Raw genomic sequence first — 115,343 nt, 5'->3', positions numbered from 1 at the left:
TCAAAGAGATGACAATCGTAGCTTCATCACCAGATGGGCTTTCGGCAAAACAGATAATAAAAAACGTAAACAAGATACTTACTTTATTGAGGCACTGGCAAATGGCATTGAGGCCAATAAAGGCGGTTATGGTAATTTGGATGAAGAATTCAAAATTACTCCGGACATGTCACAAGATGACAAGCTTGACCGCCATGATAAAAAAGAAGCTTTTCTGGCTCGCGTCATCACTGGTGCCTGTATTTATGCGTTGATCAAAATTGATGCCGAATATAAGGGGAATGAGGAAAAGATAGCCAATTCAGCGCTTGCCTCAGTCATCTTTAAAACTTACGAATTTAACAAATTAAGCGAAATTCCTATTGCTGATGTCAAAAGTTATTTAAATGATTTGGATCGATATATTGATAAAATGACCAAACCCAGACTTCCTTTGGTTTGGCACGAACAATTTCAGAACACGACATTACTGCGAAATGATATTACTTCCTGGGAAACTGAATTCGTTAGAAGCCATGCTTTAACGGTATAGTGTGTTATGAAGAGGAATTTTTGCTAAATAAAAGTTCCTCTTTCCGATAGCAAACTGGCATTTCTGCATCATTCCACTCAAGCATTCCGCAATTAATAGTATTATAAACAATGGCTCCGGCCTTCTTTAAGGTAAGCAGGGTTTGCGGATGTGGGAAATGATAACGGTTATCAAAACCGGCAGAAATTATTGCGAACCGGGGCTGCACCTGCTCAATAAAATCTTCGGTGGAGGACGTCTTGCTGCCATGATGAGCGACTACCAATAAATCTGCCGCCAATTGTTTTCCATAGGTTTCTGTTAAATAATTTTCCGCTCTCTTTTCAATATCCCCGGTCAGTAATATAGTTCTGTTGCGATTGCTTATTTGCAATACGCAGGATGAATTATTCTTATCTCTGAAAGTTCGTTGTATGGGAAAGAAATGAAAGTGAATGCCATCCCATTCCCAGTCAGGATAGAGATGGCAGTTCTTGCCGCGTTTGTAAAATTTTACATTATCGACAATTAACTCGCCGACAGGAAAGCGTTTTTCCAGGCTGGGAAGGCCGCCGCGGTGATCCAGGTCAGGATGAGAAATGACAACTTTATCAATTTTCTTAATGCCAATGGTACGAAGATAAGGGTTTATAGCGAGCTCTGCCATATCGCTTCCATGATAAAACTTCATGCCGGTATCGTATACAAGGATATGATTGGCTGTTCTGAGCACAACCGATAAGCCCTGCCCCACATCCAGTACATCCAAAATAAAATCACCCTCTTTTACTTTGGGATAGTAGGGAAATATTGTGCAGACTACAAAGAGGCTCAAGGCCAGAATCAGCTTTTTATCTGGTAGAAACACCGTGAGGCTGACGGCAAGACTCAAGGCAAACAGTTGCAGTATATTATTAAGACCAAACTCAAAATTCATCCATGCCAAAGAATTAATAGTGTGCAAATACCACATCAGCAGATGAATTACACTGATAACCGGCCATAAAACCACGGCCGTTTTAAAACAAAGCAGCAGCAACACGCCGAGTAATCCCAATGGGACAATAGCATAGCCAACCAGAGGGATAGCAATCAGATTAGCTAGTAATCCATTGATTGCGCCATAAGAAAACCAGAATAGAGTCAATGGCATTAAACCAAGCAGACAGGCAATTTGTAAGGCCATTATTTTTTTCAAGCCTCTCAAATGGCTGATTCGCTGACTGGTAGAAATCAGAGTCGCAACCGCGATGAAGGATAGATAAAATCCGGGTAATAACACGGCATGCGGTTCGATAAGCAAAACAATCAGCAGTGCATAACGCCAGGTTTGCCAGCCGGTAAATCGTTGCCTGCCAAAATTTTTGCTTAACATCAGGGTACAGGCGATGAGCGATCGTTGCGCAGGTACTGCAAAGCCTGCCAATAAGGAATAAACCAAAGCCGCGAGAATACCTCCAATACTTCCAGCCTGCTGGGCAGGCCGATAAAGACATAAACCAGGAAACCGTGTCCAAATCCAACGGCATAAGCTATAGATAAGCCCTGCAACCAAGCCGATATGTGCCCCGGATATGACCATCAAATGCGTAGTTCCAGTCCGACGAAACAGATCCCACTCCGCTTTGTCAATATGATTTGTGACACCCAGTGTCAAGGCTTGTACGATCCCGGCACTGACAGGATCATTCAGATATTTCTGGATTAATTCGGACAGGTAAAAGCGCAGATTTAAAACACCGGGAGACTTTGACTTATCCTCAAGCAGTTTATGATTTTTATTTTTTAAATAACCTGTCCAGTGAATATGACGGGCCTGCAAAGTCTGGCGATAATTGATTCCTCCCGGATTACCCGGCGGCTGTGGCTTTTTTAATTTGACATCGAATTGCCAATACTGTCCGGTGGTTATTTCAGGGCAATGCTGATAACAGGATAACATGGCATAAGCGCTGGCTTTTTTTCCATCCAGCTCACTTATTAGAAACTGAAACTGAGCTTTTTCTTCAGATACGGAAGGAATTGATACGACTTTTCCACGCACTGTCGCTTTAGCAATCAGTTCAGTGTTTGGAATACCCTGCTCGGCAACCCACCATTGATGTATTAAGGACCATAAAATAGCCGCAATAAACCAAAGCAGCACCCATCGGCTTGCCTTGAATAATAAGCCAATGAGCATAAACAATACCGCATAGGGAGAATGCGTATAGAAAAACGCAATCCCTGCATAAAAACAAAGAATTTCCATAATAATGAGTTTGGACTTCCATTGGCGCCTACTTTATCGAAACCCATAACAAACTGCAAACTCAAATTTTGCCTTGATTCTGTCAACCCATAACAAAATCGAGTATCATCAAAGAGGAATAGTTTCTGACTGCTCAATTGCCTGGAATATGCTCCAAAATTGAGAGACTTCAATACTGCTGGTAAAAAGGATCTTTACTATGATAATTACCGCTTTAAATGAAAACAGCCATGATACGCGAGTAGCGATTACTCCCAGTGTCGTTAAACATTACAACAAGCTTGAATTAGAGGTCTGCTGCGAAAGCAATGCCGGCGCTGCTGCCGGGTTTACCGATGATGATTACATTCAGGCTGGAGCCAGGATTATCGCTAACCGCCAGGAGCTGCTGCAACAGACTAAAATTCTGGTTTGTGTCAGTGAATTGCCTCCTGCGGAAATGGTGGGCCTGCCAACCAATTCTCTCATTGTCGGACCCTATGATAATCAGGCCAATAGCGAAGTGATCAGCTGGGCTTCTCAGCAGCAAATGAGCCTTTTCTCCATGAATCTGATTCCGCGTATCAGCCGTGCTCAAAGCATGGATAGTCTCTCGTCACAGGCTAATCTGGCAGGCTATCGCGCCATTCTCGAGGCAGTTCAATACTATCATCGAGCCATTCCGATGATGATGACTGCTGCTGGAATGATTCACCCTGCAAAAGTATTGATTCTTGGTGCAGGGGTTGCCGGCTTGCAGGCGATTGCCACAGCCAAGCGGCTTGGTGCCGTCGTTTATGCCTTTGACGTTCGTCGAGCAGCTAAAGAACAGGTAGAAAGCCTTGGTGCTGAATTTATTGAAGTCAGCGATGATTCTGATGCGGAGACCAGCGGCGGCTATGCTCGTGAGATGAGTGAAGAATACAAAATACGCCAGGCAGAATTGATAGATAAGTATGCCAAAATGGCTGATATTGTCGTTTGCACCGCGTTAATCCCCGGAAAACAAGCGCCTGTTCTTATTAAAACTGCTACTGTCGCCCATATGAAAAAAGGCTCCGTTATAGTGGATCTGGCTACCTCCCGAGGCGGCAATTGTGAGGGCAGCCAAAAAGATCAGGTCGTTAAGGTGAATGACGTCAGCATCGTCGGAATCAGCAATATGGCCGGCCTGGTACCGGCGACAGCCAGTGAACTGTATGCTAACAATGTCCTTAATCTGATTCGCCTGATGGCTGATAAACCAGGCTCCTTGTCATTTAATGATCAAGATGAAATTATGAAACAGGCGCTGCTATGTCATCAGGGTGCTTATATGCCATTTCAATCCACGAAGGAGGCTCAAAATGCCTAGTGCCGTTTTTATTAACAACCCCTACGTCGCTACACTCACTATTTTTGTTCTGGCCTGCTTTGTCGGCTATTACGTCGTATGGAAAGTTACTCCTGCGCTGCACACACCGCTTATGTCGGTTACAAATGCCATTTCGAGTATTATTATTCTCGGAGCGCTTATAGCCACTGGAACACATCTTGGCGGAAGTGTCGGCTGGCTGGGAGGTCTGGGTATTTTCATCACCGCAATCAATATTTTTGGCGGTTTCGTAGTTACGCAACGCATGCTGCGTATGTATAAAAAATAATTTAATGGATGGTACCGTCATGACGACAATGATTTCATTTTTCTATTTGATTGCCGCTGTCTGTTTTATTCTGGCCTTAAAGGGTCTGGCTAGTCCATCAACTTCCCGCCGAGGTAACTTGCTGGGTATATTCGGGATGGCGCTGGCAATTGGCGCGACTCTGATGATGCCTGTTATAAATCATCACCTCTTGCTTATCGGCCTGATTATTGCGGGGGGAATAGTCGGAACGTTTATCGCGCTCAAGATTAACATGACTGCCATACCCCAGTTAGTGGCCGGTTTTCACTCTCTGGTGGGTTTGGCGGCGGTTCTGGTCGCATTCTGTGCCTTTTTATCTCCAGCTGCTTTTAATATCGGAGAGCCTGGAGAAATTCATACCTCCAGCTTAATCGAAATGAGCCTTGGGCTAATCATTGGAGCGATTACTTTTTCCGGTTCGATTATCGCATTTCTCAAGCTTCAGGGCTTAATGTCCGGCCAGCCTTTGAAATATCCCGGCCAGAAATTAGTGAACCTCTTACTTGGAATTGCCATTCTTGCCTTATTAATCCATTTCGTGATGACTCAGGCATTCTGGGTATTTAGCCTGCTCGCCTTGTTATCTTTTGCACTCGGATTTCTATTGATAATGCCCATTGGCGGCGCCGATATGCCTGTAGTTATCTCCATGTTGAATTCTTATTCCGGATGGGCTGCGGCAGGAATTGGATTTACCCTGAGTAACCATCTGCTGGTTATCACCGGCGCACTGGTAGGTGCCAGCGGGGCCATTCTGAGTTATATCATGTGTGTAGGCATGAATCGTTCGATCATCAACGTCATCTTTGGCGGGATTCAGGGAAGCAGTGCGGTAGCGCATGCCAGTGGATTAAATGGCAATCAGCAAGTTCATCAGGCCAATGGTGAAGATGCCGCCTTCCTGCTTAGCAATGCCAAGGACGTTATTATCGTTCCTGGATATGGTATGGCCGTAGCGCATGCGCAACATGCGGTAAAGGAGCTGGTTGATGCGCTCGAAAAGAAAGACATTCGCGTTCGGTTTGCGATTCACCCTGTCGCAGGCCGTATGCCTGGTCATATGAATGTGTTATTGGCAGAAGCTAATATTCCCTATGATCGCGTGTTTGAGCAAAGCGAAATCAATCGTGATTTTGGAACCGCTGATGTCGCATTTGTGATTGGTGCCAATGATATTACCAACCCGGCGGCTAAAACTGATCCCAGTTCACCGATTTATGGCATGCCGGTATTGGAAGTTGAAAAAGCCAAAACGGTGTTGTTCGTGAAAAGAAGCTTAAATGCTGGCTATGCGGGCGTGGAAAATGATCTCTTCTTCCGTGACAATACCTATATGCTCTTCGGAGATGCTAAAGTGATGACAGAATCGATTGCCAAATCGCTGGCGGAGGTTTAATCGTCTACTTGGCAATGCCTGCTTACTGCGGCCAAGCCGCAGTAAGCAGGCAGGTGTTTTACTTCACCGTTCTACATTTGGCATGAACTATTTCATTCCCTTTATTTTCCAGTTCGACTACAGCAGCTGAGACAGCGGTCAAGCGTAAAGTTTTTCCATTTTCAACGAGCAGCGCTGTTTCATCACCTTCACTAATTGGCATGTCATTAATAGTACCAGAGCGCTTTTTCATAAAGACACGAAGGATTGCAGCTGGTTCAGCGGTTTGTAATTCACATTCTGCTTTGATAGTGAATAAAGTAAAATTAGTAAGAACTTCAGGTTTGTTCGGTACTAAATCGTATTCGATAGTGGTGAAGGGAGCCAGAGGATAATTAGCAGCGAAAACCTGAGCACCCAGTAAGGCACCAACGCAGAACATACCAATTTTTTGAAACATTAAAAATCTCCACAGTGATAAAATTGGAAACTAAGATACAGTTATTTTGCTTGTATGGCAAATCGAAAGGCACTTAAGAATCAACCAAAACCTGATGCGCTGGGTTTGTGCAGCGCATCAGAGTTATTAATGCTCTCGGGTTGCCGTGAATTGAATTTTGGGGTAGCGCTCCTGCGCCATTGTCAGATTGACTCGTGTAGGAGCCAGATACATCAACGAGTCGCTTCCATCCAGCGCCAGATAATCATAGGCTTTTGTTTTAAATTCAGCCATAGCCTTATCGTCATCTGAATAAACCCAGCGGGCACAGCTCACATTGACGGATTCATATACGCAGTCGACTTTATATTCATTTTTCAGTCGATGAGCGACCACATCAAACTGAAGTATGCCGACTGCTCCAAGAATCAATTGATTGCTGTTTAACGGTCGGAATACCTGGGTCGCCCCCTCTTCGGACAACTCAATCAATCCTTTCAGCAAGGCCTTGCTTTTTAAAGGATCTTTTAAACGTACCAGACGAAACAGCTCGGGAGCGAAATTGGGAATGCCGGTAAATTTTAATTGCTCCCCCTGCGTAAAGGTATCGCCAATCCTTATCGTCCCATGGTTATGCAAACCGATAATATCGCCAGCCATTGCAAGTTCAGCATGAGATCGATCCCCCGCCATAAACGTTAAAGCATTGGAAATCTGAATCTCCTTGCCAATGCGCAAATGACTTAATTTCATTCCTTTATTGAACTGGCCGGAGCAAATTCGTAAAAAGGCAATGCGATCCCGATGTTTAGGATCCATATTCGCCTGAATTTTAAATACAAATCCGCTGAAGGCTTCCTCATCAGGCGACACTTCCCGTTCCAGAGCCTCTCGTGGGCGAGGACCCGGTGCATTGGCGGCAAAATCGTCCAGTAATTCTTTGATGCCAAAATTGTTAATCGCTGAACCAAAATAAACAGGCGTCAGGCGGCCAGCAAGGTATTTTTGCAAATCAAACTCATGAGAAGCGCCTTTAACCAATTCAATTTCATCTCGCAACTCCTGAGCAACACTTCCTAATACCTCATCTAGTTCAGGATTGTCGAGTCCCTGAATGCGTGTCGCCTCTTGTTTCTGGGCATTTTTTCCTGACTGATAGAGATAAACTGCATCTTCATATAAATGGTAAATGCCTTTAAAGCGCTTACCCATACCGACAGGCCAGGTCACAGGAGCACACTGAATTCCAAGAACAGATTCCACCTCATCCAGTAAAGAAATGGGTTCTCGTCCCTCACGGTCCAGTTTATTGATAAAGGTCATAATCGGCGTATCACGAAGGCGGCAAACTTCCATTAATTTTACCGTGCGATCCTCAACCCCCTTGGCCACATCGATTACCATTAAAGCCGAGTCAACAGCAGTCAGAGTTCGATACGTATCCTCAGAGAAATCCTCGTGTCCTGGCGTATCAAGCAGGTTAATTACATGTTCATTATGAACAAATTGCATGACCGAGGTAGTAATCGAAATCCCCCTCTCCTTTTCCATTTCCATCCAGTCAGACGTCGCATGGCGATCAGCCTTGCGTCCCTTTACTGTACCTGCAAGCTGAATGGCACCTCCGAATAGCAACAGTTTTTCAGTAACCGTTGTTTTTCCAGCGTCAGGATGCGAAATGATTGCAAAAGTTCGGCGTTTATTGAAGTCTTCGTAAAAATCGGACATGAGTTGCTCAAAAATATAAAGCGGTATTTTAAAAGAAATTAAGCAAACAGACAATTTAATCTGTTTCAATAAAAGCTTGTCAACGCCCCTATTCTGTTACTATAGTAGCGCATTTATTAATAATCTGAGCTGAAATCGCTCAGATTTAGTCTGTAACAGGAGAATTCCATGAAAAAACTCTGTATCCCCTTATTGTCTCTCAGTCTGCTGGCAGGTTGTCAATCCATGTCTGGTTTTAACAGTTACGGCCAGTCGTTTGCTGTCAATGGTGATGAACAAATCAGCAATGCTGTAAGAACCTCGTTTAGCGAAAATGAAATTCTGGCTGATGCACCTATTCAGGTAAGCAGTGATCACGGCGTGGTAACTTTAAGTGGATATGTTAAAAAAATACGCCAGGCCGATGTAGCTGAGCAAATTGCTTCAAGAGTCAATGGCGTTAAAACCGTAGAAAATCGCATCATTATCAGAAAGTAATAGAATACGCGAGGGACTGCGTACACTATAATTAAAATGATCTTCCAATCAATGAATCGCCATGTCCTTAACTCTGAAAACCTTTACGCTCAATTGCGGAAACGATACGCCAGGCAGACTTGCGGTTGAACAATTGACTAGAGAAATGTCCGATGTTGACCTGATTGTTTTGCACTGCCAGGAGCTTAATTTTGACAAGACCTACCAGCAGCTACGTCAGGCCTTTCCCGCTCCGCTTGAGATTGATTTCGCTGAAAAGATGGTTACTCACACCAAGCTGGACACGCAGTTTCACAGTCAAACGGGTATGGCAACCATTATTGTTCGCAAGCCCCAGGTAGAGATAGTCCATAGTGAAACGCAGCTGGCCCGCCGTGGAGAAGGCAGGATGGACAAAGGGTATAATAAAGGAGGAACCCACACCGCACTTCAAGTCCGCAAAGAGGACCAGGAATTTTATTTAAGCCTCAGCAATGCGCATCTTGATGCATTTAACGAAGCAGCCAGAGCCAAGGACTGGATAAATCTTCATAAGACTCGCAAGTTTCATGCGGATACCTGGGATGACTTATGCAGGAAAACCCCTGATATGGTGGCGAATGGCTATGATGCCAATACGCGCAATTATTTATCTGAGAACGATGGAGTATCAGGTTCCACCAATCCCTGGCAATATAATGCAGCACCCGGGATGCAGGAACTTGTTATGGCGCCTCTTGGAAATCAGCAGCAATCCAGGACTTCCACCTATAAAAATAACTTAAAGGGTATGCCATTAACTGCTGATAAAAAACGTCCCGGTTTTGCGAAAGGCGGAATGCTTGATATTGTCAGTGTAAACGATGCCGAGCTGGCTAAACAGCAGATACAACAGCGCAGTACTCCACAGGGCATCCAGCCAGTGTTAAAAGCTGCCGTTAAGATTGCCCCGGAAAAGAATTCAGCCCGCGATCATTCGGTCATTGGCAGTCATCCCGTGGTACTGCAAAAACAGCCGCCCTTTCTCAAAGTAAGAGATTATTTGGCTTGTTCGCTTATTTATGCTGCGCCTGAGATTGCGGCACACATTCTGGATAATGATTTTAGCGATACAGATGAAAACCGCCGCTACCTTTTAAAACTGCATGAATATTATCTGAGCCCGCAAGGGATGATGCAGACTCAACTTCAACTACATCATGAAAAACTGGAATTATGGAACAAATTGAAGTCCTCTCCCAACGCTGACAAACTAAAGCAAAGTCTATTCAAGAATAATCCAACCTGGTTTGAATATAATTCCACATTTCCTGATGGCCGGGCAGGACTGGATAAGGTTGCAATTGTTCATGCCCATCAACAGGCGCTTGAATCCTTACAAATAAACTATTTAAAAAAGGCCGGCAGTGAAGAAGAGCGTCTTGATATCATTTCAATAGTCGGCAATGCCGCTTTGGAATTAAAACAAACCGAAAAACCAGCAGCGCTTTTAAAAACGGCTGAAACCCTGCTTAAATTTAGTCACTTGACTCATCAGTATAAAAGCCATTTATTAAAAGACTGTGTTAATGAAAATGAGCATTCCGAAAAAAATCCACCATTATTAAAGAATAAGCTGGATGCAGTAAACAGGCTGCGCGAAATCACTCTTCAAAAGCCTGAACCAGGCACCTTAGGCAATTTGGGACGTGAGCTGAATAAAAGTACGACTCTGCTTAAGGAGCATCGTCATCAGGGTATTTTCAATAGTTTATTTCGCAAATTAAAAGAACTTATTTCTCATTATATTCCTAAAACTGCAGGGCAACTGTTTGCAGAAAAAGCCAAGGACGTTTTAAGTCGTGAAAAGGTGGAACCGGTTACGGTGGACACTGAAAAACGCAATACTTCAATGCCTTAAATACATCAGAATGCTATAATAATCAGATGAGATTTCAATTTAGCAAGGACTGCGATGAATTATGTCATTGAGCGAATGAGTCGGCAGGAAGCGAATATAGCCTTTGAATGGGCAGCCAGGGAAGGCTGGAATCCTGGTTTGCATGATATCAATTGTTATTATCAGACAGACCCTGATGGTTTTTTTGCTGGAAAGCTAGACGGCAAGACGATTGCGATCGGTTCCGCTGTTCGTTATGACGAGCATTTTGCGTTCTGCGGTTTTTATATTGTCGATAAGGCCTATCGTGGCGGAGGTTATGGCCTGGCGTTAACGCGAAAACGCCTGGAGTATGTAGGCAGCCGCAATGCGGGCATTGATGGTGTTCCACAAATGCTCGAGAAATACAGCCGTCTCGGTTATCGCCAAGCTCATGCCAATGCCCGTTATCGCTGGGAGACCCATTCAATCGCTATTGCCGCAGACCCTTCTTTTATTGATTTAAAACAAGTCGATTTAAAGCGCCTGAGTGATTATGACCGTCAGCATTTTCCGGCGCGGCGCGAATCATTTCTGAACTGCTGGATTAATCAACCAGACAGTATAAGCCTTGCCTGTCTTCACCAAGGGGAATTATGTGGGTATGGGGTCATCCGTCCCGCACATGAAGGCTATCGAATCGGGCCATTATTCGCTGACAACCCTGCTATCGCCAATGATTTATTTCTCCAATTGTGTAAACAGGCTAAAAGCCATTTGGTTTTTTTAGATATCCCTGAAAATAACCCTCACGCGATAAATCTGGTAAAGCAATATGAAATGGAAAAAGTGTTCACCACCGCCCGTATGTATTTAAAAGGGGAACCTGAAGTGAAAATTCAATCAATCTATGGTATCACCTCCTTCGAGTTGGGTTAGAAAATGATGCGCGACATGGTTGGCTATGGCCCTAATCCTCCACTCAACTGCTGGCCGGGAAATATCAAACTTGCCATTAATTTTGTCATCAATTATGAAGAAGGTGCTGAACTATCGCCTGTCAATGGCGATTTAATAGCCGAAACTTATGGTGGTGAGTTTCCCTTGGCAGCCAAGCCTTCAGGCATGCGTAATTTAAGCATGGAGTCTTTATTTGAATACGGCAGCCGCTGCGGCATCTGGCGTCTTATCCGCCTGTTTGAGCGGGAAAAAATTCCACTGACTTTCTTTATCACCGGTCTGGCCATCCGTTTAAACCCCGAATTGGGGTATTATTTACGGAACACAAGCCATGAAGTGGCTGGTCATGGCTGGCGATGGATTGATTATGCACAAATGTCCAGGGAAGAGGAAAAACTGCATATTACTCAATGCATTGATGCGATTAAAGAGGCAACTGGCAGAAGGCCCCAAGGCTGGTATACTGGCCGGCGCAGCGGCAATACACGTGAATTGCTTTTGGAGATTGGCGGATTTAAATATGATTCCGAGAGTTATGCCGATGATTTGCCCTATTTACTAGAGGAGCATCTGATAATCCCCTACACGCTCGACTGCAATGATTTTCGTTATACGACCAGTCCAGGATTTGCCCTGTGGCAGGACTTTTATTCTCACCTGAAAGCCAGCTTCGATTATCTTTATCAGGAGCAACGGATGGCCTTAATGACTATTGGCTTGCATCCCCGGATTAGCGGACGTCCGGGAAGATGCCTGGCTATTCAACAGTTTATTGCTTATATCAAGCAGTTTAAGGATGTATGGATAACCAGACGAATTGATATTGCCGATTTCTGGTTGAATAATTATATTCCTGATAAACCTTGATGCGAGTGCATCAAGGCCTAATCAAGGAGCTCCAGTTCCTGCTCGCATTCAAAATAATCCGCCACTTTAGCTTCAGAAACCCCTTCCAGCTGTTTCGGATCCCAATGAGGGGATTTATCTTTATCTACCAGCAAGGCGCGCACGCCCTCGTAAAAATCGGAATCGTTCATGAAATGCCGCACCAGACAGTAATCCATTTTGATGCAATCAGCCATTGATAAAAATCGGGCTTTGTGGATCTGTGTCAGGGTTATTTTTAAACTTAATGGCGCTTTCTGCTGTAAATTAGCCAGGCAGGCTTTCGACCATTCATCCTGAGCGGCATTTAATGAAACCAGAATCTCCTCAATTGTATTGAACTTGAAGTGCTTTTCAATCTGGCCTGCATTCGCTATGGAGTGCTGAGTACTGGCTAAAGGCAACTGTGTAAAGCAATCATCCACTTTCTGAGCGGCGTTGACAGCTAGATCAGTCTTGTTGAGTAGCTCAATAAGCCCGGTCGAATGCTCGGCTGGAATAATTTTTCTAATTAAACCTGCTGCTAAAGCGTCCTGGCTCGTTAAGCGATTACCCGTCAAGCCAAGATAAACCCCAAGATAATGGGGTAGTCTTGCCAGAAGATAGCTGGCCCCAATGTCAGGAAAAAAACCAATTCCTGTTTCAGGCATGGCAAATACAAAATTCTCGGTAGCAACAGGATGTGAACCATGAAGAGAAATACCCACACCGCCACCCATGGTAATGCCGTTCATTAATGCAATATAGGGCTTGGAATAGTGATGAATATAATGATTTAATCGATATTCATGCCAGAAAAATTCCATCTGCTCTTTTTCTTTATGCAGACCGCTTTCATAAAGCCAGCGCACATCCCCCCCGGCACAAAATGCTTTTCCGGGAGTTGCCTGAATGAGCACCGCATGTATATGGCGGTCATGTTCCCACTCAATTAATTGCTCCTGTAAGGCTTTAATCATCTCTAAAGTCAAAGCATTCAGCGCATTGGGTCGATTGAGTGTAATGACTCCCAACTGCTCCTTCTTTTCAAAAAGAATATCGCTGCTCATTTTTATTATTCCCCTTGAAATACTGCCTGCCGTTTGGCAAGAAATGCCTGCACGCCTTCCTGTTTATCCTGCGATGCACAAACTTTTGCGAAATGAACCGCTTCAAGATGCAAGGCATCGGTTAATGAGAGGTCAAAACCATGATCAATGACTTCCATAACGCCCTGAATGGCTAAAGGGGCCATCGACAAGATAGTTTTTAAGGTCTTATTAGCCTGTTCAAGCAACTGCTCCGGCTCAACCACGTCAGTAACCAATCCCCAGGTGTACGCCGTTTCAGCATTGATAAAACGTCCGGTCAGACATAAGTCTAATGCTCTGCCCTTTCCAACCAGGCGGGCCAGACGCTGTGTTCCTCCATAACCTGGAATGACACCCAGCTTCACTTCCGGTTGCCCAAATTGTGCCTTGGTCGAGGCTATGCGCAAGGTAGCGGCCATTGCCAGTTCGCAGCCCCCGCCAAAAGCGAAACCATTGATAGCAGCCAGAGAAGGCTTGCCCAGTGTCTCTAGCTGGCGAAAAATATCCTGTCCTTCGCAGGCGAACTGATAACCTGTCTGCGCATTGCACTCAGCCAATCGAGAAATATCTGCACCGGCACAAAACGCCTTACCCGCCCCAGTAATCAGCACAGCTTTAATTCTGTCATTGGTTCTGGCTTCGTGAAATAATTCCGACAGTGCCTGCAAAACCTCTGTACTTAAGGAATTTAACTTATCAGGTCGATTTAAAGTAATAGTGAAAATGCCATCCTGATTTAATTCCTGTTCAATAACATCCATTACTAACTCCTGTTAATAGCGCGCTGCGCCGTTAGATAAAAACGTTTAATCAATAAAATATTCTTCATCAAGAACTGATTTGGCAACAATTTCGCGCATGATTTCATTGGTTCCTTCAAGGATTTGGTGCACACGCAGATCCCTGAATATTCTTTCAACCTGATAATCCTGCAAATACCCATAGCCTCCGTGCATCTGCATCGCTCGATCACTGATACGAAATGCAACATCTGTTGCCAGGCGTTTGGCCATTGCACAATACATTGGTGCTTTAGGATTATTTTTATCCAAAGCATCTGCCGCGCGGTAAACCATCAGCCGGGCGGCTTCAAAATCAGTTAACATGTCTGCAAAATAAAAACGCAAGGCCTGCATTTGGGATAATGATTTGCCAAATTGCTTGCGTTCGTGCAAATAAGACTGAGCCAGTCTTAAACAGGCAAGCGCACCGCCCAATGAACAGGAAGCGATATTGACGCGCCCTCCATTTAAGGCATTTAGAGCAATCTTGAACCCCATCCCTTCATCACCAACTCGATTGCTGACTGGTACTTTACAATTTTCAAAAAATAACATGGATGTGGGCTGGCTATGCCATCCCATTTTTCTTTCCAGTTTTCCAAAACTTAATCCTGGCGTATCTTTTTCGATTAGAAGACAGGAGATACCATGATGTGACTCGTCACCGGTACGAACCATACATAGATAGACATCACTGACGCTGCCGCCGGAAATAAATGATTTAGCGCCATTCAGCGTATAGTAATCACCTTCCCTGACCGCACGAGTTTTTAAGGATGCGGCATCAGAGCCAGAATCAGGTTCAGTCAGACAATAGCTGCCTATCACCTGCATTTCAGTAAGACGAGGCCCCCATTGCTGGCGCAAAGGTTCTGAGCCGTAGCGGTCAATTAAAGAAACCACCATATTATGAATAGACAGAAAAGCGCTGGTGCTTACACAACCGGATGCCAATTGCTCGAAAATCAGAGAAGCATCCAGGCGGGTCATTCCGGTTCCGCCAATTTCTTCAGACACTACCAAACCGGCCATTCCAAGCGCTGCCGCTTCCTTCAGCACTTCAATTGGAAAATAATGTTCCTGATCCCATTTTTCAGCATAAGGCATTAGCTTTTCGCGTGCGAAATCAGCAGCCATCTCCCGAAAAGCCTGATGCTCTTCACTATAAGTGAAATCCATTGTTTGTCCTTAAGTTGTAGTGACTAATTTATTAGACACGCTAATCTGTCATTTTTATTGAATCAATAAAATGATATTATTGCCAATTTTTGCTGTCTATGAAATAAAAAAAAGAAAAATCATGGAACAAGTCCTGGAACGCACATCCCATCAAGCAACCAAAATTTTGAAAGATTATTTTGGTTATGACTCTTTTCGCGGTTTGCAGCAACAGGTCATTAGCGACTTGCTAGCTGGCAAGGACTTACTCGTACTGATGCCTACCGGTGGTGGGAAATCCCTTTGCTATCAGGTTCCTGCACTGATTCGACCGGGTGTAGCTATCGTCGTTTCGCCCTTAATCGCTTTAATGGAAGATCAGGTGGCTGCCCTGAAGTTACAGGGTATCCGGGCCGCTTATTATAATTCTTCACTTAATAGCGAAGAATCGCGGCAAGTGCTGGCTCAACTGCATCAGCAGGAACTGGATTTACTGTATATTGCTCCAGAGCGGCTGGTAAGTCTTTCTTTTCTGCAGCGTCTTGAGGATTGCGAACTGGCTTTATTTGCCATTGATGAGGCTCATTGTATTTCACAATGGGGGCATGATTTTCGCCCTGAGTATGCAGAACTGGGTAAATTGAAAACCTATTTCCCTGATGTACCCGTTATCGCACTCACCGCAACCGCAGACCAGCAGACACGTCAGGACATCATCGACAAATTAAATTATCAGCCTCTATCCTATGTCGATTCATTCAATCGCCCTAATATCCACTACCGGGTTGAGTACAAAGATAATCCAGGAAAACAACTGGCGCATTTTTTAAAAGAACAGGAGTCTCAAGCCGGTATTATTTACTGCGGAACGCGCAATGCCGTTACCCAACTGGCTGAAAGACTTCAAAGTCAGGGTCATAAAGCGCGCGCTTACCATGCAGGGCTATCGCATGCCGAGCGGCGGGAAGTTCAATCGCTCTTTCGCCACGATCACATCGATATTGTGGTAGCGACACTGGCTTTCGGGATGGGCATTGATAAGCCTAATGTGCGCTATGTGGTCCATTATGATTTGCCTAAAACTATTGAAAGTTACTATCAGGAAACCGGTCGGGCCGGACGCGACGGATTACCCTCCCAGGCATTTCTACTCTATGATCCAGCTGACAGCGCTCGTCTAAGAGGCTGGATTGCCGAAATTGAGGATGAACAGAAACACCGGGTTGAACTTAATAAGTTAAATCATATGATGGCCTTTGCCGAAGCCAGCCACTGCCGCCGTCATATCCTTTTACATTATTTTGATGAAAGCAGCGAGCCCCAATGTCAGTATTGCGATATTTGCGACTCCCCTCCCGTAACCCAGGATGCGACCCTGGAAGCGCAAAAGATTCTCTCCTGTATTTATCGCTTAAAGCAAAGTTACGGTATATCCTATGTAATTGATGTGCTTCGCGGCAGTAATGCTGAGAAGATACTACAGAATGGCCATGAAAAACTGTCCACTTATGGCATAGGGAAAGACAAATCCGGCAAATTCTGGAAACTTTTGACCTGGCAGTTGATTCATAGAGATTATTGCTATCAGGATACCCATCATTTCAATGTGCTGCGCTTATCGGAAAAGGCCAAAGCGGTCTTAAAGGGAGAAGAAAAAGTCATGCTGGTACTTCCCAGCGAAAAGCCCAAAGGGATTATTGCAAGAATAAAAGAACAATATTTCTCTAAGGACAACGATCCCTTATTTGTCGCTTTGCGTGCATTGCGAAGGAAGCTTGCAGAGCAGGAAAACAAACCGCCCTTTATGATTTTTAGTGACAGCACCTTACATGACATGGTCAGGAAAAATCCCCAGACGGCAGAGGAACTTTTGAACGTCACTGGCGTTGGACAGCATAAGCTAAACCACTATGGTCTGCACTTTTTGAAAGCGATCCGGGAGTTTGTGGAGTAGATATCCCGCATCAGCCCCGTTAACTCAAGAGTCATCACCATTAAGTTAAGGAACTCTCCAATTACCCTGTAGGTTGGGCCCTTGGCCCAACATTGAGCTCTGGAGTGGTTCACCCCGCTTGTTGGGCCAAGGGCCCGACCTACAATATTCATTAACTTAATGGCAGTGAGGGCTAGGTGAAGAGCGATTTAAACCTAAGGAATATTAAGTTGATCCCTTACTGTCAACTAATAATCATCACTACCGTTATCAGGCACTACTCTTGTATTGCGGCCATAAATGACCAGAATATGTTGCTTGGTTTTTAACTTGATATTTTCAGCCTGAACTACAGAAATGATACTGCCGCTGTTTAGTCTGATGACGTATTCATAACCGTGAGAACGGTTAGTGCCTGTATCGACATTATCTGAATTCTCATTGGCAGGGCTTACAATGCCTGCTTCCGCATTTTTATTATGCAAACGAACAGGACGCATTGAAATAATGGTGCCGGGAACCACTTTTTTGATTTTACCCACTTCAGCGGAGTCATAATCTCCCGGCTCAAGTTCTTTTGTACATGCAGTTAAGGCAAGCGCTGCAGAAACTACTGCAATTGAAATCAATTTTTTTATCAGCATCGATAATCTCCGGACAAAGAGCAGAAATTAATAATTGGCGATAATAAACGATTGCAGCCCGTTTTCAAAGAACCCAGGCTGCAATCCGCTGTCTGGAACAAACTTATTGTTCTTCTTTCAAAGATTTCACAACAGCCGGATATTCGCTCATTCTGTGAAAATAAGCATGCAAGGCAGGCCAGTGATTTAAATCAATTTTGAAATGGGGCAACCAGCTTAATATGACGTAAAAATAGCCGTCTGCAATGGTAAAATGAGAGCCGGCCGCAAAGGAGTTATCTTTTACGATGGAGTTAAGATAATTTAATTTTTGATGAATTGCCGGCATGATAATTTTTTCTTTCATGTCATCTGTTACTGCCGGATTGAAAAGTATACCGATTGTTTTATGCGCTTCTGATGAAAGATAGTTGCATATTTCAAGAATTCGATACCTTTTCAAATCGCCAACCGCCGGTAATACACTTGCGGCATTATGAGTGTCAGCAAGATACTGAAGGATTACTACATTTTCCGTCAATCTCTTCTCCGGAGTAATCTCAAGTACCGGCACTGCACCCTTGGGATTTATATCAAGAAAATTATCTCCCTTTTCAGTCGTTTTGCTTCTCAGATTCACTGACTCATATTCAACATCCAGCCCCAACTCATTGATTAGAATACGAACCCCTAATGAACAGGCGCCTTTACTGAAATACAGTTTCATAAATATCCTTTTTTTAGTTTTTTAAAGCGTTAGCCTAATAGACGGACTATGATTATTCAAGAAAAATTATTAAATATTTAGCCAATATTTGTACACCATGATTTTATGGTATATAGTTATACTAAACCATCCTGCAAGGACGCTATCATGAAAAAAATAGTATCTGCTGTAATCATCGCTACTGCTGCTGTACTCGTTTCAGGTTGTGGATTTAATAATTGTGGCGGTGGATGCGCCAATTATTCAGCCGTTCAATATACGACAACCTCAGGCTGCTGCGGATATACCACAAGCTGTTGTACTTCAGCCAGCTGGTAATTTCGACAACTACAGCTCCCGCCGAGTGCGGGAGTTGTAATTTTGCAGTTTATGATTTTTTTCTGAGCTCAATTACCAGAATATGAAGTGCTGTTTTGCCTATGTTGATATCCTGATGTAATTCCTGTCCCTGGGCAGTATCGAGGAACAGAGGTATCGATTTTTTCAATTGAATAATCCGCTTTTCTCCCGAACGATAAACTACCTGAAGACTGCCGTCTTCCTGGGGCACAATAACCCTTGGAAACTGATGGCTATGGTAAGCCAGAATATCCTCAGGGCAAAGCGTCGTTATCCAGGCTTTTGCATCCTCATTTTCGAAATAATTTTCCCGGCTGGTTTTGCATTCGCCAGCTATTAGCGAGAAACTGCAAAGCGATAATACCCAACCAAACCATAGTTTTTTCTTCATAATTAATCCAATAGAGCGGCAATTTCTCCCCTTACTTCCTTATATTGATTCTGTTCATCAACAAATACAACTGTTGGTTGATAATTTCGACAGGATTGCTCATCCATCTGCACAAAGGAAGCAATGATGATAATATCACCCGGTGTGACCAAATGAGCTGCCGCTCCATTAACGCAAATCGCCCTTGAATTCGCTTCACCTGTAATCGCATAGGTTTCAAAGCGTGTGCCGGCAGTCACATTCCAGACATGCACTGCTTCAAAAGGCAAAATATCGGCGGCTTTAAGCAGCTCGGGAGAGATGGTGATGCTTCCCTCATAATCCAGATCCGCATGGGTTACAGTGGCTCTGTGAATTTTAGATTTTAACATTCTGCGCTGGTTCATTTTTTCCTCTTTAAATACAACTGTCTTTTGATTAATAATAGCGCTTCATTTTAGGGCTGTTTGCAAGCAGAGACAACAAGATCCTGCGTTGAATCGGAAACTCATTGATTTAATCAATGATTGTCAATAAATTATTTCATTTTCCTAAAAACTTGAGCTTGAATAATACAATCAAACCCGTGTAAACTGGACCAAAATTTTTGTGTTACAGGAAGGGTATCGTTTTGGCTAAAATAATTGTCGTCACTTCAGGCAAAGGGGGCGTGGGTAAAACTACTACATCCGCTGCAATTTCTTCTGGTCTCGCATTAAAGGGTCACAAAACAGTTGTTGTTGATTTCGATATCGGACTTCGTAATCTTGATATTATTATGGGTTGTGAACGTCGTGTGGTGTATGATTTTGTGAATGTCATAAACGGTGAAGCCAGCCTGAATCAGGCATTGATTAAAGACAAACGTATTTCAGACCTTTATATCCTGCCTGCCTCACAAACACGGGATAAAGACGCATTAACTCTTGAAGGAGTTGAGCGGGTTTTAAAAGATTTATCCGCTGAATTTGAATATATTGTATGCGACTCCCCGGCTGGAATTGAAACTGGCGCCTTAATGGCCATGCATTTTGCTGATCATGCCATCGTTGTGACTAATCCGGAAGTGTCATCAGTAAGAGATTCTGACCGAATTCTTGGAATTTTAGCCAGCAAAACCAAGCGTGCAATTGATAATAACAGTCCTGTACAGGAACATTTATTATTGACTCGCTATGATCCTGAGCGAGTGGAAAAAGGAGAAATGCTCTCCGTTGAAGATGTAAAAGAAATTCTGGCTATTCCATTGATTGGAGTCATTCCTGAATCCAAAGCTGTTTTAAAGGCATCCAATACAGGAACACCTGTTATTCTGGATGAGCACAGTGATGCAGGATTGGCTTATCAGGATGCGATTGCCCGCTTTCTTGGCGAAAGCAGACCCATGCGTTTTATCCAAAGTGAACGGAAAGGAATTCTGCGCAGATTATTTGGTAAGAACAGAGAGGATGCCACAGCATGAGTATATTCAATTATTTGAGAAGACGAAACAGTACTGCCTCAGTTGCCAAAGAACGATTGCAAATCATCATTTCGCATGAACGTACTCAGCGAAACACCCCTGATTATCTGCCAAAGCTTCAGGAAGAAATTTTGGCGGTGATTGCGAAATACATCCCGATTACCCGCGATAAAGTCAGTGTCAACTTAGAGCGAATGGGAGATAGTGCTGTATTGGAACTCAATGTAACCATGCCTGAAGAAGCCCTCGAAGAAATCTAGGCCCAGAGGGTTTTGCTGTTTATTGCACAAGCGATTATTCGCTGGTGCTACTGATCCCACAATAAAAATTTCTTTTTTCTTTGTCAGACCAATATTTGACCACTATACTCACTATACTAACAAATAGTAAAGTTGTGGGGCAGGTATGCATTTGGTGATTTATTTTTGTGGAGCCCGAAACTCCGGAAATGATTTCTTAAATGGTTATGATATAAACGACCCCAGCATTAAAACTATTTTCGTTGAAGGCTGTCATCATTCTGAAGTATGTAATTCAATCCTGTTTCCCAATTTAAAATCCTTTGCCGAACGATTTGTTCATACTCTTTTTGAAAGCCGAGGCGAGTATCCTGGATTAAAACATGTCGATTTGGCTCGTCTTAAACTGGGTATTAATACGCATGAGGAATATTCCTATACTCATAACGGGGAACTTGTCACACGGAAGAAAACGACGGTAACAGCGGAAGATGCCAGAGAAGATATCACCTCAATTAGCCTGGCCGGTTTTAATCGCGGCGCCTTAACCGCCTTTGAGGTTGCCCCGCTCCTTGAAAACCTTGCTCCCAAAGTGGAAATAGACATCATTGCCAATCAACCGGTGTCAGGAAATGCTTATCAACTTCCGGGCAGCCAGGCGGCGAACATTAGGGACTGCAGTCATTGCAACAATATACGTCATGTGAGCGTCATTGTTGAAGCCTATGCGGAGTCACTTGCCATTCCGGACGCGGATGAGCCATATCACCGCGTTTTCTTTACACAGATTACCCCCCTGCTTCCAGATAGTGCTATCAAAAATCTGATAGTGATTCCCAGAGAGAGTCATCAGGTACGTGAAAACTCCGCCGATGGTGAAGAGCATTTAAATATGGAGTTGGCAAAATCTTTAAGAAAGAGAGGGTTTCTTACTCAGGAAATTGTGGTAAGAAAAACGCTGACTTGCCGCAGAGCTGCATCATTTCTCTATCAGCAATTAAATCCAAGTATTCCTCCACTGATTGATTACGATCTATCGAATTATTTCGGTATTAAAAAGGAACCTGTACAACACAAATCACCTGGAAATTTGGGACTTAGAAATGGTTATGAACTCCGTCATGACGAGAGTCTGGTTGACTGGTGGGAGCGACAAGACAAAAAAGTGTCGCATTACTCCACCCTTTTAACCCAATTACTGGTGAAAAATTTAAAATCAGTGGATTTATCTGACAAAGATTCCCTCAAGGAGTTATATAAAGAAACCGACACCTGGCTTATCCTGAAAACTAACTTTGCCTCGTCACGATACGCGATGGTCGAAGCACTTCGTTATCACATAGGTGCTAAATTAATCGCCTTGGGAGTTGAGCCGAAGGAACTGGCAGCCATTGTCTGGGAAAATATGCACGAAACCAATTATTTTCTTTCTGAATGGAATAAAACTGTTAAAAATGCCAATTATTTTCGCACCAAGCAAACAAGGGATTTAGAAGAAGCTATTCATGATTATGCAGGTGAACTGCCTACCAGAGAAAATGCGGCGAAACTACTGGGCATTCTTGATCAATGGTTAAATCAGGAAAATGCTCAATCCAATAAACGTTTCGATTTAGTCATCATTATTCGTGAGCAGCTGGAAGAGGCTGTCAGAGCGGCGCATGGCGTTCTCCAATAATCTGCATTTCTTAACATTACATTAAGCTTTCATGGCTATAATTAGCACATAAATATAGTTGAGGAACGAATATGCATTTAGTTATTTATTTTTGTGGTACAGGAAATCCTGGCACCGATTTTTTAAATGGCTATGATTATGTCAATGATCCCAATGTTAAAACCATCTTCGTTAAAGGCTGTCATGACCGCGAAGTGTGTAATGCAGGTATTTTTCCGGATTTAAAAGGCTTTACTGAACGATTCACCAATGAAGTGTTTGAAATGAGGGACGGTAAATTATATTTATCGACCTCTGATTTAGCATCCAAAAAGGTAGGAATCAGTAATCCCTACTCCACTGTTGAAGCTGGAGATGAGGAAAAAGAAATAACCTCAGTCACTTTCGCAGGCTTTAGCCGCGGCGGTGTAACCGCTTTTCTCGAGGCGCAACAATTTAAAAGATTCGCACCGAATGTTGAAGTCGATGTCGTTGCCGACCAGCCTGTACCGGGTAATTCCTATCAAATCCCTGGAAGTAACGCGGCCAATATGGCCGATTGCAGTGATTGCTCAAATATAAAAAATGCGACAATCATTCTTGGAGCTTATACAGGCGCCAAGCAATTCGTCGATCTCCATGTTCTAAATAAAGTTCCGCAAAATTACAACGCTTATAAAAATCAATACGTAGTTATAGCTCGTGATATTTATTTTGTAAATGAGAGTGCTGAGATTACTAAGGCGACACCTGACGGTATCAGACTACAAGCGGGTCTAAGTGCAGGTAGGCACCCTATTCATTCAGAGCACTTAGCCGATTTAGTAAAACCAGAGCATCTTCATACAGAATTGTTTTATGAGGATAACTCCAATATCCACCGCGCTTTTTTCTCACAAATAGTACCTAGCCTTCCTTCTACAGCAAAACGTGAATTAATTATTATTCCTCGTGAAAGCCATCATCAGGTCAGACTAAATGCAGCCGATGGTGAAGAGCATTTAAATATGGCAATAGCCAAATCACTGGAAAAGCGTGGTTACGTCAGCAAAGAGGAAGTGGCACGAAAAACACAGGAAGCCCAAAAAACTTATGCCGTGAATGAAACACTACCTCCAGCACAATTTCCACCGGCTAAGCAATTGCAAGGTTTCTTTGGCCTGCGTGCCAAGGATGCCTACCGTTATGTGGACAAATTACACCCCCAGGCAGGTATTCGTTCAGGCTACGGTCTTTTGAAAGATGAATCGATTACAAATTGGTGGGATAGACAGGATAAAAAAGCGTCACGCTTTTCAACTGAATTAACAAAAGATTTGGCCATGCTGATTCACTGTACAAACTATAATGATTCAGATGATGTTAAACGTCTTTTTAAATTGGCGGATCAATGGCTAATTCTAAAAGCAAACTCAGCCTCCTCCCGATATGCTCAGGTCGAGTCTCTGCGCCACCATCTTCAGGTTAAACTAGTTGATATGAATGTTGATAAAACCGAACTCGCTCAAATTAACCGCGAAAATTTACGGGACACAAACTATTTCGTGAATGAATGGAAGAAGTCAATCAGCCCAGCATCTTATTTCAGAACTGATGCCACGAGAATACTTGAAAGAGCCATTCAAGAGCATGCCAGGAAAGAGCCTAATGAAGCAAATGATAGAACACTTTTAGAGGCTATCGATACCTGGCTTGATGGAAAAAATGCCAAAACCAGTAAACGATATGATTTGGTGATTATGATGCGGGAACAGCTAGAGGAAGTGATTGAAAATACCTATGGCCTCTCCCAAGAGCATCAGTCTGTACTCTCACACTAAATGGTTAAAATCAACCCTCACCCTCACTGCCATTAAGTTAAGCTCAATTGTATATTAAACTGTCATCCCCGCGAAAGGCGGGGATCCATCTCTGAGCTAGCTATAATGCCAATTGAGGAATGGATTCCCACCTTCGTGGGAATGACAAAATTTCCTTAACTTAATGGCAGAATCAATCCCTTCTCTTCATTTATCCAATTGCCTTCAAACTGCTTGTGGACCTCACCCAGGGTTTACGCTGAGCAAGCTCCCCGGGCAAGGCTTTAACAGCCAGTTGCGCTTTACTTAAATCAGGAAAATTACCCAGCGTTAATACGAACCACTCACTGCCTTCACGAAGCGTGCGATAAATCTTTCCATTTTTAGCTTCGATATGGCGCGCAACAAAGCGTTTTAAATCATCGGCATTACGGCTGGCGAGAATTTGAATGGTAAACTGTGCGGCCGCCGGCTTGCTGGTTTTCGCTGTCTGAATGACAGCAGGCTTGCTCGTTTCAGCTGGACGCACAGGCAAAGTCTTCGTTGGTTTATTACTAACGAGTGATTTTGCAGGAACGGTATGAGGGTTAACTTTATTAACCGTTTTTGGAATCACAACCACCTTGTCCATCACCACCAGGTTATTCAGCTCATCGTCTTCATCCGTATTAAACTCGATTACTCGTCTCATTGGCGGCGGTTGCAGCTCCTGAGACGATGATGCCACAGTCCAGGAAGGAATTTCGGTAACCAGTGCCGGCTCAATATGGGAGCGTAAAAGGTGAATGGAGTTGCCTGCCAGGTTAGGCAGGCTTGACACAAGCCTTTCTTCCGGAACAGTCAAAAAGACCGAAGGCGCGGGCAATTCCATTAATGAAGCCACCTCTTGAAACTGAGGCGCGGGTATTGGAGCGGGTGCAGGCTCGACTACAGGCTCAGCCACTGCCAGGGTTTGATTCTGAGTGGATGTATAAGCAAATCCCAAACCTACCAGGGCAGCGCCCAGAAGACCATAGGCTTTGACGCCTGCACGCCGGGGGCGGCTGGCTTTTAAAGTATCCGGGTTGAAGAAATCCTGCATCTGAGTGTTAATTCGTCCGATATAGCCGCCAGTCAATTGGTAAAACTGCGCCAGGCGTTTATCAGTCATGGTTTTATCAAGGCGTCTTGGAGAGGGGAGAAACTTTAACAGATAGGTCTTTGTTTCGCTTTCTGATAATCCGCCAAGCTCGATGCTATGAATTAAATTATCAAATAAATCTTTATCTAAACTACTAATACTGGCCGCCAGACTATAGTCTGAAACCAGGCATAAGTGGAAAAACCCCGTATTGCCCTGTTTTTTAATCTCAAGTAAAGCCTCTTTGATAAAAAGATCAGGTAAAAGTTGTGCATTATCGATAATAACCAGCACATGAACCTTTCTTTCATTCACTTGCTGGACAAAGTTAGACAGGCTTTGTTCGGCATCGATTCGCAAATGAAATGCTTCATACAGTTTAGACAATACCTGCTGCACATTAAGTGGCGCCTCGGCATTAATCAATCCAGTCTTGACTCCGGAGTCTAGGGATGATTTTAAAATCTGGGCAAAAGTACTTTTCCCTCCGCCTTTTTCTGCAAGCACAGTGATTAATACATTATTCAATAAAACCAGATGATTAATAAAATCAATCTTGTTAAGCCAGGCTGCGGGTTTAAAGGGAGGTGTTTCCATCGTTGGTTCACGGTGGTCTTTATCCATGGAATCATTTAGCACGAATTACTCTCCTTCGACTGCGAGCTTTAATACCTTCTGTAGCAAATCGGCAGGAACCTTGTCCTCAATGTAGCATTCGCCTATTTTTTTAATCAGTATAAAGCGCAATTTATTATTCTTAATTTTTTTATCTTTAGCCATTAACAGCGTCAAATTGTCCAGATTGATATCTTTTGGAATGCGGCGCGGCAATTCTGCCAATTTTAAAAGCTCATCCACCTGCTCGACCCCGGACTGCTCGAGATAACCCATCTCCCGCGATAATAACGCGATACAGTATAAACCAATGGCAACCGCCTCGCCATGCAGCCAGCGCTCATAACGGGTATAAGCTTCCAGTGCATGACCGATGGTATGTCCCAGATTAAGTAAAGCCCGGCGGCCCTGCTCTTTTTCATCCTCCTGTACATAACTCACCTTGATCTCACAGCATTGAGTAATGACAGGCAACAAATCAGTCTCAGAAAAAGGAGCTTCTAATAAGTTTTTGATTTCAGAAAATAAATCACCGGCTTTAAGGATGGCATACTTAATCACTTCTGCAAATCCAGCCTGGCGTTCCCGCTTTGGCAGACTGGCGAGGGTTTTCACATCGATTATCACAGCATCTGGCTGGTAGAAACTGCCTATCATATTTTTGCCAAGCGGATGATTAATAGCAGTTTTCCCGCCTACGGAGGCATCAACCTGTGCCAGCAGCGTTGTAGGAATCAGCACAAAACCAACACCCCGCTGATAAGTGGAGGCGGCAAAACCGGTGATATCGCCAACCACCCCACCCCCAAGACCGATGAGACAGGTATCCCGGTGGTGCGATGCGCTGATAAGCTTGTCATAAATCTGCGTCAGGCTGTCCTGATTCTTATATTGCTCGCCATCTTTTAAAAGAACCACATCGCATTGTCGGTCAGCGAACACAGCTTGCAACGGCTCCATATAGAGTGGAGCCACTGTTTCATTGCTTATAATTAGAACTTGCCTGGATTTAATGACACTCCTCAAAAAATGAGGATCTGACAAGAGATTTTCTCCAATATGGATTGGATAATCCTGGTCAGGCAAGCTTACTAAAATCTGTTTATATAACTCAGACTTCGCCATAAATATATTTGATAATATTATTAGCGACAGCTTTCACGGTTAATTTGTCGGTTTCAAAACTGATGTCCGCAAGCTCGTCATAAAAAGGCTCTCTCTCATCACGCAGCATTTCTAAACGGCTTTCCAAATCTTCTGTTTGCAAAAGAGGTCTTTTCGTATCTCTTTTGGTACGTTCAAATTGCTGTTGCAAGGAGGTTTTCAGATAAATAACGGTTCCTCGACCTGCCAGGGCATTTCGATTCTCGGGAGTCATCACTACACCACCGCCCGTTGCCAGCACAATATTGGTTTTCTGGGTTAATTCATCAATGACTTTCTGTTCGCGTTTACGAAAACCATCTTCACCTTCAATATCGAATATCCAGGATATATCAGCACCGGCCCGTTCTTCAATTACTTCATCTGAATCATAGAACTCAAGTTTGAGCTCCTTTGCCAAAGTACGGCCTATCGTGCTTTTTCCTGCTCCCATTGGCCCAATTAGAAAAATGTTGCGTACTTTAACTATGCTCATTTTTTATTACATACCTCTTCATCTGAACAGGACTTAGTCCTGTTGTTTAACGAGATGCCTGTTTCCCTATTTCCAGGGAGCAGGCCTTCCGAATTTATTCAGTTCAACCCCTTTACCTTCAACAGTGGTAATTGAAAGCGTATTGGTTATTATCCTAGGAGTAATGAAAATGAGCAACTCCTCATTTTTAATTTCTGTGGACTGATTTCTGAATAATACGCCAACTACGGGCAGGTTTCCAAGAAATGGCACTCGATTAATCGAGTTGTTTTTATCTTGTTTATAAATTCCCCCCAAAACAATGGTCTGTCCATTGTTAACCAGGACGTTGGTTTGGATTTCTTTGGTCAGAATAGCAGGAACGCCATTAAAAGTTTGCGGCGAAGGGGTATCCTGATTAATCTGCAAGTCCATCATAATTTTGTTATCAGGCGTAATCTGCGGAGTCACCTTTAAACTTAAGACCGCTTTTTTAAACGCCACCGCAGTCGCACCGCTTGAAGTCGCCTCCTGATAAGGAATTTCCTCACCCGATTCAATTACCGCTGATTGCTGATTGGTGGTTATCAAACGCGGGCTTGAGATTACTTCACCCCGCCCTTCGCTTTCCAGTGCTGACAACTCCAAATCCAGCAGGATACCATCTCCGAGTTTGGCCAGGGCGATGCCCACAGAGGCAGGCGATGCAGAAACAGGCGTTGCCGCCAGATCCACGTTAAGACGATCTGAAAGCGGTACTACATCAGCTGGCGCGACGTTTTGCGCCAGCTGATTCGCACCACTCAATGTTCCGCTAAGATGCGTAGGACGGGAGATACCGAAGCGAATACCCAGATCGCGGGCAAAATCTTTGGTCACATTAACAATTCTTGCCTCGATGAGCACCTGCTTAACCGGAATATCAAGTTGCTTTACCAACTCTCTGATTTCTTCAATCTGGGCGCCAGTATCCTGAATCCATATTGTATTTGTGCGAGCATCAACGCTTAGAGTGCCTCGTTTGGACAGCAGGGAATTATTTTTATCCTTAAGCAGTACAGCAATATCCGCCGCCTTGGCATAATTGATTTGGATCAGTTGAGAGCGCAAGGGAGCCAGATTGGTAACAGCCTGCTGAGCCTTAAGCGCATTTTTTTCCTGCTCCAGCAGATTCGACGCTTTATCGATTAATAGCACATTTCCGGTTTTTCGTTTATCCAGAGCATTGGTTTTAAGTATAATATCCAGCGCCTGATCCCAGGGGATATCGTTTAATCGTAAAGTAATACTACCCTGCACCTGGTCGCTCACCACGATATTAATACCGGTGAACTCTGCCAATAACTGTAAAACAGCTCGAATCTGGATATTCTGAAAATTCAGCGAAATCCGTTTACCTGTAAAGACCATTTTCTTAAGTTTGGCCTGTTTTGCCTCTTCCGCACTTAAAGGATAAATTTCCACAATAAACTGTTTGTTAACCTGATAGGCATAGTGACCATAATCCCCTTTACTGATAATAGTCAGGCGTGCATCCTTTCCGTCCTGCTGGAGGCTCAATAGTTGTGCAGGGCTCTGGAAATCAGCCACATCAAAGCGTTTTATCAAACGCGGGGGAATTTGGGTACTCATGAAGTTAACCACAACCTCCTTTCCAGTCTGGGTTACATCAATGGGTATACTGGCATCAGTTACATCAATAACCACGCGGCCGCCTTCTGCGCCTGTACCGCGAAAATCAAGATTGGTGATGCCGTGACGAGCATTAACAGGTCGATTGCTTACAAAAATTTCTCTGCGCTGCTGAAATATCTGATGACTTTTTCCACTTAATGTCAGGGAATAGGTATTTCCTGCTATTTGACCTGAATAGGAAATAGAGTCTGTAAGATCAAGAATAGCTCTGACTCGATCGCCTACTGCCACTATATTATAGTTCGTTAGTGAACCTATTTCTATTTTTCTTGCTTTATCCTTCTCATTAATCACCATTTTTGTCTGAATAAAATCCAGAACCAGACGCGGGGGCTTTTGAGTAATGAAGCTGGCGGGCAAGTTGTTTAATGGGCTTGCAAAGCAAAAATCCACCCGAACTCGCTCATCTGGTAAAGGAATTACCTTAATACCTGTCATCGTGTTAGTTTGAGCTATTCCCTTACCTAGCGCCAGCAACATAAATAAGGCGATTAAAATTAGTTTACGCAACATCAACTCCTATTGTTCTTTTGCACTTAGATCAAAGCTAGTCACTTTTTTTTCCCATTTTCCATCAATTTGAACTGACTCTTCCAGTTTTAGCGCATTATTCGTAATTTGAATTATCTTACCGTAATTTTGCCCCATATAATCGCCTGGTCTGACTCTGACTATTTCACCACCGGGTTTGCTGATTAATCCCCATATCATATTATCCTGTTTAAGAATTCCAACAAATTTTAAGGAATCCAGGGGATACTCCTCCAATGGCTGTTTCGGCCTTTTGGTATTGGGAGCGAGTTTATCCTGAAATTGCTTGACGGTTTTAGGCTTAAAAGGGCTGCGGCGGCTTTCGTTTTCGGGATAGATAAACTTGGCAAGAGGCTTAATCGTTGGAATCGGCTCGATGGGTTGTGCCTTGCGCGATTTGACTTCATTGATATAGCGAGAAAGTTCAAGATCTGCTGAGGTATCGCAGCCTGACAATAAACAGCCAGTCAGAATCACTATTAAATATCTGAAATTGAATGCTGTCATGATTTGTATCGATAAATTTTTGCGGTTAATTTCATTTCCAGTAATTCACCGGAGGCTGCTTTTTGCTTATCCTCTTTCACCGTGTTGATTTCAAAATCATGTAAAGTCACAATACGCCCCATCTGCGCCACACGACTCAAAAAAACAGCTAACTGATGGTAATTTCCAATAACTATAATATTAATCGGAACTTCGATATAAAAATCATGAATCACCTCGGGAGCCGGGGCGAACAATTGAAAGGTTAAGCCGCTGCTAGTACCGGTTTTGGAAATATCCTCTAGAAGACCAGGCATTTCATTTTGTGCCGGTAATTGTTTTAGCATTTTTCCAAACCGTTCAGACATGGTCTGCATTTGCTGCCGATAAGCCTGTAAGTTTGCGGCTTGTTTTTGTTTTTGCTCAAATTCAGTTTTTAAACCGGCCTCTGCGGATTTTAAGTTATCATATTCTTCAAAATAGGATTTGATAATTATCCAATAACCGAGACCAATGACTAAAAGTGCCAATACGAGGGCAGCCATATACTTAACCGCCAAGGGCCACTGTCCAGCATTTTCGAGCGTCAGATCACTTAAGTTTATAGTATTCATAATGTCAGTAATGCACTGTTTTTGGGTTTAAGTATGAAGCTTAATTTGAATTCATTTTCCCCGGTTTCTGGAGTCGGTGCATTGGTATCATTAGGATCCAGGGCATCTTTGCTTTTTTTGATCTCTGTTAATTCAGGATTTTGAATCCAGGGATTTTGCTCTATATTGCGCATCAGTATGGATACATTGCTATTGGATTCAGAATAACCGAGCAAGGTAATGCGATTACCCTCGCGCTTCATTTGAGTAAGGTATACACCATCAGGGAGTATTTTAATAAGCTCATCCAATAAATGAACCGTTAAGCTGCGAGTGGCCTGCAGATTCTGCACGACGGTCATTCTTGAAATTAAACGTGCCCTTAAATCCTTTAACTGTTTGATTTCCGCGATCTGTCCGTTGAACGTGTTTATTTCGTCCTGCAACAGCTGATTTCGATGCTTTTGGCCGCTAACCAGGTCCGAGGCATAATAATACATGGCGAAAGCTATGGCACTTCCTAAAATAAGAGCCATAAGCAATAGCATAGTGAATTCTTTTTTTTCACGCTCCCGCTTGATTTCACGCCATGGTAAAAGATTAATAGTCGTCATTGCCTAATAAACCTCCCTCAAGGCTAATCCGCAGGCCACTATCAAGGAGGGAGCCTCTGCAATTAGTTGATCGCGATTGACCGTTTTAGCAATATCAATCTGGTCAAACGGATTGGCAATTGAAACGGGAATTCCGGTGCTTTCTTCCAGCTTTTCCGCCAGGCCAGTCAATTTTGCAACGCCCCCGGCAAGAAGAATATGATCGATAAATCCGTAATGGCTGGTTGAGAAGAAAAATTGTAACGCCCGTTTAATCTGTACCTGCAGCATTTCTCGGAATGGATTTAAAATATGTTCCATATAATCGGCCGGCATACTGCCATTTGAGTTCATTTTCATCGCCTCATGAAAAGAGACTCCATAATGCATGGAAGTTGCGTCAATAAGCTGTTTTCCACCAAACTCCTCTTCGCGGGTAAAAATCATCTTCATTCCGTGAAGTACAAAAAAATGGGAATACAGCGCTCCTATGTCGATGATAGCGATCACTTTATCCTTCCCCTGGGCTGGCAAGGCGCGGCTAACCAGTTGGGCGGTTCGCTCTACAGCAAAAGACTCAACATCGACCACCAGAACCTCTAATCCTGCCCTTTTTACAGACTCTACACGACTATTTACGTTTTCGCTTCTGGACGCAACGATTAGCACATCGAGAAGAGACGCATTTTTTGCAGCAGGCCCTATCACTTCAAAATCAAGATTGACTTCATTAACAGGGTATGGAATATATTTCTCAGCCTCCATGGTGATGAACTCTTCCATTTCCGAATCGTTCAAACCTTCATTAATTTGAATGGTCTTACTAATAACCGCTGAGTCAGGAACTGCGAGTACAGCATTTTTACTAGTCAGATTTTCCGAGGAGATCATCTGCTTAATAGAATAGGCAATAGCATCTATATCTTTAACTGTATTTCCTTCAACCGCATTAAGGGGTAATAATTGAGAAGCATAGCCATTTACGCAGTGCTGCTGACCTGATCCTGAAATCTCTATAATCTTGATCGAAGTCGAGCTGATATCAATTCCAAGCAAGGACTGACGTCTTGGTTTAAACAATTTAAGCACGCGTATAATCTCCCTTCAGGTGCACCATGCAATGAAAGCTAACGTGTAAACTATGCGGATCTTGAGGTTGTTTCCCTGTATATCCTAACGTAAGCATCTAAAAAAAGGAACTTTTTCTTTAATACTGCCAATCCTGACTCTATTCGATTGATAATCGCTCATCTTATTTTCCATTTGCTCGTCAGAGAATGATAAAACTTGCCTAATCGCCCTAAAACTGTCCGTATTTATTTTTTGCTAACCACCTGTTCAACCCTTGCACTCTTAGTTCGCTTAAAATATAGTGAATAATCTGCTAACAGTTTTCAGATACAGTACAAGGAGTTGTAATGAAGATAATAGACGTCATTGGTGCCTTAGAAACTATTGTCGTGGAATACTGCGCTCAGCAAGGAGTTTCTTTAGATGTGAGAGCTTACAATCGCGACTCCATTGAGGGCAAGTCAAAACGATTGGAAAAGTTGGTTGAAGACGCTATGAAGGCGAGTTATAGCGAAAGACAAACCCTTTATAATTACGTGTTATATATTATTTCGAGTTTGCATTCACTGCATGTGATTGATGAATCCACAAGAAAGCTTGTTCCGAAACCCAGCCTGACTAAAGAAGAGGTCCTTAAGGCTCAAAATGATTTTGAGAACTTTTTATGGAATTTAATTACTCTTCTTAAAACATCACAAACATCAACAATCGAGATAAGCTATAATGAGCAAATAATCAAAATGCCTGGTTTGCTTCGTCGCTTCGGCTATTATTGTTATACAGGTGACTTGTTCTGTGACCCCGAAAAGTTCATTCTCCAGCTAGTACTTAAAGATAAACTTCCTAAAGAACGATGTAAGGAAGAAGCCGAGATCTGCTTCGCCCCGTCCCTTATCCATGTTCTTGATCTTCAAATAAAAGATCTTGAAAAAAAACTTGCCACAACCCTGCAAGCCAGTGAAGAAGAGAAAAAGCTGCGCTCGCAGGTTGAGGGGCTTGTTCGTGAAAAAGACATCGTGATTGAGGAGTTGAAAAAGAGCGAAGAATTAGCCAGGCAGCGCCTGGAGGATTCGCGAAAAGCTCAGGATAATCTGGTTGCTGAAAATGCAGGGTTAAATCAGGAAAACGCCGAAAAAACCAAGACAATTGCCGCCAGAGATCTTGAACTGGCAGCGAAAGACAAACAACTTGAAGCGAAAGAGCAGCAATTGGCAGAAAAGGAACAACAACTGGCCCTTATGCAGAAAAGAATTGCAGCCCTGGAGCAAAGCAGCAGGAATAAAGATGACGCCTGTGAAAAACTTCAGACTGAGCTTTCCGCAGTACGGGCCTTCGGCGCTCCTTTTTCATTAACAGCTCAATTATACGGAACAAATCGCCATATCCTCATGCGAAATATGACTCCAAAACCGGAGGAAGATAAGAAATCCAAGACCGCAAAAGACAGCGATGAGTTTCCCGGATTGCAATTAGGTGGTTTTAACGGCTCACTGGTCGATTAAACAGCAAATACCTTCTCTTTGCGCTTTATTATTCGCAATAAAGCGCAAAATCGCGTTATAATCATCGCATTTCAATTTCTAAAGCTCCACACAACATGAAAAAAATGATTTACTTTTGGCGTAAAGGGCTCTGGGCGCTTTTAAGCCTTTTCTTTGTTGGTGTCGTTGGAGTCAGTTTCCTCTATCTTTATCTGGAAAGTCAGCTGCCGAATGTGGATTCATTAAAAACTGTCCACCTTCAGGTACCACTGCGCGTTTATACGCAGGATGGCAAGTTAATCCAGGAATACGGGGAGAAGCGACGCATTCCACTGACTTATGACGAGATTCCTAAAACCCTGGTCTTTGCACTATTGGCAACTGAGGACCAGCGCTTTTTTGAACATCCCGGAGTCGATGTCATGGGGCTTGGCCGCGCCATGGTAAATATGATCCAGACAGGCAGCAAATCACAGGGCGGAAGTACGATTACCATGCAGGTAGCCCGTAATTTTTTCTTGAGCCGCAAAAAGACTTTTTTAAGAAAATTCAATGAGATCCTGCTGGCTATCAAAATTGATCGTGAGTTAAGCAAGGAAAAAATTCTTGAGCTGTATCTGAATAAAATCTATCTGGGGAATCGCGCTTACGGCGTGGGAGCCGCGGCTAAAGTGTATTATGGAAAGCAGCTGAAAGACTTGAACCTGGCCGAATTGGCAACCATCGCCGGTTTACCACAGGCCCCCTCCACACAGAATCCTATTATTAATCCGGCTGCTGCCAAGAAACGACGCGACCACGTGCTGGAACGATTACTCGAAGAAAAGTACATTACTCAGGAACAATATAACGAAGCCATCCAGCAACCAATAACTGCCAAATATCATGGACCCAATATTGAAGTAAGCGCTCCCTATGTTGCAGAAATGATTCGCCAATCACTTTATGATCATTATGGTGAAAACGCCTATACCAAGGGCTATAAAGTTTATACCACAATCAATAGTAACCTGCAGCTCGCAGCTAATCAGGCCGTATTTAGTCAACTGATGGCCTATGACCATCGACATGGCTATCGGGGAGCCGTGGCCAATGCAGGCCCGGTCAATGATCAGTCCCCTGCTGCCGCCCGTAAATTGCTGGCTTCTTATCCCACGGTAAACGATCTCCAGCCTGTGGTTATTTTAAGCCTTAAAGATAAAGAAGCAACCGCGCTGATGCGGGACGGCAATAGCATTACTATCAAATGGGAAGGAATGTCCTGGGCCAGACCCGCGCTAAGAAAAGGATGGATGGGTAAAGCGCCTCAGAACGCGCATCAGGTTTTTAAAATTGGTGATATTGTCTATGTCAACCAGAAAGAAAACAACTGGATGTTAAACCAGGTACCGCAGGCCGAAGCAGCGCTTATTGCGTTGAATCCGCAAAATGGCGCTATCGAGGCCCTGGTTGGCGGCTTTAATTTTGAGAAAAGCAAGTTTAACCGGGTAACGCAATCCAGCAGACAACCTGGCTCAAGCTTCAAACCTTTTGTCTATGCCGCAGCACTCAATAAAGATTATACGCTGGCGACTCTGGTCAATGACTCGCCGATTGTTGTTGATGATCCCAGTCAGCCCACCTTGTGGCGTCCACATAATGACAACCAGACTTTTAACGGCCCCATGCGCTTAAAAGAAGCCCTGATTCGCTCTCGCAATCTGGTTTCCATTCGTGTACTGGATGATTTGGGCTTTGATTATACGATTGATTTTGTATCCCGTTTCGGCTTTCGCAAGCAACAACTTCCCCGCGCATTGTCTCTGGCCTTGGGAAGTTTGTCGGTCAGTCCTCTTGAGCTCACCGCAGCCTATGCAGTGTTTGCCAATGGCGGCTATCGCGTGGAACCTTATCTGATTGATCATATCAGCGATGAAGACGGAAATATTCTGCTTCGCGCAAAACCTGCTGTGGTCTGCGACAATTGCGCACAAGCCAAGTCGGACTCAGACTCTTTCGCACCACGGGTTATTCCAGCCGATATCGCCTTTTTAATGAATACAGCATTAAAAGACGTTGTTCAGCAGGGAACTGCTCGTGCCGCTCGCGTTTTGAATCGACAAGACCTGGCTGGTAAAACAGGAACCACCAATGATCAGGTCGACGCCTGGTTCGCCGGATTTACTCCCAATCTGGTTGCAACAGCCTGGGTTGGCTATGATACGCCTCAATCGCTTCACGAATATGGCGCAACCGTTGCACTGCCCATGTGGATTGAATTCATGAAGACAGCCCTCAAAAACGTGGCAGAACAAAGCCTGACCAAACCTGAAAATGTGGTCGCAGTTCGCATTGATCCCAAAACGGGTCTTTTGGCCAATGAAAATCAAAGCAATGCGATAGTGGAATATTTCAGGGAACAGGATGTGCCCACAGAAGAAGGGGCGCCTGTAACTGCCGGCAGCTCTTCCTCTTCATCATCGGAAGAAAGTGAGAACCTGTTTTAGCAGGAATCCACTTAAGAGAAAATCCCCTCTCCCAGGCTGGGAGAGGGTGAGGGTTGATTTTAAACCCCTCTCTCTAACTCTCTCCCTGAGGGAGAGAGGATCTTTCTTAAGTTGAATACATCTATCAAGCCTGATGGGGATCCAGGGCATCTCGTACCGCATCGGCAAATAGATTACTCGCCAGTACCAGTATAAACATAAACAGGAATGCTGCCATAATAGGCCACCATACCAGCGGCTCTCTGGCCAGCTCGAGCCTGGCTCCGTTGATCATATTTCCCCAGCTGATGGTCATTGGGGATACCCCTACCCCCACATAGGAAAGCACCGCTTCAGCCAGCACCAGAAAACTGAAATCGAGAACCAGTGAAATGAGCACAATCGGCATCATATTAGGCAATAAATGTTTCCAGATAATTCTCGAAGTTCGAGTTCCCATAACTTTAGCGGCTAATACAAAGTCGATTTCACGAAACTTCAAAGCTTCTGCACGCAGTAAACGACACAAGCTGGTCCAGCTGGTTATCCCGAGAATAAGGCATAAGGCGAATAACCTCGCATCAGCACTTTTTTCAAGCGTTGGAAATTGCTGAGGATGATTGGCAATATAAGTTTGCATCGATAATACAGAAGCCGTGATAAGAAGCACCCCGGGAATGGAGCTTAAAACAGTATAAATATACTGAATAATATCATCGACAACCCCGCCAAAATAACCTGCTGCAATGCCTAGAACAATTCCTAAAGGAAGCATGAATAATGTCGTTAAGGTTCCAATAACAAGGCCGGTGCGAATACTTTTTACGGTGTAATAGAAAATATCCTGCCCAATTTTTCCAGTGCCAAAGACGTGGAAGTAACGGGAGAGCTGAAACGCCAGAATGCCAAGAAAAATACAGATAAAAACAGTTCCCAGAGCAACTGCAAGCTGCGGGGAATATTTGAAATGCCTATGGCCTGATAAATATGCGATTAAGATAAACACTAATACCAATCCCGCTGTCCATAATATTCCATACATCCCCGCTTTAAAAAAGGTTTGAAGGATTAAGCTGTTTTTATCCTGACTGGTTTGAATTGTCGCGGGTGGATAGGAAAGGCGAGGATAAATTTGCTGAATTTTGCCGCCGAGGATAGCTGTTTCGGTGGTATAAAGCTTTAAGGCCATTGGCGCAGAATAAGTATTTTCATACACCTCATCCAAAGGGGCTAGTATGGCATCGAGCAAGGTTTTAGATTCAAGAGCAGCAGTGTCTTTACCCTCTGAAACTTCAATATGGAAGGAATCAAGAATGGCTATGCTTAAAAAAAATATGAGAATAATCCCTGAAGCGATGGCGATGGGCCGCTGAAAAAGCTTCAACAGCACCACTCGTGCTGGCTCCTTCCTTAAACTGAACAAGAGGCCGGCAAAAACAAAAACCAGCATGCCAAGAAAAAAAATATCCGTCCAAAGCATTGATTAACCCAACCTTACTCGCGGATCTGCCCAGGTGTAGGAAATATCCGTTAAAATTAAGCCAAGAATATATAAAACTGATCCGAGAAAAACCATTGCCCTCACAATCGCAAAATCCTGCTGTTGAATCGCATCAATAATATAGCTTCCAAGCCCTGGCACACCAAAAAAAGACTCAAGAACCAGACTTCCCATAAACAGCGAAGGAATCAGTACCACCACTCCTGTCAGAATAGGCAGCATAGCATTCCACAGCACATGCCTGAATAAAATGCCGGTTTCTGAAACCCCTTTGGCGCGTGCGGTTTTGACATAGTCACGATTCATTTCTTCGAGAAACAGCGTTCGATACCAGCGTGCTCCCGAACCTATTCCACTAATTACAGCCACCACCACAGGCAATATAATGAATTTGATACTTTCAAAGCCGCCGTCATAACCGGAGATGGGAACCAGTTTCAGCACTTTACCAAATAAATACTGGCCGCCAATAATATAAAACAGGCTGGATATTGACATTAAAATAATACAGAAAACCGCACCGCTGATATCGAGATAAGTCGAACGAAAAAATGCCATCGCCATTGCAAAAATAATATTCACCAACATACTGAATAAAAGAATAGGTATAGCAATCGCAAGACTTGGCCACATTCGATGCGAGATATCAAAACTGATATCGCGGCCAGCGTCCGACATACCAAAATCAAAAGCAAAAAGCTTCAGTGATTTCTGAAAAAACAGGGTTTGGCTCAGTTTCTGCATCCCGGGGGCCTGGTCATTGTAAAATAAAGGCAGATCGTAACCATGCTTTGCTTTCCAATGTACAATCGCCTCCGGCTTGACATGCTTCTGTCCTAACTGCATACGGGCCATATCGTCCGGTGAATTAATCATAAAAAAAAGTGCGAAGGTGATTAAATTGATTCCAAAAAGTATGGGCAATGCATAAGCTATTCTTTTTACGAGATAAATTAACATGAGTGCAATCTCTTTGCAGGACTTTTTTCCTTACGGTGATAGGCAAACAGCAAGGGTAAGATCAAAAGACACAGGATAAGTACTATCAGAGCGACAGGCCATAACACCGGTTGATTCCATAGGCTTCTCAATTTTTCACGCAGCTTGACATCAATACTGGCATACTTTAAATGCCCGAGGCTAATCGTATTTGGCTTTGCCAGATTAGCCCACTGCTGCGCCAGAATAAGGCTTTCCGTATTCACACCCCACACCCAGGGAGCATCTTCCCGAACTATGGCCAGCATTTTGTCAATTAGTTCCTGACGTTTTGGATCATTTGCACGATTTTTCATTTGATCAAACAATCGGTCATAGAGAGGATTATTGTAATTGGCGGCATTCTCGCCGCCATAGCTAACTTTCCCGTTGATGCCATAAAGCTGAAAAAGAAAGTTTTCCGGGTCTGGATAATCCGCATTCCATCCCCAATAAAAAATTTGCGTATTGCCCACCCGCATTTTTTCCTGAAACCGATTGTATTGGGTGGCTCGGATATTCAAATCAATGCCAATTCGGGCAAATTGTTTTCTCATCCAATCCAATTGCGCCTTGTCATCAGGGCCGCCCGTTACAGCGCTGTCGTAATGCAATATCAAGGCTTTGCCGGTTGAAGGGTCGCGCCCCCTGGGATAACCTGCTTCTGCCATAAGTTTCCGTGCTTCGTTAATATCTCGGCGCAGCATTTTATTATCAGCAGCGTCCCAGCGATACACAATAGGATTCATTCCAGCCTTGCCCTCTTTGTAGCCAAATATGCCTGGCGGTATCGGACCTTGGGCAGACTGGCCCCTGCCATTAAAAAAAATCGTAATAAACTCATCATAATTCACAGCGATAGAAATCGCCTGACGAAGTTTCCGGGCACGCTTACTGTTTCCTCCGACCACTGGATCAAGCATATTAAAGCCTAGATAATAAATTGAAGGATCGGTTGTTTGTTGCAACTGTAAATTTCGTGCCTTCATTTCGCCACTCAAATGGGGCTCGCCTTTTGTATCCAGACGGATAGTCTGATCGAAATTCTCATTACTAATCGCAGAGGCATCATAATAGCCCTGCAAAAATTTATTCCAGCGCGGGATCGACTCTTTTTCCAAAGTAAAATAAGCCTCATCAATCAGAGGCAGTCGTTTCCCCGCATTGATGGTATATCCTTTTTTCACATCCTCCGGATCTGTAGAGTCCGGATAAAAATCCTGGCGGTAATTGGGATTTTTCAACAGAATCATTTTTCGGTTAGGATTATTTTCACTCAGCATAAAAGGCCCCGTTCCAACGGGATACCAGTCAAAGCTTAAATTTTTATCATCCATATCAGGTTGTGAATAAAACTGGTCGACTTCCCAGGGAACTGGTGCAAAAAAAGGCATTGCCAGCCAAAAAAGAAACTGTGAATAAGAACCTTTCACCAGAATTTCAAAACTGTAATCGTTCAATTTTTTGACACCACTTAGGGGATATTGTCTCAGATCCACATAATGATGCGTTCTTAGTGGAGGCAACTGATTGGCAAACTCTCTGAAACCCACGATGTGTTCGCTCATTAATTCTCTGATTGGTGAACTGACATCCGGATCAGCCAGGCGTTTGATTTGATAAATAAAATCATCAGCGACCAATTCCCGGGTTCCGGTATATGTGAAATCAGCCAGCTGATTAATATCATTGTCTTCAAGATAGTTATCCGGAAGAGGTAAATAGCGATATTTCCCCTTATTATCCATAGCAAATGCCGGGTGAGGTTGATACAGAATTCCAGGTTTGATATCAATTCTGTAAAGACTGAATGCCACGTTTTCTGAAAGAGAATCAGGCAGAGGCTGCAGTGATTTGTCGAGATATGTCACTTGCGGCATGCTCGCCGCAATTAAAGGTTCCAGTTCATAAGGCCGCTTATAATAGTCATATTGCAATAAGGGCTCATAAATTTGCATGATAAAAACATATTCATTACTGGAATATGAACGAGCCGGATCCAGTGTTTTAGGTTGCTCATTAAATGAGGAATAGTAGATTTTTTTTCCAGAATCGCTTTCAGGATAAGGATCATTTAAAACCAGACCATAGCTCGAGTTGCTGGCTAGCAGCAGCACTGCAACTCCTAATTGAATATTCCCTGTTAGTTTCAAAATGACATCCTGACTTACTGATCCAGCATTTGAAGAAACTGTTCTTCATCTAAAATCATTACTTTTAACTTAGCGGCTTTTTCTAACTTGGAGCCAGCCTCGGTACCTGCGATTAAAAAATCGGTTTTACTTGAAACACTGCCGGTTACCTTTGCACCAAGCGCTTCCAGCCTGGCTTTCGCCACATCCCTGCCCATCGTGTTCAAAGTACCTGTTAGGACCAGTGTTTTATTATAAAAAGGGTTTGTTGTGTCGATTTGTTTTTTTTCTACCTGCGGCCAGTGAACCCCATAAAGCACCAGTTTATTAATGACTTCACAATTATGATCCTGGGAGAAAAAATGAACAATATAATGCGAAGCGACAGGCCCAATGTCCTTCAGCTCCATCAACTGCTCGATACTGGCGTTTTTAAGCTCGACCAAATCCTTAAAATGATCAGCTAAAACGCCTGCGCTGACCTCTCCAACTTCACGGATCCCCAAAGCATATAAAAAGCGTTTGAAGGTTGTTTTCTTACTCTGTTCTATTGCATTCAATAAATTTTCGGCCGATTTCCTGCCCATACGCGGCAAGGCCATCAATTGATCCAGAGTTACAGCATAAAGATCCGCAACATCCTTTACTAACTGCTGATTCACTAACTGCTCAATTAATACATCACCCAATCCATCAATGGACATGGCCCGGCGTGAGGCAAAATGCCAAATCATCCCTTTCAACTGAGCCTGACAGAATAATCCTCCCATACAGCGCGCTACAGCCTCGCCTTCTTCGTGCACTACCTCCGCATCACAAACCGGACAGGTAGAAGGCAAGGTGATTTCCCTGGCGGTCTCAGGCCTTTTTTCAAGCACCACACTTACTACTTCAGGAATCACATCACCAGCCCGGCGTACCACCACAGTGTCGCCAATTAAGATCCCCTTGCGTCTGATTTCATCCATATTATGCAAGGTCGCATTGCTGACCGTGACGCCGCCTACAAAAACAGGTTTCAGACGCGCGACAGGAGTTAAAGCGCCGGTGCGGCCAACCTGAAAATCAACAGCATATATTTCTGTCATTTCTTCACTTGCAGGGTATTTATGCGCACAGGCAAAGCGCGGTGCACGTGCTACAAAACCCAGCTCATTCTGCAAAGCAATACTATCCAGCTTATAGACTACCCCATCGATTTCAAAAGGCAGACTGTCTCGCCTTTTTTGCATTTCATGGTAGTAATCGAGACACCCGCTTAACCCGCGAACCTGACGATTGTCGGCAAACACCCGAAATCCCCACTGACGAAGCCATTGCAATTGCTGAAAATGACTATCAGGCAGCTCAACACCTTCACGAGCACCAACACCATAGCAAAAAATAGCCAGAGGACGGGTAGCCGTTATCTGCGGGTTAAGCTGTCTTAAGCTTCCCGCAGCCGCATTGCGAGGATTCACATAGGTTTTCTCACCGCGCTCAATTGCCCGCTGGTTTAAGGCTTCAAATCCGGCTTTTGGCATATACACTTCGCCACGAATCTCGATTAAGGAAGGTGGAGTGTCAAGCATCAGTTTTAAAGGAACCGCGGCAATTGTTTTAATGTTAGCAGTAATATTTTCCCCAACGCTTCCATCCCCACGGGTGGCAGCCGTTACCAGGATGCCGTTTTCATAAGTAAGACTAACCGCCAGACCATCCAGCTTGGGCTCGCAGCTAAATAATAACTCGTTGTCTGCAGCGTCAAGTCTATCCGCCACCCGCTTGATAAAAGCCTGCAGCTCTTCAGGACTGAACACATTGGAAAGTGATAACATGGGCTGGCGGTGTCTCACCGGCTCAAAGACATGCGCAGCACTTCCTGAGACTCTTTGTGTGGGAGAATCCACCGTCATTAGTTCCGGGTATTCTCTTTCAAGAGCCTGCAAATCTCGAAAACAGCGATCGTATTCAACATCAGGAACGCTGGGATTATCCAGAACGTAATACTGATAATCATACAATCTGATTGTTTCACGCAATGACTCAAGTCTTTTTCTGACTGCTTCGAGACTCATTTCTAACCCTGGATAATGCAATAATTTTGTGATTAATCATAATCAAAACCGCGGGATTATTATAGCCGGCAGGATTTTATTTTTTTAAAGACCCGCTTGTCGTTCTCTCATAACCTGTGATATAGATACTGCTAGACTTTTAAACAGGACTTAAAAGAAATGGACTTTTCCCGCTTAATACTTAGTCTTTTTTTGATTATTGTTTCAACGATAACATATTCTTCAACGGCCGCAGACAATCTGGGTATTATTTTCATTCATGGTACCAATGATCACCGCGATGACGCTGATGGCGGTTACTGGAAAAAGGATTTTATCAGCCAGATGAGCCAAAGTCTGCCTAAACCTGGCAATGCTCTGGTTATAGCCTGTGACTACAGTAAATACATGTGGGAAGAAGAGGCCTCTGGCTGCACAGCCGATCAGATTCTGGATTTTGTAACAAATAAGAATATTGACAAGCTGGTGGTATATACTCATTCCAATGGTGCAAACGTCATGCGCTGGATCTTGTCGCACCCCACCTATGACGAGCGATTCTTCAAATTAGGTAAAATCATTCGCCGGGTCGTCGCACTGGCCCCTTCAAGCGGCGGAACTCCGCTTGCTGATGAAGTGATCAGCGGAAATATTTTTACAGAATCAGTGGGATGGCTGCTTGGCTATCGAAATAATTCCGTTAAACAACAGCGTGTCGGTGATATGGCCCTGTTTAATAATGAACTTCTCCTGGGAAGCGCCGGCCGAAGCAACCTGCCCGTACCGTTCAGAGTTGTAGTAGGTACAGATGTCACCGCATCTCCTTTTTCCAGCGCAAGCTATTGTAATGGCTATTTGCTTAGCACCGGTTTAAAGCTAACCAAACTATACCTGGAACGATGCTCCGATGGTTTTCTTAATTGCAGCTCACAGGTCATTGCCGGAACCCTTTGGTTTTTTGATACAGAGAAAACAATCGATAAGACGCCTTTAAGTCATAGCCAAAGCAGACACAGTTGTTTCGGTCTGGAACAAATTCTCATTACCGATCTGGCGCAACAAGGAGTATAGCCATGAGAGCAAAATACAGTATTCTTCTGGCGCTTGGCGCCTCACAGGCTATAGCAGCTACATTTCCGGAACAGGCCGTTCACACTTATCCCTGTGAGAATTGCGCCTCATTGCCTCGTGCAGCCCTTAGCACTCACTGGCCATTTACCGATAGCCGCCTGCTGAAAAAAACAAGCCCTCTGCGCGAACAGCAGACAAAGTCTTACCACATCAAGGTGAGTTTTGCGCAGTTGCAGAAAGGGATCCAGCTGCCAACAAAGGCAGCCGGTGCGATTCTTAGAATAAACCCTGTTCAAAAAAAATCCTCCGCTCTTCCTGAAATGCCGCAGTTATTGATTCAAAAAGACAATATTCAATACACATTGAAAGAGGCGGCTGAGCTGATGGCGAAAGATGAGGCCCTTATCGATACCCCCTTTCCCAGGAATGGAGTGGTGATGCAACTTAGCTCCTCACTGGGCAGCGGCATGTTTTTGCTGACAGCCGCATCAGGAAATAATTCCCCTGCAGATGAATTTATTATTTATGTGAACGATATAGGCTCCAGTGCCTATTTCAGTGTAGGCACGGATAAAAGCAGCTATCGCTATGGAGACATGCTGATTGCCACCATTCGTACAACTGACTATAACGCAGATCGGATTGAAGCAACCCTGTTTAGTCCTGGCGGTACCCAATACGCCCTTACCCTTAAAGAAATCAGTGAAGGGGTTTACCAGGGAAAAACCCGGTTAACAGAAGAGATCAATTCTCTGGGTGAAAATTGGTATGTGGAAGCCGAGGAGTGCATTCTTTTAGGTAGTCAGGAGCTTAAGTACCAGGCTCACACTGCATTCTCCTATTCACTGCCCTCAGCGGCCCTGCTTGAGATAAAGCCATCCGGCAAACAGGCATTTGAATATAGCGCCAAATTAAATGTAGCCATGTCAAGCCGTTATGCCTTACAGGCAGTCTTGTTGGCCACAGATAAACAAGGCCATAAGATTCCAGTGGAAACAGCACAATCTGCAAACTGGCTGGACGCTGGAAAAACAAGCTTAACGCTTAGTTTTTCTCCTGATTTGGCCAACCGTTATAGCGGACCTTTTTATTTAACCGCTATTCAATTGATTGACTATGGTCAAATCAAGTCAGTTTTTGAGTACAATAACCCTATTCTCATTTCTTAAAATTTATTTAATGCCTGATTTATCCTATCTTTTTTCGCTGCAGGGGTTGGTTTACACCAACCTGCTGCAGTTGCTGTTTCTCTTTCTGCTGATTGCACAACGGCGAAAATTACAGAGAAGCGCCTCTTTGGAAATCACTGAGTTAAGAGAGCTGTTTATAGAGCAGATTCATCAGTTGGAAATGGTGATCAGTGAAAATGCTTCAAACAGCCAGCAACGCCTTTATGAACTGATCATCCAAAACCAGTTAAGTGGTCAGGAGCTGATTACTAAAAATATACAACAGCAAATGACGGATATCAGAGAGCAAATCAACTTCAGTTTTAAACAGCACGCTAATGGGCTCACCTCTCATCTCCACTCTTTGACAGAGGAAATTCGCAATCACCTGCAACAACTTACTCAACAAGTCAATCATAAGCTGGCCGAAGGCTTTGAAAAAACCTCCAGCACCTTTACAGATGTGGTCAGGCGCCTGACTATTATTGATGAAGCACAGAAAAAAATAACCGAGCTTTCCACTCATGTCGTCAGCCTTCAGGATGTACTGCAGGATAAACGCTCAAGAGGCGCCTTTGGTGAAGTCCAGTTAAATGCCCTGATCGCCAATATGCTTCCATCCACCCACTATCAAATGCAATACACCTTAAGTAATCAAAAACGTGCTGATTGTATACTTTTTCTCCCCGAACCTACTGGACAAGTGGTCATCGATGCTAAATTTCCGCTGGAAACCTATCAAAAACTGATTAACAGCAACTGCTCATTGACAGATAAAAAAATACTACAGCAGCAATTTCGTCAGGATGTCAGCAAACATATTAAAGATATTGCGGAAAAGTATATTATTGCAGGTGAAACCAGCGATGGTGCGATGATGTTTATACCGGCTGAAGCTATCTTCGCTGAAATTCATGCCAATTACCCGGAGGTGGTTGCCTTATCACAACGACTCAAAGTGTGGCTGGTTTCCCCTTCTACACTGATGGCTGTTTTGACTACGGCGAAGGCGGTACTTAAAGATGACGCCACTCGCAAACAGGTTCATATTATTCAAAAACATTTACATGCTCTGGCGGATGACTTCCAGCGCTTTGAAAAAAGGATGGATAAATTGTCGAAGCATATCGATCAGGCGCATCAGGATGTCGACGAAGTCTCGACTTCAGCGAGAAAAATCACTCAGCGTTTCCAGCGCATTGAATCGGTTGATTTGCTGATCTCCGAGGAATCAACGGAATAAACGATTGAGTTCAAAGAACTTCTTTTCAAACCCGCAATTTGATATGCTGACTTAATCAGCTCTGAGGGAACTACTCATGTATAATGTTTCGCGTCTCGTCCTGTTTACATTTCTGTTATTCAGTCTGTCTCTGGCACATGCCGGACGCTGTTTAGGAAACACTTCCACAGCCTGTCCAACTTGCTGTGATCAGTGCTGTGGCAATATGGGCGGTATTTCATATTGCGACTCATCGGCTGGACGCTTTGTATGTAACAACGGCTACTATTCCGCCTGTTATTGTACTCGTCATGCGATTATGGATCTGCAGAAAATCCAGGGTTGCTGCCTTTGGCAGGGAGGCGTTTTAAAAGTGGACGACATCACTGGCGCGGTAATTTGCAATAGCGGCCAGGTTTCAGAATCATGCAGCCTTGATATTACTCAGAATATAGTAACCTGGTAATCCAGTTCTAATTTACAGAGTTTGCTCGGTGCTGATAACCGAGCATTCTGTCATAAAAAAAAATAACTATTCACCACGTTCACCGAAAAGCCATATTTGGTGTATCTTGGGAGATCTCGATTCAAAAAACTGCTCACATACTGATGTATGCTGCGCTTTTTTTGAATCGAGATCTCCCAACCTGCACTCAAATCTGTCTTTTCCCCTAAAGGATTCAAAATGTGCTGAATCGATACAAAAAATCTATTACTGGACAACTTTCCCTGCAACAATCATAATTAAGGTTTTGCTCAGCAAAAATCAATGACGACTCCTCTGATAGAAATTAAAAACGTTTTTAAATCCTATGGCCAGAATGAAATTCTGACCGATATTTCCCTATCTGTCCTTGATGGCGAGTTTTTAACATTACTCGGCCCCTCGGGTTGCGGAAAGACGACGCTGCTTCGTCTGATTTCCGGTTTTGAACAGCCCACGAAGGGGGAAATTTATATTAACGGTATCTGCGTAAATAATTTGCCTCCGCAAAAACGCGATGTGCATACAGTATTTCAAAGCTATGCATTATTCCCCCATCTGACTGTATTTGAAAATGTGGCTTTTGCACTGCGCTGCCGCAAAATCAGAGAAGAAGAGATTCGGGAGCGGGTATTGGATGCATTACGGCTTGTGCAGCTGGAACCCTTCGCCGAGCGTAATATCAAGCAGTTGAGCGGGGGCCAGCAACAGCGGGTTGCCATTGCCAGAGCAATAATTAACCGCCCGCAGGTTTTGCTGCTCGACGAGCCGCTAAGCTCATTGGATTATCGTCTGAGAAAGGCCATGCAATCTGAATTAAAGCAGCTACAGCAAAAATTAAATATGACCTTTATTTTTGTCACCCATGATCAGGAAGAAGCGTTGTCAATGTCTGATCGAATCGTCATTTTTAATCACGGCCAGATTGAGCAGATTGGCACTCCACGTGAAGTCTATGAAACTCCGGTGAATTTGCATGTGGCCAGTTTTATCGGCGAAGCCAATATCTTTCAGACCACAATCAAGGAAGTCAGTGAACAGAATCTGACTGTTGAGATTGAGGGGGTGGAGCTCACCTGCAAAAACACCTCCAATTTCAAACCTGGAGAGAAGGTTCATCTGATTGTACGGCCTGAAGATATTCGTGTGTGGGATTTGCACGAGGTAAAAGACAGCCACGATATGCTGCCGGGACAAATTAATGAAATTGTTTATAAAGGCTCGACCGTTGATTTAAAAGTAAGCCTTGACTCAGGAAAAATAATTAATGCCTCTGAATTTTTTGATGAGGATGACGACAAGCTGGAATACAATGCGAATGAAACAGTCTGGGTAGAATGGTTATCAGGATGGGAGGTGCTTTTACGCGATGAAAGCTAAGGCATTCTCACTTTATTTTCTTTACAGCTGGCTGATTATCTTCAGTTTCCTGCCGCTTTGCTTTGTGCTGATAACCAGTTTTCTCTCCAGGGATCCCGTGAATCTGATGGCCCTGCCCTTTACGCTTGAAAATTATTCAGCTCTGTTAAACTGGGTATTTACAAAAATCTTCTTTCGCTCATTGCTGATTGCGGCGATTACAACTTTCTTATGTCTCTTGATTGCCTATCCATTTAGTTATCTGCTAGTGAAATCCCGTCATCAATCCATTTTGATTCTCTTGATTATCATACCCTTTTGGACCAGCTCTCTGGTACGGACCTATTCACTCATCGCTATGCTGAAATATAAAGGGATTATAAACGCTGTACTTTTAAAGCTTCATATCATTCATGAACCTTTATCGCTGCTTTACTCCAATTTTGCGGTCATTATCGGCCTTGTTTATAATCTTTTTCCATTTATGGTATTGCCAATTTTCAATAATATGGAACGTTTTGATTTTCGCTTAATTGAGGCGGCCAGAGATTTGGGGGCAAGTAAATGGGCGATATTCAATCGAGTTTTTCTGCCCAACACAGCCCCGGGTATCATTGCAGGCTCTCTTTTAGTCATGCTTCCGGCTATGACCCTGTTTTATATTCCTAACGTATTGGGAGGGGCGCGTTCCATTCTTCTTGGTAATTTAATTCAGAATCAGTTTTTAGTTCTTGAGAATTGGCCACAGGGCTCAGCGACCAGTATTGTGCTTACTTTACTATTGCTTTTAATTCTTATGTTTTATCGACGTCAGAATACTGAGGTGAGCGCATGAAACAGTTCGCCCAGCGTTTTTTTCTTTTCTTTGTTTACACTCTCCTATATTTTCCTATTCTCATTCTGGTGCTTTACTCAGTGAATAATGCCAAGTTTTCCCTGCAATGGCATGGTTTTTCAATAAAGTGGTACACTGAACTTTTCCATGATCGCGGATTGTGGGCCGCATTTAGCAACTCATTAATATTAGGAGTCAGTTCGGCATTAATCGCTACGGTTATGGGTTTATTAACTGCGGTACACCTCTTTCTCTTCAAAACCAGACATCGACAAGTTCTGGCTGTAATGCTTTTATTGCTGGTGATTATTCCTGATTTGGTCTTAGGCGTTTCATTGTTGATATTCTTTAATATCACCGGACTGCCCCTTGGATTTTTTAGTCTCCTGATTGCACACATTACCTTTTGTCTGCCTTTTGTTATTTTAACGATTAATGCACGCATCAATACCCTAAATCCCAATATTTATTTCAGTGCGCTGGACTTGGGGGCTAGCCGTTTTACCGCATTAAGAAAAATCTTGCTGCCCCTGCTTTGGCCTGCCGTTCTTAGCGCCTTTCTGCTTTGCTTTACCCTGTCTCTCGATGATGTGATTATCAGTTATTTTGTGGCCGGGCCTGATTTCAATATTCTTCCTCTGACCATCTATTCGCTCGTTCGCGCAGGGGTTACTCCTGAGCTCAATGCGCTTTGTTCTATCACATTTGGCTTCTCGATGATTCTGGTCATTATTTCTCATTTATTATCCAGGCGTTCACTATGAAAAGGCTGATGCTTGTATTCTGGTTTGTATTCTATTCAGTAACCGGGTTTTCTGCTGTAGTGAATGTCTATGTCTGGGGCGGTGAAATTCCCAAATCAGTTGTTCAGCAATTTGAAAATGAAACAGGGATTAAGGTGAATTTTTCCACCTATGACAGCAATGAAACCATGTATGCCAAATTAAAGGCAAGCAGCAGAACCATTTATGATGTGATTCTGCCTTCAGGCTATTTTGTTGAACGAATGAAAAAACAGAATATGCTTCATCCTATTGATCCGCAAAAATTACCTAATCTTAAAAATCTTGATCCTGTTTTTACCAATAATGCCTTCGATCCGGGTAATCAATTCAGCGTACCCATGATTTGGGGATTAACCGGCATTTTTTACGATCAGAACAAAATAAAGAATCCCCCCCTAAGCTGGGCAGAACTTTGGGGGAAACAGTGGAAAAACCAGTTAATGCTTCTTGATGATTCTCGGGAAGTATTCGCGATTGCCCTGATGAGTCTCGGCTTTGATCCCAATGATACGGATGTAAAACATATTCAGTTAGCTTATGAACATCTTTTAAAGCTGGTTCCCAATATCAAACTCTTTGCCAGCGACAGTATTCAGGCCATCATGATTGATGAAGATGCCTCGCTCGGTAGCGCCTGGAATGGTGATGCATTTAAGGCGCAGGCGGAAAATACAAACATCCGTTTTAACTTTCCGCGGGATGGTTTTGTGATTTGGGTAGACTGTCTGGCAATGCCGCTCAACCCACCCCACCCCGAAGAAGCCTATGCCTTTATCAACTTCATTCTACGCCCCGACGTTGCCAGTCAGATTGCATTAAAAGAAGGCCATGCCATCACCAATTTGTCAGGACGAAAATTACTGCCTCCCTCACTTCAGGAAAACACGCTGATTTACCCGCCGGCGGAGGTTTTGAAGCAAGGACATTTTCAAAGAGATGTGGGAGAAGATACCTTGTTAATATATAACCAGTACTGGGAACAGCTTAAGCTGGCGTTTTAGTGACAGCTGGAAGATGGATTAACATCAACCCTCTCCCTAGCCCTCTCCCAGCTTGGGAGAGGGGATTTTTTTCTTAACCCTCACCTTAAACCCTTTGGGGGGAGAGGGTTAATTAACGCCCTGACCCAGCCTTAAGTCCTCTCGCCCCTTTGGGGAGAGAGCTAGAGAGAGGGGTTAGAAGCACCTACTTCTCACTCCGTATTTTTACTTTCCGGCAGTTTATGCAATTGCCTGTCGGGATAAATCTGCTTCACCCCTCTGTAAAAGGTTCCCTGAGCGCTGAAAGCTGCCATTAGGACGCCAGCCTTACCATCTAATATTCCGCGCTGCAAAATCAGACAGCGGAAAAACATCCAGCCGGTACTCATCATTACCGACAGAAACGAAGGCGCTTTACCTTGTTTAATGCGAACTCTTGCGCTGTAAGACGAATAACGATTAATTTTAGCGAGGGCGTGCGTCACATCGAGAAAGGAATGATGCATAATCGGGTTAGAGATCTTACCTATAACACGGTTATCGGGAAGAATGATTTTCTCATGAACTATATCATCACTGTATCGAGCTCCGTCTCGCTTAAACAAGCGAATATGGCGCTTGGGGCTGGCAGAATAGCGTAATACTTTTCCATAAAAATTCATGCGAATAGGAACACGGAAAGCCTGGGCTTTTCCCGACTGCATGGCAGACTCGATTTCTGATTTTAAATCGTCACTAACCGACTCGTCCGCATCCAGATTTAATACCCAATCCCCTGAGGCCAATGCCAGCGCACGCTGCTTCTGAATACCATAGCCCTGCCAATCATCGCTAATATACACATGCTCTGTGTATTCCTGAGCAATTGAAACCGTTTTATCGGTACTCCCGGAATCGAGTACAATAATCTCATCGGCCCAATCAATCGAGTCTAGACATCTTTTTATATTCGCTTCTTCATTTTTGGTAATAATAATAACACTGAGCATTAAATCGACCCGACAGTTAACTTGGCCTTATTTTAGCGAGAATGCCTGAGCTTGTAACTAAGAAGAGATATTTTAAAGAAGTAAATTGAGAGTGTTCGCCAGCATTCGGAGATCTCTCACTGCGTTCGAGATGACATGAGATGGCATGACACAGTTTTGATAGCGAGCGGGCTTATGTTTGACATAAGTAAAATTATTCATCATGACATTTACGAAAGTTTCTTATGATTTCATTGGTGGAGTTATTAACAATATGCCCGTGATAATCACCCGTTTTGCCTTGCACCTGAGTTAGCATCCAAATGAACAGTTGCTCAAGATCATCGCTTGTATTATTTTGAACTTCTTGTGCTCCGACGTAAATCTTAGCCGTATATATAAACATAACAATTCCCCATTCACAATAATGAGCAGCAATTAAACACAATGAAGTTCACGCGATGTAAAACCTTTCGGTTTACTACGGGAATTGCAAAGCAGATTTTACATCCTGATGAATTAAGTATGGCACAGTTTTGAAAATCACAAGCTGTTGTACCACGTTTGCAGCATTTATTTTTTCCTCTTTCCCAGGGCGGTAAAAGAGCATAATATAGTAGATTGTCTATTCAAACCTAGACCTTATTAGGAGTAAAATGAAAAGGATTTGTATTGCGGGTTTATTATTGCTGTTAAATTTCACTACTGCACATGCCTATGATGAACCTTATGTTAACCTGGGATTTACAAGCTTCTTCGATGGCGGGCCTCCTGCTGGACCAGGAGTGTATTTTCAGGATTATTTCCAATATTTCACTACCGATCAGCTAAAAGATAAAAATGGCGATCGTCTGCCTCTGCCAAAAACAGATGTCGATGTCACTGTCAATATTACACAATTGATTTATCTCTCGAAAATTAGAGTTCTTGGCGCCAGCCTGGGAATGTCTGCTTTGCTCCCCTGGGTAGTCAACACCAGTGTGGATGATGGCTTGAGCAACACAGCCCTATATGGTCAGGTGGGACAAGGGGATTTATTCATTGGCCCCGCTCTGCAGTTTGACCCGGTAATGCGAAAAGATGGACAAGGCCCTCTGTGGGTCCATCGTCTGGATCTGGATATTGTCGTACCCACAGGCGAGTATAACCGCAACTATGCAATTAACCCGGGGAGCAATTTCTGGTCAATTAACCCTTACTGGGCAGGAACATTCTGGTTTACCCCCAAAATAGCTGCCTCATTTCGTCTCCATTATTTATGGAACGCTAAAAATCATGATCCCAATGTTGCCTTTGGCCCATACGCAAGAACCACACAAGCAGGTCAGGCGGTTTACGCCAATTTTGCTGGCAGCTATCAGTTCACAGACAAATTCTTCGCAGGTATCAATGGTTACTGGTTCAACCAGTTCACCGATACCAAAGTGAACGGAGCGGACATACAGGGAAGGCGTGAAAAACTCTGGTCCATTGGGCCTGGTTTATTATATAACATCACAAAAAACCATTTTCTCTTCCTTAACTATTATGCAGAACAGGATGCAAGGAACAGAGCACAGGCCAAAGTGGGCGTAGTCCGGTTTGTGATTCATTTTTAGTATCGTAACCAACCGTCTTTGCGAACAAAGTGAAGAGATCCGATCTGGATTGCTTCGCCAAGGCTCGCAAAGACGTTTTTTTGTACCCTAGCCTGTCCTGATGCCAGCTTAACTTCTTTGACTGGGAGAGCCGATTGGAAGGGTTAATGCTGGGCCGTCCCTGCTTTCCGTTTCTGCGGATAGCCTCTCTGCAGGATGAAACAGAGAGGAAAACGCCGCCAGTACAGGTTGAACGGTCTGATTTGCTTCCAGCTGGGTGAATAAATCAATCCCATCTTCAAACTGATTCGCTTTTGCGATATCCAGTGCAGTCTGCCCCTCTTTGTTTTTTATGCCGGCAAACACTTGTATTGTAGCGCCATCCTTAAGTCTTAGTTGAAGCTCAAGTACCATAGAGATCAGATCCGTTCGCTGCGTAGCCGCAGCCCAGTGCAGAAAACTATTCGATTGCAAATCCTGTTGCCTAATTAAATTGTAAAAAATATGCGCAGGCAACCTTGAAAGCAGATAACGACCCTGCGGACGATTGAATAAATGAAGTAATAGAGAATCAGACTCCGTCAATCCATCCCAGCTTTTTCTTGTTATATCATGATAGAAACTTAATCCGATAGCATCTTCCAGATCTGATTTTATAGTATTGGATATAGCCAGATTCTTGAAAATTAATACCAGAAACTCAAGACCTTCTTCTGTACGAGCCAGCTTTTCAAAGCAGGATTTACCAGTTTCTTCAAAGGGCTTGAACAACTCTTTTAAAGAAAAACTGAAATTGACCAGCTCAGGATTCTCTGCCAAATAATTTTCAAGACAACGCCAGAGGTTTTCCTCCTCTCCGGTTTTAAGATTCTTTTCATATAAATACTTAAGCAGGGAAGGCATGTCTTTCAAGGGGCTCGCTAGAAACGAGTACAATAAACTCGGAACTGTGCCTATCATCAATAGATCAAAATTAGCATAGACTTCTTCTGAGTGCAGTGTAGTAGTCAATAAGTCAAGGAGAGCACTCATTTTTGCCTTGTTACAGAGTTCATTGAGCGCGTCCTGTTTTGCAACGACACGTTGCTCCTTTGTTTTCAATTGAAGCAGGATTTTCCTTTCTTTGCTCTTTTGCATTTGCAATTTGGCCGATGCTATTTTATTTCGTATCGTGGCAACCTCCTGGTTCAACTCATTAATTTCATTTCTCAGTTTCCTAGCGTCAGGAAGAAGAAAAGCCCCTCTTGTTACAACAACGTCTTTCATCCTTTTCATAAGAGACTCCTCGCTATTATCTGCTTCATGTGAGGTGGAGGTAGCCTTTTTAACGGAAGATCTTACATAAAGAGCAGGGTCAAGCGCTTTGATTACATTACTCAGATTATTATTTTGAGCCAACTCGAGAGGCGTAAGCCCATCCTTATTTTTTATGCTCCATACATCGCATTCAGGCTTTAAAAGACCATCACGCAATACGCTATCCCTTGCAGCCATGATTAAAACAATCACATTGATGCGCTGGTTTCTGACCGCCCAATGCAAAAGTGTCTCATTTGCCTTGTCTTTCCAGACTAAGCCTGAAAACAATTGGCTGGTGAAAAGAAGCTTAAATATCTGGCGGCCTGTTGGACTGTTTAGCAGGAACATTAACAAATTGTTCTCATCGCCGAGCTTATCCCACTCAGTGTTTGAGGTCGCACCAAAAAAAATAACCGACAATACAAGGAAAGGGCCTTTATCGAGCATTTCAGGAACTGGGAGAGATTCCAGGACCTCTTTCAAAAAATCGAGACCATGCTGTTTCCGGCATAGAATTTCAAAATAGCTTTTTCCACTCGCAGGTTCTTTTTTGATTAATTCATTTAATGAAAAATAGAATTCGGTCATCTCGGGGTTTTTAGTAAAAGAACGTTTAAGCGCCATCCATTTATCATTATCGGATTTTAACCTGCTTAGGAAACATTCATAACCCGCATTCCTGATAAGCAATAGAAATTCAAGAATTATCTCTGGCTGTGGTTTCTCTACGCCTAGACGATCAAGCCAGTCGTCAGAAAAAACCTCAAACCATTTATTCAAATCTGACTGAGTTGTCTCGTCCTTTGTTGCAGATGTAGCTGACGGCAACGGCGCTTCCTCAGCAAACAAGGCCATAGGCTTGGTATCCTTGCTTTCAAATAAACTCATCAACTTAGTCTGCTCATTGATGGAAAGATCGGTTTTAATTGTATCTATCAGCCTGGATACGCCTAAATTACCACCAGTGCTGATCGGCAACTTCTCTTGACTTTTCTGGTTACTGTTAAAAAAATTCGGCAACAGACCTGCCAAACCACCCGAAACATTATTTCTTGAGAGACTGGCGGTAGTTGTGGCTGCCGGAGGTTTCCCTCCAGCGGGGTTCATACGCTGTCTGCCTCGTCTTCCTTTATTAGAATTTCGTTTTCCTCTTACGGTATTTAAATCAGGCGCTGTGTCCTCCTTTTCATTGGCAGAAGAAGCAGCTTCCAGTAGCTTTTCTGGCTCTTGATTAGGAGCTGTTTCACTTGGCTTAACTGGCTCTTCTATCTTAATTAGCTCATTGGCCAACAGGAAGCTTGTATAATCAGCATAAGGCAGCTTCCCCTTTAGCCAGCGATTAAAAGCATTCTCTGCCATGTCTTTCTTGCCATTCCGATACAACCTGCAGGTTTCGGCCTGCCATCCCGCGAGAGATTCTTCCTTGGTTTGCTCAAGAATCACCTCGTTTAAGAAGGCCGTGTCCGGAGTTGTTATTCCTTTCTCCAGCTCATTGCAAAGCCTGGTTAAGGGATGGTCATCACCCTGGTCAATAAACAGGCGTTTGGTGGCACGCGTACTGCTGGTAAAAAATTTATTTAAGGGCGGACCAAAACGGCTATTGCCGCAACCGCGTTTGACTAGATTAGTTGGTACTTTGCCATCCGTCCATTCACGGCTCGCTTCACGGCAAAGTGGATCATCCAGCATCCGATACAGGATCACATTCTCATACTCCAGACCTTTGATCTGCTCAGGAGTAAATATCATTACCGCCTCGGGGTATTTTTCCCGGGCTTCCTTCACATACTGAGGCAGGGTGATAATGGCAAAATTACTTTGCTTAGCCATCTCCCTTAACTTGGCCAGTTCTTTTTCATCCTGCGTTAACCAATGGACCATGCCTGGCGTATTCGCCTGTTCAGGAGACATCTTTATTTCAGGCTTTTCCAGTTTGTCTGAACTGCCGCCCACCACTCTGTTTTTTATACTAATCACTGTGTTCGCGAAATGCACCACATCGGCAGGGCAACGGTAAGAATGCGGCAATTCAATATACTCAAGCTTTAACTCTATGCGGTTCATCATTTCAAAAATAAATGGACGCTTGGATTTACTATCAAAAAGACTTTGATGCGAATCCATGCAAAAGCAAATCTGCCCATTTTTAGCAAGATTCAGCAGGTTTACCAGTTCCTGTCCCGATAGATCCTGGGCCTCATCGCTCAGAACCAGGTCATATTTGCCCTGCTGTTTCAGATCAAGAAAGTCGATAGCCACCTTGTGCTGATTATCCAGATAGGCCAGATAGGACTGATACGCCCTTAAGATCCATTGCTTATCCTCTTTATTGGGGTACAGGCTTTGTTTTTCCCCGAGCTCCAGGTATTCACTTGGGTAATAACCCGATCGCAGTCGAAACTCTTCATAAATCTGAGCTGCATCCTCTAAAAGACCAGTTTTTCGGTACTTCTTTAACCACAACTCAAAATCAGCCTTCTGAGCAAGCTCTTTCCCAACAAAGGCTTGTCCTTGCTGTTCGCGGGCTACCGTTTCATAGGTTTTAAACTCAACTCGATTTTTCAGATCCTCAGGAAGTAACAGCGCATCCCAGATCGCTTGCATCGCCTCGATTAATTCAGGGGATTTGGTCACATAGAGAATGTGCGTCTCAGGATTATCCGACAGGCGGCTTAGCAACTCTGTAATCAGCGATATCGCCACACAGGATTTTCCAGAGCCAGGCGCTCCACTGATCAAGGCAGGAAGCCTTGTCTCCAATACCGACTCCTGCTGGCTGTTCAAGCGAATGAAATTCTGGTTGTAATAATCCAGCGTAACCACCGGATGGGGCGGTACAATTGCCTCCCCGGCTGCCTGACGGGCAGCAGCGGCACGCTCCTCTGCCATTTGTTCGCGGATACGCTGGATTATCGAGGGACCATACTTAGCGCGATACTTTTCGACCCCGTGCTTATCTGAGTAAAGAGGGGATTTGTTATAATCATGATTTTCTGCAATGTCCGCTATCACGGCAGTCCATTCGCCGTCCACTTCAAAATCAATAATAAGTGCTCGATCAGCTCCGGTTATACGACCGCTCGCCAACTCATCGAGTAATAATTTCTCACCAAATAATTTCTCATAGCCGGCTGAGGAGGGACTATTCAGCAGCTTTCGCGCCAGGTTCTTCACTAGCTTAGGACCCTTTGTATATTTGGCTAATGCAGCCCTGTCTATAAATACACGTTTCCAACGAACCGTACGATTTTCTTTCTTCTCTTGCATGAATCACCAAAAACAAACAACCGACAAAATGATGAACTATTATACAGTGAGAATAATATGAAATCAAAACTATGACATACCCTGTCATCTCGAACGCAGTGAGAGATCTCCCAAATCCTGGTTGGTGCCAGCATCCGGAGATCTCTCACTGCGTTCGAGATGATGGTGTCTCCCTGTGAGTAAAAATGGCTGGATTAATAAAAATAATTCCTTTTTTTCAGAGCGTCTTAATTTTCTCATAAGAATAATTTAATAAAATTGCATTTTCTGTACAATATAAACCCATATTGATATGATTATTACAAATGCATGCATTCTTGTTAAAAAGATTATCCACTCAAATCTTTCACTGGAAGAAATAACGGAAAGGCTAGGTGACATTTTCACAGCCGAAGAAATTACTCAGTTATATCGAGCCATTACAAATAATGATGACTTGTTGTTAAGAAAAGCACTGCAGAACTCTATAGATAATGCTTCTCTCTCTCAACCAGGGTACAGGAAAAATTTTTACGCCAAAGCGATAAGTTATGATCCGTATGCATTAACCTACGTTGAGGAAATTTATTCTGATGATAGGCTGTTCTATATTAAAGCGGTTGCCGCCGATGGTTTCCTGCTGGAGCATGTGCCAAAAGAAGTTGAAGACTATGTTTCAATTTGCTTTCAAGCAATACAGAAAAATCCGGAAAGCGTCCAATTTGTACCCAGATCCTTGCCAGAAGACATTAAAAAAGCGCTCTACCTTGCTGCCGTTTCAATCAATGGGTTGGCCCTGGAATATATTTTTGAAGCGCAGGACAATTATGATGTGTGTAAAACGGCCATCAATCAAAACATCTATGCAATGGAATTTGTCGATGAAACGATTCGCAAATTACTATGCACCCAGAACCGACGTGTCTATCTCGAAAGAAATTACATGTCTCACCAGTATTTTCCTGGAGATAAAGCCAGTTTTGTCAAAGAATTTCTAAAGCAAATACAGCATGTCATTTTGATTAATAAGCAAGATCTCTATGATCAGGAACTCGTGGATGTAATGGAGGTTTATAAACGTAAACAGTCACGTGAGGAACGAGTCACCTGTGTGACTACTGATCACCTGGATCATCTGATGAAGGATTTACAGTCGCTTGATCTGAAAGGCATTCACCTGATGATTCTTGGACATGCTAACTCCTTTGTTAAGAAAATCGCGGGCCTGGATGCCAGTCAAATCACCGAAATAGTGGAAAAATATTCTTGTCTTACCAAGGTCACTTTATTTGGCTGTAAAAGCGCTCAAATCGAGAAGCTGGAAGAGGAAAAAGCCATTATTCAAAAAGCCAAAGCCGAAAAAAAGCCACAAACTACTCCCGCTTGCGGATTAATCGCTGCCATATCCAAATCAGCTTCTGCAGAAAATTATGCCAAACTTTTACGTGCATCAGGGCTTGATGAAACTTATGTTATTGTTCAGCACCAGACGAATGAAGGGTATCAATATAAATTGCTCTACCTGTCAAAAAGCAATATCGACACAGGGAATGCTCAGACATCTGCATTTCTATCGAAGGATAACGTTACTCTTTTGCAAAATCAGTTTACGCGCAAAAATGATTTAAATACAGCCTTTGGAAAAGGCTTGAATATAGCGACATTGAAAAATAAAAAGAACCCGCTTAGAGTGGCTGAACTTGAACTGCTAGAGGAATTATCAGGCCGGAGCCCCTTTAGTAAATCTCATGCAAATTATAAAGTGCACAAAAACAATCTGCCCTTCCTTCGTGGATTCACCATTACAGAAACAGAAGCATTTTTCAAGCTACGAACTTCATTGTTGAAGGAAGTTATGGAGAGCATTAAAGCAAATCCGCACATAACACGCGCGGTAGTGATTAAAGGATATTGTGAATTAATCCATGTCGACAAAAAAGAATCTCGCTTTCATGTTTTGCCCAATATGAGTTATACCCATAACTTTTACAAATTACGTCTCTTTAGCAATGCTGCTGTGGATAATATGGACAGAAAATCTTTAGCGATGGAGCGTAAGAGAATGATGGATGCAATTTACAGTGGGAATACTGAGGGTGAAAGTTTAGCCAAATCAGTTGAAATCTACCTGAATGTAAACTCAACGAATAATGACACTACCTTGGTAACCGGATCAACCATTGTAGCCTAGAATGAAAAATCCCGCCTAAGCGGGATTTTCTAGAATCTGACTATCAACTGGCTAGAAAACGCCTTCACGGTAATCATGGCTTTCAAAGTGCAGCTTGCCTTCTTTGACTTTCAGAATCACATGACCGCCATTTGTTAATTTACCAAACAGTAACTCATCAGCTAAAGGCTTCTTGACATTTTCCTGAATTAAACGGGCCATTGGTCTTGCCCCCATTGCCTTATCATAGCCATGTTCAATCAACCACTCTCGGGCCGCCTTATCCACCTTGAAAGTCACTCCCTTGGCACTTAATTGCTCATCCAGCTCCATAATAAATTTATCAACTACCAGACCAATAGTGACATTATCCAATGGTGCGAAGTTAATGATAGCATCCAGACGGTTTCTGAATTCCGGACTAAATTGACGCTTGATAGCATCGAGTCCATCCAGACTATTGTCCTGCATGGCAAAGCCGATAGAGCTTCGAGAAATTTCAGTAGCGCCGGCATTACTGGTCATCACCATAATCACATGACGGAAATCAGCCTGACGTCCATTGGTGTCGGTCAGCGTGCCATGATCCATGATTTGAAGCAGCAGGTTGAACACATCAGGGTGCGCTTTTTCTATTTCATCAAGCAGCAATACCGAATGAGGATTTTTAGTCACTGCTTCAGTTAATAATCCGCCTTGATCATAACCCACATATCCAGGAGGTGCTCCAATTAACCGAGATACAGTATGCTTTTCCATGTATTCAGACATATCGAAACGTAAGAGCTCAATACCCAGTACATTAGCCAACTGGCGGGTCACTTCGGTTTTACCTACTCCGGTAGGTCCCGCAAAAAGGAAACAGCCTACTGGTTTTTGCGGCTCTCTTAAGCCAGAGCGCGCCAGTTTGATTGCAGAAGCCAGAGCGGTAATTGCAATATCCTGACCATAAACCAGTAATTTGAGATCACGCTCGAGATTTCGCAAAGTATCTTTATCTCTTGCAGAAACTTTTTTCACCGGAATACGGGCAATTTTCGCAACCACATTCTCAATTTCAGTAACACTGATAATTTTTCTGCGTTTGTTGGCTGTAAGAAGGTTTTGGTATGCCCCTGCCTCGTCAACGACATCAATCGCTTTATCCGGCAAGAACCGATCATTAATATATTTAGCAGACAATTCCGCAGCAGCTTTAAGTGCAGGGATTGAAAACTTGACGCCATGATGCTCTTCCAGACGCCCTTTTAACCCTTTGAGGATCTCAAAGGTTTCATCAATACTTGGTTCTTTAATATCAATTTTCTGGAAACGTCTTGCCAAGGCACGGTCTTTCTCAAAGATACCCCGGTATTCCTGATAGGTAGTAGAACCGATACATTTCAACTCACCATTCGCCAGCAGAGGCTTGATGAGATTGGACGCATCCATGACACCACCAGAAGCGGCTCCAGCGCCGATAATGGTATGGATTTCGTCGATGAAAAGTACGGCACCATCCTGCTGTCCCAATTGTTTGAGCACCGCTTTCAGGCGTTTTTCAAAATCACCACGGTATTTGGTTCCAGCCAGCAAAGCGCCCAGATCCAAAGAGTAAACGATACAGCTGCTGATCGCTTCCGGTACTTCTCCGTCCACGATACGTCTGGCCAGACCTTCGGCTATTGCTGTTTTTCCAACCCCTGCTTCGCCCACCAGTAATGGATTATTTTTTCGACGACGGCAGAGTACCTGTATTGTGCGTTGAATTTCTTCATGTCGGCCAATGAGTGGATCAATCTTGCCCAGTCTGGCTCGCTTGTTGAGGTTCATGCAATAGCTTTCAAGCGGCGACTCGCTGCCCTCGCCTGACATTGACTCTTCATCCATCGAAGAATTCATGTTATCACTCATGTCGTTGTTCTGGTACTTGGAAACACCATGAGATATATAATTGATCACGTCCAGGCGTGTAATATTCTCTCTGCGGAGAAAATAAACTGCCTGGCTTTCCTGCTCACTGAAAATAGCAGCCAGTACATTTGCTCCGGTCACCTCAGTTTTGCCGGCCGATTGTACATGGAAAACCGCTCTTTGCAGTACCCGTTGAAATCCGAGTGTCGGCTGTGTTTCACGATCGACTTCATCTTCTGGGATTCGGGGAGTTGTCTCATCGATAAACTCGATCAAATCACGGCGTAATGAGTCAATATTAGCGTCACATGCCTGCAGAACATTCCCTGCTGCTGGATTATCAAGCAATGATAGCAACAAATGTTCTACCGTCATAAACTCATGACGTTTCTCCTTTGCTTCCTTAAAAGCAAGATTTAAGGTGAATTCAAGTTCTTTGTTTAACATTGTCGTTGCTCCTCTTCACCCATCTGCACTCATTCCGGTTCCATGGTACATAACAGTGGATGCTCGTTGCTTCTGGCAAAATCATTGACTTGAGCAACTTTCGTCTCTGCTATATCCCGAGTAAAAACGCCGCATACAGCCTTTCCAACTATATGCACCTGTAGCATTATCTGTGTCGCCAGTTCTTCACGGAAGTGAAAAAAACGCTTCAACACATCCACCACAAACTCCATCGGGGTGTAATCATCATTCAGGAGAATAACCTTATATTTTTTGGGCAATTTCAGCGCTGGGAGGACCTCTAGCTCCGTCACCTTTCGCTCAATTATTTCACCTGAAAATCGCTCGCTCATTACGTACACCCTTTACTAATTTTATAGACTTACCACGAGCATTTGGCCAGTAAAAAAGTGATTTAATTCATGAAAAAAATTAATTTTGTAGTTCTCGCCAGCATCCTGCTTCTTAAAGATTCAAATTGACGGTCTTAGATAACAGTAAGCAGATTATTTTTTTCAAGCAATTGATAAAACCCACATTCTTGCATCCATTTTGCAAAATATCCTGACAAAAATCAAAGGCTCTTTGCAATTGGGTCGCAAACCGCTGGATTACCGACCTGGGCTGCGAGCAGGCTGTCGTGGTTGCATAAATGAAAACAGGTACACAAAAACGGTCTTTGCGAGCGTCAGCGAAGCAATCCAGTTTCATAACTTTATTCAAGGTTCGATCTGGATTGCTTCACTTCGTTCGCAAAGACAACCGGTTAATTGCCTTGTTCTATTTATGCAACAAGCTGAACAGGCTCAAGCTTTACATATGATTAATTATTTCTTTTGCAAAACCGGAACAGCTTACTTCAGTTGCTCCTGACATTAATCGGGCAAAATCATAAGTTACAGTCTTGGCTTCGATTGCACCCTCAGTTCCTTTGATAATTAAATCAGCAGCTTCAGTCCAGCCCAGGTGTCTCAACATCATCTCAGCAGACAGAATAAGCGAGCCGGGATTGACTTTGTCCTGCCCCGCGTATTTGGGTGCAGTACCATGTGTGGCTTCAAAAACAGCAATCGCATCCGCCATATTGGCCCCTGGAGCAATACCGATTCCACCGACCTGTGCAGCCAGGGCATCGGAAATATAATCACCATTAAGATTTAAGGTTACAATGACGCTGTATTCATCGGGACGCAGGAGAATTTGCTGTAAGAAAGCATCTGCAATAACATCTTTAACAATAATGTCCTTTCCTGTTTTAGGATTCTTGAAATGCAGCCAGGGACCACCCTGATATTCCGTTGCGGAGAAACATTCACGAGCGACTTGATAGCCCCAGTCTTTAAAGGCACCTTCCGTAAACTTCATGATGTTGCCTTTATGGACCAGCGTCACAGAGTCTCTGTTATTGTCGATTGCATACTGAATAGCTGCTTTAACTAATCGGGCAGTTCCCTGTTGTGAGACAGGCTTAATTCCAATTCCGCAGTGATCGGGGAATCGAATTTTTTTAACGCCCATATCTTCCTGTAGAAAACGAATTACTTTTTTAGCCTCAACACTATCCGCCTGCCATTCGATGCCGGCATAAATATCTTCAGAGTTTTCTCTGAATATTACCATATCTGTTTTCCAGGGCTCTTTGAGAGGGCTTGGTGTTCCCTGAAAATAACGCACAGGGCGCAAACAGGTATACAGGTCAAGATCTTGTCGTATCGCGACATTCAAAGAACGGATACCACCGCCCACCGGCGTGGTCAAAGGCCCTTTAATCCCAATGACAAACTCACTGATAGCCTGAAGTGTTTCTTTGGGAAGCCAATGATTTTCACCATATACACGGGTTGCTTTTTCACCGGCATATACTTCCATCCAGGCGATTTTTCTTTTATCACCATAGGCTTTCTCAACAGCGGCATCTACGACCATACGCATTGCAGGAGTAACGTCCACTCCAATTCCGTCGCCTTCAATAAAAGGGATAATCGGATGATCAGGAACCTGTAAAGATAAATCAGGGGCAACAGTAATTGCCTGCCCATTTGCGGGTACTTTTATTTTTTCAAATGTCATCGACTGCTCCGTTAGTAAAATTCATGATCACCAAGGCGATTTGGGCTTCAGTGCTCATTTGGAAAGCAAGTAATACAAGGAAGAAATCTTATATCCAGGCCAAATAGCTACGTTTGAGTATATAATCCATGCAATGAAGCAGGAAAATTATACGAGAGCCATTTCCATGCTCACAATAATACGCTTATTACTCCAATGAGCGCTATCATAGCATGCTAAAACTCTTTAACCCAAGCACCTCGAAGTGATTTGGATTCAAACCGTTCCCTTGCTCAAAATGAACGGCTGCGGGGGTTAGACACTACTCTTGTAATTCGGCATAATTTATCTTTTATTTGTATAGACCCCCTTTGTGAAACAAATTATTCTGTTTAATAAACCATTCGGAGTCCTTTGCCAGTTTACTGGTGAAGAACAAGACAAAACACTGGCCGATTATATTTCGATGCCTGGCTTCTACGCTGCAGGCAGGCTTGATAAAAATAGCGAAGGACTTTTGTTACTAAGCAATGACGGCAAACTCCAACACGCACTCACTCATCCTGATAAACGTAAACAGAAATATTATTGGGTGCAGGTTGAAGGGAGTCCTGCTGATAGTGATTTAAACAAATTACGTGCTGGTTTAAAACTTGAAAAGGAGTCTTTTCTTCCTGCCAAAGCCAGGATCATTGAGGAGCCTGCCAATCTCTGGTCAAGAAATCCGCCGGTCCGTTTTCGCAAGTCGATACCCACCTCGTGGCTTGAGATTGTACTTTGTGAGGGGAAAAATCATCAGGTCAGGCGAATGACGGCCGCAATTGGCTTTCCAACTCTGCGTCTCATACGCCATCGGATAGGCAATTGGGAGCTGGGGGATCTCTTACCCGGTCAATATAAAATGGTGAGCATCTGATAAGCCGGCTTTTTATAAAGGGTTCAATTAAATTGCGAGCGCGGATGTATTTTAGTAAGCAGCGTATCCTCAGTTAATAATCGAATCCAGGGCCATATCAGAACACTAATGACTGCACTCCCCAGGACATCAAAAAGACTGGCATAGCCGCCAAGAATGATATCGATGCCAAAAATACATAACTGGTAAACCAGAGCCGCAATGCCTACCAAAGCCATTTGCTGGCCAATGGAAAAAAGGCAGAATCGTCTGGATTTGCTGCTGGCAATCCAGGTAACAATCGACAGGGCAAAGGTATGCTCACCAATAATCGTCGACAGCAGAGTATCAAGAATGAGCCCCATGAGAATAAGAACCGCCAGACTAAAACGATCAGGCAGGTAGAACTGAACATAAAGCATTAATAGCAATATCCAGGGCGGTCTGATACCTACTATGAGTTCGGGCAAAGGCAGAATACTCAGTGCCAATGCCAGTAGAAATGCAACCAGTAAGCGGATGTTCATTGAACTCATGAGCTGGCTCCAGCAGCGTTGATTCGCTCATTAATCTGACGAGTTAACTCGGCTTGCTCCTTATCCGGCCAGATAAGCAAAACCAGTCGATTCCGATTTAAAAGAGCAACCGGCGTCACATTCACCTTGATAAAGGCATCTCCCGGAATACTTTGGACAGACTCCACACGACCCACAGGATATCCTTCGGGATATAGACGGCCCAGGCCTGAGGTAACCAATAAGTCATCTTTCGCTATATTGGAAGTGCGCGGCAGATTAATCAAAGACAATTGCCCGAGATTATTGCTGCCAACCAGTATTGCCCGCTCACCCGTGCGGGTATTTCTTACAGGAACAGCGCTTTTTGAATCTGAAATCAGCAATACGGTGCTGGTCATATAACCCACATCAATGATCTGCCCCATCACACCTTTTGCATCCAAAACAGGCTGCCCAACATAAGCACCGTCCCTCTTGCCTTTATTTAATACAACAAACTGACGAGCTGTCGTTGTATCAACGGCAAGAATTTGCCCAGCCATTGCCCGCATTTGTGCTTTGGAAGAGGTTAATAACAACTCCCGAAGCTGAGAGTTCTCTTCTTTAATCGCCATTAATTTTTGCAATTCCGCTTCAAGCATAGTTTGTTGATAGCGAAGCTGCATATTCTCATTAATTAAGGCGTTTTTGGACCCTACCAGTGACTGAATCCAGCCAATAATACGAACGGGATAATCGACAGCGTATTGTAAGGGAGAAACGAGAAAGGAAAAGCCATTACGCAATGAACCCAGATAGTTATAGTGGTAATCAGAGAACATCAAAGCAATAGATAAAGCAACAGCAAACACAAAACCTGAGGTCTTGTGCCTGCCTTTGGAAAATAATCTATTTTTGGAATTATTCGGTTGAGAGGAAATCACCGCCGCGAAGGTCCATTGTTTCTAATGCCTTACCACCACCCCGTGCTACGCAAGTTAATGGATCTTCTGCCACCAGAACCGGAAGACCGGTTTCTTCCATAAGCAGTGTATCCATATTCTTCAAAAGCGCACCACCACCTGTTAACACCATGCCACGCTCGGCAATATCCGCTGCCAATTCGGGAGGAGCAAGCTCAAGAGCGGCACGTACGGCACCTACAATGCCAGAGAGAGGCTCTTGCAAAGCTTCTAAAATTTCGGCACTGGTTAGTGTGAAACTTCTTGGCACTCCCTCAGCCAGATTTCTTCCACGCACTTCAATCTCAAACAGATCACGGCTGGGGAAAGCTGAGCCAATTTCATGCTTGATACGCTCAGCGGTCGTCTCACCAATCAGTGTTCCATAGTTTCTGCGCACATAGGAAACGATGGCATCATCAAATTTGTCACCACCAATGCGAACCGACTGATGATACACAATTCCACTAAGAGAAATAATAGCGACTTCGGTAGTACCCCCGCCAATATCCACTACCATGGAACCACTGGCTTCTTCAACCGGCATACCTGAACCTAATGCGGCAGCCATCGGCTCTTCAATCAGAAATACCTCGCGGGCACCAGCACCCATCGCTGACTCACGAATCGCTCTGCGCTCTACCTGCGTTGATCCGCAAGGCACGCATACCAGAACACGCGGGCTTGGACGTAAAAATCGGTTTTCATGAACTTTGTGTATGAAATGCTGCAACATTTTTTCAGTAACAAAGAAGTCGGCAATAACACCGTCTTTCATGGGCCTGATCGCGTTTATATTTCCGGGAGTACGTCCCAGCATTCTTTTGGCTTCGAGGCCTACAGCGGCAACCCGCTTCTGCCCGGATTCATTTCTGAGGGCCACAACAGAGGGTTCATTTAAGACGATCCCCTTGTCCCTCACATAAATCAATGTGTTGGCGGTTCCCAAGTCAATCGACAGATCATTGGAAAATACGCCCCTGAGTTTCCTGAACATGTGCAACATTACCTCGTTCTTTTTTTGGCCTGTACTTTACCTTATATTTGGATAAAAATCGACAGATCTTTGTGAGATCTTTGCATTAGACCTTTTATTATGCCATTGCCAGTTTAGCTGTATTCGCAATTACTAAAATATTAAAGACGGATGGGGGTTCATGTAGTATTCTTTGTGCCAACTTCAGATCACACGCAAAGTAATCAGAGTAAATTGGCTATTGATATCAGAAACAAGGAGTTTTTAACGATGAAGCAATATGTAACTGGAATGTTATTACTGTCTGTCCTAACGACGGCTAGCGCGGGGGATATGGGGCCTCAACAAAGCAGCAGTCCTTGCTGCCGATGGACTATTGGCGGTGAGCTGTCTTATTTAAGACCCGATGGCGCGATGATTGATTATGCGACTGAAATGGTTTTTGTAACGCCCACAGTTGTTACTGCGCATGGGAGTTATGTAAACCCCTCTTACGAGCCTTCCTGGTCAGCATTTGTCAAGTATGACTGGACACCTCAAGCTGATATTCAGTTCAGGACGACTCATTTTGATCATGAGTTTGGCTCCTCAGTGACGATCCCTGATTCATTATTAGTCGTCAACTCGACACTTGTTTCCGATTTTTTTGGGGGGGCGGCAGGGAAAGTGCTCTTTGATCTGGATAATTATGAATTATCTATCGGTGCTAACATCAATGCCTTCCAATCGGGTTGGCGATTAAGACCTTACACCGGACTTCATTATGTTGAGGAAAATGATCGATTAATCCAGCGGTTTTATCGCAGCGACGCTGCTTTTGTCCATTATCTCACCAGTCGTTTTCGAGGAATTGGCCCCATAATAGGCCTTGAAAGCCATTATCCACTATTCGATAGATTGACACTAAAAAATGACTTCACCTTAGGGTTCCTCATTGGAGATGCCGATATGCGGACAATGGGAGACATTAATGATGCCCCCATCCAGCCTATTACCTATATTGACTTCAAAAACTTCGATCGGGAAAGGCTCGTACCCTATGGCTTCCTCGACATTGGACTGCAGTATGATATGCCTTTGGGTGCTTATGAGGCGGGTATCAACGGTGGATTTAAAGTCATTTATTATGATGATATTCATGGCAGACGCGCCGGAACAGGACCCAATGACCCATTACGGCTGAACTATGTTACTTATTATGGGCCCTATATTGGTGTTCAAATCAGGGCTTAGCAGATATTTTGTCATTGTAAATCGCAGTTTTTATTGGGAACTGCGATTTGGATAAGTGTGGCGTAATAATTATCTCAGGATTGCAAAATGTTATGATTATCTACGTGAGCTAAAGCTTTGCACTGCTATGGCGACGGATAACAGTGATAACAAGTTATTTTTTTCGATTAAATCCCTGATATACGCGTGTGACAAATTTTCCCAATCTCGATTGCTGCGCCTTGAATACAGCATCGATTGGAGTATTAAATACATGATTTGTATAATTGGACATGGTTTTCAATGAGATGGCAAGAATGATATCCAATATCTGCTTTTCAGTGTAACCCTCAGCCAGAAACTCCTTTACTTTATCTTCGGATGGCCGTCCCCTGCTCCAGATCATTTCCCGGATAAAATTAGCCAGAACCTGATATTTGGATACAGGAATTTCAGCATTGCTGTTAATAGCGTCAGTCACTTCATAAGGAATTTTAGCCACCATACTGGCAACAGTTCCATGGGCAGCCAGACAATAACCACATCCATTTTCATAACTGATTACCAGAAAAATGATCTGTTGTTCCGCAGAAGAAAATCCAGAGTTTTGACTGAATAATCTGTAGGTATCCAGATAGGCTTGCAGCAGTTCTGGAGCATTGGCCATTACCTTAAAAAGATTAGGTACCATTTTCGTTTCTTGTCGTGCCTGGTCATATAATTTTTTGACCCACTCATCATTGGGTTGCTCTATCGAGCCTGATTTCATAGTATACATAGAGATACTCATTATTTTGGGATGATACTAATATGAGCATAGACAAAATTATTCTGGCTGGCTTTATTGGATTGGCAGCAGCAGTTCTGGTGGGCACAGGAGAGTTCCTTCTCCACTACACTTCGAGTGGCTATGATTCTAAAATCCCTTATCAGTTTTTTCACGATATATCCCGTAAACGTTTGCTATGGGGACATTTTATCGCCGTTCTCGCAGCTCCGTTTTACCTGGTTGGCTTTTGGCATCTTTATCAAATGTTACTTCCAGCAGGCGGTAAATTGCCAGCCGCAGTAGCATTAACTGCGGCATATGGATTTATTATGGGAATTGTCTGGATTGGTTCGCGGGCAATCATAGCGGCTATTATACAAAGCAAAACCTCTGCCAATGCAGAGTTAATTGCATCTTATCAGCTTTATGAGGAAACATTACTTCAGATCATACGTGTAACCACCCTGGCTATGTCTGCCGGATTTGTCTACCTCGTTTTAACGGGATCGACTTATTATCCAGGCTGGATGTGGGCTTTAAATCCCTTCTTCATCCTGCTTGCCGTCTTTTTGATTTATTTTATATCACCAGCTATTGGCAAGTACATTATGCCAATAGCCATGAATGTTACCTACACCCTGTTCTTTGCACTCTCAACCTTTTTCGCCATTCGGCTCAGGGGGTGAGTCCGTTTTACCTATATGAATGGTACTGTTGATCGCTGGATGATTTATTGTTTGCTCAGTTCCATTCATGTAGTGGACAGTCAGAAGTTCTGCCGTCTGGTCCTTGCCCAAACCGAAGATGATCTGATTTCCCTGATACGCGCACAAACCTTGAGTCGGCACAAAAAATCGGGTCAGCACTTTCCCATTTGTCAACTTCAATTTAAGCACCGCACCCAGTGCCTCTGGAGAGTAAGGCATCTGAATTTTTATAAACTTATTAGCTCCCCCTGTATTATTCAGGAAGACTTTAAGCGGTCCATTAAGGTTTGTATAAAGCAAATCCGGATACCCATTCCCTGTGAAATCGGTGCTTAGAGGAGAGATAGCAAAATAAGGGTCTTCTGCATTTGCCTGCTTTTCAATGCTGGCATAAGTTTGATTGGGTAATTCTTTCAAAACTCGGCCAGGCAGCCGGAATAATTTATGCAATGGAAATCCAATATAATTTTGAGCAATTACCAAATCCTGCCTGCCATCATTAGTGAAATCCTGGAATATCACACCCCATCCAAACTCGTAGTCGGCCGTCATGGTCTGTTTAGCCACATCTTCAAACTGAAAATTACCTTTATTTTTCAGAAAAATATTATCTCGTAATAAAGTCTGGTCTTTCCTTAAATCACCTCTGACTATAAAGCCTGGAGGTGTAGAACCAAAATTCCACCAATAGGATGGGCCGATATTACTAAAAAACAGATCTGGAAGGCCGTCATCATTATAATCCCCAACGGCAATCCCCATAGGATAGGAGTATACTGTCGAAGTGGGATTGGGCATGTATTTGAAAGTCAGGTTACCCATGTTTTTATAAGTTCTTACCTGCCCTGTATCGTGTGCCACCACCAGGTCAAGTTCATTATCACCGTCTAAATCCACAAAGACACCCTGAAAGGTGTTATGAATATAATTTAATCCGGCACTGTCGGTAATATCTGTGAACGTATTATCACCATTATTTTTTAATAATAAACTTTTTGCTCCATAATCTTTTTTATTGAAAATCGTTTGACCTTCTACAAACTCCGGTTTGATATAAGCTGCGACATACAAATCAACAGTGCCTTTTTTCTGCAAATCAGCGCTGGCTATTGAAATGGGGGAGTAGCGTGGGTCTATTTGAATATCAAGCTTTTTGACATTGAACCGGCCCTGTACATTTTCGTAGAAATAAATACCACTGTCACGCGCGACAAACAAATCAGGCAATCCATCATGATTTGCATCAACGGCAATGACTCCGTAAGTTGTATCGTTAGCAGGCTTTTGTAATCCAGCCTGCGCAGAAACATCGACAAACTGGCCCTCTGCAAATTTGAATAATTTATCCTCCTGATTATATCCTCCTCCTGCAAACAGATACTGGACATCATTCCCCTCAAGATTAAAAATTGCAGCTCCCATAAATGGCAGTGATTTCTCATTATTAAATTTGTGTACAAAATTTAATTCGATACTGTCAAAATGAGGAATTGATTCAGCGTTGGCTTGTTGTCTTGGGTAAGGATTAGATGGCCAGGTCACAATTCTGATACCAATCAGTCCGGCTATTATAATGAAAAAAGCGATAACTATCTTAATGATCATTGAAATCTCAAAAGAACAGGTGAACAACTACTGTATTCTAAAATATTAGACTAATAAAGATAACAAGAGCATAAGAATAAACGAAAATCGCTATAGACGATCCGCTAGAATTCCTTTTCGTTGATATTTCTATGTCTAACGTATGTCGAGATGACCAATGTATAAACAGGGATAAGTTTTGCTGTAAAATACTAACTGGCTGCGGATTCACTAGAGGGATTAATAGCGTGGGATGAACGTGAGCCCGCAGCCGGATACTAATTTACTGTATAATAAATGTTTTTTGCAATTCCTTTAGATGCGAATTTACAAATTTTTTTCCAATTCCAGGAACTGAGGCCAAATCCTCCACCCGTTTGAAATCCCCATGCTCGGTCCGATATTTTATAATAGATTCCGCCCGCTTTTTTCCAATCCCTTTGATAGATTTGGATAAAGCCTTTACATCAGCGCTATTGAGATTGATCGTTGAGCCAGATTGCTTTTCTGCAGGGGTAACCGGAACTTCTGAAGCATGAAGCGGTAGATTGAACATAATAAAAGACAGCATTAAACAAATTAATTTGCTTTTCATTTTTTTCTCCATATTGATTGGACTAACAGCCTTTCCAGGCTATTTTCTGACCGTTCCATTATTTCCATAATTAGAACGGCCGTCAGTATGTCAGCTATTAATAGTTCTGTCGAGGGCAAAATGATCAAAATGTTTTGCAAGAACGAATGAAACGCAAGCCGTTAATTTTTCAACCATTTCCAAATGTAGAAATTCGTTCGGCCCATGCGCATTGGACTGCGGTCCCAGGACGCCCGTTATCATAAATTGTGCCTGCGGGAATTTTTTGCCTAACATGCCCATGAACGGAATGGTACCACCCTCCCCCATATAGATTGCCGGCTTCTGGTAGAAAGTCATTGACGCATCATTTACCGCCTCTGAGAACCATTCAGTTAACAAGGGAGCGTGCCAACCCTCTGCGCCGTCCGCAATATTAAAATCTACTTTTGCTGAATAGGGAGGATTTTCTGTCAGGGCTGATTTAAGTGCTTGAGCGGCTTTCTCAGGATTGACCAAAGGGGGAATACGCATAGAGACTTTTAGCACTGTTTTAGGTCTTAAGACATTGCCGGCGTTGGCGAGACTCGGCAAACCCTCCGCGCCAGTAATCGTCATGGCAGGACGCCAGGTCCGATTTAAGATCAGTTCCGCTTTCTCCATGCTGACGGGTAGCACGCGTTCCTGAAAAGGAAATGCTCTGTAAACTTCCTCTTTGAGCACTTCAGCGCAGGCTTCAGCCTGTTTTACACGCTCTGTCGGAATTTCACAATATAGATCTTTAAGCTCGATAATCCCGCTTGTTTCGTCTTCCACCCGGCTTAATAACTGCCTGGCAATACGAAAACTGTCAGCGACAATGCCGCTGGCGCTGCCTGAATGAACCCCTTCTTTTAACACCTCAACGGATAATTCGCCAACAATATTGCCACGCAATGACGTCGTCATCCATAATTGCTCATAATTTCCTGCGCCAGAGTCAAGGCAAATAACCAGAGAGGGTTTTCCTATTCTCTCCTCGAGAGCCTGAATGTAATAAGGTAAATCATAACTGCCGCTTTCCTCGCAAGCCTCAATCAGAATGACACAGCGCGCATGAGAAATCCCCTGTTTCTGTAATGCGTTGATCGCCAATAGCGAGGCATAAGCAGAATAACCATCGTCAGCCCCCCCTCTGCCATAGAGTTTGCCGTCTTTTAAAACAGGCTGCCAGGGACCAAGGCCTTCTTTCCATCCAGACATCTCTGGTTGCTTATCCAAATGCCCATAAAGCAATACTGTTTCCTCACCCTGTCCTGGAACTTCCATAAAGATAAGAGGGGTTCGGCCAGGCAAGCGCACAACCTCCATCAACATATCGCTTGGTGCATGCTGTACGCACCAGTCCGCTATGTGATTAACAGCCTGTTCCATATAACCGTGTGCTTCCCAATCCGGATCGAAATGAGGAGATTTGTTAGGAATTTTTATGTATTCCATCAAGCTTGGTAAAATATTTTCCTGCCATTCATTGCCTATGAATTCAAACAGCTTTTGGTGATTCAACACTTAATAACTCCTTAATTAGTGCTAATACTTTCTCCGTAGCAGACTCAATTCCCAGGAGTCTGATATTATCGAGAATATGCTCACGATTGGCCTTGACTTCTTCAATAGCCTTCAGCAAATCTGCCTCGTTAAAAAGATCATCATCGAGCACCACGCTAATACCTTGCTGCTTGCAGTAGCGTGCATTTTGAATTTGATCTCCCCTGCTTACTTTGGCAGATAAGGGAATCAGAATATGAGGCTTTTGTAGAGCAAGAATTTCGTAAATTGCATTGGCTCCTGCTCTTGAAATAATCAAATCACTGGCGGCAAACAAATGAGACAACTCTTCATTGGCATATTCAAACTGACAATAGGCAGGATTGTTAACGGATGAGTCCAGTTTCCCTTTTCCACAGAGATGAATAATCTGCCAGCTCTGGGTTAATTCGGGGAGAGCCTCACGAATAATGGTATTTAGTTTGCTTGCACCAAGGCTCCCTCCCATCACCAGAAGACAGGGCTTTTCATCAGTAAAGCCGCAAAGATCGAGTCCTTTTTGTCGATTGCCACGAAAAAGTTCCGAACGAATCGGAGTACCAGTCACTTCCACTTTTTCTTTTTGTTTAAAATGAGTCCTGGCTGAGGCAAAATTTACGGCGATTTTATTAACAAAAGGAAAACTCAAACGATTAGCGAGACCTGGGGTTAAATCGGATTCATGAGCAATTACCGGAATACCGCGTAACCAGGCGGCAAATACTACAGGAAATGCGACAAAACCGCCTTTTGAAAATACCACATCTGTTTTCAGCTGTTTAAGTAAACGCCAGGATTGAAAGATCCCCCTGAGGATAAGCAAAGGATCCAAAAAATTCTGCCAGCTAAAATAGCGGCGCAATTTACCCGAGCTTATCGAATGAAAGGGAACGCCTTGCGCCCGAATCATATTGTCTTCCACCCCATTTTTCGAACCGATGTAGTCAATCTGCCAATTTTCTCGCTTAAGAATTTCAATCAGGGCCAGATTAGGTGTGACATGCCCTGCAGTGCCGCCGCCTGTTAAAACAATTCTTGGGCTCATTGAATTTCCTTGATTAATAAGCTGAGATCGATGGCTTCAACACATTTGGTTAAACCGCCTACAGAAATAAAATCAACACCTGTTTGAGCGATTGCATGGATGGTCTCAAGGCTCACCCCTCCAGATGCCTCTAATGTACAGCCATAGGATTGATTAAGATTTACAGCCTGAGTCAGCAACTGCAAACTGAAATTATCAAGGAGAATTCGGTCAGGTTTTGCCTCGAGGGCTTCTTGTAATTCCACAAGATTTTCAACTTCGACTTCCACCATTAACTCAGGATGCATCGTTTTTGCTTTTTGAATTGCCTGGGTAATTGAACCACAGGCCTTGATATGATTTTCCTTAATCAGAAAAGCATCATACAAACCTAAACGATGATTCACGCCTCCCGCGCAGGCAACCGCATATTTTTGTGCCAGTCTTAATCCGGGTAAGGTTTTTCGCGTATCGAGTAATTTGGTTTTGGTATTTTCCAGTGCTTTCAAATAATGCCGTGTTTTTGTTGCCGTTCCCGAAAGCGTTTGAAAAAAATTCAAGGCTGTACGCTCGCCTGACAAAATCTCACGTGCAGGCCCTTTGATTTGACAGAGTATGGCGGGTTCGGCCAGCCACTGTCCTTCAGCAACATGCCAGTCAATTTGTATTGCAGGGCTTAAACTACGAAACACTGTTTCTACCCAGGGCTGCCCACAAACCAGCATGGCTTCCCGGCTTATGATTTCAGCACGCACCTCAAGACTCTCTGGCAGCAACTCTGCACTGACATCTCCAGTGCCCAAATCCTCGGCCAATGCCCTGCTCACATCGGCTTCAATTAAATCAGGAGTTAACTTCATTCTTCCTCCGGTCATAAGCAGCATAACGAGACTTTAATAGCGGAGGCGCTAAAAAAGTAGTGACGATAATCATTAAAACGATGGCCGAAAATAATTGATCGGAAATTACTCCCAGTGTACGGCCAATGGACGCGAACACAAGCCCGACCTCACCGCGTGGCAACATACCGATGCCGATTAACAGGCGATCATCTTTTCTGTTTCCTCCCAAACCGCTAATCAGTTTTCCGACTATGGCAGCAACAATTAATCCTGCCGAAGTCATTAACACATGCCAATCGAAAAAGGATTCCAGTTTCACCTGGATACCAATCAGTATAAAAAACAAAGGCGCTAATATGAACTCCAGAGGAGCAATTAACTGTTTAATATTAAAAGGCTTTACAGAACCTGAATCAGAATGAGGTTCAAAATAGCCGTCATGAATAATCAGACCGGCGGCAAATGCGCCAATGATGGAGGACAATCCAACGACAGTTGCAAACCAGGCCAGTGCCATTAAAAAAATAAAAGCCAGGAAAAGCTTTGCTTCCCACAGTTCAAGAAAGTTAAGCATTTTGACCGATTTTCTTAAAACCCAGGGGCCTATCGTCAATGCGGCGGTAAAAAATAAAAATGCCGATACAACCACTCGGACTATCACCCACATGTCCAGACTATTATTAATTACGATACTGCTGACAATCGAAAGAATGATCAACCCCAGCACATCATCTATCATTGCCGCGCCTAAAATCGTATGCGCTTCCCGGGTACGCAACTTTTTTAACTCGGCAAGGACGCGTGCTGTGATGCCAATGCTGGTCGCTGATAAGGTAGCGGCTACAAATAAGTCAGATTGGTAGGAGGCATTCGGCAGTAGCCAATGAGCAATAGCAAAGCCTAAAATAATAGGGGCAACCACACCAATAAGAGCCACGCTTAAGGCTTCACGGCCTGTATGCTTTAGCTCCTGGAAAGAGCTTTCCAACCCTACCATAAACAAGAGAAAGATGACCCCATAGCGCGAAAAGATATCGAGAATATAACCTACTTTTAAATAATCAATGCCTTTCACACTGCTTAGCGCAACCACCATTTGCTGAGCATAAACAGGATCCGCAATATTATTTTGTACAGCCTCAGCGAGATTGGCATTTCCCAGTATATCTCTCATAATATTAAAAATCGCCGAGCCTTCGCGAAGCACAACTATCAGCTCGGAGCCAAAAAAATAACAGATATTTCCTAATAAAACGCCCATTAACAATTCACCTAACACACCAGGCTGGCGAAAGGCTTTGGCGATGCATCGGCCTATAATGGAGAGGGTAAAAATTAAAGTGACCCAAAAGATAATGCTGGCTACCGGATCATGCTCCGCTTCCCGCTGTGTCTGGGCTAAAACAGTCAGAGGAAAGGTCATTAAAAACAGGAAGCAACCCAAAGCCTTGCTTATTGCTGAGAAATTAAGCATCTTCTCAAGAAGAGAAGATGCCTTTTTATTAAAGGACTGACAAGACTCTGTAAAACTCATGATGAGCGTTTGGCAAGAAACAGACAGGTATCTACAACAGAATCAGGGTTTAAGGAAACGCTGTCAATTCCCTCTGCCATCAACCACTCAGCAAAATCCTTATGATCCGAGGGGCCTTGTCCGCAAATACCCACATACTTACCTGCCTTTTTGCAAGTTGATATGGCCATATGCAGTAAAGCTTTAACTGCAGCATTACGCTCATCAAATTGCGAAGCAACCAGACCAGAATCCCTGTCAAGACCAAGTGTTAGCTGGGTTAAATCATTGGAGCCAATAGAGAAGCCATCAAAATATTCGAGAAACTCGTTAGCCAGCAAGGCATTAGAAGGCAGTTCGCACATCATGATAATACGAAGGCCATTCTTTCCGCGCTCCAGCCCCTGCTGTTTCAGCACATTAATGACATCATGCGCTTCCTGTACCGTTCTTACGAAAGGAATCATGACTTCGACGTTGGTAAAGCCCATGACCTCACGTACGCGTTTTACCGCCTCACATTCAAGCGCAAAACAATCCGCAAACGCAGGTGAAACATAGCGGGAAGCGCCGCGAAAACCAAGCATCGGGTTTTCTTCATGGGGCTCAAACAGATCACCCCCGGTCAGATTCGCATATTCATTGGATTTAAAATCAGATAATCGGACAATAACCGGCTTGGGATAAAATGCCGCGGCAATTGTGGCAATGCCTTCCTTGAGGCGCTCTATATAAAATTCAACTGGCGATTCATAGGCCGCGGTTTTTCTTGAAATATACTCTTTCAGCTTCTCGTCCTGCAATTGCTCAAATTGTAAAAGCGCCTTGGGATGCACACCAATGGAATTGGAGATTAAAAATTCCAGGCGTGCCAAGCCAACACCGGAGTTAGGAATAGACTGAAACGCAAACGCACGCTCCGGATTCCCCACATTCAGCATAATTTTCATTGGCAGTTCAGGCATCGACTCGACATCAAGCGTTGCATACTCAAAGGGCAAAATTCCTTTGTACACATAACCATTATCTCCTTCTGCACAACTGACAGTGATTTCCTCACCGTCACGAATGTGTTTGGTCGCATCGCCGCAACCAACCACTGCAGGAATACCCAGCTCACGAGCAATAATTGCCGCATGGCAGGTTCGCCCGCCACGATTGGTGACAATCGCTGCTGCACGCTTCATAATGGGTTCCCAATCAGGATCAGTCATATCCGATATCAGCACATCGCCGGGTTCCATTTTATCCATTTCACTAATGTCATGAATAATTCTTGCTTTGCCCTGGCCAATTTTCTGGCCAATACTGCGGCCCTCGCTCAATACCTCGCCCCGCTTTAACAACTGATAGCGCTCTCTTTTCTGTTGTTTATCGCGGCTTCTCACTGTTTCCGGGCGCGCTTGCAAAATATAAAGCTGGCCATTGACGCCATCCTTTGCCCATTCAATATCCATAGGCCGGCCATAATGCTCTTCAATGATGACCGCATAGCGAGCCAGTTCTTCAATATCTGCCTGTGTTAATGAAAAGCGCAGCCGCTCCGACTCAGAAACATCGACCGTTTCCACAGTTTTGCCGTTATCGGCATCTTGTGCATAAATCATCTTGAGCGCCTTGCTGCCCAGAGTTTTACGAATCACTGCTGGTCTGCCTGCTTTTAAGGCGGGTTTATGAACATAGAACTCATCGGGATTAACCGCGCCCTGCACTACCATTTCACCAAGCCCAAAAGAAGAGGTAATAAATACCACCTGATCAAAGCCTGATTCAGTATCGATAGTAAACATAACGCCACTCACCGCAAGATCACTGCGTATCATTTGCTGGATCCCGGCGGATAAGGCGACCTCATCATGAGCAAACCCATGATGCACACGATAAGCAATCGCCCTGTCATTGTACAATGAAGCAAACACCAGCTTGATAGCATGAAGAATCGCATCAATCCCCTTCACATTAAGAAAGGTTTCCTGCTGACCAGCAAAAGAGGCATCGGGCAGATCTTCCGCCGTAGCCGAAGAACGTACTGCGACACTAAAATCCTTGTTTCCTATTTCTTTAATCAATGCATTATAGGAATCAGTTACCGATTGAATGAATTGCCGGGTAAATGGGGTATTGATAATGAGTTCCCGAATAGACTTACCCGTGGTGACGAGGTCATTGATATTGTCCGTATCAAGGGATTGCAACATCTGGTGAATTTTCTCATCCAGCTTGTTTTGCTGTAAAAATTCACGAAAGGCCGCGGCTGTAGTGGCGAATCCGGTAGGAACCTGGACTCCGGCCGAGGATAAGTGGCTAATCATTTCTCCCAGCGACGCGTTCTTTCCGCCAACCTGCTCCAGATCACGCATACCTAACTGCGTAAAACTAATCGTGTGCTGTTCTAATGCCATAACGCCACCCTTATAATCCTTAAAAATATTGGCCATTCTACTCAAAATGCCCATTAATGGGAATGTCTGCTGTTAAAACTTGCCAGTAAAATAATAACCTCGCCCCCCATTCATTCAATGGTCTGATTTCCAATTTCAAAGAATATTATAATGTTTAGACAAAGATTGCTTACTTTTCCTGTATTTTTGCTGCAAAAAGCCGCTTTTCGTTACTTCTCGCGGTTTATTTATTAAACCGGCATGTGCTGCCCGCTGTTAATGTGGGCCGACAGCCTTAATTAAGTGAAAAAAAATGGCATATTTCTATTGTTTTATTCACATATGGTCTAGCTTCTAATATTATATGTGCTTTATGACTGTGGTGAAAATATTCATGAGCTTAACTTCTTTAACTGCCGTCTCTCCGCTTGACGGCCGCTACCAAAAAAAAACCAGCATACTAAGCCCCTATTTTAGCGAGTTTGCACTCATCTATTATCGTCTGATAGTGGAAGTTCGCTGGCTGGAAGCTTTGGCTGCTAATCCGGATATTCCGGAGGTGAAGCCTTTGTCAGAAGACGACAAACGTTTTCTGGAACAAGTTCTTAGTAATTTTAATGAAGAAGAAGCTGAAAAAGTTAAAACCATTGAGAAAAAAACCAATCACGATGTCAAGGCAATTGAATATTATCTAAAGGAAAAGCTGACTGACCATCCTCGTTTGAGCGCCGCAGCCGGTTTCATTCATTTTGCCTGCACCTCGGAAGATATTAACAATCTCTCCTATGCCCTGATGATAAAAGAGGCATTAGCTCAGGTTATTCAGCCCACTTTGGCAGAAATTATTGGCGGTATCACCCTGCTGGGGAAACAACATGGTGATGCGGCAATGTTATCCCGCACTCATGGGCAACCTGCAACCCCGACAACCTTAGGCAAAGAACTGGTTAACTTTGTGGCACGTCTTAAAAGACCTCAGCAACAGCTTGCCGAAGTATTGATCCCCGCCAAATGCAATGGCGCGGTTGGCAACTATAACGCGCATGTCGCGGCGTATCCGGAAGTAGACTGGCGTAAACATTGTGCTTCTTTTGTCAGCTCACTGGGTTTGTCTTTCAGTGCTTACACCACTCAGATTGAACCGCATGACGGCATCGCCGAAGTCTGTCATATTATGGTGCGAATCAATAATATCCTGCTCGACTACACTCAGGATATCTGGACTTATATTTCATTAAACTATTTCACCCAGAAAACAATTGCGGACGAAGTTGGTTCCTCCACCATGCCGCACAAAGTGAACCCCATTGATTTTGAGAACGCCGAAGGCAATCTGGGATTAGCCAATGCCCTGTTTGAGCATTTTGCGGATAAATTAACGAAATCCCGTCTGCAGCGCGATCTTTCCGACTCTACTGTGCTAAGAAATCTCGGTGCAGGATTTGCCTATACGCTCATCGCCTATCAGGCAATTGCCAAAGGCAATGATAAACTGCAGATTAATAAATCCGCATTGAAAGAAGATCTCGAAGATAACTGGGAAGTTCTTGCCGAAGCGGTTCAGACTGTCATGCGGCGCTATCAGATACCAGATGCTTATGAACAATTAAAAGACTTGACCCGGGGTCAGGGAATTGACGCAGACAGTCTGCAACAATTTATTAAAAGGCTGGATATACCCGAGGCAGCAAAAACCAGACTATTAGCCATGTCACCCGAGAGTTACACTGGCTTGGCCGCGCAATTGGTGAAAGCATTTTCATGATCGAAGAATCATTATCACAACAAGGGACCTCTCGGGAATTTGATGTCATTGTCATAGGAACGGGTATTGCGGGTTTACATTATTGCCTGCAGGTCCTTAAATTACAGCCTCGTCTTCGCATTGCTTTAATCAGTAAGGCAGAGCTGGGTGAATGCAACAGCCGTTATGCCCAGGGAGGTATTGCCGCAGCATTTACGGAAGAAGACTCTCTGGAAGCTCATATCGGAGATACTATTCTGGCAGGAGATGGTTTATGCTATGAACCTGCTGTTGAATTTATCATTCGACAAGCCCCTTCCATTATTGAAGAACTACTAGGCTATTCAGTTCCCTTCACCCGTACAGATACTGGTTATAACCTGGCTCAGGAAGGCGGGCACTCCTTTCGCCGTATATTTAACGCCGGAGATCAAACCGGGCTGGTTATCGTGCAGGCCCTTCTGAGCCAAATCGCAGAGTTGAAACAAATCACGGTATTTGAACATCATATCGCGGTTAATCTTATCACTCATTATCACCCGCATCGAACCGATATCCAGGGGGAAGTGCTGGGCGCGTACCTTCTCGACTGCAAGGCTAATCTAATCCACACATTTCTTGCTCCCTGCGTCATTCTGGCCACGGGTGGAGCGGGCAAGACCTATCGATATACCACCAATCCAATGGTGGCGACCGGAGATGGCGTGGCCATGGCCTACAGGGCTGGAGCACGTGTAGGAAATATGGAGTTTTATCAGTTTCATCCTACACTTTTGCATCATCATAGCCTGAATAATTTTTTAATCTCGGAAGCAGTACGCGGTGAAGGTGCACTCCTGATCAATCCGGAATCCGGCGAGCGGTTCATGAAAAAATATGCGCCGGAAGCAATGGAACTGGCAACACGCGATGTGGTGGCCCGTGCTATTTTTAGTGAAATTGAACAAGGGCAGCAGGGATTCGTACATCTGGATATTACTCATGAATCCCGTGCCTTCCTTAAAAAACGTTTTCCTCAAATCTTCTCTACTCTGCAAACGATAGGGATTGATATGAGCCAGGATATGATTCCAGTTGTTCCAGCGGCCCATTATCAATGCGGAGGGGTATTAACTGATGTCGACGGCAGAACAGACCTTAAACGGCTGTATGCTGTTGGTGAAGTGGCATTCACCGGCTTGCACGGCGCCAACAGGCTTGCCAGCAATTCCCTTCTGGAAGCACTGGCAATGGCGAGTAATGCCGCTCGCTGTACATTAAAAGATATCTCCACTCCGAACAAATTGTCTCAGGATATCCCTAACTGGTCGTCTTCAGGCGCCGTCAATCCACGGAGAGCGAGCCAGATTAATGCACACTGGCGCGGTTTGCGCGGCGAAATGACCTCCTATGCCGGAATTGTAAGAACTGAGGCCGGTCTTGAAGATTTACTACAATTAATATTGAAGAGAAAGAAAATTATTGAGGAGTATTACTGGAAGCATTGTATCACCAGAGATTTCATCGAACTGAGAAATATTGTTCTGAATGCTGAACTTATTGTCAGGGCAGCACTCTGTCGAAGAGAATCTCGGGGAGGCCATTATCGAGAAGACTTCCCTGATAAAAATCTCCATGCCCAGGAAAGTATTGCTCGATTAACATCGCCGCAAAACCCATTTTTTTAATCAGACCTTTCTTATGAGGTAGTAATGTTCGGCTATTCATCCATTTACCAACCTGAAAAAAGTATTATGCACATCACTAATGACATGAGTATCTGTCAAAGTGATTACCCGCTGGACTGGTACCAGGAAGATTTCATTCCCTACGCCGAGGAGTATCAGGCATTAGCTGATCGCAAGCTTACCACGGTACTTGCCTGGATGAAGCCATATATGCAAAAAGCGCAGTCCCATTTTGGCGAGCGCCTGCTGCTTTTAGCGCATTATTATATGGGCGGAGATATTGTCAGGCTTGTAGAGCAGTTCGGCGGCCAGATTGGGGATTCCTACCAGCTGGCATTAATGGCAGCGCAAAACCCGCAGAAGTCGGTTATTATTGAGTCTGCCGTTCATTTTATGGCGGAGTCAATAAGTATTCTCGCCAATGAGAATCAACATGTTTATATAACTAATCCTAAATCGGGTTGTACTATGGAAATGCTGGCTAAAGACTTTATGGTCGAGCCTGCATTTCTGGATCTTAATGAACGTTATGGGGCTGAAAATATTTTACCGGTTTGCTATATGAACACCTCAGGACGGGTGAAAGCCATGACTGGCGCTCAGGGAGGCGCGGTTTGTACCAGTTCAAACGTAAAAAAAATCTTCCAATGGGCTCGCGCTCAAAATAAGAAGATCCTGTTCATACCCGATCAGCACATGGGTGAAAATGTAGCCTACTGGCTGGGGATTAAAAATCTGGCTTATTGGCCAGGCGGAACTGCCGGTGCCCAATACTCACTGGAAGCTCAGGATAAGGCAACACTCGATACTTTTGATAAAGCCGAGTTAATACTGTTTTCCAGCCAATGCGCAGTTCATACCCACTATCAGGCTTATATGTGCGATTACTGGCACTCACAAAATTATGCCACAGTGGTACATCCCGAATGCCGAAACGAAGTGATTCGCGCGGCACAGCAGGCTGGCTCTACAGCATTCATTTGGGATTATGTTGTGAATGATCGTGCTGGCACCAAACGTTATGCCATCGGTACAGAAAACCATATGGTAGAAAATGTAAAACAACATTGTAAAAACCTGGGCATCCAGGTAGTAAATCTCGCCGAAGCCCCTAAACCTGATGATGCCAAAGGCATTGGCTGCGGCTGCGCAACGATGTCGAGAAATGATCCCCCTCATTTGATTGGGCTTGTTGATTTGCTAAGGCAAGGCAAAGAAATGGCATACAATGAAGTGAAAGCGGGTGACGTAGTCAACGAGTTTACTGGCTTACGTCAGCGCCTGCAGCTTAATGATCAGCAATGGGTGATTGATAATGCTAAAAAAGCATTGAGGAAGATGATCGAGATTACCGAAGCTTAATTCAAGCCCGTCATTGTGGACGCCGCGAAGCAATGACGGAAATACATAGCAAGCCAGACTGAAAAAACTCACCCCGTTGTTTTTAATTGCCGCGCGACTCTTTCCCGTTGAATTAAATAAAGATTTCTTAAATAAATAAACACACCGGTGGACTGGCCCAGGATGAACACCGGATCTTTTTTATAAATTGAATACATTAATAATGTGATACCGCCTAATAAGCTTAGATACCAGAAAGCAACCGGAATAACACTTCGCTTTTCTTTTTCACTTATTAGCCATTGAATAAAAAATCGGGCAGAAAAAATGCCTTGCCCAACTAATCCAACACATAGCCAGATTGACTCAGAGTTCATTATTGATAACCTCCGGCGAACAGGGTCTTTTCAATAGCCAGCGCACCCCCACCAGATCGTAAATACCAACAAATAATCGGTTCATGACCCCATATTTTGACACACCATGCCTTCTTGGACGGTGGTTAACAGGCACGTTCACTAACCTGTATCCAGCTCTTAAAAATAATGCCGGTAAATAGCGGTGTAAATGATTAAAATGAGGCAAATTTAAAAATGCACTTCTAGGGAACAGTTTCAGACTGCAACCGGTGTCAGGACAACTATCACGCAAAATAGTCTGACGCACGCCGTTGCCTATACGGGAAGAAATGCGGCGAATCAGCTTATCATCTCGACGTTTTCGATTTCCAAGCACCACCGTTTTGTGGTCTTCAATAAAGCCGCAAAGAGCAGGAATATCATTAGGATCATTTTGGCCGTCGCCATCAAGCGTCACTAAAAATTCATAGCGCGCTGCCTTTGCCCCGCTAACCAGAGCAGCACTCTGACCACAGTTAACTCTGTGCCGTACCAGTTGCAATCGCTCATCCTCTGCTGCCAGCTTCAATAAACGGCTGACAGTCTTATCATTGCTGCCGTCATCAACAAAAATGACCTCAAAGCAATAATCATCTTTTTCCAAAACATTCACTAGTTCATGAAAAAGTACTTCAACATTATCCTCTTCATTATATACAGGGATAATTACTGATAAATTTATAGGTTGTTTCAAAAGTCACTCCCTTACTATATTACTGACTCATCGTCCTGCTGCTGCATCCATACATACTGCACTGGGAGTTTTGCCAGGCAGATTCCAGCCATTTCTGTTTGCGTAAAACCCAGAGCAATGCGGCAAGCTCTATAAACACCAGATAAGTGGCTGCCAGCACGTCGCTTAAGTAATGGTGGTTTAATATAATTCTCGAAACAGCGACTGAAAATCCTACAGTCAGCACATAAGAGCTGGAACGTGGGTACAATAGACTTAAGCCGGCAGCAACCGACATTATAGTGGTCGTATGACCAGACGGAAAAGACCAGAAGGGGGAATGTGTTTGAAAACCATAAAAACCAAAGTATTGGCCTTCAAGCAGCATACTGGGCCTGGCACGTCCTAATACTACTTTCAGAAATCCGCAAATTGAGCTGGGTACTAATACACAGAGCAATAGAAACCAGCATTTCGCTTCCCAGTCTGTATTAACCCTGATATATCTAAAAATGAATATTCCTAATATAAAAGCTGAAAAATAAAAGAAGCCCGCCCCCAGTTTGGTGAATAACTCCAGAAATTGGTAATTATGGCGCAGATCAATATCAAAGAAGAATTCTGCCAGCGGTTTATCTATAAAGAAAAAGCAAAATGCAATCAAACTTACTGCTAACACCATAACCCAGGGTTTGATAAAAAAAGACATTATTTTGTTACACGGAGACATCATTACTCTCTTTATTTTTAGGCCCGATGAGAAAAAGATTGAGCCATCGGCCTTTACTATAGTTAAAACCACGCAGTCTTGCAATAACGCCAAAAGAATCAAAAGCGATAGTCCATTGAGCAAATGTCTTGTCATCAACCAGGAGCAACTGCCTTGGATTTTTTTCCAAAGAGGAAATAGCATCGGCACTATCTGCAAATTTTATCCAGTTGGTATTCAGATTGAAAACAAGACTGGGCTCATCAAAACCTACGGCAATTAAAGGATTATCGGAGTTAACCGCATGTTTTAAAGCCAGATCAGCGATTTTAGGAGTAATCCAAAGCGGCTCGAGTTCTGGTAAAATTCGATTAAAGCTTAGAAAATAAACCACAGCTGCCATAATCAGCAGTGAAGCGATGGATTGATAATAAGCATGTTTAAAAATGAAATAAAGCGTTACCACTGCGAATGTTATTCCGCAAAATAGTATTGAAACAGCCGGCCAGCTGCTGTGGTTTAAAAAGACATAGGAGATAATGGTCAGGAATATCACAAGTCCAATAGATAATATTCCCCAAAGGCTTTGCAAGAATTTAAGCCAGCGATTAGCCCAAGCTCTCCCCTCTTGCAGACCAGTTTTTTTCATATTGATTAAAGAATCAATCGCCATTGCTGCTAACAGCGCCAAAGCCGGAAAAACGGGAAGAATATACTGGGGCAACTTGGTTGGCATGATTTCAAAAAAAAGCCAGCTCGGAATGACCCAGCTCAATAGAAATCTCACTGCCTTTTCATGCCGATGCCTGAACGCATAAGCCGCAGTGGGCCATAAAAAAAGAGAAGCGGGCCAAAAGGTTAATGGCAGGATAGCCAAATGAAAAAGAGGAGGCTTTCCGTGTGATTCATGCCCGCCCTTCAGCTTGGGTAACAGGTCCTTATGAATCATTTGCATTAGGTAGTTGCTGTGCTCAGCCTGATTAACCAGGATAACCCAGATTAAGGTCAGGGAAATAAGAATCAATAAGCCTGTAAACGGCCGTAGATTGCGTAACCAGCGAATATTTTTATCGACCAGACAGAGGGCCGCTATCGACAGAAATCCTACTAAAGGGGTAACCCCTTTCAGGACCAGCCCCGCAGTCATTGCCAGCCAAAAACATAAAGGCCAGGCCCAGTGAATCCTGGTATTATTAGCGCTTGCCTGATAAATCAGCCACAGGGCACCCTGCATTAACACCACAGTGGCAAGAAGCGCGGCATCAATTACCCCCATATGCGCCTCAACCACAAGCAAGAGGCAAGAGGCCAGCAATAGCGCGGCAATCAATCCGGAGCGTTCATTCAACAGACGTGAACCAAAATAAAAAGTTGCCAATACGGCAATTAACGCCCCTAAAACAGAAGGAATCCGATAAGGCCAAATCTGGTTTGCATCAGGTTCACTGAATAATTTTACACTGCCAGCCTGAAGCCAATTTATTCCGGGCGGTTTCTGAAAGCGTGTTCTATCCTGGAAGCGGATTTGAAAAAAGTTACCTGATTGGAGCATTTGACGACTGGCTTGTGCAAAATGCGCCTCATCCCTGTCAATCACCGGTAACTGGCTAATGCCTGAGGCAAAAAATATGAGGGATAAAATAACTAGCCCTGACCAAATCACTAATTTGCGCAATGCCTTAAACTCCTGAATCTTCGGCTGGGCTGATTATACTTAACTCCCTGGGAAATGACAAAAAAATCCTCTCTCCGGTTCAGTTTAACCTAAATGCAGGTAGCTTATGATCTTGTTCCTGTTGTCATTGCGAGTTAAACTCTCTCTTTTTATCAGCGTTTCTCATGCCAGAATTATCTACGATACAACAAATCGCTATTTGGATTATTCCTGTTTTGCTGGCTATAACCATTCATGAAGCCTCACATGCCTGGGTTGCTTCATTATGCGGCGATCGAACTGCTGAGCAGGAAGGGCGGCTCAGTTTTAATCCTATTAGACATATTGATTTGTTTGGAACTATTATTGTTCCTCTGCTGGTATTAACTCTAAGCAAATTCAGTTTTGTTTTTGGCTGGGCAAAACCTGTGCCCATTATGCCCTCTCGTATGCGCAATCCGCGTCGTGATCTCGCTTTAGTCACTTTGGCAGGCCCCTTGTCTAATCTGGTCATGGCAATATTCTGGGCCATTTGTTTTAAAATTTCGTTTTATCTTGACCCACAGCGCACTAGCTATGCCCTGTTTCTATTATTGGCCGCAAGAGCCGGAATGATCATAAACCTGCTGCTTTGTTTCTTTAATCTGCTGCCTATTCCCCCGATGGATGGAAGTAAAGTGGTAATGAGTCTGCTATCACCCCGAGCCGCAATGAAATTTCAGAAAATTGAACCTTATGGATTTTTCATCGTGCTCCTGTTGCTGATCACTGGCGCTCTGAGCTGGATTCTCAATCCGCTTATGAATTATTCTCTTCGTCTGCTGGTCGCTGTTTTTCATTTATGAACATACTAGCCGACGCATCGCTCCCCAATTTGAAGGCCGCTTTCCCAGCGCCTTTTAATCTGACAGTTTATGAAGATCAAAGACATATCCCTCATTTGCTGGCAGGACAGGAAATCCTTCTTTGTCGAGCCACATTGAAGGTCAACGAGGCCCTTTTTAAAAAACATCGGGTCAAATATGTGGCGACAGCCAGTAGTGGCACCGATCATATCGATAGCGGTTTGCTGGCCAAACTTGGGATTGAATTACTCGATGCAAAAGGTTGTAATGCACAAGCGGTTGCGGATTATGTCGTTTGCAGTATTGCCTGGTTAAAAAAGAATCGCAATTTTACCGGTAAGAATGCGGTGGTGATTGGCGCTGGTGTGGTCGGTTCAAAAGTCAGCCGACGTTTGAAGATGTTAGGGTTTCAGGTATTAGCCTACGATCCTCTGAAGGCCGCTTCTGATACCGGCTTTAAAAGCTGCGGCTATCATGAGTTATTTGACGCCGATCTTATAACCATTCATGCGAATTTACACACGACAGCTCCCTACCCCAGTTTTCACCTTCTGGATGAGCCATTTTTTAATGCCTTCAACCCGCAAGGGATTATTATTAATGCCGCCAGAGGACATATCGTTAATGAACAATCTCTATTAAAACGACCAGGGCTAATTTATTGCACCGATGTGTACAGTAGTGAACCCGCGATAAATCCCGAGATTATCAAAATGGCCACAGTTAACACTCCACACATCGCCGGCCATAGCATCGAAGCGAAATTGCGGGCGGTGCAAATACTCAGCGGCAAATTACATACATTGTATCATCTTCCCTTTAGCCCTCTTCCGGAAAACCAGGTATTTATGGATGAACCGGCAGCAGAGACCTGGGAGGAGTTGGTCTTAGCCCTGTATAACCCCGAGCCGGAAACTCTTGCGCTTAAACAAGCTGCGGATCCGCAAACAGCCTTTTTGCAGCTACGCAAGGCACATCCACCAAGGCATGATTTTGATCGTTATCAAATGGCTACCGGTAAACTTGCTGAACTGCAGCGAATTGCTGGTGTTGGAAATTAAATCAGAAGTCGACAATCCTTTACTTCTTGTCTACATTTTATAATGTTTGATTAAAAGATAAAAAAATATCTCTTTTTCAATAGTTCATGGAAAAATTAGATAAGGATAAACTGATTATGACTTATGTAGCCTTGGAATGGGATCACAAAATCGGCAAATTTGCCATTGGTTGGCTAGTAGTCAAATGCGCCAGTGTTGGGCAAAAATTTGGTGGTCCGCAAGCTCTGCCCCCAAGAAAAGACATTGCCTATTTTGTAAATCCGGAAACGGCCGAAATGGATGCCAAAAGTTTTGCCGAATTTAAGAATAAGTCCGATGCAGCGGATCAGGAAGAATTTGTAAAAATTAATCTGGCTGAAGCAAGCAGACATGCTGCCTTTGAATGGGATCACAATATTTTCAATCCCCTAATCAAATGGGCAGTCCTCGAATGGGGTGGCGACTACCAGCAAACCGGTGCCCGAGATGATGTGGCCTATTTTCTGGATGGGGAATCCGCCGAGATGGATGCAAAGTCATTTAGTATTATGAGAAATCAGCGATTGTTTTAGAAAAAGCATGCAGGTTGGACCAAGGGCCAATCTGCAAGAATTTATTAACAACTCTCATTCAGTTCTTATTCACATAGCGATTCAAGACTTCCTGATCAGAAAAATGATGGCGTATGCTGCCAACTTGCTGATAGGATTCATGCCCCTTTCCAGCCACCAACACGATATCATCAGCTGAAGCAAGACTGACTGCTTTGGCGATTGCTTCTTCCCTGTTGGCAATTTTATATAAATTGTCTCGTTTATGAATGCCTTGCTCAATTTCATCAAGAATTTGCACAGGGTCTTCGGTACGTGGATTGTCGCTGGTCATAATCACAATATCCGCATTGTCACTGGCAATTTGCCCCATAATGGGGCGTTTCGTTTTATCTCTGTCGCCGCCGCAGCCAAACACCGCAATGATTTTACCCTTTTTGACACCATTTAAGGTTTCAAGAACGTTTTTCAGAGCATCCGGTGTATGAGCATAATCCACGATGGTATAGGGTTCCTGGCTTACAATCTCCATACGGCCGGGAGCGGCTCGAAGTTTAGACATCGTATCAACCACTTCAGACACGGGATAGCCTGCAGCCATAAGACTGGAAAATATGGCCAGGGCATTGTAAATATTAAAATATCCTAAAGCTCTAATCTGCAATTCATGGCTTCCCCAAGGAGAGTTCAGCTTAATTCGGGTTCCTGTCAGACTGATTTCATGTTCGATAGCTCTGACATCTGCCTGCTGATGAACACCATAGCTTAACAACTGGCAATTTGCAGAAACCGATTTCAGGATTTGTGGGGTATACTTATCATCCTGATTTACAATAGCCCACTTTAACTCTGGAAACGCAAACAGTTTTGCTTTGGCCTCTGCATACTCATCCATGGTGTGATGATAATCAAGGTGATCATGAGTTAAGTTGGTAAAAATCCCCTGAGAAAAACGAATGCAATCAGTGCGTCCCTGATCAAGAGCATGTGAAGATACCTCCATACACACCTGGCTAATATCGGATTGACGAAATTGACTGAATAGCTGTTGCAAACAAAATGCATCGGGTGTGGTATTTGCCAGTGATTGCAGTTCATCCGCTTTTCCATAGCCCAAAGTGCCGATATAAGCCGATTTTGCAGAAAGAAGCTCATGCGCCTGTGCTAACTGATAGGCAATTGTTGTTTTACCATTCGTGCCAGTGACTCCGGTAACGTATAGGCTGTCCGAAGGGTTTTGATAAAATCGGGCAGCCAGTTCAGCCTGCTTTGATACAAGATTAGCCAGTGAAATATACACAATAGACGTGTCAGGTTCGGAAATCTTCCACCCTTGAGGATCAAAAAGAACTGCAGCAGCCCCATTCTTTACAGCTTGTGGAATAAACTGTCGTCCATCTGACGCATGACCGGGGTAGGCTATAAATAAATCACCAGCCTTAACTGACCTGCTATCATTGCTGATACCAGTTATTTCCAATTCAGATATTACATCGTCAATCCAGGGACAGAGGAGTTTATTGAGTTTCATTTAACTTAGCCTGTTGTTATATCGGGCGGAATATCCAGAGTGCGTAAGGCGCCTGACATTACTTTTGCAAATAAGGGTGCTGCGACCGCTGCCCCATAATAACCATTTTTAGTCGGCTCATGAATGACTACAACCACAACCAGTCGAGGACGCGATGCTGGAGCAATACCAACGAAGCTTGCTATATGCCGATTGGCCTCATAGCCATTTTTTCCAGCGATTCGGGCGGTTCCTGTTTTACCAGCTACACGATAGCCTGGAATCTGGGCTGCCTTACCCGTTCCCTCAACCATAACGGCCTCCATCATAGCCAGAACATCATTGGCAGTTTTCTCGTCAATTACCTTTTCGACACTCGGGTGATAATCGGGATTATGCAACAAAGTAACAGGCAGCAAATTGCCATGATTGGCAAATATCAGATAGGCTTTGGCCAATTGCAGGGGGGTCACTGATAGTCCATATCCAAAACTGACGGTCGCTAAAACGAAAGGATTGGCATCTTTAGGCTTGACAATCGCCCCATCGCTTTCTCCCGGATAACCGCTCTCTGTTCTTTGGCCAAAACCACTGCGCTGCAAAAGCCCAAGTAATTGCTCTGGCGGGCTTAAGAGCACCATTTTGGTCACCCCGACGTTACTTGAATGTTCTAAAACTCCTGTTACATCAAGTACGCCATAATTATGAACATCTCGTATAGTATGTCCATGAACAATCATCCAGCTCGGACGGGTATCAATAATTGTAGCCGGCGTTACCAGACCGCTGCCAAGCGCACTGGCGATGCTGAAGGGTTTGATAACTGAGCCGGGTTCAAAGGTATCGGTGATCGCCTTGTTACGATAACTATCCCGGGAATAGTTAGCTCTGGCATTAGGATTAAACGAGGGATAATTGGCGGTTGCCAGAATTTCACCTGTTTGAGTATCGACGACAACAACGGAACCGCTGCGAGCGGCAAATTTCTCCATTGTATTTTTTAATTCATGATGCGCAAGGTACTGGATTCGGCGATCGATACTCAAAACCAAATCATGTCCGGGTTTAGGTTCCTTGAGGATTCCTAATACTTCAACAATATGGCCTGTTCTATCCTTCACAACCCGCTTTTTGCCAGGAACGCCCATTAGCCAGTCCTGATAGGCCAGTTCCATTCCTTCAATTCCGGCATCATCAATATTGGTAAAACCAATTAACTGAGCAGTACTGTCCCCTTCCGGGTAGTAGCGTTTAAATTCCTGCTGGAAATTGACACCTGGAATTTTTAATACTTCAATCTCCTTGGCAAGCATAGGGGGTAGCTGACGTTGCAAATAAAGAAACTCCCGGCTTTTGGCTTTCTCAACTCGTGCTTTTAGTGTTTTGGCGGGAATGCCGGTTATTTTGGACAATGTTGCAAGTTGCTGAGGGGTAGGAGAAAATTCTTTGGGATTAACCCAAACAGATTGAACAGGGGTACTGACAGCAAGCGGCGTGCCGTTACGATCGGTTATCATTCCCCGATACGCAGGAATATCCTGAACTCTTAAACTTCTGGCGTCGCCTTGTCCTTTAAGAAATTGTCTGTGCAGGACAGTGAGGTCAAGCATTCTCCAAACCAGGACACCCAGAATGAGAACAAAAAAGCCTGAAACGGTGATTAACCGTAAACGGTGTCCGTTTTTTTTCATCGTGGCTTTAATACAAAGGTTTGTTTATCTGCCGGTAAACGCATACGTAATTTTTCGATAGCCAATTGCTCAACGCGCGCCGGAGTAGCCAAGCTTGCCTGTTCCAAAAGTAACTGTCCCCACTGTAATTGCAATTGGTGGTTATTTTGCTCTAATTGCTGCAAATAATCAAAGCGTAATCGATGTTCATTGGTAATATAAACTACTGCCAGTGCACTTAAGAGCACACTGATTAGCAAAGTTATTATCAAACTCATCTGTTTGGATAAGCGCATTTCAGATAATTGTCCAGTAAATAAATTGCTTTGATTTATCGCTCTGGCTGCGGCATTCATGACAACTTCTCTCCTATTCTAAGGACCGCACTACGGGATCTGATATTCTCTTTAATCTCATTTTCTTCCGGCATAATCGCCTTACCTACTCGTCTGAATTTTTTTACAATCTCATTGTATTTCACAGGCACACCGGGAGGCGGTCTATTGCCTTCCTCCATTGCCTTCATAAACTGCTTCACTATTCGATCTTCCAAGGAGTGGAAACTGATAACCGCCAGACGCCCCCCGATCTTTAACACATCAACAGATGATTTGAGCGCTTTTTCCAAATCGCTTAATTCATCATTGATATAAATACGTATTGCCTGGAATACTCTTGTTGCAGGATGCTTATGTTTTTCCCATTTTGGATTTGCCGCCTTGACGATCTCGGCAAGTGCCTGAGTAGTCAATATAGGGGATTGCTGGCGGGCTGCCACTATCGCCCGCGCAATCCTTCCTGCAAAACGCTCCTCTCCGTACTTCCTGAACACCTCCTTCATTTCCTGCTCGTCGGTACGATTAATAAAGGTTGCGGCATCAAGTTTCTGATGCAGATTCATTCGCATATCCAGAGGGCCTTCCTTTAAAAAACTAAACCCCCTTTCTGCGTCATCTAACTGCGGAGATGACACTCCCAAATCCATTAACACTCCATCTACAGCACCACAAACGCCTGCTTTTTCCGCGTATATGGCAATATCAGCAAACGAACCGTGGAAAATCTCAAAGCGTTTTTCCTGGGCAAATACTTCACTGGCAAACTGAATAGCCTCAGGATCTTTATCAATCGCAATCAATCGGCCTTGTTCAGACAAGCGTTCGAGAATTGCACGACTATGCCCTCCCCGGCCAAAAGTGGCATCAATATAGATACCGTGCGGATTGATTGCCAAACCATTTATCGATTCTTCTAATAAGACTGATTGATGCATTTTGTTCCACTATAAAGAAAATGTTTTCATTTCGTCTGGTAAGACGTCGTGCTGAGAGGCTTCCTCAGCTAACCAGCTTTCACGTTTTTCTTCCCAGGTCTTATCATTCCAAATCTCAAACTTATTGCCCTGGCCAATCATTACTGCATGCTTTTCCAGTCCTGCGTATTCACGCAGCAAAGGAGGCAATAATAATCGTCCATTGTTATCTACATCAACATCAGTTGCATGCCCAATCAGCAAACGCTGAATACGCCTTGCAGCCGCGTTAAAACTTGGCAAATTCTGCAATTTATCTTCAATAACTTGCCATTGTGCAGCGGGATACAGCAAAAGACAGGTTTCTTCAGTATCAATAGTGATGACTAAAGAGGCATTGCCTGCGTTGTCCAATGCTTCACGGTAACGTGTTGGAACCGCTATACGACCCTTCGCATCGATTGTCAAAGACGTTATGCCACGAAACATGATTAATTTTGCAGGCTATCCCACAATTCTCCACTTTTTTAGTATTTTACACCACTTTCTTACACTATAGAAACACAAAATCCTTCTCGTCAACAAATTTTGTTTAATTTTTAATAGGGAGAGATATTTTTGACCAAGTGGTGGGCAGGTTGATTTTTTTATGGAGTGACAGAAGGTTGCTCGGTGCAGGTAATAAGCCTTCAAGGACTGAAGGATTCTTTCGAATTGCTCATTTTCCTTTATTCAAGCTTTGTCTTTTCCGCGCGGCATTGTTGCGTAAATAGAACCAAGCAACAAACATGTCGTCTTTGCGAACCAAGTGAAGCAATCCAGATCGAAACCTGAACAAAGCCGGGATCTGGATTGCTTCGCTAATGCTCGCAAAGACAATTTTTTGCGCACCCACCTTTCCACGCAACAATGCCTTTCCGCGCAGGCGGAAATCCATTTTAAATATGGCACAGTGCCAAATCATGAATAGATTTCCGTCTGCGCGGAAATGATTGATTACAGACGGGTGATATCAGGAACAAAGGAGCTACATCGATTGATTCATTAATGCGGCCAGGCGAATGCCCTGCAATACCAGGTCTGGTACCAGATGATCATAAATATTTTGCTTTTCAAACAAGGAAGCAAAACCGCCAGTAGCCAGAACTAACACTTCTTCATCATGAAAGGACTCAGCTTTTATCCGGTGTATTAATTCGCGGCAAGCCCCTATGGCGCCAAAATAAACGCCCGACTGGATACTTTCAATGGTGGAACGGCCAACAGCCTGGTTCATTTTTACAATTTCTACCGCCGGTAATTTAGCCGTATTATTGGAAAGTGCATCGACCGATAAACGCATTCCCGGAAGAATAGCTCCTCCCAGATAAAATTTATGTGCAGTAATGACACAGAACGTAGTTGCTGTGCCAAAATCAATCACAATAATGTTTTTACCAGGATAAATATGGGCCGCCGAAATGGCATTGGCAATCCTGTCTGCCCCTACCTCCAGAGGATTTCGATACTTGATATTGAGTCCTGTCTTTACACCCGCCTGCAGAAAAAAAGGGTCGACAGTAAAGTATTTAAGACAAGCTGAACGTAGAGAATAGTCCAGTTGCGGTACAACGGAGCAAATAGCGATTTGCTTAATGGCTTCCGGTGAGCACTGATTCTCACGCAAGACCGTTTTCAAAAAAATACCGAACTCATCTGATGTACAGGCTTTGGATGTATGACGAAATCGCAAGCGGATTTCATCCCCTGCAAAGACACCACCATATATATGAGAGTTTCCCACATCGAGGCATAAAATCATAAGTTTCTATTGTTCAGGAATTCAGGCTTCCGATAGTAAAGCCTGGGTTGAACATAATCAAGCTTAAACCATGATTGCGAGCCTCCGAGACGGGATAATGCTGCTTCGCAGGCTAAACGGAGTTGAGAAAAAAGTCGGTCGATAAGCCGGGTTCTGTCAGGGACAATCATTCATCTGGGACATTCGTCACCGAATGCCTCAAGCGACCTACCCGAATCCCGTACGGACCATACGTTCCGGTAAACCGGATGGATTCCTATTTGGTCTTGCTCCAAGTGGGGTTTGCCCTGCCACAACTGTTGCCAGTTGCGCGGTGCGCTCTTACCGCACCATTTCACCCTTACCATTTTCATGGCGGTATATTTTCTGTGGCACTTTCCGTAGGCTCACGCCTCCCAGGCGTTACCTGGCACTTCGTCCTATGGAGCCCGGACTTTCCTCCCCTTGCAAAGCAAAGAGCGATTGCCTAACCGACTTTGACCATCATCATAGCAAACTGAACTTTGGAAAACCAGAGAAATTTGTATAGTAACAAGCCCTGTTCAATGACAAAAGTCAGGATGCTTCTATAATTAACTGACAAGCTGCTTCATTTTTATAAAGTTATGGCTTCTAATAAACCATTCAAGTTGCTTTCTGAAAATCAGTTTATCAGTAGAATTAAAAGAGAAACTGCTGGCCGCTGCGAGATGAAGCAGAAATTCATATATATATACTCATCCGGGGAAAAAGGCTTAAAGAAAGCACCACTGCAAAGTCAGTATGATACAATTTATCGAAATCTTTATGAGACACTCGATGATCAATCTCATCTGAAGTTCTGGCCGCAGGTCCAGGAAAAATTGAGTAAGAATCATATAATTCCACATCCTTCAGGAACGGATATTCTTAAAGATGCCTCGTTCAAGCTACATGTCAATTTGAATGATATAGGTAATCTGGATCAAAATACCCTGCTGGGCCTGATAGAGTTTATTAATAAGGAAAGTTGGGCACATAATGTCAATGAATTTAAAGTTATTTCACCTGAGTTACATAACACAGAGCGGTTTAAGAATTCTGCTCAATTGACAATTTACATGAATAATTACGCATCTGTTGCGGATCTTGTTTCTTTGTCTGAGAAAATAAATACCTATCTCCTTCAACATAAGGTACCAGAAAATCAGATAACGGACGATTTAAAAAGCTCAGTCGGTCTTAATTCATTTGTCTCAGGAAGATTTGACACAAATAAGGTCAACAAGACCTATGGCCAATATCCATTTATGGACAAAGAAATAGCTAAATTCTTTGAGAAACATAAAGATAATAAAGAACTGGAAAAAATACCCTTATGCGCCTTCGATGCAATATTCAATAAAATTATCTACTCAAAATCAGTCAACAATTTAAGGGCTCCGGGAGGGGGTTTGAGCGAAGCGGACAGTAAAAAAGTGCAACTTGAATTTGAGAAAATGCTGGATAACCCCAGGCAATATATCAAAGACATGAGCAATCTGGAAAAAAATGGCTTAGACAGTCAGTTAAATGAAGAACAACAAAAAAATCAGAGAATAGAGGAACGATTAACTTATTTTACAGCCGATTTCAGCGACTGTGATACGGCAAGTGAGCTGGCAGAAAAAGTCGCTCAGGAAAAGAACCGGTTTCAGCAACTAGTATCAAATCTTGAGCCTGGCGATAAAAATAAATACAGAGAACTGCTTCATCAAAAAGAAATGAGCATTGATCAGCAGGCGCAGCAGCATCAAAAGCAACTGGCTAAATCCCCTGTTGACGCTCAAAAGCTCAGTCATTTTAAAGCGCTCTTGTCAAATATGGAACGATTATCTGAGAGAGAGGGTCCTGATAAACACAGAATTAAAAAATATTGCAGCCTGATGCGAGGGGAACTCCAAAGTTTCAAAGAGGGAAAATTGTCATTTAACGATTTTCATAGGAACTGCAAAACAATTTCTGAGCAAAGTGGTTTGATAAAAAAACCAAGCTGGTCGGAAAAGATACAAGCAATACTAACTGTGGCTCTTTCTTTTGGATTAGTTCCACTCTATCGCAGGTATAATGGGAAACCTAAAGACGCCTCTGCTTCTGAAGACTCTGCTAAAGAAAAACTAAAGCGCATGAGAGTCGCGATAAATGATTTAAAAGCGTTGGAAAATCAGACCTTAAAAGAGCAGGAAAAGACTGAAAACAAGTCAACAGAATTAGCTCCTAGCAAAATCTCTTTATAATAAAGAGAAACCTGAGATAAGCTTGAATGCATCCTGCGATAAACAGTTTAAACAAAACACTCTATAATTTTTCGCAAGATACACTCAACAGAAGCCTTCAGAAATTAACCACGGGTACCAATAAACTCATCATCAAAATAACGCTTTAATTTAGTACGTAATGTGCCGCGGCTAACACCAAGTACACGAGCAGCTTTTGATTGATTATAGCGAGTCAGTTCCATCACTGTACGAAATAAGGGCGCTTCTACTTCCTCAACAATCAGTTGATAAAGGTTAAGATTATTATCTTTATTGCTGACAGCATTCAGATACCCTTTGACGGTTCCGATTACTTGCTGAATCAAGGCATCATTAATTTGTGTCACATCTTGCATTACTGCACTCATTGATCTCTCCAAAGACTCTGTTGAATCATTAAAAAAAGTTACCCATTTTGAGCATCATGATCGCAATACTACCAAATATTACAAACTATGTAAACATTGTTTTATAGATACTCATTTATTAAGGAAATATTAAGAAAAAATTAAGATTTAATCAAGTTTTTTTGCATATTTCGTTGCAAATTTATACTAATTAATTTTAATTGGAGCAAATTTTGCATAATTTCACTAAAGAAAGCTTAAGAAAAGTAATTACCAATATTTAAACATTCGCAATTATTTGTTATCAAACAGTGTAAAATTGGATTAAATGAGGGCTATAGAGGATTTTGGACGATTGCCGTATCCCGGTTGTGACAACCGGGATAGATTTTAATCAACAGTAAAACTTTCACCGCAGCCGCATTGACCCGTTTGATTAGGATTATTGAAGATAAACCTGGAATTAAAACCCTGTTTGACATAATCAATCTGCATCCCTTTTAAATAAGGATAACTTTTTCGATCGATATAAATCTGATACTCCGAATTAAGAGGAAAACTGACATCCTCCTCGACCGTCTCATTCACATAATCCACGACATAAGAAAGGCCAGAACAACCTGTTTTTTTAACTGAGAAACGTACCCCTTTACTTCCGGCTTGCGTCTTAAGATAGCTTAATAAATGTTTAATGGCCGCCTCGCTCAGAGAAACCCCCATTATTGAATCGTTAACATGTTGCTGCACCACACTCATTTTAAACCCCTAATTTCTCTTTCATATGATTTATAGCACTGAGATACCCTGTTTCAATCAAAAAAACAAGCTGCTGCTGATTTTTTGGCAAATCCAGCCTGCGCGCAAGCTCTCGATGCTCAAAGTGAGGATGTCCGTCTAATGAACTATTCTCCACTTGCTCACAGAGAAGCTCCAAGCCGGCAATCAGATAAGGATTACCAAATGCTTTAAATCTTGCTTTTTTAATCAAACCTGAATCACACTGCAGGTAAAGATCAAAATGCCCCGATCGGCCAGGATAACCAGCCCTGACGTGCACCGTATAGGGCTCACTACAATCCAGAATACCTGCATGGCAGGGCTTAAAAAAACAACGCTCTACTAATTCATTATAAATGATCATGGTGATATTTCATGTAATCGTGAGATTTGTTGACGAATAATCTGCGAGGCTTCGATAATTTCAGCCTCTGTTGTAAATCGACCTAACGATAAGCGTATCGAGCTAAAGGCACTTTCATCATCTAACCCGATGGCCTTCAGTACATAGGAAGGCTGCATGCTGGAGGATGCACAGGCAGAGGTACTTGAAACCGCCAGATCTTTCAATGCGTAAAGCAGTGAATCGCCTTCAACTCCCGGAAAAGTGATGTTTAAATTGCCAGCCACTCTTTGTCTTGGATGGCCATTGAGATGAATATCAGGCAGAACCTTTATGTTATTCCATAATTGTTCACGTAATTTAAGTATTCTTTCCTGTTCCAGCTCGCGGCTCGCTTCGGCTAAAGCAAAGGCTTCCCCCATACCGACAATCTGATGGGTCGCAAGAGTTCCTGAACGTAAACCACCCTCATGCCCGCCGCCAAAACTTTGCGGCTGCAGTCGAATTCTTGGTTTCTGACGCACGAATAATGCACCGATCCCTTTGGGGCCATAATTCTTATGAGCAGAAAACGACATGAGATCAACCGACAACTCACGCAGATTAATCGCAATTTTCCCTGCGCTTTGCGCTGCATCCACGTGAAAAATAATCCCTCTGTTCTTTAATAATTCGCCGATGGCTGCAATATCCTGAACTACACCAATTTCATTGTTGACGTGCATGATTGAAACAAGAATGGTTTCGTCGGTAATCGCCTGCTCCAAATCCTGTAAGGAAAGCAATCCATCAGGCTGGGGCGAAAGATAGCTTACATGGAAACCTTCCTGCTCCAACTGATGAAAACTGTCAAGAACAGCCTTATGCTCGGTAACAGATGTGATTAAATGCCTGCCCTTTCGCTGATAAAATCTCGCCGCTCCAAGAATAGCCAGATTGTCAGCCTCGGTTGCACCTGATGTGAATACAATTTCTCCAGGTTCAGCATGAACTGCTTCTGCAATTTGTGCGCGCGCTGTTTCCACGGCCATTTGAGCCTGTTGACCATAACTATGTGTAGTTGAAGCTGGATTACCAAAAATGCCATCTTTTCCCAGATAATGCAGCATCTTTTCTATAACCCTAGGATCGACTGGTGTAGTTGCCATATAATCAAAATAAAGAGGCATTTTGTTCATGATTAACTCCCTTTATTAATTTTCGCCCATTTCAAAGCATTCTGCATATGACTCAGAATACCGCGCAGAATGTTCACCTCCATATGTTCCAGACCTACGCGATTAAAAAGACGGCGAATGCGTTGCTGCAAGCGCCCGGGATTATCAGGTCTCAAGAAATCGATTGCCACCATCACATCCGTTAAATGCCCATAAAACTGTTCTACTTCTTCTGCTGTTGCCACACGATCTTCACGCAGTGCAACTTCAACTTTAGGTGAAGACAGCAATTTCATTCGTAACTCATAGGCAATAATTTGCACTGCCTGGGCAAGATTTAAAGAACTGTATTCAGGATTACTGGGAATATTAATATGGAACTGACTGCGCAGCAGCTCATCATTGGTTAGTCCCGCATGTTCGCGGCCAAACAAAATAGCCACTTCGGTGTCATCGGACTTGCCAGCAATCAAGGCGGCCGCTTCAGGCGGATTTAGTCCCGGTAAAGCAATTCCTCTCGGCCTCGCGCTGGTCGCCAAAACAAGCTGGCAGCCCTGTAAAGCCTGCTCCAGATCCTGAGTTACTACCGCGCTTTCCAATAAATCATCAGCACCCGCTGCCATTTCACAGGCCCTTAGATCAGGGAAAGACTTTGGATTGACCAGATAAAGACGGGTTAATCCCATCGTTTTCATCGCTCTTGCCGCAGAGCCGATATTGCCAGGATGAGTAGTCCCAACAAGCACTATTCGTATTGCAGAAAAATTCATCTTAACCAATTTAAATAAAAAAAAGCAACTATACCAGCAATGTCTTCTCTCTGTACAAAAAAAATGTGCTAGAATCGCCCTTTGTTTTTTCATGAGCTAAATTATGCAGCCACTATTAAATATTGCAGTGACCGCCGCCAAACAGGCGGGTGATATTATTGTTCGCCATATAGAGCAACTTGACCGAATAAAGGTCAGCGCTAAAAGTACTCACGATTATTTCAGTGAAGTGGATATTAAAGCCGAACAGGCAATTATGCATACTATACATAAAGCCTATCCTGATCATGGATTTCTTGCTGAAGAAAGCGGCACTCATAATATCGATTCAGAAGTTACCTGGATGATCGATCCTCTTGATGGCACAACCAATTATCTGCATGGTTTTCCCTTCTTTTCCGTTTCTATCGCCTGCAAAATCAAAAACCGGATTGAACATGCAGTCGTTTATGATCCAATTCGCCATGAATTTTTTACAGCCAGCCGTGGTTGTGGCGCGCAGCTGAATGATCGGCGTATTCGAGTATCCAAACAAACCCAGCTTGACTCTTCCCTGCTGGGAACCGGATTTCCTTTCCGTGATCCCAAGCTCGCTCAGAGATATATGCCTACTTTTGAAGCCTTGATTGGAAAATGTGCCGGCATTCGCAGAACCGGTTCTGCCGCACTGGACCTTGCCTATGTGGCCTGTGGTCGTCTGGATGGTTTTTGGGAGATGGGGCTAAGACCCTGGGATATGGCAGCCGCTGCCTTACTGATTAAAGAGGCAGGTGGTCTGGTCGGTGATCTCCAGGGCGGGGAAGATTATCTCAAAAAAGGTGATATTTCCGGAGGAAACCCGAAGATTTTCAAGGCTTTACTACAAACCCTTATGCCGGTTACAAGAGGCAGCTAAACTTTTATAACAATGGGGTCCGCCCTCATAGCCATTAGTTATGGAATTGTTGGGCCAAGGGCCCAACCTACAGGTAATTTTAAAATCCCGGGTATATCTGGCATACTTCTTGCAAGCCCAAATTAACATTCATTACTCCGAACTCCTATGCACATGCTAAGCAAACAGGAAGGATTCAGTTTGCTTGAGGTCCTCATCAGCACAGTAATCCTGGCCATTGGCTTATTAGGTATTGCCTCATTGCAGACCAACGCGGTTCGCTACAATCATTCCGCTTATCTGCGTTCGATTGCCATTTCCCAGATGAGTAATATGTTTGACCGCATGATGGCTAATCCTGCAGGGGTGCAAGCGGGCTCTTACAATAATATGTCTGGTCTTTCCACAAATCCTAACTGCAGCACTTGCAGTATGTCGCAAATCGCCCAGCGCGATCTCTATCAATGGAATCAGACAAACAGTCAGCTACTACCCAATGGACAGGGCAGTGTCACTCGTAATGGCAATGTATTTACAATTATTATTCGCTGGGACAATGACCGTACCGGTGCCACTGGGATGAATTGCAGCGGCAACTATCGGGTCGATTTGGCTTGTCTTACCATGGATGTTGAGTTATGAGCAGTTTACAAAGAAGTGCGCAAGGATTTTCCATTATTGAATTTATGATTGCCATAAGTCTGGGGACTCTTTTGGTAGCCAGTATTTCTATAGTCTATCTCAGTAATAAAACCACCTTTGTCATTCAGGACGCGCTTGCCAGACTGCAGGAAAATGGACGTTATGCCGATTACATGCTGAGTTATGATCTCCGGATGGCGGGCTATCAGGGCTGCGCAAACCAGCGACAAGTCAAGGTGACCAATTTAATAAAAAATTTATCAACCATGCTAGATTATGACAAACCCTTGCGCGGTTATGATGGCGTTGGATCCACATTCAGCCCGAGCCTGCCCGCAAACCTGCAGGGAAAATCCGTCACGGGGAGCGATGTTATCGAAATACGCAAGGCATCCAGTCTTGGAGTACAGCTTCGTGATGACATGAATAGACCAAACAATCCTATTCTGGTCTATGATCGCATGGGAATTGAAGCTGGAACCCCTTTGATGATTACTGATTGCTCTGTAGGGGATATATTCATTGCCGGATCCAACAGCAATGCTACCGCCATTACCCATTCTTCAAATCAAAACACTTCTAATGATTTAAGTGTGGCCTATCTGCGTACTGCCCAGATAGCCATATTTGATTATTATTCCTACTACATAAAAGATACCGGGCGGGTAAATGCTCAAAATCAGGCTGTTTTGGCTTTGGTCCGGCAAGACAGGAATGGAAATGAGGACGAGATAGCAGAAGGAATTGAGCAGATGCGCATTAGCTACGGCGTCGACACCAATGGCGATAACACGGTCGATACCTATCAGACAGCAGCTCAGGTTCAAAGCGGCGATAATTGGAATAATGTCATTTCAGTCCAAATTAATCTGCTCCTGGCCACGGTTGAAAATGTGGCCGACAAGGCAATGTCCTATTCTTACAACGGGGGCAGCCTTACTCCAGGTGATCGCAAGCTCCGACGGGAATGGACTATTTTTGTTACCTTGCGTAATCGAGGACTCCCCTTATGAAAAGTGATTTTCGTATAAACCAGAGAGGAGCCACACTGGCAGTTAGCCTGCTTTTACTGCTTGTAATTACCCTATTAGCCATCAGTGCCGTTCAGGTAACGCAAATGCAGGAAAGAATGTCCGCCAATATGCAAAATAAGGAAATGTCCTTTGCATCTGCAGAAACTGCTTTAGTTGCCGGAGAAAACTGGTTACTTCGTCAAAGCAGGCAGCCCACCCTTTACACACTCTGCCCGAGCTTTCCCTGTGTTCAGGAGCCCTATCAAAATCTTGATTTTGCCAGTCAGTCAGACAGCTGGTGGAAAAGCAACTCTGCTGAGTATAGCTCCACCCTGAAACAAGCAAGCTCTAAACCGCGATTTATTATTGAGTTTCTACAATTTGTGCCTGATTCTCCTGTGATTGGAACCTCGTCATCTCGAAGCAAAGGGGTTTATTACTACCAGGTTACCGGAAGAGGTTATGGTTTTACGGATGAGGCAATTACCGTATTGCAGACCACAGTGGGAAGGAGGTTTTAATGAAACGACTCCTGCTTATAGTTTGCCTTTTGTGTTTTGGAATCCTGACCAGTCAGGCCGCAACCCTGAACTTATCGCAAACCCCTTTGTTTATTTCTTCTTCAGTAGCTCCCTTGACGATGCTGATTCTTGAGCGAGACCATAAGCTCTACTTTGAAGCTTACAATGATGCATCAGATATTAATGGCGATGATATTATTGATTTACGGTTCAATCCAGACATTGACTACTATGGGTATTATGATAGCTATAAATGTTATGGTTACAGCGGCCTGCAGCAATTTTTTTATCCTATTTCAGTAACCAGCACTAAAAAATGTATTGGCGCCTGGAGTGGAAATTTTCTAAACTATGTAACTACGGCCAGACTGGACGCGATAAGAAAAGTACTTTATGGCGGATATCGCTCCAATGATGCGCTCAATCAAACCATTCTTGAACGAACCTATATTCCACAAGACGGGCATAGCTGGGGTAAAGAGTATACCAGTTTCGCTGTCGATGGGTATAATATAAGCGACTATACTCCCCTCCTCCCGCCCTTATTGGGCACGCGTCATTTATTTGTCAATACCACACTTAGAAATGGAACCAGTGCCCCCTTATTGCGCGTGGCAACTAATCAACCCTATCGCATATGGGAGTGGGTCAGCATTGAGGTGCCGGTCGCCGGCAGCCGAGCGCTTAATGGCAGTAGTGGTCCCCTTATTCTCGGGATCACTGACTATACGGTAAGAGTCAAAGTGTGTGACTCTAGCGTTGGACTTGAAAGCAACTGCCGGGCTTATCCCAATGGTCAATATAAACCTATCGGGCTTCTCCAGGAGTTTGGTGAAAATAATTCGATGCTCTTTGGCCTTATGACCGGCTCTTACAAGAACAATCTGGCGGGCGGTGTATTGAGAAAAAATATTTCAAGTATCACCGATGAAATCAATTTAAATACCGGTCAGTTTACGGCGGTGAATGGCATTATTTCGACGATTAACAAGTTAACAGTCACCGGCTTTGATAGCAATTATAACTATTCCTGTGGATTCATCAGTACCAGAAATATTGTCAATGGGGAATGTGAGATGTGGGGGAATCCAATTGGCGAAATTATGTATGAAGCTTTACGCTATCTCGGCGGCAAAGGTTCCCCCACTCCCAGTTTCGACTATTCCAGTGGAACCGATGCGACGCTTGGCCTGCCAAAGCCGGGTTGGCAAAACCCTTATAGCATCTATCCATATTGCTCTCAGGCCAATCTATTGGTAATTAGCGATCTCTATCCTTCTTATGACAGCGATCAGGTGCCGGGAAACTCATTTAATACGGCAAGCAGCGATTTAAATCCTGCACTGAATGCATCCTCGCTGGCTCAAACTATTTTTAATCGAGAGGGATTTACCAGTGTCTCGGCTTTCATCGGTCAATCCGGCGCAGTAGCCAATGGTGCCCCCACACCAAAGACCGTGACCAGCTTTGGTAATATACGAGGACTCGCTCCGCAGGAAGCAAACTCGGAAGGCAGTTATTATGCAGCAAGTGCTGCCTATTATGGCTGGATAAATGACTTGAATAGCGCAAGAGGCACGCAAAATGTGAAGTCATACATTGTCGCCCTCTCTTCACCGCAACCCGAAATAAAATTCAAGGTGGGAAATAATATTGTCACTATTGTTCCCTTCGCAAAATCAGTTGCAGGTTTAAATATCAATGCGGAGCAAGGCCAATATCAACCAACCAATGAAATCGTTGATTTTTATATTGAGTCACTCTCTAACACCGGCGGGATTTTCCGGGTCAATTTTGCCGATTTGCAGCAAGGCGCTGATTTCGATATGGATGCGGTGGTTAAGTATACGATTACAGTCAACGCGAATAATACCTTAACGATCAGCACTGAAACGATTTATGCTGCGGGTGGCATTAATCAACACCTAGGATATGTCATTTCAGGTACCACCGCCGATGGGGTCTATCTCGAGGTGAGAGACAGCGATACCGCTGCGATCAATGATGTCGATTATTTTCTGGATACTCCGCCTGGAAAATTGCCTGGACAAGCCTGGCAAGATAAAGCGGCATTACCAATATCCACGACAAGGACCTTTACTCCCAGCAATACCCCTTCGGCCATTATTTTCAATTCGCCGCTTTGGTATGCTGCGAAATGGGGAGGATTTAATGATTCCAATGCGAATAATGTTCCTGACATTCAGGGGGAATTTGATACCTCAAACAGCGGGGATCCTGATAATTACTTCCTGGTCACTAATGCCAATAGCCTGCGGGCGCAACTGGCCAAAGCCTTCTCTCAGATAGTAGATCGGGCGGGCTCATTCTCTTCAGCCGCCCTAAGCAGCGGTTTTCTCTCATCCGATACCTTTATTTATCAGGCCATCTTTCAAACCAAAGACTGGAGCGGCCAATTACTGGCCTTTCCTATTGACGAAACAAGCGGCAATATTCTTGCCACCGGTAGTGGTCCACGAGGCTCTGTCTGGGATGCGGGTCAACTTCTCAGCCTGCAAAACTTTAACACTGGTCGAAAAATACTGACTTTTAAACCCTCAACCCAAAAAGGAATTAAATTCAGATGGCCTGGCGCCCCTTCTTTTCCTGGTATATCCGATCTCGATTCAGCACAGATTAGCGCCCTTAACACCAATCCTCAGAATGCGCTAAGTGACAATCTTGGAGGCAGCCGTCTTAATTATTTAAGGGGTGATCAATCGCTTGAACAGAAAAATGGCGGCACATTCCGTAATCGAAAAACCCTGCTTGGCGATATTATTAATTCACAAGCCGTTGTTGTTGGAGCGCCTAATCAGAACTACCCAGCCGTCTGGCCGGATAATGCCCCGGAAAATACGGCTCCATACAGCACATTTCGTCAAAATAATATCAATCGGCAGAGCGTTATTTATGTCGGTGCTAATGATGGTATGCTGCACGCCTTTGATGCAAAGGCAGGAAATGAACTATTCGCCTATGTGCCTGCTGAAGTGTTTCCCAAGCTCAATTTGTTAACTGATCCTAATTACACCCATCAATTCTATGTCGATGGCTCACCGACCGTGGTTGATGTGTTTATTAATTCCCAGTGGCGAACAGCACTGGTCGGTACGCTGGGAGGCGGCGGCCAGGGAGTTTTCGCTCTGGATGTTACTACTCCGACCCAGTTTAATGAAAATAATGCCGCCAACATTGTGAAATGGGAGTTTACCGACAGCGATGATGTGGACCTGGGATTTACTTATGGACAGGCGTCCATTGTACGATTGGCGAATGGCCGCTGGGCAGCTGTTTTTGGCAATGGCTATAACAATACAGCCAGTGACGGTTTCGCCAGCACCACGGGTAACGCGGTTATTTATATTGTAGATATTGATACCGGTGAGCTGATTAAAAAGCTGGATACCGGGGTTGGCATGAGTGGTGATCCGCTAAGCCTTGGGCGTCCAAACGGGATGGCCTCGCCAGCGGTGGTCGATACCGATGGTAATTCGATCGCTAATATTATCTATGCGGGTGATCTGTTCGGTAACTTATGGAAGATTGATATTTCATCGGCTAATCCGTCCCAGTGGGACTTCTGGTATAAGCAGGGAAATCAGCCTCTGCCTCTTTTTGTAGCGGCGGACAGCACTGGAAAACGTCAGCCAATCACTACCAAACCCGAGATTTCGCGAGTGACTTTCAGTGCTTCAGCCTTACAGGTTTACATCGGAACAGGCAAATACCTTGAACCCAGTGATAAAACTGATTTGAGCGTGCAATCTGTCTATGCCTTAAGAGATGACAATACATCTCAAATACGACGCGACCAGCTTCGTCAGCAGACTATTTTATCGGAGCAGGGAAACACTCGGGTGACCAGTTCGAATCTGTTAGCGAATAATGATCGCGGCTGGTTTCTCGATTTAGTGGTGAATGGTCAGGCCAGAGGGGAGCGCGTTATTTCCAATCTCACTTACTTAAACGGCAAAATCATTTTTGCAACCGTTATCCCCACCTCTGATCCCTGCGATTTCGGCGGTGAAAGCTGGCTTATGGAATTAAATGCGCTGACGGGAAGCCGTCTGAATTATAATGTATTTGATTTGAATGGAGACGGCGCGTTTACCACCGCCGATTCAGTCACCTCCAGTGATGGCGGAGGCACTGTAACACCTAGCGGCATTAAATCGGAAGTGGGTCTTATTGCCAGCCCTTCTATATTGAATGCCGGCAGTAAAGAATACAAATACATGCCAGGAACCAGCGGCGGTATTCAAAAAGTAGGTGAAAACCCGGGACCACAGATTTTCGGCCGTCAATCCTGGAAGCAGCTACAATAAGCCTACATTACCAGAATAGCGCTCGCTGCTGTATCCGGTTCCTCCGGCTTCCTGGGTAAACAGTGACCAAAGAACTGATTGCCGCATTGGGTATTACGCTCTCTGAAAATACGAGTAATGTGCGTTTGGGGGGCGACCCGTATTTCTTCCGGAATTCCTGCTGGTACTTCAACACAGGATTTCATGGTATTAAATTGTTGCAGTTCTTTAATGCTATATTGTTTTTTAGCCATTTTTGCTCCGCTTAAATCAGGGGGGCCCTACGAAATCCTCTCTCCCTCAGGGAGAGAGTTAGAGAGAGGGATTAAAATCAACCCTCACCCTAGCCCTCTCCCAGCTTGGGAGAGGGGATTTTTTTAAAAGTGAATAGGGCTGCTTATTACTCAGGCAGCACAGGAGGCAGAAGCAGAAACAGCTTCGCCAAAATTGGGATTCACTTCCTCAATTTCCTGCTCACGTAATTTAATCAATGATCTGATTTGAGTGCTTTGCAATGAAATTGCAGCAGTGAAGATCTCGGGATTATTGTTTAATTGAGCAAGATTTTCTTTCTGTTCAGCACTAAGCCACACTTTGTAGCAGGATAGGGTTTGATGAGCACCCAGACGTGAAGATAGTGCTTTTTTTAAAGAGTCTGTGGATGTATAAAATTGACGCACCACATTACTCTGGCTGGCGCAGAGCCACATTCGCTTGTTCCCAGCGGTCTGATTTCTATACTGCTCAAGTACAGGAACGTAATACCAACTTTGGTTTGCCTCTTTATTTTCTGGGACCACCGCCCCACTTCTATTAAAAAAACCGGTCACTTTGATTCTCTTTTGTACTTAATACGGCCTTAATGTTTATACCATATTATACGCAGGGTGTACATTAAGTTTTAAAATTATATGAAAACCAAGCAAACGGCAGTTACCGTACAAAGCAACATCCTGGAACAATTAAGACAATTAGTTCGTCAAGAAAAGCATGGATATTTCAGTACCAATAATAAAGCAGCATTTCTTAAGCAGTTGGACGAAGCCCTGTCTTTAAACGATACGATGAGTATCAGTGACCTGGCTTGTGCGATATCTACTGTGGAGAATCTGCTTATTAAACCCGAAGGAGCTACTGCGGCAATTCATTTTAAAGACTACCTGGACAGCAAACAGTATCGAATACTGGACAAAGCCCAATCTATACCCGCTCCATCAGCAAAAAAACTTTCTATTATTATCCCGGAAGGAGATATCGAGATAAGCAGTCTGCTGATAAAGCTGCATGAATCTTTACTGAACAGTTATCAGTTATCCCGCAATCATGCCGAAGGTCAGATTCCTGTTAGTAAAGTGAAATACAGTGCAGAGCAATTACAAAGCACTCAATCATTTTTTGATTTGGAATTGACGAGCCAGCAGGCGCAGCTTCCAGATAGTGCTACCATCATTAAAGATATTCAGCGCAAAGGAGTGACTCTTAATGGAAAAGCGATCACAGCCAAAGACAGTAATGATAATAATGATCCCTGGATTCGGCAGGCCATCGAAAACTTCACAGGAGAGCAGATTGATACCGCCAACTCAAAGGCTAATAAGATGTATCATTTTGGCGGCCAGTTTCTTGAAGCGATTCTTCTGCAGGAATTCACCCATAGCATGCAGCTAGCCAATAACCCGGATTTTATTCTTGAGCGCGGTATGGTGAAAGGCCACATCGATTGGGTTAAGAATCCTGAAAATCAAGAAATTTCTGCAAAAATTAATCTGAAAATCTTCACCTGCTCCACCGCCGATCTGGATGATGTCGAAGATCCACAGAAGTTTTTCACCATTGGCAGTGACGGTTCATCGCTGGTTCAGGTCAGTAACGATGATATTGAAAAGGTCATACCGCGAGCCTCAGCAGAGGTCAGCGGAAAAACAAAAGGCAATATTGTGCCGGTCTGTGAGTTAAATGGAACGGTCAAGATGGTGTTTGATCAGAGCCAGGGTGCATATCATCTGAAGGTTTCCGGGTTTACAAACAAAATCAACACGCCAGACTTAATTTCAAATAAAGCGCCTCAGTTTAGTCCGGTTGAAAAAGCAGCTTTCGAGGCTCCTGTAAAAGCCGGCACAGCCAGTCTTTTGGCAAGTTTTGGCAAATTCGCTTTGCCGAAAGCATCCCGAATTGAAGGAGCAGCGGCATCTGATGTACCCACTTTGGTGAGTAACAAACAGTAACAATTATCCTTATCCGTCTCGAGGACTCACCATCGGTGACGTCCTTGGAGACAAGCTTCGCTCCCTCAATAAACTAAAACAGCATTTAAAAATAACAAATCTCATTCATAGACTATACTTAATTAGTAACGATATTTTTTTAAAGAATAATCGACAACTAGTTAAGGAACGATGAAATGGAAAATTCAAATCTTAATCAACCACGATCAAATGGACCGCAAATGAGCAATCAATCTGGATTTAAATCACAATCCCATGTAGGTGAAGCGGCTAGTCAGCTTCTCGAAGAAGGTAAAAAACTGGCGAATGAACTCTATCAGGAGAATATTGCCCAGAAAGTGAATGAAGCGCAGGAAACAGTGAAACAATATTCTGATGAGTTAACTGAAAAGGTAAAAACCAATCCGCTGAGTGCATTATTAATCGCTGGAGGCATTGGGTTCGTGTTGGCCAAAGTTTTATCTATAAAATGAGTAACCTATTTGAATCGATAACAGGCCTTGTTTCCAGTAAACTGGAAAGCTACAAGTTACTCGCGAAAGTATTCCAGCTGGAAACAAGACTGGCAGCTATGGGGGTTTTGCCTCTCATTATTCATACAGTCATGTTTTTGATTATCAGCATGACTTTATGGCTGCTGGTAATGTCGCTGGTGGCCTATGGTTTATTTTATCTCCTTGGCAGTATCGCACTAGCTTTACTATTAGTGGTAGTTATAAATCTGGGGATAATGTATACCATTTACAGGCTTGCCCTTTCAAATATAAGAAAGATGAGTTTTGAAAAAACCCGAGAATATTTTTCTCACCATCCGGAAGATATCCATGATGAAGCAGAGACAACAAATCTACCAAGAGCTGATGCAGACAGACATGCGGTTAAAGCTCGAGTTGAGTAAAGTTCGCTATTATAAGCGAAATCTTGACTACAACATGGGTGATAAACGCATGGTTGCCCTTGGAGCGCTTCCACTGGTATTTGTGGGATGGAAAATGATTCGGGCTTCAGGGATTTTTGCCTTTTTAAGAGAAGCAGCAAAATTCGCCATACTGACAGCAATCGGCAGTATGAAACGAAATTTTCTGCTGAATCTGAAGTCACTAATCAGCCGCTCTTTTTAAATCTCATTTTTCCACTTATATCGCTTTTTTTTGTCTTTGCGAACAAAGTAAAGCAACCCAGAGCAGTGCCCGAACGGAGTTTTGATCTGGATTGCTTCGCCAGGCTCGCAAAGACGATTATCTATCGAAGCCCGGTATTCAAACCAAGAGCCAGGGGCAATTGATCAGCCATAGCGGTTCCAATATTTTTGCTTACTTTTTCAAATACACTTTGTTTATAGGTGTAATCGGATACCGTATCAATTTTGATAGTATCTCTCGCTAATTGGCCGCTGCTGGCAATACCATCAATCAAACCGCGTTGTTTAGCCTGTGTTCCTGTCCAGAATAAACCGGAAAATGTCTGATCATCAATGAGTAGACGCGTACCCCGCCCTTCTTTAACTTTGGCGATGAATTGCTGATGAATATCATCCAGCATGGTTTGCATCAGCTGAGTTTGCTCTGGCGTGATTGGAGAAAATGGATCCAGTATTCCCTTGTTGGTGCCTGCGGTTTGCAAGCGCCTGGTAATCCCGAGCTTCTGCATGGCATCTACAAAACCAAAGCCGTTATATAAAACTCCGATGGATCCTACCAGACTGGATTCATCCGCATAAATTTCATCAGCGCCAACCGCGACATAGTATGCAGCCGATGCGCAAATATCCACGCACACTGCATACACTTTTACGTCCGGATATTTGCTGCGATAGTATTTTAATGAGTTATACATATAACTGGCTTGTACCGGGCTGCCGCCAGGACTGTTGATTCGCAAAATCAATGCCTTTAAGCCTTTATTTTTATAAGCGGCATCCAAACCTTTGGCAAAATTTTCGGCATTATTGCTCTGTGTATCAAAAATGCTGCCATTGACATCAATTAAACCGACATGAGGTTTGCTGCCCGCTCCCTTTTCTTCAGTATCCCAGGCCGCCTCATAAACAATCCATACAATTAATAGCAAAAACAGAATACGCCAGACCCAGCGCCAGCGTCGTTTGCGTTTTTGTTCTTTCATAAATTCAATTACAATTTGATTTAGCAGGACTTGAGAATCCGAAGAATTCTCTACTGAAGGATTATTCATTGTTGCGGCTACTTGATTTTAAAAAATGAACCCACATTTTACGGCAGATAGCGGGTAAATTAAATAACAAAAAAGAGGTTCCTCTTATGCGCATGGACAAGTTAACATCCAAGTTCCAAATGGCCCTTGCTGACGCACAATCTTTAGCGTTAGGGAAAGATAATGGCTTTATCGAGCCGGAACATGTTATGAAAGCCTTGCTCGATCAGCAAGGAGGCAGTTGCCGCGCTTTGCTGGCAAAGGCGGCAGTTAATCTTACCGAGTTTAAAACCCTGCTTGATCAGGCGCTCGAAAAGCTCCCTAAAGTCAGCGGCACTGGCGGCGAAATTCATATATCCAACGCCTTAAATCGGCTTCTTAATCTGACTGACAAACTTTCTCAACAAAAAAAAGACAGCTATATCTCCAGCGAACTGTTCATACTGGCTGTTATCAGTGAAGACAGTCATTTAAGTAAAATTCTGAAACAGGCAGGCGCCACCACTCAGTCCATTGAAAAGGCTATTAATGAATTGCGGGGCGGAGCCGCAGTCAATGATCCTAATGCTGAAGAGCAGCGGCAGGCTTTGGAAAAATACACCATCGATTTAACCGCCAGAGCGGAGCAGGGAAAGCTTGATCCCGTAATCGGCCGGGATGATGAAATTCGGCGAACTATTCAGGTACTACAGCGACGAACCAAGAATAATCCTGTCCTCATTGGCGAACCTGGCGTCGGTAAAACAGCCATTGTTGAAGGACTTGCTCAGCGTATCATCAATGGTGAGGTTCCAGAAGGTTTAAAGAGTAAACGCCTCTTATCTCTTGATATGGGCGCTTTAATTGCCG

General features: G+C 43.7%; 103 protein-coding genes and 1 other RNA gene (2 of these 104 cut by a window edge). 46 read left to right on the top strand and 58 right to left on the bottom strand.

Features of this window, described 5'->3' with window-relative positions; genetic code table 11:
- Nucleotides 1–532, top strand: partial view of a hypothetical protein gene (locus LXA66_RS14445; RefSeq protein ID WP_112218161.1) — the 3' portion only. The gene continues 80 nt to the left of window position 1, outside the view; the window shows 532 of its 612 coding nt (coding positions 81–612); its start codon lies off the left edge, out of view; the stop codon is at nt 530–532.
- Nucleotides 533–536: 4 nt separating this feature from the next.
- Here LXA66_RS14445 and LXA66_RS14440 read toward each other — a convergent pair whose 3' ends face one another.
- Nucleotides 537–2,762: a DNA internalization-related competence protein ComEC/Rec2 gene (locus LXA66_RS14440; protein WP_233013708.1), complete on the bottom strand. Its 2,226-nt coding sequence runs from the start codon at nt 2,760–2,762 to the stop codon at nt 537–539.
- 199 nt (nt 2,763–2,961) lie between these two features.
- Between LXA66_RS14440 and LXA66_RS14435 the strand changes: the two genes are divergently transcribed.
- The 3 genes from LXA66_RS14435 to LXA66_RS14425 are packed head-to-tail and all read left to right on the top strand — an operon-like array spanning nt 2,962 to nt 5,801.
- Entirely contained in the window at nt 2,962–4,095 is a 1,134-nt protein-coding gene (locus LXA66_RS14435) for an NAD(P) transhydrogenase subunit alpha (RefSeq protein ID WP_112218163.1), read from the top strand.
- Complete coding sequence (locus LXA66_RS14430; protein ID WP_058509017.1) at nt 4,088–4,384, top strand: proton-translocating transhydrogenase family protein; 297 nt, start codon at nt 4,088–4,090, stop codon at nt 4,382–4,384. Before LXA66_RS14435 ends, LXA66_RS14430 begins: the two co-directional genes overlap by 8 nt.
- Before the next feature lie 19 nt (nt 4,385–4,403).
- Nucleotides 4,404–5,801, top strand: coding sequence for an NAD(P)(+) transhydrogenase (Re/Si-specific) subunit beta (locus LXA66_RS14425; RefSeq protein WP_233013707.1), 1,398 nt, complete (start codon nt 4,404–4,406; stop codon nt 5,799–5,801).
- A 58-nt stretch (nt 5,802–5,859) separates the two neighbouring features.
- Here the strand turns inward: LXA66_RS14425 and LXA66_RS14420 are convergent, their stop codons facing one another.
- Together LXA66_RS14420 and LXA66_RS14415 are read right to left on the bottom strand one after the other, a co-directional pair.
- Nucleotides 5,860–6,240 (bottom strand): hypothetical protein, encoded by a 381-nt coding sequence (locus LXA66_RS14420; protein WP_233013706.1) that lies wholly within the window; start codon nt 6,238–6,240, stop codon nt 5,860–5,862.
- 126 nt (nt 6,241–6,366) lie between these two features.
- Nucleotides 6,367–7,947, bottom strand: coding sequence for a peptide chain release factor 3 (locus tag LXA66_RS14415; protein ID WP_112218166.1), 1,581 nt, complete (start codon nt 7,945–7,947; stop codon nt 6,367–6,369).
- Between the two features lie 168 nt (nt 7,948–8,115).
- On the opposite strand from LXA66_RS14415, the gene LXA66_RS14410 reads away from it, so the two are divergent.
- The 4 genes from LXA66_RS14410 (at nt 8,116) to LXA66_RS14395 (ending at nt 12,088) form a co-directional block, all read left to right on the top strand.
- A complete protein-coding gene (locus LXA66_RS14410; RefSeq protein ID WP_112218167.1) occupies nt 8,116–8,424 on the top strand; it encodes a BON domain-containing protein in 309 nt (102 codons plus the stop codon).
- 61 nt (nt 8,425–8,485) lie between these two features.
- Complete coding sequence (locus tag LXA66_RS14405; protein WP_233013705.1) at nt 8,486–10,303, top strand: hypothetical protein; 1,818 nt, start codon at nt 8,486–8,488, stop codon at nt 10,301–10,303.
- Nucleotides 10,304–10,357: 54 nt separating this feature from the next.
- Entirely contained in the window at nt 10,358–11,200 is an 843-nt protein-coding gene (locus LXA66_RS14400) for a GNAT family N-acetyltransferase (protein ID WP_233013704.1), read from the top strand.
- 3 nt (nt 11,201–11,203) lie between these two features.
- Complete coding sequence (locus tag LXA66_RS14395; protein WP_233013703.1) at nt 11,204–12,088, top strand: polysaccharide deacetylase family protein; 885 nt, start codon at nt 11,204–11,206, stop codon at nt 12,086–12,088.
- 17 nt (nt 12,089–12,105) lie between these two features.
- Here LXA66_RS14395 and LXA66_RS14390 read toward each other — a convergent pair whose 3' ends face one another.
- The 3 genes from LXA66_RS14390 to LXA66_RS14380 are packed head-to-tail and all read right to left on the bottom strand — an operon-like array spanning nt 12,106 to nt 15,137.
- The gene (locus tag LXA66_RS14390; protein ID WP_233013702.1) at nt 12,106–13,155 is read right to left on the bottom strand and encodes an enoyl-CoA hydratase/isomerase family protein; all 1,050 of its coding nucleotides are present in this window, start codon (nt 13,153–13,155) and stop codon (nt 12,106–12,108) included.
- Nucleotides 13,156–13,160: 5 nt separating this feature from the next.
- Nucleotides 13,161–13,937, bottom strand: a complete 777-nt coding sequence (locus tag LXA66_RS14385; RefSeq protein ID WP_233013701.1) for an enoyl-CoA hydratase/isomerase family protein — start codon at nt 13,935–13,937, stop codon at nt 13,161–13,163.
- Between the two features lie 45 nt (nt 13,938–13,982).
- Nucleotides 13,983–15,137 (bottom strand): acyl-CoA dehydrogenase family protein, encoded by a 1,155-nt coding sequence (locus tag LXA66_RS14380; RefSeq protein ID WP_112218172.1) that lies wholly within the window; start codon nt 15,135–15,137, stop codon nt 13,983–13,985.
- Nucleotides 15,138–15,258: 121 nt separating this feature from the next.
- Between LXA66_RS14380 and recQ the strand changes: the two genes are divergently transcribed.
- On the top strand, nt 15,259–17,070 hold the full coding sequence (gene recQ / locus LXA66_RS14375; protein WP_112218329.1) for a DNA helicase RecQ: 1,812 nt from the start codon (nt 15,259–15,261) through the stop codon (nt 17,068–17,070).
- Nucleotides 17,071–17,297: 227 nt separating this feature from the next.
- Here recQ and LXA66_RS14370 read toward each other — a convergent pair whose 3' ends face one another.
- Nucleotides 17,298–17,693 carry a hypothetical protein gene (locus LXA66_RS14370; RefSeq protein ID WP_112218173.1) on the bottom strand — a complete coding sequence of 132 codons (396 nt, stop codon included), beginning with the start codon at nt 17,691–17,693 and terminating at the stop codon, nt 17,298–17,300.
- A 103-nt stretch (nt 17,694–17,796) separates the two neighbouring features.
- Complete coding sequence (locus tag LXA66_RS14365) at nt 17,797–18,399, bottom strand: glutathione S-transferase N-terminal domain-containing protein (protein WP_233013700.1); 603 nt, start codon at nt 18,397–18,399, stop codon at nt 17,797–17,799.
- A gap of 147 nt (nt 18,400–18,546) precedes the next feature.
- Between LXA66_RS14365 and LXA66_RS14360 the strand changes: the two genes are divergently transcribed.
- Nucleotides 18,547–18,717, top strand: coding sequence for a hypothetical protein (locus tag LXA66_RS14360; protein WP_157072315.1), 171 nt, complete (start codon nt 18,547–18,549; stop codon nt 18,715–18,717).
- Between the two features lie 49 nt (nt 18,718–18,766).
- Here the strand turns inward: LXA66_RS14360 and LXA66_RS14355 are convergent, their stop codons facing one another.
- A complete protein-coding gene (locus LXA66_RS14355; protein WP_233013699.1) occupies nt 18,767–19,129 on the bottom strand; it encodes a hypothetical protein in 363 nt (120 codons plus the stop codon).
- Between the two features lie 2 nt (nt 19,130–19,131).
- The gene (gene panD, locus LXA66_RS14350; protein WP_233013698.1) at nt 19,132–19,515 is read right to left on the bottom strand and encodes an aspartate 1-decarboxylase; all 384 of its coding nucleotides are present in this window, start codon (nt 19,513–19,515) and stop codon (nt 19,132–19,134) included.
- Between the two features lie 224 nt (nt 19,516–19,739).
- Here panD and minD point away from each other — a divergent pair, with 224 nt between their 5' ends.
- From minD to LXA66_RS14330, 4 genes are all read left to right on the top strand, one after another.
- Entirely contained in the window at nt 19,740–20,570 is an 831-nt protein-coding gene (minD, locus tag LXA66_RS14345; protein WP_112218176.1) for a septum site-determining protein MinD, read from the top strand.
- Nucleotides 20,567–20,830 carry a cell division topological specificity factor MinE gene (gene minE / locus LXA66_RS14340; RefSeq protein ID WP_058509002.1) on the top strand — a complete coding sequence of 88 codons (264 nt, stop codon included), beginning with the start codon at nt 20,567–20,569 and terminating at the stop codon, nt 20,828–20,830. The genes minD and minE overlap by 4 nt, the downstream gene beginning before the upstream one ends.
- A 145-nt stretch (nt 20,831–20,975) precedes the next feature.
- Nucleotides 20,976–22,487: a hypothetical protein gene (locus LXA66_RS14335; RefSeq protein ID WP_233013697.1), complete on the top strand. Its 1,512-nt coding sequence runs from the start codon at nt 20,976–20,978 to the stop codon at nt 22,485–22,487.
- A 71-nt stretch (nt 22,488–22,558) separates the two neighbouring features.
- Entirely contained in the window at nt 22,559–24,286 is a 1,728-nt protein-coding gene (locus LXA66_RS14330) for a hypothetical protein (RefSeq protein WP_233013696.1), read from the top strand.
- A gap of 190 nt (nt 24,287–24,476) precedes the next feature.
- Here LXA66_RS14330 and LXA66_RS14325 read toward each other — a convergent pair whose 3' ends face one another.
- The 8 genes from LXA66_RS14325 to pilM all read right to left on the bottom strand — a co-directional run bounded on the left by LXA66_RS14325 (nt 24,477) and on the right by pilM (nt 32,605).
- On the bottom strand, nt 24,477–26,024 hold the full coding sequence (locus LXA66_RS14325) for an AAA family ATPase (RefSeq protein ID WP_233013695.1): 1,548 nt from the start codon (nt 26,022–26,024) through the stop codon (nt 24,477–24,479).
- Nucleotides 26,025–26,027: 3 nt separating this feature from the next.
- Complete coding sequence (gene aroB, locus LXA66_RS14320; RefSeq protein ID WP_233013694.1) at nt 26,028–27,125, bottom strand: 3-dehydroquinate synthase; 1,098 nt, start codon at nt 27,123–27,125, stop codon at nt 26,028–26,030.
- On the bottom strand, nt 27,112–27,639 hold the full coding sequence (gene aroK, locus LXA66_RS14315; RefSeq protein WP_112218181.1) for a shikimate kinase AroK: 528 nt from the start codon (nt 27,637–27,639) through the stop codon (nt 27,112–27,114). Before aroK ends, aroB begins: the two co-directional genes overlap by 14 nt.
- A gap of 66 nt (nt 27,640–27,705) precedes the next feature.
- Nucleotides 27,706–29,793, bottom strand: coding sequence for a type IV pilus secretin PilQ (locus LXA66_RS14310; protein ID WP_370637297.1), 2,088 nt, complete (start codon nt 29,791–29,793; stop codon nt 27,706–27,708).
- Nucleotides 29,794–29,832: 39 nt separating this feature from the next.
- On the bottom strand, nt 29,833–30,351 hold the full coding sequence (locus tag LXA66_RS14305; protein ID WP_233013692.1) for a pilus assembly protein PilP: 519 nt from the start codon (nt 30,349–30,351) through the stop codon (nt 29,833–29,835).
- Nucleotides 30,348–30,944, bottom strand: a complete 597-nt coding sequence (locus tag LXA66_RS14300; protein WP_233013691.1) for a type 4a pilus biogenesis protein PilO — start codon at nt 30,942–30,944, stop codon at nt 30,348–30,350. Before LXA66_RS14300 ends, LXA66_RS14305 begins: the two co-directional genes overlap by 4 nt.
- Nucleotides 30,941–31,537: a PilN domain-containing protein gene (locus LXA66_RS14295; protein ID WP_233013690.1), complete on the bottom strand. Its 597-nt coding sequence runs from the start codon at nt 31,535–31,537 to the stop codon at nt 30,941–30,943. The genes LXA66_RS14300 and LXA66_RS14295 overlap by 4 nt, the downstream gene beginning before the upstream one ends.
- A 3-nt stretch (nt 31,538–31,540) precedes the next feature.
- Nucleotides 31,541–32,605: a type IV pilus assembly protein PilM gene (gene pilM / locus LXA66_RS14290; RefSeq protein ID WP_233013689.1), complete on the bottom strand. Its 1,065-nt coding sequence runs from the start codon at nt 32,603–32,605 to the stop codon at nt 31,541–31,543.
- Between the two features lie 329 nt (nt 32,606–32,934).
- Here pilM and LXA66_RS14285 point away from each other — a divergent pair, with 329 nt between their 5' ends.
- Nucleotides 32,935–34,089 carry a hypothetical protein gene (locus LXA66_RS14285; protein WP_233013688.1) on the top strand — a complete coding sequence of 385 codons (1,155 nt, stop codon included), beginning with the start codon at nt 32,935–32,937 and terminating at the stop codon, nt 34,087–34,089.
- A gap of 95 nt (nt 34,090–34,184) precedes the next feature.
- The gene (locus tag LXA66_RS14280) at nt 34,185–36,554 is read left to right on the top strand and encodes a penicillin-binding protein 1A (protein ID WP_133138857.1); all 2,370 of its coding nucleotides are present in this window, start codon (nt 34,185–34,187) and stop codon (nt 36,552–36,554) included.
- A 124-nt stretch (nt 36,555–36,678) separates the two neighbouring features.
- Here LXA66_RS14280 and LXA66_RS14275 read toward each other — a convergent pair whose 3' ends face one another.
- The 4 genes from LXA66_RS14275 to ligA are packed head-to-tail and all read right to left on the bottom strand — an operon-like array spanning nt 36,679 to nt 43,201.
- Entirely contained in the window at nt 36,679–38,013 is a 1,335-nt protein-coding gene (locus LXA66_RS14275; protein WP_233013687.1) for an ABC transporter permease, read from the bottom strand.
- 3 nt (nt 38,014–38,016) lie between these two features.
- Complete coding sequence (locus tag LXA66_RS14270; RefSeq protein WP_233013686.1) at nt 38,017–38,994, bottom strand: ABC transporter permease; 978 nt, start codon at nt 38,992–38,994, stop codon at nt 38,017–38,019.
- Entirely contained in the window at nt 38,988–41,147 is a 2,160-nt protein-coding gene (locus LXA66_RS14265; RefSeq protein WP_370637296.1) for an ABC transporter substrate-binding protein, read from the bottom strand. Before LXA66_RS14265 ends, LXA66_RS14270 begins: the two co-directional genes overlap by 7 nt.
- 32 nt (nt 41,148–41,179) lie before the next feature.
- Complete coding sequence (gene ligA, locus LXA66_RS14260; protein WP_233013685.1) at nt 41,180–43,201, bottom strand: NAD-dependent DNA ligase LigA; 2,022 nt, start codon at nt 43,199–43,201, stop codon at nt 41,180–41,182.
- Between the two features lie 159 nt (nt 43,202–43,360).
- On the opposite strand from ligA, the gene LXA66_RS14255 reads away from it, so the two are divergent.
- The 8 genes from LXA66_RS14255 (at nt 43,361) to LXA66_RS14220 (ending at nt 51,106) form a co-directional block, all read left to right on the top strand.
- A complete protein-coding gene (locus tag LXA66_RS14255; protein ID WP_112218191.1) occupies nt 43,361–44,251 on the top strand; it encodes a hypothetical protein in 891 nt (296 codons plus the stop codon).
- A gap of 2 nt (nt 44,252–44,253) precedes the next feature.
- Complete coding sequence (locus LXA66_RS14250; RefSeq protein WP_233013684.1) at nt 44,254–45,420, top strand: DUF4785 domain-containing protein; 1,167 nt, start codon at nt 44,254–44,256, stop codon at nt 45,418–45,420.
- Nucleotides 45,421–45,430: 10 nt separating this feature from the next.
- Nucleotides 45,431–46,663 (top strand): DNA recombination protein RmuC, encoded by a 1,233-nt coding sequence (locus LXA66_RS14245; protein ID WP_233013958.1) that lies wholly within the window; start codon nt 45,431–45,433, stop codon nt 46,661–46,663.
- A 76-nt stretch (nt 46,664–46,739) separates the two neighbouring features.
- Nucleotides 46,740–47,108 carry a hypothetical protein gene (locus LXA66_RS14240; RefSeq protein ID WP_058507343.1) on the top strand — a complete coding sequence of 123 codons (369 nt, stop codon included), beginning with the start codon at nt 46,740–46,742 and terminating at the stop codon, nt 47,106–47,108.
- Between the two features lie 303 nt (nt 47,109–47,411).
- On the top strand, nt 47,412–48,506 hold the full coding sequence (gene potA, locus LXA66_RS14235) for a spermidine/putrescine ABC transporter ATP-binding protein PotA (RefSeq protein ID WP_233013683.1): 1,095 nt from the start codon (nt 47,412–47,414) through the stop codon (nt 48,504–48,506).
- Entirely contained in the window at nt 48,496–49,320 is an 825-nt protein-coding gene (locus tag LXA66_RS14230; protein ID WP_233013682.1) for an ABC transporter permease, read from the top strand. The genes potA and LXA66_RS14230 overlap by 11 nt, the downstream gene beginning before the upstream one ends.
- On the top strand, nt 49,317–50,084 hold the full coding sequence (locus tag LXA66_RS14225; protein ID WP_112218195.1) for an ABC transporter permease subunit: 768 nt from the start codon (nt 49,317–49,319) through the stop codon (nt 50,082–50,084). Before LXA66_RS14230 ends, LXA66_RS14225 begins: the two co-directional genes overlap by 4 nt.
- Nucleotides 50,081–51,106 carry a PotD/PotF family extracellular solute-binding protein gene (locus LXA66_RS14220; protein WP_233013681.1) on the top strand — a complete coding sequence of 342 codons (1,026 nt, stop codon included), beginning with the start codon at nt 50,081–50,083 and terminating at the stop codon, nt 51,104–51,106. Before LXA66_RS14225 ends, LXA66_RS14220 begins: the two co-directional genes overlap by 4 nt.
- Before the next feature lie 191 nt (nt 51,107–51,297).
- Here LXA66_RS14220 and LXA66_RS14215 read toward each other — a convergent pair whose 3' ends face one another.
- Nucleotides 51,298–52,074, bottom strand: a complete 777-nt coding sequence (locus tag LXA66_RS14215) for a glycosyltransferase family 2 protein (protein WP_233013680.1) — start codon at nt 52,072–52,074, stop codon at nt 51,298–51,300.
- A 635-nt stretch (nt 52,075–52,709) separates the two neighbouring features.
- Between LXA66_RS14215 and LXA66_RS14210 the strand changes: the two genes are divergently transcribed.
- On the top strand, nt 52,710–53,651 hold the full coding sequence (locus tag LXA66_RS14210; protein WP_233013679.1) for a transporter: 942 nt from the start codon (nt 52,710–52,712) through the stop codon (nt 53,649–53,651).
- Nucleotides 53,652–53,759: 108 nt separating this feature from the next.
- On the opposite strand, the gene LXA66_RS14205 is transcribed toward LXA66_RS14210, so the two are convergent.
- Entirely contained in the window at nt 53,760–58,196 is a 4,437-nt protein-coding gene (locus LXA66_RS14205; protein WP_233013678.1) for a DNA/RNA helicase domain-containing protein, read from the bottom strand.
- A 292-nt stretch (nt 58,197–58,488) separates the two neighbouring features.
- Between LXA66_RS14205 and LXA66_RS14200 the strand changes: the two genes are divergently transcribed.
- Complete coding sequence (locus tag LXA66_RS14200; protein WP_233013677.1) at nt 58,489–60,366, top strand: DUF4116 domain-containing protein; 1,878 nt, start codon at nt 58,489–58,491, stop codon at nt 60,364–60,366.
- A 51-nt stretch (nt 60,367–60,417) separates the two neighbouring features.
- Here the strand turns inward: LXA66_RS14200 and clpA are convergent, their stop codons facing one another.
- From clpA to icd, 3 genes are all read right to left on the bottom strand, one after another.
- A complete protein-coding gene (clpA, locus tag LXA66_RS14195) occupies nt 60,418–62,685 on the bottom strand; it encodes an ATP-dependent Clp protease ATP-binding subunit ClpA (RefSeq protein ID WP_112218202.1) in 2,268 nt (755 codons plus the stop codon).
- A gap of 29 nt (nt 62,686–62,714) precedes the next feature.
- Nucleotides 62,715–63,038, bottom strand: a complete 324-nt coding sequence (gene clpS / locus LXA66_RS14190) for an ATP-dependent Clp protease adapter ClpS (RefSeq protein WP_112218203.1) — start codon at nt 63,036–63,038, stop codon at nt 62,715–62,717.
- Nucleotides 63,039–63,498: 460 nt separating this feature from the next.
- Nucleotides 63,499–64,755, bottom strand: coding sequence for an NADP-dependent isocitrate dehydrogenase (icd, locus tag LXA66_RS14185; RefSeq protein ID WP_233013676.1), 1,257 nt, complete (start codon nt 64,753–64,755; stop codon nt 63,499–63,501).
- A 352-nt stretch (nt 64,756–65,107) separates the two neighbouring features.
- Here icd and LXA66_RS14180 point away from each other — a divergent pair, with 352 nt between their 5' ends.
- Entirely contained in the window at nt 65,108–65,650 is a 543-nt protein-coding gene (locus LXA66_RS14180) for a pseudouridine synthase (protein ID WP_233013675.1), read from the top strand.
- A gap of 23 nt (nt 65,651–65,673) precedes the next feature.
- On the opposite strand, the gene mreD is transcribed toward LXA66_RS14180, so the two are convergent.
- Genes mreD through LXA66_RS14165 form a run of 3 tightly spaced genes read right to left on the bottom strand, consistent with a single transcriptional unit; the run spans nt 65,674 to nt 68,085 of the window.
- Nucleotides 65,674–66,165 carry a rod shape-determining protein MreD gene (mreD, locus tag LXA66_RS14175; RefSeq protein ID WP_112218206.1) on the bottom strand — a complete coding sequence of 164 codons (492 nt, stop codon included), beginning with the start codon at nt 66,163–66,165 and terminating at the stop codon, nt 65,674–65,676.
- Nucleotides 66,162–67,070 (bottom strand): rod shape-determining protein MreC, encoded by a 909-nt coding sequence (mreC, locus tag LXA66_RS14170; protein WP_233013674.1) that lies wholly within the window; start codon nt 67,068–67,070, stop codon nt 66,162–66,164. Before mreC ends, mreD begins: the two co-directional genes overlap by 4 nt.
- Nucleotides 67,048–68,085 (bottom strand): rod shape-determining protein, encoded by a 1,038-nt coding sequence (locus LXA66_RS14165; RefSeq protein ID WP_025385468.1) that lies wholly within the window; start codon nt 68,083–68,085, stop codon nt 67,048–67,050. Before LXA66_RS14165 ends, mreC begins: the two co-directional genes overlap by 23 nt.
- A 249-nt stretch (nt 68,086–68,334) precedes the next feature.
- Here LXA66_RS14165 and LXA66_RS14160 point away from each other — a divergent pair, with 249 nt between their 5' ends.
- Nucleotides 68,335–69,297, top strand: coding sequence for an Lpg1974 family pore-forming outer membrane protein (locus tag LXA66_RS14160; protein ID WP_112218207.1), 963 nt, complete (start codon nt 68,335–68,337; stop codon nt 69,295–69,297).
- 154 nt (nt 69,298–69,451) lie between these two features.
- Here LXA66_RS14160 and LXA66_RS14155 read toward each other — a convergent pair whose 3' ends face one another.
- Entirely contained in the window at nt 69,452–70,054 is a 603-nt protein-coding gene (locus LXA66_RS14155; RefSeq protein ID WP_233013673.1) for a carboxymuconolactone decarboxylase family protein, read from the bottom strand.
- 32 nt (nt 70,055–70,086) lie between these two features.
- Here LXA66_RS14155 and LXA66_RS14150 point away from each other — a divergent pair, with 32 nt between their 5' ends.
- Entirely contained in the window at nt 70,087–70,731 is a 645-nt protein-coding gene (locus LXA66_RS14150) for a DUF6796 family protein (protein WP_233013672.1), read from the top strand.
- Here the strand turns inward: LXA66_RS14150 and LXA66_RS14145 are convergent.
- From LXA66_RS14145 to ppsA, 7 genes are all read right to left on the bottom strand, one after another.
- Nucleotides 70,699–72,357 carry a CRTAC1 family protein gene (locus tag LXA66_RS14145; RefSeq protein ID WP_233013671.1) on the bottom strand — a complete coding sequence of 553 codons (1,659 nt, stop codon included), beginning with the start codon at nt 72,355–72,357 and terminating at the stop codon, nt 70,699–70,701. The two genes, LXA66_RS14150 and LXA66_RS14145, sit on opposite strands and share 33 nt — an antisense overlap.
- A gap of 262 nt (nt 72,358–72,619) precedes the next feature.
- Nucleotides 72,620–72,931, bottom strand: coding sequence for a helix-hairpin-helix domain-containing protein (locus LXA66_RS14140; RefSeq protein ID WP_233013670.1), 312 nt, complete (start codon nt 72,929–72,931; stop codon nt 72,620–72,622).
- A gap of 90 nt (nt 72,932–73,021) precedes the next feature.
- On the bottom strand, nt 73,022–74,458 hold the full coding sequence (locus LXA66_RS14135; protein ID WP_233013669.1) for a M20 family metallopeptidase: 1,437 nt from the start codon (nt 74,456–74,458) through the stop codon (nt 73,022–73,024).
- Complete coding sequence (locus LXA66_RS14130) at nt 74,433–75,521, bottom strand: undecaprenyldiphospho-muramoylpentapeptide beta-N-acetylglucosaminyltransferase (RefSeq protein ID WP_233013668.1); 1,089 nt, start codon at nt 75,519–75,521, stop codon at nt 74,433–74,435. Before LXA66_RS14130 ends, LXA66_RS14135 begins: the two co-directional genes overlap by 26 nt.
- Complete coding sequence (nadC, locus tag LXA66_RS14125; protein WP_233013667.1) at nt 75,518–76,360, bottom strand: carboxylating nicotinate-nucleotide diphosphorylase; 843 nt, start codon at nt 76,358–76,360, stop codon at nt 75,518–75,520. Before nadC ends, LXA66_RS14130 begins: the two co-directional genes overlap by 4 nt.
- Nucleotides 76,344–77,876 carry a cation:proton antiporter gene (locus tag LXA66_RS14120; protein WP_233013666.1) on the bottom strand — a complete coding sequence of 511 codons (1,533 nt, stop codon included), beginning with the start codon at nt 77,874–77,876 and terminating at the stop codon, nt 76,344–76,346. Before LXA66_RS14120 ends, nadC begins: the two co-directional genes overlap by 17 nt.
- Entirely contained in the window at nt 77,873–80,257 is a 2,385-nt protein-coding gene (gene ppsA / locus LXA66_RS14115) for a phosphoenolpyruvate synthase (protein ID WP_233013665.1), read from the bottom strand. Before ppsA ends, LXA66_RS14120 begins: the two co-directional genes overlap by 4 nt.
- 373 nt (nt 80,258–80,630) lie before the next feature.
- Here ppsA and purB point away from each other — a divergent pair, with 373 nt between their 5' ends.
- Genes purB through nadA form a run of 3 tightly spaced genes read left to right on the top strand, consistent with a single transcriptional unit; the run spans nt 80,631 to nt 85,009 of the window.
- Entirely contained in the window at nt 80,631–82,001 is a 1,371-nt protein-coding gene (gene purB, locus LXA66_RS14110) for an adenylosuccinate lyase (RefSeq protein ID WP_233013664.1), read from the top strand.
- Nucleotides 82,001–83,647 carry an L-aspartate oxidase gene (gene nadB, locus LXA66_RS14105; protein ID WP_112218337.1) on the top strand — a complete coding sequence of 549 codons (1,647 nt, stop codon included), beginning with the start codon at nt 82,001–82,003 and terminating at the stop codon, nt 83,645–83,647. Before purB ends, nadB begins: the two co-directional genes overlap by 1 nt.
- Nucleotides 83,648–83,671: 24 nt before the next feature.
- Nucleotides 83,672–85,009 (top strand): quinolinate synthase NadA, encoded by a 1,338-nt coding sequence (gene nadA / locus LXA66_RS14100; RefSeq protein ID WP_233013663.1) that lies wholly within the window; start codon nt 83,672–83,674, stop codon nt 85,007–85,009.
- Between the two features lie 68 nt (nt 85,010–85,077).
- Here nadA and LXA66_RS14095 read toward each other — a convergent pair whose 3' ends face one another.
- Genes LXA66_RS14095 through LXA66_RS14080 form a run of 4 tightly spaced genes read right to left on the bottom strand, consistent with a single transcriptional unit; the run spans nt 85,078 to nt 88,443 of the window.
- The gene (locus LXA66_RS14095) at nt 85,078–85,365 is read right to left on the bottom strand and encodes a lipid-A-disaccharide synthase N-terminal domain-containing protein (protein ID WP_112218216.1); all 288 of its coding nucleotides are present in this window, start codon (nt 85,363–85,365) and stop codon (nt 85,078–85,080) included.
- The gene (locus LXA66_RS14090; protein ID WP_233013662.1) at nt 85,355–86,080 is read right to left on the bottom strand and encodes a glycosyltransferase family 2 protein; all 726 of its coding nucleotides are present in this window, start codon (nt 86,078–86,080) and stop codon (nt 85,355–85,357) included. The genes LXA66_RS14095 and LXA66_RS14090 overlap by 11 nt, the downstream gene beginning before the upstream one ends.
- Before the next feature lie 19 nt (nt 86,081–86,099).
- A complete protein-coding gene (locus LXA66_RS14085; RefSeq protein WP_233013661.1) occupies nt 86,100–86,792 on the bottom strand; it encodes a phosphatase PAP2 family protein in 693 nt (230 codons plus the stop codon).
- The gene (locus LXA66_RS14080; RefSeq protein WP_233013660.1) at nt 86,776–88,443 is read right to left on the bottom strand and encodes a glycosyltransferase family 39 protein; all 1,668 of its coding nucleotides are present in this window, start codon (nt 88,441–88,443) and stop codon (nt 86,776–86,778) included. Before LXA66_RS14080 ends, LXA66_RS14085 begins: the two co-directional genes overlap by 17 nt.
- Before the next feature lie 164 nt (nt 88,444–88,607).
- On the opposite strand from LXA66_RS14080, the gene LXA66_RS14075 reads away from it, so the two are divergent.
- The 3 genes from LXA66_RS14075 to LXA66_RS14065 all read left to right on the top strand — a co-directional run bounded on the left by LXA66_RS14075 (nt 88,608) and on the right by LXA66_RS14065 (nt 90,879).
- Entirely contained in the window at nt 88,608–89,267 is a 660-nt protein-coding gene (locus tag LXA66_RS14075) for a site-2 protease family protein (RefSeq protein WP_233013659.1), read from the top strand.
- The gene (locus LXA66_RS14070) at nt 89,264–90,328 is read left to right on the top strand and encodes an NAD(P)-dependent oxidoreductase (RefSeq protein WP_233013658.1); all 1,065 of its coding nucleotides are present in this window, start codon (nt 89,264–89,266) and stop codon (nt 90,326–90,328) included. The genes LXA66_RS14075 and LXA66_RS14070 overlap by 4 nt, the downstream gene beginning before the upstream one ends.
- A gap of 116 nt (nt 90,329–90,444) precedes the next feature.
- Nucleotides 90,445–90,879: a hypothetical protein gene (locus tag LXA66_RS14065; protein ID WP_133138887.1), complete on the top strand. Its 435-nt coding sequence runs from the start codon at nt 90,445–90,447 to the stop codon at nt 90,877–90,879.
- 58 nt (nt 90,880–90,937) lie between these two features.
- On the opposite strand, the gene LXA66_RS14060 is transcribed toward LXA66_RS14065, so the two are convergent.
- The 8 genes from LXA66_RS14060 to rnpB form a co-directional block, all read right to left on the bottom strand.
- The gene (locus tag LXA66_RS14060; protein WP_233013657.1) at nt 90,938–92,389 is read right to left on the bottom strand and encodes a UDP-N-acetylmuramoyl-L-alanyl-D-glutamate--2,6-diaminopimelate ligase; all 1,452 of its coding nucleotides are present in this window, start codon (nt 92,387–92,389) and stop codon (nt 90,938–90,940) included.
- Between the two features lie 5 nt (nt 92,390–92,394).
- Nucleotides 92,395–94,059, bottom strand: coding sequence for a penicillin-binding protein 2 (locus tag LXA66_RS14055; RefSeq protein WP_112218223.1), 1,665 nt, complete (start codon nt 94,057–94,059; stop codon nt 92,395–92,397).
- Nucleotides 94,056–94,394 (bottom strand): cell division protein FtsL, encoded by a 339-nt coding sequence (gene ftsL, locus LXA66_RS14050; RefSeq protein ID WP_058508058.1) that lies wholly within the window; start codon nt 94,392–94,394, stop codon nt 94,056–94,058. The genes LXA66_RS14055 and ftsL overlap by 4 nt, the downstream gene beginning before the upstream one ends.
- Nucleotides 94,391–95,311 carry a 16S rRNA (cytosine(1402)-N(4))-methyltransferase RsmH gene (gene rsmH, locus LXA66_RS14045; RefSeq protein ID WP_233013656.1) on the bottom strand — a complete coding sequence of 307 codons (921 nt, stop codon included), beginning with the start codon at nt 95,309–95,311 and terminating at the stop codon, nt 94,391–94,393. Before rsmH ends, ftsL begins: the two co-directional genes overlap by 4 nt.
- Before the next feature lie 9 nt (nt 95,312–95,320).
- Nucleotides 95,321–95,779: a division/cell wall cluster transcriptional repressor MraZ gene (mraZ, locus tag LXA66_RS14040; protein ID WP_233013655.1), complete on the bottom strand. Its 459-nt coding sequence runs from the start codon at nt 95,777–95,779 to the stop codon at nt 95,321–95,323.
- A 229-nt stretch (nt 95,780–96,008) separates the two neighbouring features.
- Nucleotides 96,009–96,254, bottom strand: coding sequence for a hypothetical protein (locus LXA66_RS14035; RefSeq protein WP_233013654.1), 246 nt, complete (start codon nt 96,252–96,254; stop codon nt 96,009–96,011).
- 63 nt (nt 96,255–96,317) lie between these two features.
- Nucleotides 96,318–97,091, bottom strand: a complete 774-nt coding sequence (locus LXA66_RS14030; protein WP_112218226.1) for a type III pantothenate kinase — start codon at nt 97,089–97,091, stop codon at nt 96,318–96,320.
- A 126-nt stretch (nt 97,092–97,217) separates the two neighbouring features.
- An RNA gene (gene rnpB, locus LXA66_RS14025) (RNase P RNA component class A) lies at nt 97,218–97,569 on the bottom strand.
- A 211-nt stretch (nt 97,570–97,780) separates the two neighbouring features.
- Between rnpB and LXA66_RS14020 the strand changes: the two genes are divergently transcribed.
- Nucleotides 97,781–99,325: a hypothetical protein gene (locus LXA66_RS14020; protein WP_233013653.1), complete on the top strand. Its 1,545-nt coding sequence runs from the start codon at nt 97,781–97,783 to the stop codon at nt 99,323–99,325.
- Between the two features lie 104 nt (nt 99,326–99,429).
- Here LXA66_RS14020 and LXA66_RS14015 read toward each other — a convergent pair whose 3' ends face one another.
- The 5 genes from LXA66_RS14015 to LXA66_RS13995 all read right to left on the bottom strand — a co-directional run bounded on the left by LXA66_RS14015 (nt 99,430) and on the right by LXA66_RS13995 (nt 102,740).
- Nucleotides 99,430–99,714, bottom strand: coding sequence for a helix-turn-helix domain-containing protein (locus LXA66_RS14015; protein WP_058508063.1), 285 nt, complete (start codon nt 99,712–99,714; stop codon nt 99,430–99,432).
- A 369-nt stretch (nt 99,715–100,083) separates the two neighbouring features.
- Nucleotides 100,084–100,449 carry an iron-sulfur cluster assembly accessory protein gene (locus tag LXA66_RS14010; RefSeq protein ID WP_112218228.1) on the bottom strand — a complete coding sequence of 122 codons (366 nt, stop codon included), beginning with the start codon at nt 100,447–100,449 and terminating at the stop codon, nt 100,084–100,086.
- Between the two features lies 1 nt (nt 100,450).
- A complete protein-coding gene (locus LXA66_RS14005) occupies nt 100,451–100,834 on the bottom strand; it encodes an iron-sulfur cluster assembly scaffold protein (protein WP_233013652.1) in 384 nt (127 codons plus the stop codon).
- The gene (locus LXA66_RS14000; RefSeq protein ID WP_233013651.1) at nt 100,831–101,991 is read right to left on the bottom strand and encodes an IscS subfamily cysteine desulfurase; all 1,161 of its coding nucleotides are present in this window, start codon (nt 101,989–101,991) and stop codon (nt 100,831–100,833) included. The genes LXA66_RS14005 and LXA66_RS14000 overlap by 4 nt, the downstream gene beginning before the upstream one ends.
- Before the next feature lie 2 nt (nt 101,992–101,993).
- Nucleotides 101,994–102,740, bottom strand: coding sequence for an RNA methyltransferase (locus LXA66_RS13995; protein ID WP_233013650.1), 747 nt, complete (start codon nt 102,738–102,740; stop codon nt 101,994–101,996).
- A 103-nt stretch (nt 102,741–102,843) separates the two neighbouring features.
- On the opposite strand from LXA66_RS13995, the gene LXA66_RS13990 reads away from it, so the two are divergent.
- The 5 genes from LXA66_RS13990 to LXA66_RS13970 all read left to right on the top strand — a co-directional run bounded on the left by LXA66_RS13990 (nt 102,844) and on the right by LXA66_RS13970 (nt 110,118).
- Nucleotides 102,844–103,635, top strand: coding sequence for an inositol monophosphatase family protein (locus tag LXA66_RS13990; RefSeq protein WP_112218232.1), 792 nt, complete (start codon nt 102,844–102,846; stop codon nt 103,633–103,635).
- A 147-nt stretch (nt 103,636–103,782) separates the two neighbouring features.
- Nucleotides 103,783–104,256, top strand: coding sequence for a type IV pilus modification protein PilV (gene pilV / locus LXA66_RS13985; RefSeq protein ID WP_112218233.1), 474 nt, complete (start codon nt 103,783–103,785; stop codon nt 104,254–104,256).
- Nucleotides 104,253–105,269: a PilW family protein gene (locus tag LXA66_RS13980; RefSeq protein ID WP_233013649.1), complete on the top strand. Its 1,017-nt coding sequence runs from the start codon at nt 104,253–104,255 to the stop codon at nt 105,267–105,269. Before pilV ends, LXA66_RS13980 begins: the two co-directional genes overlap by 4 nt.
- Entirely contained in the window at nt 105,266–105,790 is a 525-nt protein-coding gene (locus LXA66_RS13975; protein ID WP_233013648.1) for a PilX N-terminal domain-containing pilus assembly protein, read from the top strand. Before LXA66_RS13980 ends, LXA66_RS13975 begins: the two co-directional genes overlap by 4 nt.
- Nucleotides 105,790–110,118, top strand: coding sequence for a pilus assembly protein (locus tag LXA66_RS13970; RefSeq protein ID WP_233013647.1), 4,329 nt, complete (start codon nt 105,790–105,792; stop codon nt 110,116–110,118). The genes LXA66_RS13975 and LXA66_RS13970 overlap by 1 nt, the downstream gene beginning before the upstream one ends.
- A 2-nt stretch (nt 110,119–110,120) precedes the next feature.
- Here the strand turns inward: LXA66_RS13970 and LXA66_RS13965 are convergent, their stop codons facing one another.
- Both LXA66_RS13965 and LXA66_RS13960 read right to left on the bottom strand, forming a co-directional pair.
- Nucleotides 110,121–110,351, bottom strand: coding sequence for a hypothetical protein (locus LXA66_RS13965; RefSeq protein WP_233013646.1), 231 nt, complete (start codon nt 110,349–110,351; stop codon nt 110,121–110,123).
- Nucleotides 110,352–110,501: 150 nt separating this feature from the next.
- Nucleotides 110,502–110,927 carry a hypothetical protein gene (locus tag LXA66_RS13960; protein WP_233013645.1) on the bottom strand — a complete coding sequence of 142 codons (426 nt, stop codon included), beginning with the start codon at nt 110,925–110,927 and terminating at the stop codon, nt 110,502–110,504.
- Nucleotides 110,928–111,008: 81 nt separating this feature from the next.
- Between LXA66_RS13960 and LXA66_RS13955 the strand changes: the two genes are divergently transcribed.
- The 4 genes from LXA66_RS13955 to LXA66_RS13940 all read left to right on the top strand — a co-directional run bounded on the left by LXA66_RS13955 (nt 111,009) and on the right by LXA66_RS13940 (nt 113,443).
- Entirely contained in the window at nt 111,009–112,322 is a 1,314-nt protein-coding gene (locus LXA66_RS13955; RefSeq protein WP_233013644.1) for a hypothetical protein, read from the top strand.
- A 176-nt stretch (nt 112,323–112,498) separates the two neighbouring features.
- The gene (locus LXA66_RS13950) at nt 112,499–112,795 is read left to right on the top strand and encodes a hypothetical protein (protein ID WP_233013643.1); all 297 of its coding nucleotides are present in this window, start codon (nt 112,499–112,501) and stop codon (nt 112,793–112,795) included.
- Entirely contained in the window at nt 112,792–113,220 is a 429-nt protein-coding gene (locus LXA66_RS13945) for a hypothetical protein (protein ID WP_233013642.1), read from the top strand. The genes LXA66_RS13950 and LXA66_RS13945 overlap by 4 nt, the downstream gene beginning before the upstream one ends.
- The gene (locus tag LXA66_RS13940) at nt 113,195–113,443 is read left to right on the top strand and encodes a hypothetical protein (RefSeq protein WP_233013641.1); all 249 of its coding nucleotides are present in this window, start codon (nt 113,195–113,197) and stop codon (nt 113,441–113,443) included. The genes LXA66_RS13945 and LXA66_RS13940 overlap by 26 nt, the downstream gene beginning before the upstream one ends.
- A 121-nt stretch (nt 113,444–113,564) precedes the next feature.
- Here LXA66_RS13940 and LXA66_RS13935 read toward each other — a convergent pair whose 3' ends face one another.
- On the bottom strand, nt 113,565–114,515 hold the full coding sequence (locus LXA66_RS13935; protein ID WP_112218242.1) for a S49 family peptidase: 951 nt from the start codon (nt 114,513–114,515) through the stop codon (nt 113,565–113,567).
- 86 nt (nt 114,516–114,601) lie between these two features.
- Here LXA66_RS13935 and clpB point away from each other — a divergent pair, with 86 nt between their 5' ends.
- Nucleotides 114,602–115,343, top strand: partial view of an ATP-dependent chaperone ClpB gene (gene clpB / locus LXA66_RS13930; protein ID WP_112218243.1) — the beginning only. Its footprint extends 1,838 nt past the window's final position; only the first 742 of its 2,580 coding nucleotides appear in the window; it begins with the start codon at nt 114,602–114,604; its stop codon lies off the right edge, out of view.

This window comes from Legionella sp. 16cNR16C, assembly GCF_021297775.1.
GTDB classification, from domain to species: domain Bacteria; phylum Pseudomonadota; class Gammaproteobacteria; order Legionellales; family Legionellaceae; genus Legionella_C; species Legionella_C quinlivanii_A.
Note: the sequence above shows the minus strand (reverse complement) of the source record. Positions and strands in the feature narration are given on the sequence as shown.

Coding starts and splice junctions, on each gene's coding strand:
- LXA66_RS14055 (WP_112218223.1), bottom strand. CDS start 94,059: ATGAAAAAAAACGGACACCGTTTACGGTTAATCACCGTTTCAGGCTTT.
- LXA66_RS14415 (WP_112218166.1), bottom strand. CDS start 7,947: ATGTCCGATTTTTACGAAGACTTCAATAAACGCCGAACTTTTGCAATC.
- LXA66_RS14300 (WP_233013691.1), bottom strand. CDS start 30,944: ATGAATACTATAAACTTAAGTGATCTGACGCTCGAAAATGCTGGACAG.
- LXA66_RS14230 (WP_233013682.1), top strand. CDS start 48,496: ATGAAAGCTAAGGCATTCTCACTTTATTTTCTTTACAGCTGGCTGATT.
- LXA66_RS13935 (WP_112218242.1), bottom strand. CDS start 114,515: ATGAATAATCCTTCAGTAGAGAATTCTTCGGATTCTCAAGTCCTGCTA.
- LXA66_RS14360 (WP_157072315.1), top strand. CDS start 18,547: ATGAAAAAAATAGTATCTGCTGTAATCATCGCTACTGCTGCTGTACTC.
- LXA66_RS14395 (WP_233013703.1), top strand. CDS start 11,204: ATGATGCGCGACATGGTTGGCTATGGCCCTAATCCTCCACTCAACTGC.
- LXA66_RS14200 (WP_233013677.1), top strand. CDS start 58,489: ATGATTATTACAAATGCATGCATTCTTGTTAAAAAGATTATCCACTCA.
- nadA (WP_233013663.1), top strand. CDS start 83,672: ATGTTCGGCTATTCATCCATTTACCAACCTGAAAAAAGTATTATGCAC.
- LXA66_RS14305 (WP_233013692.1), bottom strand. CDS start 30,351: ATGACAGCATTCAATTTCAGATATTTAATAGTGATTCTGACTGGCTGT.
- LXA66_RS14420 (WP_233013706.1), bottom strand. CDS start 6,240: ATGTTTCAAAAAATTGGTATGTTCTGCGTTGGTGCCTTACTGGGTGCT.
- LXA66_RS14430 (WP_058509017.1), top strand. CDS start 4,088: ATGCCTAGTGCCGTTTTTATTAACAACCCCTACGTCGCTACACTCACT.
- mreD (WP_112218206.1), bottom strand. CDS start 66,165: ATGAGTTCAATGAACATCCGCTTACTGGTTGCATTTCTACTGGCATTG.
- icd (WP_233013676.1), bottom strand. CDS start 64,755: ATGACATTTGAAAAAATAAAAGTACCCGCAAATGGGCAGGCAATTACT.
- LXA66_RS14120 (WP_233013666.1), bottom strand. CDS start 77,876: ATGAGTTTTACAGAGTCTTGTCAGTCCTTTAATAAAAAGGCATCTTCT.
- LXA66_RS14030 (WP_112218226.1), bottom strand. CDS start 97,091: ATGATTTTATGCCTCGATGTGGGAAACTCTCATATATATGGTGGTGTC.
- minE (WP_058509002.1), top strand. CDS start 20,567: ATGAGTATATTCAATTATTTGAGAAGACGAAACAGTACTGCCTCAGTT.
- LXA66_RS14330 (WP_233013696.1), top strand. CDS start 22,559: ATGCATTTAGTTATTTATTTTTGTGGTACAGGAAATCCTGGCACCGAT.
- LXA66_RS13945 (WP_233013642.1), top strand. CDS start 112,792: ATGAGTAACCTATTTGAATCGATAACAGGCCTTGTTTCCAGTAAACTG.
- LXA66_RS14255 (WP_112218191.1), top strand. CDS start 43,361: ATGGACTTTTCCCGCTTAATACTTAGTCTTTTTTTGATTATTGTTTCA.
- LXA66_RS13950 (WP_233013643.1), top strand. CDS start 112,499: ATGGAAAATTCAAATCTTAATCAACCACGATCAAATGGACCGCAAATG.
- LXA66_RS14285 (WP_233013688.1), top strand. CDS start 32,935: ATGAAGATAATAGACGTCATTGGTGCCTTAGAAACTATTGTCGTGGAA.
- LXA66_RS14410 (WP_112218167.1), top strand. CDS start 8,116: ATGAAAAAACTCTGTATCCCCTTATTGTCTCTCAGTCTGCTGGCAGGT.
- LXA66_RS14335 (WP_233013697.1), top strand. CDS start 20,976: ATGCATTTGGTGATTTATTTTTGTGGAGCCCGAAACTCCGGAAATGAT.
- LXA66_RS14295 (WP_233013690.1), bottom strand. CDS start 31,537: ATGACGACTATTAATCTTTTACCATGGCGTGAAATCAAGCGGGAGCGT.
- LXA66_RS14075 (WP_233013659.1), top strand. CDS start 88,608: ATGCCAGAATTATCTACGATACAACAAATCGCTATTTGGATTATTCCT.
- LXA66_RS14275 (WP_233013687.1), bottom strand. CDS start 38,013: ATGCTTTGGACGGATATTTTTTTTCTTGGCATGCTGGTTTTTGTTTTT.
- LXA66_RS14425 (WP_233013707.1), top strand. CDS start 4,404: ATGACGACAATGATTTCATTTTTCTATTTGATTGCCGCTGTCTGTTTT.
- panD (WP_233013698.1), bottom strand. CDS start 19,515: ATGAACCAGCGCAGAATGTTAAAATCTAAAATTCACAGAGCCACTGTA.
- LXA66_RS14405 (WP_233013705.1), top strand. CDS start 8,486: ATGTCCTTAACTCTGAAAACCTTTACGCTCAATTGCGGAAACGATACG.
- ppsA (WP_233013665.1), bottom strand. CDS start 80,257: ATGGCATTAGAACAGCACACGATTAGTTTTACGCAGTTAGGTATGCGT.
- LXA66_RS14085 (WP_233013661.1), bottom strand. CDS start 86,792: ATGATGTCTCCGTGTAACAAAATAATGTCTTTTTTTATCAAACCCTGG.
- LXA66_RS14220 (WP_233013681.1), top strand. CDS start 50,081: ATGAAAAGGCTGATGCTTGTATTCTGGTTTGTATTCTATTCAGTAACC.
- LXA66_RS14060 (WP_233013657.1), bottom strand. CDS start 92,389: ATGAAACTCAATAAACTCCTCTGTCCCTGGATTGACGATGTAATATCT.
- LXA66_RS13995 (WP_233013650.1), bottom strand. CDS start 102,740: ATGAATTTTTCTGCAATACGAATAGTGCTTGTTGGGACTACTCATCCT.
- LXA66_RS14130 (WP_233013668.1), bottom strand. CDS start 75,521: ATGAGCCCAAGAATTGTTTTAACAGGCGGCGGCACTGCAGGGCATGTC.
- LXA66_RS13940 (WP_233013641.1), top strand. CDS start 113,195: ATGCGGTTAAAGCTCGAGTTGAGTAAAGTTCGCTATTATAAGCGAAAT.
- LXA66_RS14005 (WP_233013652.1), bottom strand. CDS start 100,834: ATGATCATTTATAATGAATTAGTAGAGCGTTGTTTTTTTAAGCCCTGC.
- LXA66_RS14280 (WP_133138857.1), top strand. CDS start 34,185: ATGAAAAAAATGATTTACTTTTGGCGTAAAGGGCTCTGGGCGCTTTTA.
- LXA66_RS14355 (WP_233013699.1), bottom strand. CDS start 19,129: ATGAAGAAAAAACTATGGTTTGGTTGGGTATTATCGCTTTGCAGTTTC.
- LXA66_RS14210 (WP_233013679.1), top strand. CDS start 52,710: ATGAAAAGGATTTGTATTGCGGGTTTATTATTGCTGTTAAATTTCACT.
- LXA66_RS14390 (WP_233013702.1), bottom strand. CDS start 13,155: ATGAGCAGCGATATTCTTTTTGAAAAGAAGGAGCAGTTGGGAGTCATT.
- LXA66_RS14400 (WP_233013704.1), top strand. CDS start 10,358: ATGAATTATGTCATTGAGCGAATGAGTCGGCAGGAAGCGAATATAGCC.
- LXA66_RS13970 (WP_233013647.1), top strand. CDS start 105,790: ATGAAACGACTCCTGCTTATAGTTTGCCTTTTGTGTTTTGGAATCCTG.
- LXA66_RS14150 (WP_233013672.1), top strand. CDS start 70,087: ATGAGCATAGACAAAATTATTCTGGCTGGCTTTATTGGATTGGCAGCA.
- LXA66_RS14140 (WP_233013670.1), bottom strand. CDS start 72,931: ATGAAAAGCAAATTAATTTGTTTAATGCTGTCTTTTATTATGTTCAAT.
- pilV (WP_112218233.1), top strand. CDS start 103,783: ATGCACATGCTAAGCAAACAGGAAGGATTCAGTTTGCTTGAGGTCCTC.
- LXA66_RS14165 (WP_025385468.1), bottom strand. CDS start 68,085: ATGTTCAGGAAACTCAGGGGCGTATTTTCCAATGATCTGTCGATTGAC.
- LXA66_RS14000 (WP_233013651.1), bottom strand. CDS start 101,991: ATGAACAAAATGCCTCTTTATTTTGATTATATGGCAACTACACCAGTC.
- LXA66_RS14065 (WP_133138887.1), top strand. CDS start 90,445: ATGACTTATGTAGCCTTGGAATGGGATCACAAAATCGGCAAATTTGCC.
- LXA66_RS14365 (WP_233013700.1), bottom strand. CDS start 18,399: ATGAAACTGTATTTCAGTAAAGGCGCCTGTTCATTAGGGGTTCGTATT.
- clpA (WP_112218202.1), bottom strand. CDS start 62,685: ATGTTAAACAAAGAACTTGAATTCACCTTAAATCTTGCTTTTAAGGAA.
- LXA66_RS14215 (WP_233013680.1), bottom strand. CDS start 52,074: ATGCTCAGTGTTATTATTATTACCAAAAATGAAGAAGCGAATATAAAA.
- LXA66_RS13980 (WP_233013649.1), top strand. CDS start 104,253: ATGAGCAGTTTACAAAGAAGTGCGCAAGGATTTTCCATTATTGAATTT.
- LXA66_RS14015 (WP_058508063.1), bottom strand. CDS start 99,714: ATGAGTGCAGTAATGCAAGATGTGACACAAATTAATGATGCCTTGATT.
- LXA66_RS14010 (WP_112218228.1), bottom strand. CDS start 100,449: ATGAGTGTGGTGCAGCAACATGTTAACGATTCAATAATGGGGGTTTCT.
- LXA66_RS13975 (WP_233013648.1), top strand. CDS start 105,266: ATGAAAAGTGATTTTCGTATAAACCAGAGAGGAGCCACACTGGCAGTT.
- LXA66_RS13965 (WP_233013646.1), bottom strand. CDS start 110,351: ATGGCTAAAAAACAATATAGCATTAAAGAACTGCAACAATTTAATACC.
- aroB (WP_233013694.1), bottom strand. CDS start 27,125: ATGGCGAAGTCTGAGTTATATAAACAGATTTTAGTAAGCTTGCCTGAC.
- LXA66_RS14245 (WP_233013958.1), top strand. CDS start 45,431: ATGCCTGATTTATCCTATCTTTTTTCGCTGCAGGGGTTGGTTTACACC.
- LXA66_RS14225 (WP_112218195.1), top strand. CDS start 49,317: ATGAAACAGTTCGCCCAGCGTTTTTTTCTTTTCTTTGTTTACACTCTC.
- LXA66_RS14310 (WP_370637297.1), bottom strand. CDS start 29,793: ATGTTGCTGGCGCTAGGTAAGGGAATAGCTCAAACTAACACGATGACA.
- LXA66_RS14270 (WP_233013686.1), bottom strand. CDS start 38,994: ATGTTAATTTATCTCGTAAAAAGAATAGCTTATGCATTGCCCATACTT.
- mraZ (WP_233013655.1), bottom strand. CDS start 95,779: ATGTTTCGTGGCATAACGTCTTTGACAATCGATGCGAAGGGTCGTATA.
- recQ (WP_112218329.1), top strand. CDS start 15,259: ATGGAACAAGTCCTGGAACGCACATCCCATCAAGCAACCAAAATTTTG.
- LXA66_RS14145 (WP_233013671.1), bottom strand. CDS start 72,357: ATGATCATTAAGATAGTTATCGCTTTTTTCATTATAATAGCCGGACTG.
- aroK (WP_112218181.1), bottom strand. CDS start 27,639: ATGAGCATAGTTAAAGTACGCAACATTTTTCTAATTGGGCCAATGGGA.
- LXA66_RS14435 (WP_112218163.1), top strand. CDS start 2,962: ATGATAATTACCGCTTTAAATGAAAACAGCCATGATACGCGAGTAGCG.
- LXA66_RS14070 (WP_233013658.1), top strand. CDS start 89,264: ATGAACATACTAGCCGACGCATCGCTCCCCAATTTGAAGGCCGCTTTC.
- ligA (WP_233013685.1), bottom strand. CDS start 43,201: ATGAGTCTCGAAGCAGTCAGAAAAAGACTTGAGTCATTGCGTGAAACA.
- LXA66_RS13990 (WP_112218232.1), top strand. CDS start 102,844: ATGCAGCCACTATTAAATATTGCAGTGACCGCCGCCAAACAGGCGGGT.
- LXA66_RS14250 (WP_233013684.1), top strand. CDS start 44,254: ATGAGAGCAAAATACAGTATTCTTCTGGCGCTTGGCGCCTCACAGGCT.
- nadC (WP_233013667.1), bottom strand. CDS start 76,360: ATGAAGTTAACTCCTGATTTAATTGAAGCCGATGTGAGCAGGGCATTG.
- clpS (WP_112218203.1), bottom strand. CDS start 63,038: ATGAGCGAGCGATTTTCAGGTGAAATAATTGAGCGAAAGGTGACGGAG.
- potA (WP_233013683.1), top strand. CDS start 47,412: ATGACGACTCCTCTGATAGAAATTAAAAACGTTTTTAAATCCTATGGC.
- LXA66_RS13955 (WP_233013644.1), top strand. CDS start 111,009: ATGAAAACCAAGCAAACGGCAGTTACCGTACAAAGCAACATCCTGGAA.
- LXA66_RS14385 (WP_233013701.1), bottom strand. CDS start 13,937: ATGGATGTTATTGAACAGGAATTAAATCAGGATGGCATTTTCACTATT.
- LXA66_RS14035 (WP_233013654.1), bottom strand. CDS start 96,254: ATGATTTGGCACTGTGCCATATTTAAAATGGATTTCCGCCTGCGCGGA.
- LXA66_RS14440 (WP_233013708.1), bottom strand. CDS start 2,762: ATGGAAATTCTTTGTTTTTATGCAGGGATTGCGTTTTTCTATACGCAT.
- LXA66_RS14205 (WP_233013678.1), bottom strand. CDS start 58,196: ATGCAAGAGAAGAAAGAAAATCGTACGGTTCGTTGGAAACGTGTATTT.
- LXA66_RS14370 (WP_112218173.1), bottom strand. CDS start 17,693: ATGCTGATAAAAAAATTGATTTCAATTGCAGTAGTTTCTGCAGCGCTT.
- LXA66_RS14095 (WP_112218216.1), bottom strand. CDS start 85,365: ATGAACTCTGAGTCAATCTGGCTATGTGTTGGATTAGTTGGGCAAGGC.
- LXA66_RS14160 (WP_112218207.1), top strand. CDS start 68,335: ATGAAGCAATATGTAACTGGAATGTTATTACTGTCTGTCCTAACGACG.
- LXA66_RS14380 (WP_112218172.1), bottom strand. CDS start 15,137: ATGGATTTCACTTATAGTGAAGAGCATCAGGCTTTTCGGGAGATGGCT.
- LXA66_RS14020 (WP_233013653.1), top strand. CDS start 97,781: ATGAAGCAGAAATTCATATATATATACTCATCCGGGGAAAAAGGCTTA.
- rsmH (WP_233013656.1), bottom strand. CDS start 95,311: ATGCATCAATCAGTCTTATTAGAAGAATCGATAAATGGTTTGGCAATC.
- ftsL (WP_058508058.1), bottom strand. CDS start 94,394: ATGAATGCCGCAGCCAGAGCGATAAATCAAAGCAATTTATTTACTGGA.
- purB (WP_233013664.1), top strand. CDS start 80,631: ATGAGCTTAACTTCTTTAACTGCCGTCTCTCCGCTTGACGGCCGCTAC.
- LXA66_RS14155 (WP_233013673.1), bottom strand. CDS start 70,054: ATGTATACTATGAAATCAGGCTCGATAGAGCAACCCAATGATGAGTGG.
- LXA66_RS14240 (WP_058507343.1), top strand. CDS start 46,740: ATGTATAATGTTTCGCGTCTCGTCCTGTTTACATTTCTGTTATTCAGT.